Source organism: Neisseria sp. HMSC078C12, from assembly GCF_001838065.1.
In the GTDB taxonomy this organism is placed as follows: Bacteria; Pseudomonadota; Gammaproteobacteria; order Burkholderiales; family Neisseriaceae; genus Neisseria.
The window spans coordinates 214,291-315,343 of record NZ_KV835611.1; the positions used below are offsets into that span (position 1 = coordinate 214,291).

Sequence of the window (101,053 nt, forward strand, 5' to 3'; positions counted from 1 at the left end):
ACAGGCCGTCTGAAACGTTTCAGACGGCCTTATTTTCTTCTCAAATATCTGAGATAAACACTTTTTCTTTCAATATATTGCCAATGGTGCTTAAGAAAGATTTCAACCTTATATTTTTCTATCGGACTTCATCTCCATTTTACGATGCGGTCTAACCGTTACACTCAACGGTAGATGATCTGATAAATGCTGCCAGTCTTTAGTGTTGTGAATTTCAGAATCGATGACATCAAGGTTGCGCGTGTAAATGCGGTCAAGGCTGAGGATGGGCAGGCGCGAGGGGAAGGTTTTGGGACGTTTGCCTGTATTATCAACAAATACTTCGTTCAAATCTAATGCCCTGCCCAGCTCACGTGCTGATTTTTGCCGCCAGTCATTGAAATCACCGGCAATAATCAAGGGGCTGTCAGGATTGATGTGGCGGTCAACATAGTCGCTGATGGCGCGGTATTGTTTGAGGCGGTCTGGCTCGCGCAAATTGAGGTGGACGCACAGACACACCAGCGGATCTTCCCAACCTTCAGGCACGACCTCGCAATGCAACAGGCCGCGCTGTTCGAGTTTGTTGACGCTGATGTTGAGGTTGTTTTCCGTTTTCAGCGGCAGGCGGCTGAGAATGGCGTTGCCGTGGTGTCGTTTGGGATAGACGGCATTTTTGCCGTAGCTGCGATGGTAATCGAGACTGTCGCCGATGATGTCGTAATGCGGCGCATCGGGGAAGTCGGTACGGCGGCTTCTATTGAGATGTTGTCCTTGGACTTCTTGTAAAAACAAAACGTCCGAACCCAATGCACCCAGCGCGTCAGCCATGCGGTTGACCTGCACTTTGCGGTTGAGCGCAGACATGCCTTTGTGCATATTGTAGGAAGTAATGGTAACTGGACGGGGAGACATGATGTGTGACGAATCGGTTTATTTGTTTCAGTATAGCACCGGAGCGTGTGGTTTTACGGCAATTTTGGTTATACTTGTTTAAAGAATAAAACGGCGTTTTGAGAGGGGGTTTCCCAATCAAAACGCCTTTTGTTTTTCAGACGGCCTCGCGTCCGAATCAGTTGTTGATTACTTCAACATTGGTTTCAAAAGTAACGGTGTGTTGGTATTTAGATGCGGTTTTGCGTTTCGGATAAGGATATTTGGAAACGCTTTTCACTGCGCGCTCGTCCATTTCAGGATTACCGCTGGATTGAATGATATTCACGCGGTCAACGTTGCCGGCAGGAGTCGTGAAGACATCCATCAAAACGGTTTTAACACTGCCGTTTTGCGCTTTCATGGCTTCCAGAGTTTCGGTATCAGCTGCTTGTGCAGTACCGAATACAGTGGCAAACAACAGGGCTGAGGCGAGGAGTTTAGTCGTTTTCATGTTTTAGTCCTTATTAGGGTTGTGGTTAGGTTAAATATTTCAGACGACCTCTGATTGATCGTTATTTGAAATTCAAAATCGGCCAACCTTTTGCTTTGGCTTCTTTTTCCAGCTCGGCATCCGGATTGACGGCGACAGGTTCGTCCACGATACGCAGCAACGGCAAATCGTTTTTGGAGTCGCTGTAAAAATAAACCTTGCCGTAGCTTTCAAAGGTCTCGCCGCGCTCGGCAAGCCATTGGTTCAATCGGGTAATTTTGCCTTCTTTCAGGCTGGGCGTACCGACATAGTTGCCGGTATATCGGCCGTCTTCGCCGGTTTCAAGCTGCGTGCCGATAACGTTGTGAATACCGAAAAGATGGCAGATTGGAGTAATGATAAATTCATTGGTCGAAGAAATAACCAACATTTCGTCGCCCGCCATTTGATGGCTTTGCACTAGCATACGCTGCATCGGGGAAATATACGGAACAATATATTCAGCCATAAACTCGCGATGAAACTCAGCCAATTCTTCCTTGCTGAAACGAGCCAAAGGCGCGAGATGGAATTTGAGGAAGGCATCGATATCAAGACAACCGTTTTGATAGTCTTGGTAGAACTTTTCATTTTGAGCCTCGGTTTCGGCCGCATCGACTATGCCTTTTTTAATCAGGTATTGCGGCCAGGAGTGATCCGAATCGGTATTGATCAAGGTATTGTCGAGGTCGAAAATGGCAAGGTTTTTCATTGGGTTTCCTGTTGTTTTAAAAGCTGGCGCAAAAGCGGCAAAGTAATGCGCTTGCCCATCATAACGGCATAGTTGTCGAGGGTATCGAGCATTTGCATCAGGCTGTCCATATCGCGCCGCCAATGGTTCAGCAGGTATTCGAAGATTTCCGGATCGATGGTTACCTGACGGGCGGCGGCCATGCTGACGAGCGCATCGATTTTTTCCCGGTCGGTCAGCGGTTTGACTTCGTAAACCAGGCAATACGCCATACGTGTGCGCAGGTCTTCGCGGATAACGAGCTGTTGCGGCGTATATTCGGAACTCAAAAGCAAAAAGCCTTTGCCGCTGTTGCGGAAGCGGTTGAAGATGGCAAACAGTAAAGCCTGTTCTTCATTATTAAGCTTTTCGATTTGGTCAATGGCAAGATATTCCACATCCAGCGCGGCTTCTGTCAGCGGCGTGGTGGCAGCGTCAATATAGAGGGCATTTCGTCCGGCATCGAGCGCCTGGGCGACCCATGCCTGCAAGAGATGGCTTTTGCCTGCGCCCTCTTCGCCCCAAACATAGATAAACTGCCCATGTTTGTGCTGCAACACATACACCAGCTCGGCATTTTCTGTTCCCAGAAATTTGTCGAAGCCGGGATAATCATGGCTGGCAAAATCGAAGATGAGCTGGTTCACAAAGGCGCACCGGTTAGGTTGAAATCGGCTTTATTTTACGTTGTTTTGCGGTTCACCATCAAGGATAAAGGCCGTCTGAAGCCTATACCTGCAACATATCTGCACTTCTAAACAGCTTACGGCATTGGTTTTATTCCGCTTTGGTTTTACAATGTCGAACTTCTCGCCGAAACATTTGTCTGTTCTTTTTCAGACGGCCTTTTTATTTGGGAACCCTAGTGATTTCTACCATTATCGATTTCATCCTCCATATCGACCAACACCTTGTCCACCTTTCCGCCCAATACGGCCCGTGGATTTACGCGATTTTGTTTGTTGTGATTTTCTGCGAAACCGGTTTGGTCGTAACGCCATTTTTGCCCGGCGACTCGCTGCTGTTTGCAGCCGGTGGCATTGCGGCCATCGGTGGCATGAACATCCACGTCATGGTATTACTGCTCTTAGCAGCCGCCATTTTAGGCGATGCGGCCAATTTTATGATCGGCAAGTATTTTGGACAAAAACTGTTTGCCAATCCGGATTCCAAAATTTTCCGCCGCTCGTATTTGGAAAAAACCCATGCGTTCTATGAAAAACACGGCGGCAAAACCATCATCATTGCGCGCTTTGTACCGATTGTGCGGACGTTTGCACCATTTGTCGCCGGTATGGGCGATATGCACTACGGGACGTTTATCCGTTACAACATTATCGGTGCGGTGTTGTGGGTATTGTTGTTTTCCTATGCAGGCTACTTCTTCGCCAATATCCCCGTCGTCAAAAACAATCTGGGCTTAGTCATGGCGGCAATCATCATGATTTCGATTTTACCTGCGGTAGTCGAAATTATCCGTGCCAAACTTAACGCCAAAAAATAACAATCAATCGAAAAGTTTGAAAGTTTAAACACATCAAGGAATTGTCATGCCGTTGCTGTCTATTGAATTTGCGGTATTCTTTATCGTATTTTTACCCTTGTACTGGGCATTTGCACGTTTGCCGCAAGTTCAAAACGTTTTACTTTTGGTTGCCGGGCTGGGCTGGCTTTACCGTATCGACCCCATTTTTGCCGCGCTGATTTTGGTTTACTCGTCTGTGGTTTACCTGATCAGCGTGCTGATGTTTTCTGAAAACGAGAATATCCGCAAATTTTGGCTGGGCTGCGGTATTTCGGCGGCATTGACTGTTTTGTGTTTCTTCAAATATTTCGACTTTTTCCGCCCGATTATTCAGCAATATACGGGGCAAAGCGCCGTCATCGACATTATTTTGCCTTTGGGCTTGTCTTATTACACTTTCCAATCGCTGGCTTACTTGGTGTATTGCTACCGCGAGCCTAAGGGAGAGCGTTTTGAATGGCACGAACTCCTACTGCATCTGAGCTTCTTCCCCACCATCACATCCGGCCCGATTATCCGTGCGGCCGCTTTTAAAAGCATAGACGGCGAACAGGCGGGGGCATTGGCGCAAATCCGCACCAAACAGGCACGCCAACTGATTTATCCGGCGTTGGCGGTCGGCCTGATTGTGTTGGGCATTGCTAAAAAATGGTGGCTTGCCGGCGTATTGGCGGAAGGCTGGGTATCGCCTGTTTTTGAAAACCCGGCCCAGTTCGACGGCTGGGGCGTGTTGTCTGCGATTTATGGCTACACCTTCCAACTCTTTTTCGACTTTTCCGGCTACTCGGATTTGGTCATCGGCTTGGCCATGCTGCTCGGCTTCCAGCTGCCGAAAAACTTTGCCGCGCCGCTTCGCGCCATTAACATCCGCGACTTCTGGGACAGATGGCACATCAGCCTGTCCACTTGGATTCGCGACTATATCTATATCCCTTTGGGCGGCAGCAGAAAAGGCTTCGGACGCACCCAGCTCAATCTGATGATTGCCATGTTGCTTTCCGGCATTTGGCATGGCTACGGCTGGAGCTTTTTGATTTGGGGCGCGCTGCACGGTGCGGCCTTGGTATTGCTTAACTGCGGCGACAAAATCGTCGGCCGCAATGCCTTAGGCCGTCTGAAAATCGGCAAACCGCTCGCCTGGCTGTTTACCTTCCATTTCGTTTGTTTCGCTTTTGTCGTGTTCAACAGCACAACGCTTGCTGATACGGAAATGCTGTTCAGCGCCTTATTTGCCAATGACAAAGGTTGGAACGCGCCTCTGCCGACCGACCTCATGTTGCTGGGTGCCTTTGCACTGATGCTTTTGCTGTACCCGTATTTGCTTCGCTTATTTGAAGCATCGGTAAAGAGCTTGGACAAACTGCCTGCATGGCTGTGGTTTATCCCCATCACACTTATCCTCGCCCTGATTATCGTCTTCGCCCCGTCCGGCATTCCCGGCTTTATTTACGCCAACTTCTAAGGAGCAGAACATGAAACGCTTTATCTCCCTGTTTGTTTCGATTCTGCTCAGTGCAGTTGCACTGGCGTGGTTTGCCCAAAACTCCATCAATGCCTATTGGCAGCAGACCTATCATGAAAACAGTCCGCTTGAGCCTTTATCCGAATACGCTTGGTGGCGTATCGGTGCGGATTGGCAACAAAAAGCCTACGAATTTTCAGACGGCCTGAAAGCTTCGCTGGAAGCAGAAGACGCTTTGGTTTCGGAAGACTCTGGCATTGAAACAACAAGGCCGTCTGAAAATACGGAAAACATTGAAACATCGGACAATCAAAAAGGCTCTGCTGCTTCCGATGCGGCTAACAATACGGATACCGCCGCCAGCGAGCCAGGCAATCAAGCTGAACAGTCGGCAACGCAGGTCGTGTTGAAAAAAGGCAACAAAGTCTTCTTTGCCGGCGACTCGCTGATGCAGGGCGTTGCACCTTTCGTACAAAAACACCTTAAGCAAGAATATGGCGTACAATCGGTCAACCTCAGCAAACAAAGCACCGGTTTGTCCTACCCCAATTTCTTCGACTGGCCGAAAACCATCGAACAAACTTTGCAAAAAGAACCCGACATCCGCGTTTTGGTTGTATTCTTAGGCCCTAACGACCCATGGGATTTCCCGATGGGTAAAAAATACCTGAAGTTCGCCACCCCCGAATGGGAAGCGGAATACCTCAACCGCGTCCGCCGTATTCTTGATGCAGCCTCCGCACATGATGTCCAAGTCATTTGGCTGGGCATTCCTTACATGAAAAAAGCCAAGCTCAACGAACAGATGCGCTACCTCGACAAAATCCTGTCGGGTACGGTGTCACCTCAAGCCATCTGGCTGCCGACCGACAAACTGTTGAGCAACGGCGCAGAAGAATATGCCGACTCTGTCAAAGTAGATGGAAAAATCATCCGTTACCGCAGCAAGGACGGCATCCACTTTTCCGCAGAAGGCCAAAAACTATTGGCCGAAAAAATTATGGAAAAAATTAATTTTACACACGATACACAACCATGAAATTGAATAAAACCTTACTCCTCACGCTTCTTGCACTCCCTATGACCGCCTGCGCTGCCGATGACGGCCTATTAAGCAACTACGGCTCCAACCGCCCTGCCTGGCTGAACAAACTGCAACAGCTCAACAATACTTCAGACGGCAAATTCCGCATTATCCAAGTCGGCGACTCACACACCGCCGGCGACTATTTCACCGACCGCCTGCGCCGCCGTTTGCAACAAAAATGGGGCAACGGCGGCATCGGTTGGGTTTACCCCAACACCGTCAAAGGCCAGCGCATGGCAACCGTCCGTTACAGCGGCAGCGGTTGGAACACCATCAGCAGCCGCAAATCACACAGCGATTTTTCTTTCGGCGGCATTGAAGCACGCGCCGACGGCGGCAGCGTTACCTTAAGCGCAGCCGACGGCAGCATGGACATGCAACAAATCTCCATCTTCGGTAAACCGGTTTGGTCCGAGCAAACCCTGACCGTCAACGGCCGCGAAATCCCGGCCAAACAAAACGGCTGGCAACTGTTGCATACCAACGCCTCCCTACCGATGACCCTCAGCAGCAGCATGCCTTGGCAAATCGGTTTCATTAATATCGAACGCCCCGGACGCGGCGTAACCGTTTCCGCCATGGGCATCAACGGCGCGCAATTGTCCCAATGGTCAAAATGGCGGCCGGGCATGTGGGAAGATTTGGCACAAACCAAAGCCGATTTAATCATTCTTGCCTACGGTACCAACGAAGCCTTTTCCGGCAATCTCGATATTTCCTCTACCGAGCGGACATGGCGCAACTATATCCGTCAAATCAAAAACACCCTGCCCAACGCGGGTATCCTGATCCTCGGCGCTCCGGAATCTTTGAAAACCGCCTACGGTAGCTGCGGCAACCGTCCGGTCTTACTCAGCGAAGTACAACAAATGCAGCAACGCGTTGCCCGTGATGAAAAAATCATGTTCTGGTCTTGGCAGGATGCAATGGGCGGGGCATGCAGCATGAAAAACTGGATGGCGCAAGGCTTGGCAGCCAAAGACGGCGTTCACTTTTCTGCACAAGGCTATGAAACTGCAGCCGATAAACTTGCCGATAGCCTGATCCGCTTTGCCCAATAAATTGGCAAAGCCTAAGTACTTTTCATTAACAGCACACAAAAGGCCGTCTGAAATTCATATTTCAGACGGCCTTTTGTTTATCGCTTATTCAGCAAACTGCTTATTTTTAAGCCAACATATTGCTGCTCATTCGTTGCGTTTGGTTTTCCGTAAAACGAACCAAACTTGCCTGCTTGTCAAAGCCTAATGGCTTGGCAACAAGGCGGTTGGGCAATTTGTTTAAATGGTGGTTGTAGCTTCCGGCTCTGCGGTTGTAAGTGCGGCGTGCCGATGCGACTTCTGCTTCTGCGGCATCCAGCATTTCCATCAAACCGGCCAATTTCTCATCAGGATGTTGTTTCAAAAGGCTGTTGACGGCGGTTTGTAATTTTTTCAGCGCATGATTCAATGCTGTTTCGGCTTCGCACAGATGTTTGATTTTGGATTCGGAAAATGTTTTGGCAGTTTGCGCCAAAGCGGTTTCGACTTCGGCACACATCTGCTGAACGTTTTGATCCGATGCAATGCCCTGCTCTTGCAGGTGTTTGCTGTATGCATCCAATACATGACGGACGGCCTGATGTCGGCAGTCGAGCGCAATGCGCAAAGAGACAAAGGATTCGCGACAGTCTTTTTTGCGGTCTTTCAACTGTTGTTTGAAATACAATAAGACAGCGGCGATTGATACGAAGATAAGTGCAAGACTGATAATGTCCATAGTGAATTCCCTAATTATGATGCCACTCATATCGGTGGCTGATTTTATTAACATCGATTATAATCCAATTTCAATATTTTTTCCCAATTTTCATAAAAAAGGCCGTCTGAAATTCAGACGGCCTGAAGTTTATATTTTTATTTCAATGCCTTGACTTGATGTCGATAACCCACACTTCTGATTGCGAACCCAAACGCAGGGGAATGCCCCAGAAGCCGTAGCCCGAAGTAGTGAAGAAATGGCCGTTGCCGATTGCCTCATAGCCGTAAGTAAGACGATAAAGCGTACGGACGATAAGGTTGGCAGGTGCGACTTGGCCGTTGTGGACATGGCCGGAAACCTGCACATCAATCGGCAGCCGGGCATGGGTTTCGATTGAAGTAGGACGGTGGTCCATCAATAAAACCGGTAATTGGGTATTTTGACCTTCTAAAAGCTGTTCCGCACTGGGGCGTTTGTGATCCAAATCATCGCTCCGCCCCACCAGCAACACACCATTCACTTCCAAAACCTGATTGGCCAAAACCGTCAAACCTGCCGCTTCCAATTCATGTTTGATGCGTTTCTGATCACGGAACCAATCATGATTGCCCAAAGTGGCATAAACGCCCATCGGCGCAGTCAGTTTCTGCAAATGCGGTTTCATGTTTTCTTTCAGGTACGCATCGACGGTATCGTCCATCAAATCGCCCGGCAGCAACACCATGTCGACTTGTTCCTGCTTCATAATGTCCGTCAGCTTGTCCAATTGACGCGTGCCGAACAAAATCCCCAAGTGCAAATCGCTGGCCACGCCGATACGCAGCGGCTTATCCATCTTCTTATTGATGAATACAGTCTGATGGCGGACCACGGGCGTATAGGCGTTATACATCCCCAAACCGAGCAAACCGATCACAAACAAAGGCGCAAACAGCCTCAGGCTTCGAGAAAGCGGTTGGCGCGCCATAAAACGGCGCAGCAAAAGATACAGGATAAATGTCGCCAACGCGGCATACATCACAAACAGCAAGATCACCATCCAAAACGCCACCACGCGGAACATCATATGTCCCAATTCCAGCAGCAAACCGACCAACAAGCCGTTTGTAATGAAATAGGAAATACCCATCAGCCAACGTCTGCCGATTTTGCCAATCCAAGGCGCAAACAGCCATTGCAGTGAACGCCCAAGCCCGAATGTAAACACTTGCAACAGAATGACGCTCACAAAAAACATCTTGCCAAACATGCCTTTCTGCCCTAAAAAAATCAAAAGGCAGATTTTAGGCCGTCTGAAACTTTCAGTGTATAATCCCCCGCGTAAAAACCCATAATATTTTGAAAGGAATCATCATGAGCCACCCTCAATCAGCTATTATTCCTGATCACGCACAAGCCGGTATTTTTATCGAAGCAGATATTTCAGACGGCCGCAACGAAGACATCAAATCTGCCTGCCGCCTTTCTTTGGAATCCTTGGCCAAACTGAAAACCCGTTTTCCAAATGATATTTTAGGTTTGACCATTGCCTTCGGCAGCCGCGCATGGCAATCGTTCGGCCATACTGACGAAGGCGGCGAAATCAAACCTTTCCCTGAATTGGGCAACGGCCTCGCCCCTTCCACCCAACACGACCTCTATATCCACATTCAAGCCACCGAGCAAAAAGCCGCTTATGCCTTAGCTCAATCTGTTTTAGGCGCATTCGGCGACAGCATCCGCGTATCCACTGAAGAACACGGCCTGCGCCTGTATGAAGACCGCGGCTTGGACGGTTTTGTCGATGGTACGGAAAATCCGCAGGGCGATGACAATGTGCGCAATGTCGCCATCATTCCAGAAGGCAAACCGGATGCCGGCGGCAGCTATGTTTTGCTGCAAAAATACCTGCATGATTTGAAAAAATGGGATGCCGTTCCTACTGCCGAACAAGAAGCCAGCGTTGGCCGCAGCAAAGAAGCCAATGACGAATTCAGCAAAGACGTGCGCCTGCCCGACTCCCATCTTGGCCGTGTCAACGTCAAAGAAAACGGCGTTGGTTTGAAAATCGTCCGCCGCAGCCTGCCCTTCGGCAAAATCAGCGGCGAACATGGTTTGATGTTCACTTCCTATTGCAACACGCTGCACAATATTGAAGTTCAGCTGCTCAATATGTTCGGCGATGCAGACGGCAAAACCGACTTACTGCTGAAATATTTGTCTAAAGCCGTATCAGGCGCCTACTACTACGCACCTTCTGTCGAGCGTTTGCAAAATCTTTAACGGCTCACAGGCCGTCTGAAAAAACCTGCCTTTTCAAAGGCAGGTTTTTGTTATTCAAATCCCATTAATATTTTTATGGTATCATCATAGAAATTGATTCCATTATTGCTTCATAAAAACCCTGATTGCAGACAAGGATAAAAACCGATACGCCCCAAACGGCTATTTTCGATAAAATAAACCCAATCATTATCCCTATAAAATTACGACACCATGTATAAATCCCGCCTCCTTCCCCTGCCCGTATTGATTCTTTCCGCTCTGAACGCCTATGCGGCCAATACGCCAAATCCGCCTGATCAAATCGATAAAAACGTATCCAACCAATTCGACAAAGACTTCCGCGACAATCTCGACCAGATTCATTCGGTTGAAATCCAAAAACGCGAGCAGTCAGCATGGGATTTACAGAAAAAACAAGATAACGACGCAGTTACACAAGAAGGGCCGTCTGAAAACAATACCGAATGCTTGGATTACACCGGTATCGAACTTTCCGGTATTACCCTCATCGATTCCAAAAAGATTGAAGCCAAGCTCCCCAAATGCATCAATCAAAACAGCATCAACCAACTGAACCGGGACATCGTTGCTGAGTATATCGCTCAAGGCTATCCGCACACGCAAATCAAATTTGAAACCACACCCGAGCGTGTTTTGAAATTGGCCGTCATCGAAGGCAAAATCCGTGAGATTACCGGCGGCTCCCGTACAGTCAACGTCGATACCCTCTTCCCCAATCATCAAGGCAAACCGCTGAACATCCAATACCTTGACCAAGGTATCGAACAGGCAAACCATGTTGTCGGCAACAACGTCAGCATCGATGTTTATCCGCATGATGACGGCACCGCCTCCATCCAACTCAACAACAATGCCGAAAAACATTGGGGCGGCAGCATTACCATCGACAATAAAGGCAGCAAACCCAATACCACAACACTGCGCGGCAGCCTGAATATCGGCAGCCCGTTGGGATTGAGCGACTCCCTTTATCTAAACGGCTACACCAATCTAAATAACCACGACAGCCATTACAGTCGCGGCGGCAGCCTGTTCTACCAAGTTCCTTATGGCGCATGGACATTCAGCACTTACGCCGCCGCGTCGCAATCGCAAAGCATCCTAACGCCTAGCGTAACGCGCTACGCCTACCGCTCCCAATCCAAAGCGGCAGGAATCAAAGCAGACCGCGTATTCTCACGCAGTCAAAAACACATTGCCTCCGCCTATGTCGGCATCGATTATGTGAAACAGACTGCAAGATTTGCCGACAGCAAACTGGAATTGCAAAGCCCGGAAATTTATTCGGCACAAGTCGGCCTGTCGCACACGGCCATCCTGCCAAACGGCATTTGGCTCAACAATATCGGCGTGGAACAAGGGTTTGCGAAAAATACCGAACACACGCCGTTTGACAAGCGCTATACCTCTGTATCCTTGCAAAGCAATTTGATTCAAAACCGTCCATTGGGCAAATGGATCGTGCGCAACCATCACCAAATCGATGCCCAATATAGCCCGCATGATTTGTTTGCCGCCAAAGAAATGGACATCGTCGGTTATCAAAATGTACGCGGTTTCCGTTCGACTTCTTTGAGCGCAAGCAGCGCAGTCCTGTTGAGCAATACCGTTTATTTCCGCCGCAATACGCCTCACGGCATCTATATCGAACCTTATCTGGGCGCAGACATCGGCGTTGCCAAAAATCATCACGAAGGTTCGCAACGCGCCATGGGCTTAGTGGCAGGTTTAAATTTGGGCAAGGCGGACAAATGGCAGCTTTCTGCCGACTACGGCAAAGGTTTTGCGCGCATGCCCAACCAATCAAACAGCGAAAAACAGGATCATGTGACCGTTTCTTTACGCATTCCATTTTAAAATTATGTAAATATATATCCTTTTATCCAATATATAAACCGCTCATCTTAACGTTATTAATTTTCTATTAATATCAACAAGATGAGCGGCTTTTATTTGCATTTGAAATAGTGCACGCAAGGTCATACTGGTGGTATGATTGTAAAAATTTCCATACCAATGTTAATACATTCAAAAGTTTTCTCAACAGAAATCCGATACCCGATATGGGATTTCTGATTCACTCTCCATCACGATAAATAAGGATTAAAATCCATGAAAATCGACACTTTATATCAGCCTAAGCTCTCAGCTTCCGGCAAAGTGACTGTCGCCGTGTGCTTTGCATTCCTGGGAAATGCAGCGGTAGCCGCCAATATCGAAGCCATCGGCCAAACTTCGGTACAGCAGCAAAACAATGTCGACATCGTCAACATTGCCGCACCGACGGCCCAAGGTCTTTCTCACAACCAATACAACAAGTACAACGTTTCCCAACACGGCGCCGTTTTGAATAACGCCCTGTCCGCCGGTAAATCCCAACTGGCCGGAAACCTGTCTGCCAATAAAAACTTCCAAGGTCAGGCCGCATCTGTGATCTTGAACGAAGTGGTCAGCAAAAACCCTTCCCTGATTTTGGGTCAGCAAGAGATCTTCGGTATTGCCGCAGACTATGTTTTGGCAAACCCTAACGGCATTACCCACAACGGCGGCAGCATCCTGAATGCCAACCGCGCATCCTTGGTTGTCGGTACGCCAACCGTTTCAGACGGCGCGTTGAAATCTTTCCATATCAGCGACAATGGCAAACAGCTACAAGTAAACGGCAATTTGAGCGGCAACCGCGTGGTTGACCTGCTCGCGCCGCAAGTTGTGGTCGGCAAATCAGCCAACGTCAATGCCGCCGACGCCATCAACGTTTCTTCAGGCAAAAGCAACTTCGACTACAAAACCGCACAAATCGAAGCCTTGGACGCAGCTTCAAATGCGCCGGTTCTTGACGGCCATATCTTCGGCAGTATGCGCGCCGGTACCATCCGCATCCACGCGACCGACAAACGCGCCAAACAAAACATTCAAAATGCCGCCATTACCGGTACCCGCTACCTGAATATCGACAGCAAAGGCAACCTGAGCATCCAGTCCGCCAACCTGACCGGCGCACAAATGGAATTGTTTGCCCGCGATACCGACATCAAAGGCACGGTTACCAGCCATTCCGCCAACAAATCTTCCAGCGGCAAAGAAGCGCAAAATGTTCAGCACTTCCGTTCAGACCGCAACAAAACGGAAACCTTTACCGCCAGCAATATCAATGCATCCGAGTCATTGACTTTGAACAACAGCGGCAGCCTCAACCTGAGCGCAGCCAACATCAATGCCGGCGCGCTAACCGCCTCTGCCACAGGCAACATCAATTCTAACGCGGTAAAAACCACCAACCGTACAGAATCCGACCATACTCAAAGCAAAGGCCTTTGGTACAACAACAACCTGAGCTCCTCTACTGACGAAAGCCTGCATCAAACCAAAATCAATGCCGGCTCTGTCAATATTGCAACCACCGGCAAAGTCCAATTGGACGCAACCGAACTGAACTCGGCTGCCGATGCACGCATTGCCGCCCAACAAGGCATCGTATTGAGCAGCAACAGCGAAACCGACAGCAGCTCGACTTATGTCAGCTTCAAAAACGAAACTGCTGCCCTGAAAACCGGTATCGCTACCAAATCTTCCAAAAACTCTACCGCCCATCAAACCAAAATCTCCGCAGCCGGTGATATCGGTTTGATTTCCGAAGGCGATTTGAGCACTTACGGCGCAAGCATCGCGGCAAACGGCAATGTTGTTACCGATGTCAACAACATCAACTTGGGTACGCAAACTACCATCAACACCAGCAGCCTCGATGACCAGAAAAAATACTGGGGCGGCCTGTTCGGCGGTGAAAGCCAAGTTCAAAACAACCGTACCGAAAACCTGCACGGCAGCAGCATTACTGCCAACTCAAACGTAGTTTTGGGTGCAAAAAACGGCGTCAACGTTTACGGCAGTACCGTTGAAGGCCAAGCCGGTACATTCGTCAGCTCCAAAGTAGGCAATGTCGATATTAAAAACGCCACCAGCACCGACACTTCCGCACAAAGCGCGCGTAAAGGTACGATTTTCAATATCACGACCTCTAAAACCAGCAGCAACAGCAGCATTGAAAAAGTAACCGGTTCCACCCTGGTTTCCAATGCCGACCTGACCGTTGTTTCCAACAAAGACATCAATGTGATCGGCTCTGCATTGTTTGCGGCACAAAAACTGCAACTGGCTTCCGCAGGCGATTTGACCATCGATGCTGCCAAAGCGGTAGAAAACAAACAGGTCAACGAGTATTCCATCAAAGGCTACTCCGGTACTGAAACCAATAAAGAAAACGGCAGCGTGACTGCCAAAGCCGGTATCAAATTCACCGATACCCACACCGACACTCATTCTGTCGGCCTGAGCGGCAGCATTTTGACCGGTAAAAACACCCAGTTGTCTTCCAACTCAAACGTTACCGTCAGCGGTAGCCAAGTCAACGGCGAAGAATCCGTCAACATTTCCGCAGCCAATGACGTCAATGTTGTTGCCTCCAAAGGCAGCAGCACAGTGACCGAATCCGGCCGCGTAACCGATTTGGGCGTATCTGCCACCGCATACGGAAAAAATAACGCCGCAGGCGTCGGCGTATCTGTCGGCATTACCAGCACCAAAACGGATGCAACGACCGTAACGGACACATCCCATGTATCCAACATCAACACCGGCGGCAACACCACCATCACTGCCAACGGCAATATTAATCAAGAAGGTACCGTGATTAATGCGACCGGCAATGTGATTGAGTCTGCCAAAAACGTTACCCATGCAGCGGCACACAGCGGTGCGAAATCCGATGTGAAACAAAACGGCGGCGGTTTGGTCGTTTCTGCCGGCATCAGCACCAACAAAGGCATCGGCGGTGAAATCACTGCGCAAGGTCAAGGCAACTCTTCGACCCACAATGAATCCACTGCAACTGTCACCACCATCAACGCAGGCAATGCCATCGTTTTGGCAAATGACAAAGTGTCTGATGAAGGTACAAAATACGATGTAACCGGTGCGATCAACATTGACGCAGGTTCATACCACAACACTGCCGCCCACAACACCAGCAACAGCAGCAGCAAACAAGGCGGCGCGTCTTTGACTGTCGGCGCGTACACCAAAGACGGTTCAAACGTTGATGTGAATGCCAACCTGAACGTCAACTACGCTGATGAAAACAAAAAAGAATCTACCGCCGTCAAAGGCGATATGAATGCGGCCAATGTTGTCATCAACGCCAAAGACTCTGCTGAAATCGCATCCAACATTACTGCCAACAACAACGTCAACATTACCGCAGGCAACGGCGTAACCTTCACCGAGTCAGCCAATACTACCTCCAACCAAGGTACAGCCGTTAATGTCGGTATCGGCGGCGGTGCGACAATCAATGTTGAAACCGGTGTGGCCGTTCCTCACGTCAACGGCTCTGTCGGCGTCAACAAAACCGATAACGCTTCTTCTACCGCCACAGGCGCAAATGTAGCAGCCGGTAACGATATTAAAATCAATGCCAACAACGGTGACGTCAACCTGCACGGTACCAACTTGGTATCCAACAACTCCGTTGAAGTAGAAGGCAACAAAGTCAATACTTCCGGCGCGATCAGCAGCGTTAACGAAAAAAATCTGACCGTCAATGTCAACGGCAGCTACGCTTCAGGCAAACCAAACGGCGGCATCAACGCCAAAGGTAAAAACGACGCCAACGTAACCAATACGGCAAACGTCATCCAAAGCGACAATGTCGTTATTACTACCGGCTCTCCAACCGGTTTGAGCGTCAACAATACGGCCATCAACGGTAATAATGTTGTGCACTACTATGACAACACTAAAGCTTCTGCGGCGAACCGTTATACCTATCGTCCTCGCCAACCAAGCTACGCCAAACGCCGTTTGCGTTACTAAGATGCGCTATTGAAGTCATTGAATAGCCATTAAGACATGCCGTCTGAAAACAGAAAGTTTTCAGACGGCATTTTTATCATCAATGCAAAACCACACACTATCTCTGTTATGATAATGCCTCGCTAATATTATTCCGTTCCAACCATGTCTTCCGCCCTTCCTTTTGACGCGCTCACCCTTTCCATCGACGGCACCAACCTCATCGAAGCCTCCGCCGGTACGGGTAAAACCTACGGCATTGCTGCACTCTTTACCCGACTGATTGTTTTAGAAAAAAAAGACATCGAGAAAATTCTGGTCGTTACCTTTACCAAAGCGGCGACAGCAGAACTGAAAACCCGTTTGCGCGCGCGTTTGGACGAAGTGTTGCAGGTTTTAAACGAAATCCAAACCCTGGGCGGCAAGCCGGAACATATTTCAGACGGCCTGAACAAATATTACGAAAAAGAGAAAAAATCCCCCGATGACTTTCTCAATCGCTTGATTCCTTTGGCTTTAGGTGAGCAAGACGGACAGGAAAGCTGCCATCGCCTGATTCTCCGCCTCAAAGCAGCGCTGAGCCAGTTTGACAACGCCTCGATTTACACCATCCACGGCTTCTGTCAGCGCGTCTTGCGCGATTACGCGTTTTTGTGCGGCGCGCCTTTGGATGTCGAGCTGTCGGACGACTCGCGCGAGAGGCTGCTGATTCCTGCGCAAGACTTTTGGCGGCAGAAAGTGGCAACCGATGCCACATTGGCACAATTGGTTTTTGACCGAAAATGCACGCCCGAAGAAATGCTTGCCGAAATCAAAAGCTATACCGGCCGCCCCTATCTGAAATTCAGACGGCCTGAAGGTAATTTGAAAGAAGCTCAAACCAACCTTCAAGAAACATGGCAAAAAATTTGCGGCCAGTTGGAAGACTTGGAAAAAGCGTTTTGGGCAATTTTTCCCAAACTGAACGGCCAAACCTACAAAAGAAAAACCTTTGAAAATGTTTTTACCGATTTAAAAACAAACGCCGAATCCAACCGTCTGCCCCGCCTGAGCAAACAAACGCTGGAAAAATTAAGCCTCTTCAGTATCGACACGCTCAACAGCAAACTGAAAAAAGAATATAAAGCCGATGCCGATGCGGCGGAAATTATTCAGCTAAAAGTCCTGGCTAATCTTGGTCGTGATTTGCAGGCAATGAAAAGCGCGGAAGAAGCAGTCTTCATCTGCCTGCAACTCGATCTCCTTTCCTACATCAACCAATCCATTGCCGAACAAAAAAAATCACGCCGCGAGCGCGTGTTTGACGATTTGCTGCTGGACGTCCATCAGGCATTGACCACCAATGAGCACGGCAACGCATTGGCAAAAGCGGCGGCGGCAAACTGGGAAATCGCGCTGATTGACGAATTCCAAGATACCGACCCGTTGCAATACGAAATTTTCCGCCAAATTTTTATCGAACAAAGCTGCCCGCTGTTTCTCGTCGGCGACCCCAAACAGGCGATTTACAGCTTTCGCGGTGCGGACATTTACGCCTATCTGCAAGCCGCGCAAGATGCGGACAGGCATTACACCCTCGCCGTCAACTACCGCAGCCACGCCAAGCTGATCAACGGCATCAGCGCTTTGTTCAAACAAAAAAAACACCCCTTCGTGTTGGAAAACATCGATTACAGCGAGGTCTCTGCCAGCCGCGCCGAAAGCCGGCTGTCGCCACACCGCCCCGCCATCCAAGTGCGCTGGCTCAATACGGACGACCAAACCGGCAAAGAGATTTTGCGCAGCCGAGCCGCCGAATATTGCGCCGATGAAATTGCCTTTGCGCTCAATGAAGCAGCCGAAGGCCGTCTGAATTTCAAAGGCCGCGCGTTGGAATCCGGCGACATTGCCGTCTTGGTGCGCACCAACAACGAAGCGGCGATGATTGCCGGAAAACTGAAACAGCGCCGTATCCAAAGCGTGTTGCTGTCGCGCCAGTCCGTTTTCGATTCCGCCGAGGCCGACTCGCTGTCCGCGCTGATCGGCTTTTGGCTCAACCCAAGGCAAACCGACTGGCTGCGCTTTGTCTTGACCGGCGTTTTGTTCGGCTATACCGCCAAAGAGATATACGAACTCAACCATAACGAACATCAGCTGCTCAAATGGCTGGAGTCGTCTGCCGAAGCCATGGAAAAATGGAGGAAAGGCGGCATTTTTGCCACCGTGCAGCAGTTTGCCGCCCGACATGACATCGAAACACGCCTGCTCAAAGGCGGCAACGAGCGCAGCCTGACCAACTACTACCAAATTCTGGAGCTATTGGCCGAAGAAGACAGCCAAAGCCGAAACCCCGCCGCCCTGCATAAATGGCTGAACGAGCAAATCAGCCGTGCGCGCAGCGGCCATTTCCCGTCAGACGCGCAGACCATCCGTCTTGAAAGCGATGAAAAATTGGTCAAAATCGTTACCATGCACGCGTCGAAAGGTTTGCAATATCCTTTGGTTTACTGCCCCTTCGCGTGGGATACCAAAGACAATTCCAAAGAAAACTGGAAAATCCTGCATACCGAAAACCACGAAACCGAGCTGCTGGCCAAATCTCAAACCTCGGAAGCAGAACTAAGCCACCTTGCCGACGAAAAGACGGCAGAAGATTTGCGCCTGCTTTATGTCGCCCTTACCCGCGCCGAAGAACAGCTCAACATCTACGCCGCCGCCAACAAAAACTGTACGCCGAACAATCCTTTTGCCTATCTGCTTGAAGGTTTGCCAGAGACCGGCCGCGAAAGCGTCAGCCAAAGCTATCAAAGTGCGACAGACGTTGTAGAAATGCTCAAAACCAACTGGCAACGCTTTATCAAAAACGCACCGGAAAATACGGAATTCACCTTCACGGAAGAAGCCCCGCTGGAAACCGTCTATCAATACAGCCGCCAGCAAGACCAAGCCTTGAGCGCACTGAGCATCAACCGCCGCGATTTTGACTTTATCCGCCACACCAGCTTTACCGGTTTGAGCAGGCATACTAAGTCAAGCGACGAACAACACGAGCCTTTGCAACCTGCCATCGATCCGGCAGAAAGCGCAGACCGTGCCATGCCGTCTGAAAACCTGCCGTCCCCACTTTCAGACGGCCTCGATATCCATCATTTTCCCCGCGGCACCAATGCCGGCGTATGTTTGCATGAAATGTTGGAAAAACTCGACTTCGCCGCCTCTGCCGAGAGCCAATCCGGAATGATTGCCGAAGTTTTGCAACGCCACAGCTTTGAAGAAAAATGGCTGCCAACGGTAAGCACCATGCTCGACACTTGCCGCCTGACGCCTTTAATCAACGAGAGCCTGTCGCAGATTCCGCCGACCCGACGCCTGCCCGAAATGGGGTTCACCCTGTACATGGACGATTTCAAACTGGACGACTTACGCCGTTGGTTTGCCTCAAGCGAAGCAAACCTGCCGCCCGAATGCGTCCAAGCCGCGCAACTGCTTGATTTCCATGATTTACAAGGCTATTTGAACGGCTTTATCGATATGGTTTGCCAAGATTCAGACGGCCATGTCGTTTTAATCGACTACAAATCCAACCATTTGGGCAACGATGCAAGCGCCTACACGCAACAGGCGATGAACGAAGCCGTGGCGCATCATCACTACTACCTGCAAGCCCTGATCTACGCCGTTGCCATCGCGCGCTACTATGCCCTGCGCGGCAAGCCCTTGCCCAAAATCGCCATCCGCTACCTCTTCCTGCGCGGCATGGACGGTTCGGATCAAGGTATTTGGAAATGGGACATCGATACCGCCCTACTTTCCACTTTTGTTGAGCGAAAAACAAATTCTTGATAAATCAATTGTTAAACCGTCAAAAAGGCCGTCTGAAACGTTTTCAGACGGCCTTTGATTATTTGTGCAAACCGCATTCCTTACTGTCTTTACTCTCCCACCACCATCGTCCGGCGCGGATATTTTCGCCCAGCTTGACCGGACGCGTGCAGGGTTCGCACCCGATGCTGGGATAGCCCTGATGATACAGCGCATTGAGCGGAACTTGGTGCTCGTGCGCATATGCCCAAACATCCTGCTCTTCCCAATCGAAAATAGGATTGAATTTGGCGATGTTGCGGCCTGTATCCTGCTCTTCAAAATTCAATTCGCTGCGCGTTTCGGACTGGCTGCGGCGTTGTCCGGTCAGCCATGCGGGGGCGTTGTGCAAAGCGCGGTTGAGCGGTTCGATTTTGCGGATATGGCAACAACGGCGGCGCAACTCGACGCTGTCGTACATGGCGGTCGTGCCGAATTCCGCTTCAAATTCATCGGCGGTTTGCTGGTTGGGATAAAACACTTCCAATTCGGTTTGATAACGCGCATTGGTTTCGGCAATCAGTGCGGCGGTTTCGGGATTGAGTTTGCCCGTATTGAGCGTGATGATGCGGATGGGCAGTTTCAGACGGCACACGGCATCGGTAATAACCATATCTTCAACCGCAAGGCTGGATGCGAACACGGCTCGCGGATAGCGCGCGGCAATGTTTTGCAAACGGCGCTCCAAAGCAGCCGCCAACTCAGGCAGGCGGCTGCGTTCGGCATCATTGGTTGCGGGGATTTTCCAAAATTGAGGACGGAATAAAGACATGGCTGGTTGTTCCTAATAATTTTCAGACGGCCTGTGAAACGGCTGCCGATATGGTTATGGAACGATATTGTCCTGCGCCCTATCTTCAAACGGAAAGAATGCTTTTCTATTTCTTTATAACCAAAGCGTCTGCTGCTGGTTTTTCGGCAGCAAATGGCTCACGCCGATGCCGATCAGGCGGAAGGTGTCTTCGCGTTGCGGCGGTATGCGTTGCAGCAAAGTATGCGCCGCCTGAAGCAGCGAGGCACTGTCGGGAAGGACGGAAGAATACGTCAGCGAACGCGTGATAATGCGGAAATCGTGGGTTTTGAGTTTGAGGGTAACGCCTTTGGCTTCGACGTTTTTTCGCTCAATCTGCCGCCAAAGGTCTTCGGCAAGGTGCGGCAAATGGCTTGAAGCCTGTTCCAAAGACAAATCTTCGGGTAAAGTGATTTCGGTTGAGATTTGCAGGCGTTCGCGTTCGGCTTTGACCGGCCGCTCGTCGATACCGCGTGCCAAATCATAAAGGCGGTAGCCATAGCGGCCGAAATGGTTTAAAAGTTCGCCGCGCTCAAAACGGCGCAAATCGCCGGCAGTCTGCATACCGAGGGCGTTCATTTTTTTCAGCGTGACTTTGCCGACACCGGGAATCTTACCCAACGGCAAGCTCTCCAAAAACGCCATGATTTTGGGTGGCGGCAATACAAACTGCCCGTTCGGCTTGCGCCAGTCGGACGCGATTTTGGCCAAAAACTTATTGGGCGCGATGCCTGCGGAGGCCGTTAAACCGGTTTCTTCAAAAATTTCGGCGCGAATGCGTTTGGCCACCTCGCTGGCGTACGGGATATTTTTAAAATTTCGGGTAACATCCAAATAGGCTTCGTCCAAAGACAAAGGCTCGATCAAATCGGTATAACGCCGAAACACGGCATGAATCTGCGCCGACACTTGGCGGTACAAATCAAAATGCGGCGGCACAAACACCGCCTGCGGACACAGTCTTTTTGCCGTCGCTACCGACATGGCCGAGTGCAAACCGAATTTGCGCGCTTCGTAAGACGCGGCACAAATGACCGAGCGAGTGCCGTCCCACGCCACAACGACGGGCAGCCCTTTTAAGTGCGGCTGCTCGCGCAGTTCTACCGAAGCGTAGAATGCGTCCATATCGATATGGATGATTTTGCGTTGGGACATGGGAAAAGGTGGATAAGGAAAAGGCTTATTGTAACAAAAGGCCGTCTGAAATTTCAGACGGCCTCTATGTTCAAACCTTATTTTTTACCGGAAAGCTGATCAAACAATCCGCCGTCGGCAAAGAATTTTTTCATGATGTCCGACCAAGCGCCGAACTTCTCATTCGGATTGAAAGTTTCAATATCGGGGAAATCGGCTTTGTGTTTGGCCAACACTTCGGCATTGCGCGGACGCAGATAAAGATTGGCGGCCAACTCTTGAGCCGGTTCGCTCCAGAGGTTTTTCAAGTAAGCTTCGGCAGCAGCGCGCGTGCCTTTTTTATCGACCACGCTGTCCACGACGGCAACCGGTGCTTCTGAAATAATGGTATAGCTCGGATAGACGATTTCAAATTGATCTTGAGTCAGTTTTTTGCTGACGTAGTTGGCCTCGTTTTCAAAGGTAACCAAGACATCGCCGATATTGCGTTGGCTGAAGGTCGTCGTTGCCGCACGGCCGCCGTTTTCAAATACAGGCGTATTTTTCAGCAATGCGGCCACAAAATCTTGGGTTTTGCCTTCATCGCCGTTGTTGACTTTCAAGCCGTAACCGTACGCGCCCAAAAAGGCGTAGCGGCCGTTGCCTGTGGTTTTCGGGTTGGCCAAAACGATTTGCACGCCGTCTTTGGCCAAATCGCCCCAGTCTTGGATGTGTTTCGGATTGCCTTTGCGCACCAAGAAAACGACGTTGCTGGTATAAGGCACGGCATTATCCGGCAGGCGCGTGTTCCAGTCGTCTTTAATCAGGCCTTTTTTCACCAAAAGCTCGATATCGGAAGTCTGGTTCATGGTGACCACATCGGCGGCCAAACCGTTGGCCACGGCCAAAGCCTGCTTGCTGGAGCCGCCGTGCGACTGTTGGATTTCAACCGTTGCGCCGCCGTTTTTCGCAGCATATTCTTTGACAAACAAAGGATTGTATTCTTTATAAAAATCTCGTGCGACATCATAAGAGACGTTCAACAGCTTCACATTACCGGCCTTGCCTGCGGAAGCGGCATTGTCGGCAGATTGTTCGTTTTTGGGAGAGCAGGCACTCAACGCCAGCGCGGCGGTCAATGCGGCAAAAGAAAGGGTACGGATATTCATGGTCGGCTCCTATTAAAAGTATATGGTGATACTTTATCGGGATCGGAGGCAAACGGGAAATAATGTTTGCTTTTGGGTTTATCAGTTTTGGTTATATAAACCGAGGCCGTCTGAAATTAAAAAATAATTATTTATAACTATAAAATCTAAACCATATTATTTACAAAGTTAATAAAAAAGAGTACTGTTCGTATTCGCCGAATCATTAGGCGTTTTGTTCAATAATAGAAAGATGGAGTGTAGAAACGATGAAACAGTGGATGCTTTTAGGATTGCTGGGATTGGGCGCAGCGGCGCAGGCGCACGATGTTTGGGTGGCCGCACCGGCACATCAGCCTGCCGGCAAAATCCTGCATGCGGATTTGGGTTACAGCCACGACTTCCCCAATGTCGAAAAAATCGCCGACGACCGCGTGCATATTTTCAAACCGCTGCAATTGACCGACAGCTCAAAGAAAACCGTTGATTTGGTAAATAAGGGCGAAAACTATCAATACGTTTCCAAAGCCGCCCTGCCCGCAGGCTCCTACTGGGTCAGCGCGACCTACCAACCGACTTTCTGGTCGAAAAACCAAGACGGCTGGAAACAGCAAACCTTGAAACAGCTGGCCGGTGCCACCTATTGCGAACAATCGCAAATGTTCGGCAAGAGTTTCGTCCAAGTGGGCAACGGCGCAGTCGATGAAGCGGTATTGACCCGCCCTATCGGCCAAGAGCTGGAACTGGTTCCGCTGAAAAATCCGAACGCAGTCAAAGCCGGCGGTATTTTGCCGGTCAAAGTCCTGTACAAAGGCGAGCCTTTGGTTAAAGCCACTGTTACCGCCAGCTCCGACACTTTGGCCGAAATGGACTTGGAATCAACTCATGACCACCGTGAGCCTCAAGGCTTCTCCGGCAAAACCGATAAAAACGGCGTGGTCAATGTGATTACGCTGATTGACGGTTTGTGGAAAATCAAAGTGGTGAACGAGACCGATTACGGCGATAAAAGCGTATGTCAGAAAGACAATACTTACGCAACGCTGATTGTGCCTGTCGGTACCAAACGCGCGGCTGCACGCCATGCCCACCATCATCATTAACAGCCATTAAAAAAGGCCGTCTGAACTTTCAGACGGCCTTTATTTATTCTAATTCATAACCCAAATTTCTAAAAAAACGGGATAATGTTTCCAACTCATCACCATTTAATTGGGCAAAACGGACACGGTTGCAGCCAGTCAAGACCACACTGCCCATCCAGTGCGCCCCAAAGACGCGCTCTAAAGGGACATTCCTCATTCGATTGATAAACGGTACTTCTGAAGAAAATTGCGTTGCAATATTCGGAGGCGCAAATTTCAAACCCAAGTCCTGCAATGTATAACGGTGTTGCGCCGTCAAAAACATATCTTCGTGGTGCAGCCGCACCAGCCATTCCATACCGGCAATTTTTCCGTCTTTCGGCGGCAAAGGCGGCCGGATTTCTACATTTAAACCCAGTTGCCGAGGCATGGTTAAAAGCCGCTTGCTGCGCAGGCTGAAACCGCCGTTCTGCGGCTCGTCCAAATTCGAAGAATTCTGAATCAGATGCTGTTTGGCCAAATATTGGTCGGTCCCCTTCAGGAAAAACTGCCCGTCGGGTTCGGTTTCCAACAAAATCGGCAAAGGTGCGCCGATGTAGTCATATTCCCGATAGGCATCCTGCCAGTTTTGACCGTTCAACACCCAGCCGTCATTTTGAACAATCAAACAATAATCGGTTTCGATGTAATACATCAGTTGGTACAAAACAAACAGATTGTATTCCAGATAACCGAATGGCCGGCAAGGCTGATGCAGGATATTTTCCGGCAAACCTTGCGGACGGCTTGGGCTGATTAGCAATCCGCGGCTTCCAGGCAATTCGGCGCAGCTGCGGGCAACGGCGTACATCGTACCCTCGGTATAAGAATCTGCGCCGGTAATACCCACCACGGTAATGTCAGCAAAACTCATTATATGTTTCTCCTGTTTCAGACGGCCTTTGAGTTATTTACGACACCTTGTTGCAGATTTCTTTCAAACGGTACAAGGCATCTAAGGCTTCGCGCGGCGTGAGGTTGTCGGGCTGGATTTGCGCCAACGCTTCGGCCAACTCATCGGTCTGGGCATGGCAAACCGGTTCAATGTCCGGCTCTTCCTCACCCACTCTATTTTCAGACGGCATGGCGCTGAAAATGTCCAACTGCGGACGGTTGGCGGCGGCTTGGGCTTCAAGTTCGTCCAGATGTTTTTGGGCGGCTTTGAGGGCGCGGTTGGGCAAGCCTGCGAGTTTGGCGACGGCGATGCCGTAGCTTTTGCTGGCGGGGCCGGGTTCGATGTGGTGGAGGAAGACGATGTCTTGTCCTTGTTCGAGTGCGGAAAGATGCATATTGACTGCCGTTGCGTGGGCTTCAGGCAGGCGGGTCAGCTCGAAATAGTGGGTGGCGAAGAGGCTGAAGGATTTGTTTTTTTGCAGCAGGTGTTCGGCGATGGCGTGCGCGAGGGCGAGGCCGTCGAAGGTGGAGGTGCCGCGTCCGACTTCGTCCATGAGGACGAGGGATTGGTCGGTGGCGTGGTGGAGGATGTAGGCGGTTTCGCTCATTTCGACCATGAAGGTGGAGCGGTTGGAGGCGAGATCGTCGGATGCGCCGATGCGGGTGAAGATTTGGTCGATGGGTCCGATTTGGGCTGAATCGGCAGGCACGAAGCTGCCGGTGTGCGCCATGAGGACGATGTGGGCAACTTGGCGCATATAAGTGGATTTACCGCCCATATTGGGGCCGGTTAAAAGCATAAGGCGGTGTTTGTGGTCGAGGCGGGTGTGGTTGGCGGTGAAGTGGCGCACTTGTTGCTCGACGACGGGATGGCGGCCATTTTCGATATGGATAATGGGGTAGTCGGCGAACTCAGGACAAACGAAGCCGCGTTCGGCGGCGGTGGCGGCAAAGGTGGAAAGTACGTCCAGCGCAGCGGCGGCTTTGGCGGCTTTTTGAAGCTGCGGCAAGGCCGTCTGAACTTCTTTCAACAGGGCTTCAAACAGGCGTTTTTCCAATGCCAATGCCTGTTCTTGCGCGGTCAGGACTTTGTCTTCGAAAGTTTTGAGTTCGGGGGTGATGAAGCGTTCGGCGTTTTTTAGGGTCTGGCGGCGTTGGTAGTTGGCGGGGGCTTGCTCGGCCTGGACTTTGGATAACTCGATGTAGAAGCCGTGGACGCGGTTGAACTCGACTTTGAGGGTGGAGAGGCCGGTGCGTTCGCGTTCGCGCGCTTCGAGGTCGAGCAGAAATTCGTCGCCGTGGTTTTGGATGTGGCGCAGTTCGTCAAGTTCTGCCGAATAGCCTTGGTTGATGACGCCGCCGTCTTTGAGCCAGACGGCGGGTTCGGGCATCACGGCGGCTTTGAGGGTTTCGGCGACGGGCAGGGTTTCGGGGAAAACGGCTTTGAGGGTTTCTAAGAGACTGCTGCCCTCGGCGGACAGTTCGATTTCGGACAGGGCAAACAGGCTGTCGCGCAGGGCGGCGAGGTCGCGCGGGCGGGCGTTGCCGACGGCGATGCGGGCGGCGATGCGTTCGATGTCCGCGATGTTTTTCAGACGGCCTTGCAGGGTTTCGTATTGCGAACCCAACGCGGCAACGGCTTCTTGGCGGGCGCGGATGTGGGCGCGGCTGCGTAAGGGGTGGTGCAGCCAGAGTGCCAAGAGGCGGCTGCCCATGTGGGTGGCGCAGCCGTCGAGTATGGAAAACAGGGTCGGCGATTTTTTGCCGGAGAGGGTTTGCGTGATTTCGAGATTGCGGCGCGTGGCGGCGTCCATGCCGATATATTGGCTGTCGGTTTCGAGTGAAATGCCGTCTAAGTGTTGCGGCATCAGGTTTTGCGTCAGGCGGATGTAGTTCAGCAGCGCGCCCGCCGCGCCGACGGCGGCTTCGTGTTCCTTGCCGTCCAAACCGAAGCCGTGCAGGTCTTGGCAGCCGAAGTATTCGGTCAACAATTTCGCGCCTGCATCGGCGGCAAACTGCCACGAGTTCAGGCGCGTGATGTTGGCAGAAGTTGCATGAAAACCGTCAGGCAGGCTTTTGCCTTCGGGCAACAGGATTTCCGCCGCCTGCAAACGCGCCAGCTCGTCTGCGAGCTTGTCCGCCGTCGTCAGCTTGGTTTTGAATTCGCCGCTTTGCAAAGATGCCCACGCGATGGCGATGTGTTTTTTATCCGCGTTCACCGCCGCGATGCGGTTGGTTTCCTTGTCTTCCAAAAACGCCGCGTCGGTCAGCGTGCCGGGCGTCACAATGCGAACGACTTTGCGCTCCACCGGCCCTTTGCCCGCGCCGACTTCGCCCACCTGCTCGCACACCGCCACGCTTTTTCCCATCTTCACCAGCCGCGCCAGATGCTGCTCCGCCGCGTGAAATGGCACGCCCGCCATCTTAATCGGCACGCCGTCCATCTGCCCGCGCGTGGTCAGGGTGATGTCCAACAGCTTCGCCGCTTCCACCGCGTCATCCAAAAACAACTCGTAAAAATCGCCCATGCGGTAAAACACCAGCTTGTCGGCGTGCTGCGATTTGATGTCGAGATACTGCTGCATCATCGGGGAAACAGTGGGTTTGGACATGGAAAAACCTTAGAAACGCAAAAGCGTTATTGTAACAAAAGGCCGTCTGAAAACCTAAATAAGCTTTCAGACGACCTTTTATATATGCCGAATAAGATTAGTCATAAACGAAAATAATGTCCAAGTCTTTCTTCGGCAGGAAATTTTCTTTGACTGCTTGGAAGCGGTTCGGCCCTACTTTGCGCAAGGATTTGTCCCAACAAAGCGAAATCACGGTATTGGGCTCGCGGTCTATGGTCAACGTGAATTTACCGATGGGTTTTGCCCAGTTGGCACCTGTGGTCAAGACATAGCCCAAATAGTGATAAACCTTTGAACCTCCTTCCACAGTTTTAAAGTTTTTAAGGAAGTTTTCATCCATGCAGTACTCATCTATGAATGCTTTGCTGTCTTTGGCTTTAAGCGAAGGCAGGAAGCTGCCGCCGACCAGCGGGGTGTATTGGTGTTTGATTTCGGTGACGCTGCCGGCTTTGAAGGTTTGCTTCCAGCTGTAAATAATCTGCGACGACCAATAGGACAGTTCATCCGTCTGTTTGGACAGCATGGATTGGACTTTGGCGGAGCGGCAGGCTCCGATTTTGCTGTCGATTTTTTCACCGTCTTGCTTTTTCGTCCAAGGGTGCATCAGTTCCTGATCGCTCAAACCGCATTTTTTCAAATCGGCGGTCACGTCCACCAGCGAGCCGTTACGCCGTTCAAAATAGGCGCGGACGTGGGCTTGCGGGCGGACAGGTTTGCCGTCGGCGTAAATTCGGAAGCTGTTCACCAAGCCTTTGGTGTCGGCAAAGTCGGAAACTGTGACCGCAGGAACGATGGGCAAAGGAAAAAGAACCGTCTCGGTAATGTCTTGCGCTGTAGTATTTTTAAACTTGTAATGTACGCGGATTTGCTTTTCGCTGATGTGCAAATCTTCGCTCTGCATATCGATATGCGGATTTTTCAGATATTTGATGCCGCTTGGCTGACCGTACCCATACTGTCATTGGCATGAGCAGCCCCAGTCAGCAGAAGGAGCAAGATTAAAGCTTTTTGTTTCATGATTTAACCCCTTTGAAACAGGCCGTCTGAAAAACAGGTTTCAGACGGCCTTTAACAGCAGCTTGGTTTTAAGCCAAAGCCACTTCCAAATTATCAATCAGGCGCGTGGTACCCAAACGAGCGGCGGCAAGCACCACCAATTCTTTATCGCCGACATGAGCTACTGCCAAGCTGTGTGCATGGCGGATTTCAACGTAATCAACCACCCAGCCGGTATCGCTCAAACGGCGGATACATTCAGCCTCAAGCTGGGCGTAATCCAGATTGCCGTTTTTCAAGGCGGCGGCAATGTTTTGCAACTCTTGATAGAGGCGTGGCGCTTCTGCGCGCTCTGCTTCGCTCAAATATTGGTTGCGGCTGGAAAGTGCCAGGCCGTCTGAAGCGCGGCCGGTATCGACCGGGATAATTTCGATATTGAAATTTAAGTCTTCGACAAAGCCTTTGATAATCGCCAGCTGCTGATAGTCTTTTTTGCCGAAACAGGCGGTATCGGGTTGAACGATGTTGAACAACTTGGTCACAACGGTCGCAACGCCGCGGAAATGGCCCGGGCGGAATTTGCCGCACAATTCGTTTTGCAGGTGCGGAGGCTCGACATTGAAACGCTGTTCTACATTCGGATACAGCTCTTTTTCATCAGGCGCGAACACGACGGCAACGCCCTCGCCTGCCAATTTGTCGGCATCTTGCTGCAAGGTGCGCGGATATTTGTCGAAATCTTCGCCTTGTCCAAATTGCAGACGGTTGACAAAAATACTGACCACAATGTTATCGGCACGTTTTTTCGCTTCGCGCACCAGCGCAAGATGGCCTTCGTGCAGATTGCCCATGGTCGGCACAAATGCCACTTTTCCGGCAGTTTTGCGCCACTCGCGCAATTCTTTAATCGTATGAATGATTTGCATGGTTTGAAAAATCCTTTATCTTTTCCGCCGTTTCATCAACGGAAATCACGCGCCGATTATACGCTTTTATTCATTAAAAAGGCCGTCTGAAATAAGTTTCAGACGGCCTGGAGTTTATTTTATCCGGCAAACGTATGTTCGACAGACGGGAACGTTTTTGCTTTAACTTCGTCTACATAGGCTTTGACCGCAGCTTGAACGCTGTCTTTGCCCTGCATAAAGTTCTTCACGAATTTGGCGGTTTTACCGGGGAAAATGCCGAGCATATCGTGCATCACCAAAACCTGACCGTCGCAATCCACGCCTGCGCCAATACCGATGGTCGGGCAAGAAACGGTCTCGGTCACTTTTTTCGCCAATTCCGCAGGAACGCACTCCATCAATACAATTGCCGCACCTGCCGCATCATGCGCTTTGGCATCGTTGAGCAACGCTTCCGCCTTATCGCCGCGGCCTTGAACTTTATAGCCGCCGAATGCAAACACGGATTGCGGGGTCAGGCCGATGTGCGCGCAAACAGGAATGCCGCGCATTTGCAGAAATTCAGTGGTCTCCGCCATCCAGACGCCACCTTCGAGTTTGACCATATGCGCGCCGGCCTCCATCAATTCGGCCGCCGCCGCAAATGCCTGCTCTTTGCTCTGCTGATACGCGCCAAACGGCAAATCGCTGACAATCATGGCATTTTGAGTGCCGCGAGCCACGCATTCAGTGTGGTAGCACATATCCTGCAAGCTCACCGGCAAAGTGGACTGACGACCTTGCACCGCCATGCCCAAAGAATCGCCGACCAGCAATACATCTACGCCGGCATTGTCCATCAGTGCGGCAAAGCTGGATTCGTAAGCGGTCAGCATGGCGATTTTCTCGCCCTCTGCTTTCATTTTTTGCAAAGTGTTTACGGTAATCATGGTGTTTTGTGTGTTCCGCCCGACGGGCAGCCCTTTGTTATAAATGGAAACGCGGTATTATAAGGTCTGCTTTTAAAATATCAAAGCATAAGCAAAAAGCCCGACTGCTTTCACAATCGGGCTTTTAATTGGTGCCGGCACCAAGAGTCGAACTCGGGACCCCCTGATTACAAGTCAGGTGCTCTACCAACTGAGCTATACCGGCTTACTGAAATGCCTTGCAGCACCATCAGTCTTTAACTGGTGCCGGCACCAAGAGTCGAACTCGGGACCCCCTGATTACAAGTCAGGTGCTCTACCAACTGAGCTATACCGGCAAGGAAGTCGGCATTATGCCGATAAGTTCCCATCTTGGCAAGCATTTTAAAACAAAGTTACTCATGAAATTATAAAAACCAATGATTTTAAAGAAAATTAAATACATGCCTTATCTTCCAACCCAACACATTCAAAGGCCGTCTGAAAACCGCCCCAGCGCAAAACATCATGGTTTCTGTTAAAATAACGCCTTCTACATCTTTCCGTCTTTGCCCATGCCGCCCCGCCATCCTTACCGCCGCCTGCGCCCTGCCAAATCCCATCTGCCCGAAGTCGGCATTTCCGAAGAAGGCAATATCCGTTCCCTGCACTTGGGCAGCGACACCATCCAAAGCTCCATGAATGTCGATCATCCGTCCGAGCTGGTGTTGTCGTACAGCCGCGCCATGATGGGTTGGCTGCTGTTTGCAGAAACCCCGCCCAAACACATCACCCAAATCGGCTTGGGCGGCGGCTCGTTTGCCCGTTGGATAGACAGCTACCTACCCGATACCAAGCAAACCGCCGTGGACATCAATCCGCAAGTCATCGCCGTGGCGCGCAGCCTGTTTGAATTGCCGCACGAAGGCGAAAATTTTGAAATTATCGAGGCAGATGGCGCGGAATATATTAAAGTGTTCCGCCACAATACCGATGTAATTTTGGTAGATGGTTTTGACGGCGAACAGATTATCGATGCTTTAGTGGAAGAACCCTTCTTCCAAGACTGCCGCAATGCCCTTTCCCCCGACGGCGTATTTGTGACCAACTGGTGGAGCGGCGACCAGCGTTACCAACGTTTTGTCGAACGCCTGCTCAACGTCTTTGACGGCCGTGTGCTCGAACTGCCGGCCGAGAGCCACGGCAACGTAGCGGTCATGGCCTTCCAAAGCAGCCCTAAAGAACAAAATCTCGACAACCTGAAAAAACGCGCCGAAAAATTAAGCGAAAAATACGGCTTGGACTTCAAACGGATGCTTGCTGATTTGAAAGCCAACAATCAAAACAACGGCAAGAATTTTTATCTGTAAACCGCTTCAGGCCGTCTGAAAAAACAAACAAGGACACACTCATGCTCAAACCCGACATCATTCAAATCCCCGGCCCGGCCGGTTTGCTGGAAACCATCTACCTGCCAAGCACACAAGAATCCGCCCGCGGCGTCGCCGTCATCAACCACCCCAATCCCCTACAAGGCGGCACCAACACCAACAAAGTCATCCAAACTGCCGCCAAAACCCTCAGCCAACTCGGCTTCCATTGCTACCTGCCCAATTTGCGCGGCGTAGGCAATAGCGAAGGCGAACACGACTACGGCCGCGGCGAAACGCAAGACTGTATTGCCGTTATCGACTACGCCCGCGCGCAACATCCAGGCGCACCGCAATTCGCCCTGGCCGGCTTCTCATTCGGCGGCTACGTTTCCACCTTTGCCGCCCAAGAACGCACACCTGATTTGCTGTTGCTGATGGGCGCAGCCGTCCATCACTACAAAGACCGCCCGGAACCATCCGACGTTCCCGATGTCGCCAAAACATTGATGATCCATGGCGCGGAAGACGAAGTCGTCGAAATCAACAAAGCCCTGACATGGGCAGAACCCCAAGGCCTGCCTGTTGTGACCATTGCCGGTTCGTCCCACTTTTTCCACGGCAAACTCATCGTTTTGCGCGATACGATCACACGGTTCGCACCGGCTTTATTAGGTTAAAATCCGGCTACAAAATAAAACAAGGCCGTCTGAAAGCTTTTTCAGACGGCCTTGTTTGTATCTTAACATATCAATTCTGAGTCAACCAATACTGCAAACCAATCAAAGTCTTACCATCTTTGATTTCATCGTTTGCCAATGCAGCGCGCACCTCTTCCTTGCTCATCAAGACGGTTTCAGTAATTTCATCTTCATCATTGCTCAACTCGCTGCCCAGACGCACGCCTTGCGCTTGGTAGAGATACATTTTCTCATCACAAAAACCGACTGCCGTGTAAAAGCTGTACAACAATTTAACACTATCGGCAACGTATGGCGTTTCTTCCGCCAACTCACGCAAAGCGCATTCGGCAGGATCTTCGCCTGCAATATCCAATTTACCCGCCGGCAATTCCAACGTTGCCTGATCAGCGGCATAACGCCACTGGCGCACCAAAACAACTTTGCCGTCTTCCGTTTCCGCCAACACACACGCAGCACCCGGATGGCGGATCACAACCCGTTGGCTTTCATTGCCGTTGGGCAGGCGCACCCGATCGCGGCTGATGGTAACAAAAGAACCTTCGTAGATTGGCTCGCTGCTTAATTTAGTTTCTTTCAAATCCATTTTTTACCTCATTTCCAATTTATTGAATATTAAAGGCCGTCTGAAATCCTTTTTCAGACGGCATAGATAAGCCTTACTCCCGAACACGTTCAATCTCAATACCAACCTGCGCCACATCAGGCAAGATGCCCGGTTTCACAATACGGACGCGCACTTTGGCCGCACCAAAATCATTTAAAATCAATTGGGCGATATGTTCCGCCAACGTTTCCAGCAGTAAAAAATCCTGTTCAGCAAGGCTGCGGCGTACAACTTCACATACTTCACCATAATGGATGGTGTCGCCAATATCGTCGCTCGTGCCCGTACGCTCAGGAACACTGATTTCCAAATCCAAAATCAAAGTCTGTTTACGCTCGCGTTCCCAATCATATACGCCGATTAAAGTATCGGCTTTCATGCCGTACAAAAAGATTTTATCCATTTGCCTGTCCGTTTTTTTGATAGAATAACCATTCCCATTTTAAGTAAAGCACCCAAAATGTTCAATGTACTTGCCATTATTGCCGCCTATCTTATCGGCTCCCTGTCTTTTGCCGTCATCGTATCAAAATATTACGGCATGGACGATCCGCGCACTTACGGCTCCGGCAACCCCGGCGCCACCAACGTCTTGCGCAGCGGTAAGAAAAAAGCAGCCGCATTAACTTTGCTCGGCGATGCAGTAAAAGGCTTGGTTGCTGTCATCTTGGCGCGCTGTCTGCAAAATGCTTTAGATTTGTCGGATGCAACAATAGCCCTGGTTGCCATCTCCGCATTGGTCGGTCATATGTGGCCAATATTTTTCAATTTTAAAGGCGGCAAAGGTGTAGCTACCGCATTGGGCGTCTTGCTCGCCCTCTCTCCCGCAACCGCCCTGCTCTGCGCCTTGATTTGGCTGGTCATGGCGTTCGGTTTCAAAGTTTCCTCCCTCGCCGCACTGGTCGCCACCGTCTGCGCACCCATCTTCGCCTTCTTCATGATGCCGCACGCCTCTTGGGCATGGGCAACCGTATTCATTGCCGCATTGGTGTTATACCGCCATAAAAGCAATATTCAAAACCTGCTTCAAGGCAAAGAAAGCAAAATCGGAGATAAAGCCGGAAAATCTTAAAAGCGTAGATACAATCAATAAAAGGCCGTCTGAAGTCTATTTTTCAGACGGCCTTAATAGCTTTTATTCACACATAATCATTCAATCTTAATATACTCTACCGACAAAATCTCTATAACCTCCTGCCCTTCCGGCGTATTCAAGACAACTTCGTCGCCTTCGCGCGCTTTAATCAGGCTGCGTGCCAAAGGGGAAATCCATGAGATTTTGTTTTTAGCGGTATCGATTTCATCTACGCCGACGATTTTGACGGTTTGTTCTCGACCGTCTCCGCGCAGTAAGCCAACGGTTGCACCGAAGAAAATCTGGTCCGTGGCTTCGCGCGCTTCTGGATCGACGACGACGGCGGCTTCCAAGCGTTTGGTTAGGAAGCGGATACGGCGGTCAATTTCGCGCATGCGGCGTTTGCCGTAAAGATAGTCGCCATTTTCGCTGCGGTCGCCATTGCTTGCCGCCCAGTTAACGATTTGGACGATTTCCGGGCGTTCTTTGTTGACCAGATGATAAAGTTCGTCTTTCAATGCCTGCCAGCCGGTAGGCGTGATGTAATTTTTGGTTTCGGTACTCATGATGTGTTTAAAACATAATTAAAGGCCGCCTGAACGTTAATTTTCAGACGGCCTTTATTGTAAGTCAATTTACTTTATTCTTCATCATCGCTATCGCTGATACTGATGCTGTGTTCCATTTTGCTTGGATGTACTTTCAAGCCGCCGCAACCTGATTTTTCGGCGGAGAGGCGGTTTAGGTATGCTTCGTCGATATCGCCGGTTTGATAAACACCGTTGAAGCATGAAGAATCAAAGGATTCGATTTTTGGATTGAGTGCTTTGACTACTGCTTCCAAGTCTTCTAAGTTTTGGAAGACGATACCGTCCGCGCCAATTTCGGCTGCGATTTCTGCTGCGCTGCGACCGTTTGCAATCAGTTCTTCACGGGTCGGCATATCGATGCCGTACACATTCGGATAGCGCACTTCGGGAGCAGCAGAAGCAATGTAAACTTTGCGTGCGCCTGCAGCGCGTACCATTTCGACGATTTCACGGCTGGTCGTACCGCGCACAATGGAGTCATCCACCAATAAAACGCTCTTGCCGTTAAACTCGGTTTCCATCGGGCTGAGTTTTTGTCGTACTGATTTTTTGCGTGTTGCCTGGCCGGGCATAATAAAGGTGCGGCCGATGTAGCGGTTTTTAATCAGACCTTCGCGGTAAGGTTTTTCGAGATGGACGGCAAGCTCCATCGCGCTGGGTCGGCTGGTATCGGGAATAGGCATAACAACATCGATATCATCGACCGGCAGCTCGCGTTTGATTTTTTCTGCCAAAGATACACCCATATCCATACGGGACTGATAAACGGAAACGCCATCGATGACAGAGTCTGGGCGGGCAAAATAAACATATTCGAAAAGACAAGGGCTTAATTTGGCTTTATCGCTGCATTGACGGGAAATAATCGTACCGTCAAAACCAATAAATACGGCTTCGCCCGGCTGAATATCGCGTTCCAAATCATAGGCAAGCGCATTGAAGGCAACGGATTCGGAGGCAACGGCATAAGATTTTTTGCCGGATTCGTCAATTTGCGAACCCAAAACCAACGGACGGATACCGAAAGGATCTCGGAAAGCCAGCATGCCGTATCCTGCAATCATGGCTACTACGCCGTATGCGCCGCGCACCAAACGGTGTACTTCGGAAACAGCGTTGAAAATATTGTCGATGGTGAGTTGGTAAGGAACTGTATTTTTAGAGACTTCGCGGCGCAATTCATGCGCGAATACATTGAGTAATACTTCGGAATCTGAGCTGGTATTAACATGGCGCAGGTGTTTGTTGCATACATTCTCATACAGCTCTTCGGTATTGGTCAGATTGCCATTATGTGCCAAAACGATACCAAACGGAGAGCTGACATAGAAAGGCTGAGCCTCTGCGCTGCTGCCTGCATTGCCGGCAGTCGGATAGCGGACATGTGCGATGCCGGCATTACCTACCAAGTCGCGCATGTTTCGGGTACGGAACACTTCACGCACCATGCCTTTGCCTTTGTGCATATGAAACGTGCTACCCTCTGCAGTCACAATGCCTGCCGCATCCTGACCACGATGCTGTAGCATCTGCAGACCATCATACAGCAGCTGATTGACCGGCTCATGACTGACCAAACCTAATACACCACACATATCGAGACTCTCCGAGTTTTAGGGTTAAATGGGTAAGGCGTCATTATAAAATAATTTAGAGGAGTTTGCCCAAATTGTTGACAATATAATGCTACCTTCAGACAAATAAAAAACGGTTTCAAACGACCTTCAGGCCGTCTGAAACCGTTAACATTAATCATCCGCTTCCTCATGCGTATCTTCTTTTCCCGGCAGATACGGCATTGCGGCATCGGCAAGTGATTCAAAATACGGAATCGTATGGGAACTTTGCCACTCTTCCGTCTTCGGCAAATCGGTATGCGAAAAAACCATCACAGCCAGTGTTACCAAAATCACACCTTTCACTGCACCGAATACGCCGCCAAGCAAACGGTTGATGCTTCCCAGACCAACGGCAGACACCAAACTGCTTAACAGCGACCGTGCCAGTTTTTGCAACAGCCATGCCAGAAAAAACACAGCGGCAAAACCCATGGCAACCGCCAAAGCATGCGGCTCAACCGATTTAAAGACCACATCGGCAAACGGCACGGCAAGCGTTCTGGCAACAATAAACGACACGACCCACGCCACCATCGCCCCTGCTTCAGCAATAATCCCCCGCGTCAGCGAGATAATGATGCAGATAACGATGACGGCGGCAGCCAACAAATCGGCGACAGGCAAATTACTCACTGGTTACCTGACCGGCAATGCCATGTACACGCAATTTGTTCAAATCACGCTCGGCATCGCGTGCATTTTTATAACTGGCTGATTTCACGCGATACACCTTACCTTTATCGGTCATCACTTCAGTAATGGTCGAATCGATACCTGCCGCTTTCATTTTACGTTGCAGGCTTTGTGCGCGTTCTTTTTCAGCATAACCAGCCTGAATAGCGGCTTTTTTCGCAGGTTTGGCTTCTGCTGTTTCTTTTTCGGCTTTAGGCTTGGCTTTTTCAGACGGCTTCTCAGCAGTTTTTACCTTATCGGCTTTTTCAGCTTTGGCTGTTTCCGGTTTAGCCTTTTCATTTTTTGGTTTTTCAACTTTGGCTTCTGCTTTCTTAGCAGGTTCGGCCTTGTCTTTTACGCTGTCTTTGCTATTTTTGGCAGATTTACGCTCGGCAATGGCTTTCTCTGCCTTTTCCAATTGAGCTAATTTATTGCGCTCGGCAGCGGCTTCACGCTCTGCTTTTTCAGCACGCGCTTGAAGTGCGCGTTTTTTAGCGGCCAATGCGTTTTCTTTTTCATCCGCTTCCTGTTGGGCTTGTGCCTTGCGTGCCGCAGCACGTTGTTCTGCCTGACGTTGGCGGCGTTCTTCGGCTCGGCGTTCGGCAGCTTCGCGTTTGGCAGCCTCGGCGCGTTGAATACGCTCGGACTCTTCCAAACCTTTAATATTGCCGTCATCTAAAGTATCATTAATCAAAACCAACGGCTCGCCGACATCTTCGGGAGCAGATTCACGGCTCGGCTTCAGTACTTCGACCGGCGCATTGTCTTCTTCATCGCCGGCATTTTGCGGTTTATTTGGCGCTTCGGCATCCGCATGGCGGGCTGCCTCTTCAGCCATCGCGACATCCTCTTTATTCGGCTCTAGGACAACAGCCTTGCTGGGCTCATCCGCCGTTTTGACTTGAGTCTGACCGACAGGGGCTTCTTTAAACGGTGAATTTTTATCGTCGCCCGATGTCAGCGCCAGGCCGAACAGCATACCTGAAGCCACCACCAAGCCGGAGGCCAAAACCAAGCGGCGGCGGTTGCGGCGTTTGAGTTGTTCGTAACCGTCTAAATCGTATCCGTTTGGAGTTTCTTTTTGTTTATTGTCGGACATGATAATTTCCTCGTTAGTGTTCTTTCAAAACAGCCATTACATCGGCAACAGTATGGAATGAGCCGAAAACAACGATTCTATCATTTTCGGTTGCTTTCGCCAAAGCAGCGCGGTAGGCTGCGGCGACAGTTTCAAAAACCTTTACATTGTCGATGCCGTGTTCTGCCAATTTGGCCTGCAAAGCCTCCACAGTCATGCCGCGCGGTACATCTAAAGGCGCGATATTCCACTCGTCAAACTGGTCTTTAACGATTTCCAGCACGCCGTCAATATCTTTGTCGGACAACATACTGAATACGGCGGTACGTTTTTGGGCAAAGGCAAGGTTAATCAGGCTGCGGCGCAAAGCACGGGCTGCGTGCGGATTGTGGCCGACATCCAAGACCACCAGCGGACGGCCGGGCAAAACTTGGAAACGTCCAGGATTCTCAACCAACAGCAAACCGCGTTTAATCGCGCCGATGTCAACGGGCAGCTGATTGTTCAGACACTCTAAAACAGTCAGTGCGCACGCGGCATTGGACAACTGATACGCGCCGCGCAAAGCAGGAAACGGCAAGGAATTGCGGTTACGGCTTTGGCCGTCTGAAGATTGCGGATGGAAGCGGTAGTTCCACTGCACGCTTTCCATTGACGCAAAATCAAAATCTCGCTGAACCATCAACAGTTTTGCGCCAATTTCTTCTGCATGTTTGACCAATGATTCAGGCGCGGGATTCTGACCGCACACGGCAGGTTTGCCGCTACGGAACACGCCAGCTTTTTCAAAACCGACCTGCTCAACGGTATCGCCCAAAAATGCCTGATGATCCAAATCCACGCTGGTAACGACCGAACAGTCGCCATCGAATACATTCACGGCATCCAATCGTCCGCCCAAACCGACTTCCAAAATCATTACGTCCACATTTTCACGCATGAAAATATCGACGGCAGCCAAAGCATTAAACTCAAAATACGTCAGCGAAATTTCGCCTCGCGCCGCTTCGATGCGCTCAAATGAGGAAACAATCAAGTCATCTGAAACCGGCTGAGTGTTGATGGCGATTCGTTCGTTGTAACGCAGAAGGTGCGGACTGGTCAGCGTACCGACTTTAAAACCGGCTTCTTTATAAATATGCGACAAATAGGCGCATACGGAGCCTTTGCCATTGGTACCCGCCACCACGACGACAGGACACTGCGGCACCAAATTCATGCGTTTTTTCACTTCTCCCACGCGCTCCAAGCCCATATCGATCAAGCCGGAACTATGGGCAGTCTCCAAATGAGAAAGCCAGTCTTGTAATGTTTTCATTGTATTGATCGCTTCAAAAGGCCGTCTGAAACAGCCGTTTAATCCATATCTGCCGCAAGTTCTACTTTGTCTTCTTTTTCCCGACACCAGCGCGCCCATACTTTCAGACGGCGGTAGGCATCACGGTCGGCCATATCGGGCAAGATGCAGTGTTTGACCATTTTTCCGTCAACATTCCATTGCAAAAACAAAGCGTAAACCGTCAACATACTGCTGTCTTGCAAAACCGCGCTTCTTCCCTCTTCCTCGCCATTCAAGTAAACCGTCGCACGGTATTGGCGGTCGATGATGATTTTTCTGACCGCATTTCGAGTCTGAAAATTAACGCTGTGCCAAGCATAGGCAAAACTGCCGGCCAACGCCGCCAAACCCAGCCACATCATCCAGCCGTAAAACTCTGCAAGGCATAAGGCCAACGCCGAAAGGTGTAAGAAGACAATCAGAATTTTCAAAGAACGCGAGGGCTTTAAGGCCGTCTGAAAACTTCGCACGGCTTTACATCATATTGTCGAAAACAGGCGTAATGTTCAATTCCGCCTCTTCCATATCCAAAACCATATCGTGGATTTCGGTATCGAAAAATTCCCAAAAAGCCTTCAGGCTCATATCTTGCGGCCATTTGCTTTTATCGATGTCCCAGCCGGCCAATTCGGCTTCAAAAATCTGCTGGTAGCGTTCGTCAAAATAGGAAATGACAGATTCGGGTTCGTCAAATTGCGGCACCAGGAATACGGAACAGTTGGTGCGCAGTTGCTCGATGGTCAAATCGGGCATATTCTCATCGGATGACTTCAACCATTCCAAAAAACGGGCGGTCGGCTTCAGCACGACAGCAGTACGGTCAACAAAATACATAATGTTCAACTTTCAAAATCATTCAAACCGATCATGCCGTCTGAAATTTCAGACGGCCTAAGTTTAATGTGTCATCACCTGTTGCAGGAATTGTTTGGCACGCTCGTGTTTCGGATTAGTAAAAAACTCTTCAGGCGTTTCATCTTCCAGAATCTGGCCTTTATCGACAAAAATCACACGGTCGGCGACTTCGCGCGCAAAACCCATTTCATGGGTTACACACATCATCGTCATGCCGCTTTCCGCCAAGTCTTTCATCACTTTTAATACTTCGCCGACCATTTCAGGGTCAAGCGCAGAAGTCGGCTCGTCAAACAACATCACGCGCGGCTCCATCGCCAAACCGCGTGCAATCGCCACACGCTGCTGCTGACCGCCGGAAAGCTGGCCGGGCAGCGCGTCTTTTTTATGCGCCAAGCCGACGCGTTCCAAAAGCTCCATTGCTTTCTTTTCCGCCTCTTCACGGCTTTGGTTTTTCACTTTCATCGGAGAAAGAATAATGTTTTCCAAGACAGTCAAATGCGGATACAGATTGAACCCTTGGAACACAAAGCCCACTTCTTCGCGCACTTTGTTCAAATCGGTTTTCGGATCGGCAACATTGATGCCGTCCACCCAAATCTCGCCACTTTCAATGCGCTCGAGTTGGTTTACCGTACGAATCAACGTCGATTTGCCACTGCCCGAAGGGCCGCATACAACGACCACTTCGCCTTGTTTGACTTCCAGATTCACGCCGTTGATAACGTGCAAATCTTTAAAATGTTTGTGTACATTTTTGAATTTAATCATGTTTATTTGACATTCTCTAAAATTGACCAGATTTTGGACGGCCTGTTTTTAATCTGTTTGGCGTAATGCTCGATTTTCTCACTGTTGTCCTTGGTATAAATGCCGCGACACAATATATCCAGTGCATCTTTGTTCAAGTCGCCATAACGGTTGTTGGTATATACCGACAGGATGCAGGCTTTCAGGGGATGGAAGGGAACGCCGTATTTCTGCGCATTACCCCGATTTCCAAACAGCCATGCGGTATCTGCTAAAGCTGCGTAGTTGCTCAAAGCTGCCGCTTTAAATAATTTTTCTTTGATCAGCGGATAATTTTTCTGCTTCTGATTTTCCAGTTTGAACACTTCATCCATCAATTTTTGTGAACCGTTGGGCGCAAGCTCTTCTTCTAAAGCTGTTTTATCATATTCGGCTTCAATATCGTCAAGTAAGTCTTGTGCCGCTCCCTCGCCGTTTTCTGCAGCTTTTTTCAGCCAATAATAAAACTCGCTTTCTTTGAGGTTTACAGGGTCTGTTGTCATTTCCAGCTGCATGGCCAGCAGATATTGCGCTTCAGCATCGCCGGCTTTTGCTTTGCGCCGCAGGTTTTCTTCTCCGCCGGTGCTTAATGCAAATGCCGTACCGGTAATAAATACAACCAACCCACACCAGACATATTTTTTCAACATTCCGTCCCCAACCTTTCAGACGGCCTTTTGAACCAGATAATTGCTCAATTCCACATATTTCTCAGCGGCAATGTGTTCTGCCCTGTCTTGCGGATTGATACCGACTGCCTGCAAATCATCATCGCCGGCAAGTTCCTTCAAATTATTGCGTATGGTTTTGCGGCGTTGATGGAAAGCCAGTTTCACCAGTTTGGCAAAATGTTCAAAATCTTCCGCTTTACCGATGCGGTGTTTCACCGGAATCATGCGAACGACGGCCGAGTCAACCTTCGGCGCAGGATCAAAGGACTCGGGCGGTACTTCAATCAACATTTCCATATCAAAGAAATATTGCAGCATGACGCCCAGACGGCCATAGTCGTTGGTTTTCGGCTGCGCCACCATGCGTTCGACTACTTCTTTTTGCAGCATAAAGTGCATATCGATCACATCGTCTGCCACTTCACTCAATCGGAACAAAAGCGGCGTGGAAATATTGTACGGCAGATTGCCGACAATTTTTTTCTTGCCTTCAATGCTGTTGAAATCAAACTGCAATACATCGCCTTCGTGTATCACCAATTTATCTGCAAACGGCAAGGTTTTCAAACGGCGTACGATGTCGCGGTCGATTTCGCAAACATGCAGGCGGTTGAGTTTTTTCGCCAAAGGCTCGGTAATGGCAGCCAAGCCCGGGCCGATTTCAATCACGATATCATCGGGCTGCGGTCTGACTGCGTTGACAATATCGCTAATAATCCTCGTATCCTGCAAAAAATTCTGCCCGAAGCGTTTCCGGGCCTTATGTTCTTTCATATCTTTCTTCAAGCAAGCTGTTTTAAGGCAGTATTGTAACTGAAACAAGCGTTTTTGTCGGCACGCTTTCAGACGGCATTTGCCTAATTTTAAGCAAACGGCGGCGCTTCCAAACCCAGAGATTTCAGTAGTTGCGCAGTCTCATAAACCGGCAAACCCATCACGCCGGTAAAACTGCCCTGCAAATGCTCGACAAATACGCCGCCCAAGCCCTGAATCCCATACGCACCGGCTTTGTCCATCGGCTCGCCGCTGGCAACATAGGCTGCAACCTCCTCAGCCGTCAACGTTTTAAAGCGCACTTCGCTCGTCTGTACCACATCATGGCGCACACCTTGCCAGTAAACGCATACAGCCGTCAGCACTTGATGCGTCCGTCCGGACAAACGTTCCAGCATATCGACCGCATCCGCCTCGGATTCCGGCTTGCCCAAAATAGCCGCACCATCCGCCACCGTCGTATCCGCCGTCAATACAGCAAACTCAGGCTCGTGATCATGAGCTGCAAACCATTGCGCCACCGCCGCCTGATTTTTCTCGCAGGCCATACGGCGCACATACTCCAGCGCGGCTTCGCTTTCTTTAGGGGTTTCATCGATATCCGCTGGGAGGCGGTGTACCGTGAAACCCAAATTTTCCAAAATCTCACGACGGCGCGGACTGCCCGAAGCCAGATAAATTGCGTTCATTGTATTGGTTTTCCTTATTTTGAAATTTTATGCTGACCGGACAGGCGGACATAATGCGCAGAGGAATACGTCAAAAATGCCTTTTCCTCATCCGTCAGCGGCCGCACTTGTCTCACAGGCGAGCCGACGTATAAAAAACCACTTTCCAAACGCTTGCGCGGCGGCACCAAACTGCCCGCACCTATCATCACATCATCTTCGACAACCGTATCGTCCAAAATAATCGAACCCATGCCCACCAACACACGATTCCCAATTCGGCAGCCATGCAGCATGACCTTATGCCCAATCGTCACATCATCGCCGATAATCAAAGGCGAACCGTCAGGCTTCGCCGCATTCTTATGCGACACGTGCAAAACGCTGCCGTCCTGCACATTGCTGCGCTTGCCGATAGAAATGCTGTTCACATCGCCACGCAACACGGCATAAGGCCAAACGGATACATCTTCCGCCAGCGACACTTCGCCAATCACAACCGAAGTCTCATCTATAAAACAAGACTCATCAACCGACGGCACATAATCCAAAAACGCACGAATAGGGTTTGCCATTTCCAATATCCTTTTCTCAAAACCAAAACTGATCAGGCCGTCTGAAAACACGGCGTAAAACGATTTTATACTACAACCATACTAAATCAAGCCAGAAAATCATCAAAAGGCCGTCTGAAACAGCTTTCAGACGGCCTTTCATCATAAACCTTTATCTTGGCTCACCATTATTTATCATTAGCGCCTCATCCATCTTTTATGGAATAATCGTCTTCATTTGATTGATGGAGAAGCCGATGGAGACACGTTCGGGAAATTATGCAGCGCCCCTATTGGTCGTCGGCTGCGTCATCTTCGGCTTGGGCAGTTTGATCGTCAAATTTGTCGATGTCGGCTCTTATGCCATCGCATTCTGGCGTTTGCTGATTGCCGCCCCTATATTTTTTCTGCTCGGACGTTTTTTCAGGCAAAAAATGCCCACAAAAAGAAAAACGGTTGGCTACGCACTCTTATCCGGTGTCTTCCTCGCATTCGACCTTGCCCTTTGGCACGAAAGCATTCACGCCGTAGGCCCGGGCATTTCCACCTTGCTCAACAGCCTGCAGATTTTCTTTTTAGCCGCCATCGGCTTCTTCTTTTATTCAGAACGTCTAAGCACCTTACAAATTTTAAGTTTGATATTAGCCACCATAGGCGTAGCCTTAATCGGCAGCCCGGAGTTCGGTCATAACGACAACACCGCATGGGGATTTGTCAGCGGCGTAGTATCCGGCGCCATGCTGGCCCTGTCTATGGTTTTCGTACGCAAAACCCATGAGCAGGAAAAAGTCGGTTTGTTTCCGCTGATGATGATTTTAAGCTTCGGCGGTGCAATAGCTTTGGTCATCCCATCGCTGCTATTCGATGCCGCCCATCTATATCCTAAGACTTTAAACGATGTGATTCTAGTCTCCATCTACGGCATCGTTATGCAATGCTTCGCTTGGGCATTGATTGCTTATGCCATCCCGCTTTTATCCTTGTCACTAACCGGCCTACTACTGCTCTCCGAACCAGTCGCCGCCATGTTGATCGATTATTTCTGGCTGGATAAACCGATTAATACCGTCCAATGGAGCGGCGCCACTTTGACTTTATTGGCGATTTATTTGGGTTCGTTAAAAGACAAAAAATAGATACAAAAAAGGCCGTCTGAAAAATTTCAGACGGCCTTTTAATCTGTTTATTGCTTATTGGATGCTGGTACCGATACGGCTGAGTTCGCCAAAGTTCATCCAAACAAAGAAGGCTTTACCGACAATCAACTTATCATCGACAAATCCCCAGTAACGAGAATCAGCGCTGTTGTCGCGGTTGTCGCCCATCGCGAAATAACGGCCTTCTGGAACTTTACAGATAAAGCCATTGCCGTCTTCTGCGTATTCGCAATTTTCCAAACCGCTTGTTTCAAGCGAGTAATTGCTTTCAGGCATCACTTCGGAGGTGTATTTGTTCAATACAGCAATGGATACGGAAGGTTGACCGGCTTCTTTGACCACGTCAAAGTTTTTGCCGTTCAAGGCCGTCTGAAAACGCTCAAGCGTATGAATCATAGACGGATCGGTATCATCTGCGTATTGATAATTGCCGTTTGGTTTTTCGGGAATAATTTCACCGTTAACAGTCAAAACCTTATCACGATATTCCACAACATCGCCCGGAATACCGACGATACGTTTGATGTAATTCATCTCTGGCTGAAGCGGGTAATTGAACACCACGACATCGCCTCGGGCAATATTGCCGACAGGAATAATGACCTTATTCAAAATTGGCAGGCGGATACCGTAAGAGAATTTGTTTACCAAGATAAAATCGCCTTTGACCAAGCCCGGACGCATGGAGCTGGACGGAATTTGGAACGGCTCGGCAATAAAGCTGCGCAATACAAAGATAACTAAGATGATAGGGAAAAATCCGCCCATGTAGTCGGTAAAATGCGCATTGTCTTCGCCGGTCTCGCTTTTTTTCAGACGGCCTTTATGGATTGCCCAAACCATGCCGGTAAACACGACAAACACCAGCAATACGGCGGTAAAGCTCATAAAATCGGACAAAATGCCGAATACACCAACCATGCACAGGAGGTAACTCCATTGCAGGCCGGAGCTCCATTCGCCGTTTTCCTGACGCTCTTTGCTGCTTTTGAAGTTAAGGACCAAGCCGGCCAACAGTACAACGATTGCGCCTAAAGTCAGATTTATACTCATTATTTATCACTCACTTGCAGAATTGCCAAGAATGCGCTTTGCGGGATTTCCACGTTGCCCACTTGTTTCATGCGGCGCTTACCTGCTTTTTGTTTTTCGAGAAGTTTTTTCTTACGCGTAATATCGCCGCCGTAACATTTCGCCAAAACGTTTTTACGCAGGGCTTTGACGTTTTCGCGGGCGATAATCTGGCTGCCGATGGCGGCTTGTACGGCGATGTCGAACATTTGGCGCGGAATCAGTTCGCGCATTTTCGCTGCCAGCTCGCGGCCTCGGTGAACCGCGCTTTGACGGTGGACAATCAGGCTCAAGGCATCGACTTTTTCGCCGTTGACCATAATGTCGAGCTTAATCAAATCAGACGGTTGGAACTCTTTGAAATGGTAGTCCAGCGAAGCATAGCCGCGCGAAGTGGATTTGAGTTTATCGAAGAAGTCCATTACAACTTCGTTCATCGGCAAATCGTAAGTCAGCATGACTTGACGGCCCATGTACTGCATATTGACCTGTACGCCGCGCTTTTGATTACACAAAGTCATGACGTTGCCGACGTATTCCTGCGGCACGAGGATGGTCGCGGTAATAATCGGCTCGAGAATGGTTTCGATGCTGCCGATGTCGGGCAGTTTGGACGGGTTTTCGACTTCGATTTTTTCGCCGCTCTTCAATACGACTTCGTAAACCACCGTCGGCGCGGTGGTAATCAAATCCATGTCGAACTCGCGCTCCAAGCGTTCTTGTACGATTTCCAAGTGCAGCAGACCCAAGAAGCCGCAGCGGAAGCCAAATCCCAATGCTTGGGAAACTTCAGGCTCAAATTTCAACGAAGCATCGTTCAGCTGCAATTTTTCCAAAGCATCGCGTAGAGCTTCGTAGTCGTGACTTTCCACAGGATAGAGACCCGCAAATACTTGGCTTTGTACTTCTTGGAAGCCGGGCAGCGGCTCAGAGGCAGGGTTGGCAACCAAAGTAACCGTATCGCCGACTTTCGCCTGACCCAATTCTTTCACGCCGGTAATCAGAAAACCCACTTCGCCGGCTTTGAGTTCTTGTTTTTGAACCGATTTCGGTGTGAATACGCCCAACTGCTCGACCTGTGTTTCCGCCTTGGTGCTCATAAAGCGCACTTTGTCTTTCAGCTTGATGGTGCCGTTTTTCACACGAATCAGCATAACTACGCCGACGTAGTTGTCAAACCACGAATCGACGATAACGGCTTGCAGCGGCGCATTTTCATCGCCTGTCGGCGCGGGGATTTTGGCAACGATTTCTTCCAAAACGTCTTCCACGCCGATACCGCTTTTGGCGGAACATTGCACCGCGCCGACGGCATCGATGCCGATGATGTCTTCGATTTCCTGTTCCACGCGTTCGGGGTCGGCGGCGGGCAGGTCGATTTTGTTCAAAACAGGCACGACTTCCACACCCAAATCAATCGCGGTGTAGCAGTTCGCCACGGTTTGCGCTTCTACGCCTTGAGACGCGTCAACGACCAAAAGCGCACCTTCGCAGGCAGACAGCGAACGGGAGACTTCGTAAGAGAAGTCGACGTGTCCCGGAGTATCAATCAGATTAAGCTGATACACCTGCCCGTCGCGTGCTTTGTAGTTGAGTGCGGCGGTTTGCGCTTTGATGGTGATGCCGCGCTCTTTTTCGATGTCCATGGAATCGAGCACCTGCGTGCTCATTTCGCGCAAATCCAAACCGCCGCAGTATTGGATGAAACGGTCGGCAAGCGTCGATTTACCGTGGTCGATGTGGGCAATAATGGAGAAATTCCGTATGTTTTTCATATTGTTATTAAGATAAATGCAATTAAAGGCTGAAAGGCCGTCTGAAAAAACAGGGATTCGGTTTTCAGACGGCCTTAGAATAAGGTTGAATCGTTCCGTATTCTAACGGAAATTCAACGTTTCTGCATGATTTTATAGCGATTTGACAATCTCGGTAACCATCTTCGCCGAGCTGACGGCCGCCGTTTTCAAAAACTCTTCAAAGCTGATATCCGCTTTCTCATCTGCCGAATCGGATACGGCACGAATAATCACAAACGGCACTTCCAACTGGTGACAGGTCTGCGCAATCGCCGCAGCTTCCATTTCTACTGCTTTAACGTCAGGGAAATGGCTGCGAATTTCCGCTACAACTTCGCTGCTGTGCACAAAACGGTCGCCACTAACAATCAGGCCTTGAGTTACGGCCGCACCTTCAAACACTTGCGCCGCCTTTTCTGCTTGGCGAATCAAGTTTGACTCCGATGCAAACACGGCAGGAAGTTGCGGCACCTGCCCCCAAACATAACCAAAAGCCGTTACGTCAACATCATGATGCGCCACAGTTTCGCCGATGACCACATCGCCAACCTTCAGCCCTTTGCCCAAACCGCCTGCGCTGCCGGTATTGATGACGCAATCCGGTGCAAACTGATGAATAACCCAAGAAGTCGAAACCGCCGCATTGACCTTACCGATACCGCTCAAAACCAAAACCATGCGTTTTCCGGCCAATTCGCCTTCATAAGCCGAGAATTTACCGAAGGACACATGCTTGACATTGGCCATGCTTTCACGCAAAAGCTTGATTTCCTGTTCCATTGCGCCGACCACGGCAATTGTTTGTGCTGACATCTCATTACCTTTCCATTCACTAATCGGGCAACATTATAACAGCAGAATTTAAAATCACAGGGATGCTGAAAAATCTGCTATATTCCCAGCACGACACTCAATTTAAAACAGATTGACGCTCGAGCTGGCAAACAGCAAATAATGGTTACTTCTGTTACAATTATTCTCAATAAAATAACTCAATTTTAAATACCTGAATTCTTATGTTTGACGAAAATACTCCGGACGCAAAAGAAGAATTGTTCGCTTGGCTACGCCATATGAACAAATACAAAGGCTCCGACCTTTTCATTACCACCAATTTCCCGCCAGCCATGAAAGTGGACGGCAAAATCATGCGGTTGACCGATGAGCCGTTAAGCGCTGAAAAATGTATGGAAATCGCTTTTTCGATTATGTCTTCCAAACAAATCGAAGAATTTTCTACCACCAACGAATGCAATTTCGCCATCAGCCTGCCCGACACCAGCCGCTTCCGTGTCAATGCCATGGTTCAACGTGGCGCAACTGCTTTGGTGTTCCGCTCTATTACCAGCAATATCCCTAAATTTGAAACGCTCAATCTGCCACCGATTCTGAAAGACATCGCCCTCAGAAAACGCGGTCTGGTTATTTTTGTCGGCGGTACAGGTTCGGGCAAGTCCACTTCCCTCGCCTCCCTTATCGACTATCGAAACGAAAACAGCTTCGACCACATTATCACCATCGAAGATCCGATTGAATTTATCCACCAACATAAAAACTGCATTATCACCCAACGCGAAATCGGCGTGGATACCGAAAATTGGCCGATTGCACTGAAAAATACCCTGCGCCAAGCACCGGATGTCATTCTGATTGGCGAAATCCGCGACCGCGAGACCATGGACTACGCCATTGCCTTCGCAGAAACCGGCCATTTGTGTATGGCAACACTGCACGCCAACAGCACCAACCAAGCACTCGACCGCATCATCAACTTCTTCCCCGAAGAGCGCCGTACCCAGTTACTGACCGACTTATCGCTCAACCTGCAAGCCTTTATTTCCCAACGACTGATTCCCCGTGAAAGCGGCCGGGGTCGCGTTGCGGCGGTCGAAGTTTTGCTCAATTCTCCGATTATTGCCGACTTGATTCAAAAAGGTGAAGTCCACAATATCAAAGAAATGATGAAAAAATCAACCGGCATGGGCATGATCACTTTTGACCAAGCCTTGTATGATTTGTATGAAAACGGCGATATCAGCTATCAAGATGCCATTAAAAATGCCGACTCTGCCCATGATTTGCGCCTAGATATTCAATTAAGAAGCCGTCGCGCACAAAATGCCGGCCCGGATTTAGAATTGATTTAAAAGTAAAAGCTTCAAAGTATAAAAAAGGCCGTCTGAAACCTCATTGCGGGTTTCAGACGGCCTTTATTCCATCAAATAATCAAGCCTGTTTCAGTTTTGCATCAGCATCACGCAATGCAGTACGCAAACCTTCCTCGATAACCGGATGGTAGAACGGCATATCCAACATTTGCGGAATCGTCATTTTCATTTGATGCGCCCAAGCCATCAAGTGTGCCAAATGTTCGGCAGCAGGGCCGACAACTTCCGCACCAATGAAACGGCCGGTTGCTTTTTCGGCATACAAACGCATATGGCCTTTGTTTACCAACATAACGCGACTGCGGCCTTGGTTTCGGAAGGAAACTTCGCCGATTACAAACTCTTCGGGTTGATATTTCGCCGCAACTTGCGCGTATTTCAAGCCGACAGAGGCAATTTGCGGATTGGTGAACACCACGCCGATTACACTGCGACGCAAACCACCGCCGATATTCGGATAGCGGCCTGCATTGTCGCCGGCAATTTTTCCTTGGTCGGCAGCTTCGTGCAGCAGAGGCAATTGATTGGACGCATCGCCTGCAATAAAGATATGCGGAATGCTGGTTTGCATAGTCAGCGGATCGGCAACAGGCACGCCGCGCGCATCTTTCTCGATAGTCAGGTTTTCCAAACCGATATTGTCCACGTTCGGACGACGGCCTACGGCTGCCAGCATATATTCGGCAACGAACACACCTTTTTCGCCGTCTTGTTCCCAATGAACTTCAACATTGCCTTCCGCATCCAGTTTGACTTCGGTTTTAGCGTCCAAATGTAAAGCCAACTCTTCGCCAAACACAGCTTTGGCTTCTTCAGCGACAACAGGGTCGGAAATACCGCCAATGGCTCCGCCTACGCCGAAAATCTCAACTTTCACGCCCAAACGGTGCAAAGCCTGGCCCAACTCTAAGCCGATAACGCCGGGGCCGAATACGGCCACACTCTTAGGCAAAGTATCCCAAGAGAAAACATCATCGTTTACAACCAAGCGATCACCCAAAGCTTCCCACTGAGGGAAAATCACAGGACGTGAACCGGTGGCAATCACAAAACTTTTTGCAGTGATTTGCGTATGATCATCGATTTGGACGGTGTGTTCGTCAACAAATTTTGCCGTACCCATAATACGCTTGTCGGCAGGCCACTCTTCTACATCGCTGACCACAAAACCGACAAAACGGTCGCGTTCGGACTTCACGCGTTGCATGACTTCTTCGCCGTTGACAACGATGCTGTCTTTGTCCAAATGCACGCCAAACGGATCGGTATGCAAAGCATGATGGCGCGCTTCTGCGGCGGCAATCAAGAGTTTGGAAGGCATACAGCCCACGCGCGCGCAGGTCGTGCCGAACACATTGTTTTCAATCAGGTAAACATTGTCTGTATGAAGGCGGGCATTGCGAAATGCGCCCATACCGGCTGTACCGCCGCCCAGTACTACCACATCTGCTTGAATCTTTTTCATATTTTATCCTTACTGTCTATATCCAAACCGATATTGCCATCAGCTTATTCAGTTTCAGACGGAAAATTTTTATTAACTATCAAAAAATAAAAATTAATAGCCAATTACTAAATATCGATTTAAAACAATAATCTCAAATTCTACTTGTAAATATAGAGTTATTCAGAACGCCGAATTGTAAACGTCGTCTGAATAACTCTATATTTTATCTTTCAGACGGCCTTTTCAAACCGTCTCAAGCATACAGGCAATTAGTTTTTAGCCAAGTAAGCTTCCAAGTCTTCGCTGCCGCCGATGTATTTGCCGCCGATGAATACTTGAGGAGCAGTCATCTTGCCGGTAATAGCGCGAACGGAAGTAACAGTTGCATCTTTGCCCAATACGATTTCTTCGTAAGACAAGCCTTTGTCTTGCAGAGCTTTTTTAGCTTTAGCACAGAACTGGCAGCCAGGTTTGGTGAAGATGGCAACAGACTCTTGAGCTTTCCAGTCAGGAGCAATGTATTTCAACATAGTGTCAGCGTCAGACACTTTGAAAGGATCGCCTGGTTCTTCAGGTTCGATAAACATTTTTTCAACCACGCCGTCGTTAACCAGCATGGAGTAACGCCAAGAGCGTTTGCCGAAGCCCAAGTCTTCTTTGCCAACCAACATGCCCATGCCTTCAGTGAATTCACCGTTGCCATCAGGGATCATGTAGATGTTGTCAGCTTCTTCTTCAGCAGCCCAAGCGTTCATTACGAAAGTGTCGTTTACAGATACGCAGTAGATAGCGTCAACACCATTTTCTTTGAACGCGCCGAACAATTCGTTGTAACGTGGCAGGTGAGAAGAAGAGCAAGTCGGAGTAAATGCGCCAGGCAGAGAGAACACGACTACTTTTTTGCCTTTGAACAAATCATCAGTAGAAACATCTTTCCAAGTGTCGCCGACACGAGTGCGGAATACTACGGAAGGTACTTTTTGACCGGTACGATCTTGCAAAGCCATTTTTAAGCTCCTTTAAAAATTCGGGTTTGAGAAATGAATTAATGCTTGCATTCTAATGCAGGCCTATCGATTTGTATAATTTATAGTTCAAATAATATTAATTATATTAAACTATCAATTTAATCCAACCGAAAACAGCTAAATCATTAAATAAAGGCTATCTGAAAGAAAACAAGTACCTGACCGAAATTATTTTTTAGGTAAAGGCTGAACGGGAGAATCCGAAGCCACAATTTCACCGATGGATTTTTCCGCAATATCTTTCAAAGCATAGCGGTCTTTATCCGGCATATCTGTCGGTTTGTACTGAGGCGAGAAATCCAAACGGATACGGATTTTCTTCATAGAAACAATACGCCACAAAGACTGAAACAGGTTTACCTCTGCATAAGACGGCAAGTCCGTCCGTTGTCCGTCATCATCATAATAGCGCAAGGTTACTGCCTGAATAGGCGCTTTCGCATCAATTGCCGATTGAAACAGGGCTGCTTTAAACGGCAAAATATTCAAGCCGGAAGAAGTGCGCGCCTCGGGGAAAAAACTTACATTCTGCCCTGCTTTCAATGCCGCACAAATCGCCTGATTAATCGGCTCGACATCACGGCGGGAATTGCGGTTGATAAATACCGTACCGGCATTTTTACCCATTTTCCCCAAAACCGGCCAACTGCTGATTTCCTGTTTCGCAATAAAACTGCTCGGATAAACGGCGCTCATGGCAAAAATATCCAACCAAGACACATGGTTGGCCACCACCAATGTACCGCTCACATTTCCTTGAGGCGGTACGCCGATTTCCAATTCAATATCCAAAGCATCCAACGCGCCTTTTCCCAAAACAACCACAGCATGATTGCGTTCCTCTGCATTATTACCATCGATGGCACGCAAATTCCGGCCGGTTCGGAACAACCAAGCTGCCAAACGGCAAAGTCTGCCGAGTCGTTTAAAAAAAGGAGCTTTTTGTTTAGACATAAAATTTCTTCTGTATGGTATTTATTATTTTCAGACGGCCTCTGACATTTAAGGCCGTCTGAAACTATTTCTGGCAATTTGGACAATAAAATGTTCCACGCTGCCCCAAAGTTTCTTTAAAAATCAATCCGCCACACTGAACGCAAGGCTCATTGTGGCGACCATAGACCGTATATTCCTGCTGAAAGTAGCCGCTTTTGCCATCGCTATTGACAAAGTCCCGCAGCGTACTGCCGCCCGTTTCAATCGCCCTCAGCAGAATCGCTTTAACGGTTTCCACCAATAATGCGCATTCTTTCTTGGTCAGCTTATTCGCCGGACGCAATGGCGAAATACCTGCCTTAAACAGACTTTCATTCGCATAAATATTGCCAACGCCAACCACCACCGCATTATCCATCAGCGCCAATTTGACTGCACGCTTTTGTGTTTTCAATTTCTGATACAGGTAATTTGCATCAAACGCCTCCGAGAGCGGCTCCGGCCCCAGTTTTTCCAACAGCGGATGATGTTCGACAATACCCTCATACCACAATACCGCACCAAATTTACGCGGGTCGTGATAACGCAATACAGTACCGTCATCAAATACAAAATCCAAATGATCGTGTTTATCCGGCGTAGCAATACGTTCATCATCGGCAGTAAAAATCCGCAAACTGCCGGACATGCCCAAATGAATAAGTAAAATACCCGTTTCGAAAGTAATAATCAAATACTTCGCACGCCGGTTGCATGCCAAAACTTTGCGGCCGGCCAAAATTTGCGCCAAGTTTGGATGAATAGGCCATCTCAATTTAAACTGGCGGATAGTGACTTTTTCTATCTTTTTGCCATCAATATGCGGCTCTATCCCGCGTAAAGTCGTTTCCACCTCAGGTAATTCAGGCATCATTATTCTCCAAATTCATCATTAATATACAGGCCGTCTGAAAACTATTCGGCCAAACGTGCCGTACTTAAAGCAACCGTATTGCCATCAAATGCAGATTCCAATTCAGGCAAAGGATGGACACCAATCAAATGTTTCGTTAACACCATCCCATAAACCGCCGCACACTGCGGCCACCACCTATCCCCCGCCTTTTCCATAAACCGCCAAAACTTCAAAGCAGAAGGCGAATTCACAGCAGGCAGATAATCCATAAACTGCCCATATTCCATTTCAAAACCAATATCCGCAATTTTTCGTTTCAGCTCGGCTAAAGCCAAACATTGAGATTTCAAAGGCAGCTTTTCCCCATCAAACCAAGAGCTCAACCCCCACAAAGATTTAGGGTTGAACCCCGTCAAAATCAACCTGCCTTCAGGTTTTAATATCCTAAACGCCTCTTGCAACACCAAATCTGCAGATGAAACTTCCAAAAAATGAGGCATCAATAACACATCCACGGAATGCGTTTCAAATGCCAACATTTCAGCATCCATCCGCACATCGCGGGGCACTACAATCATGTTTTCAGACGGCCTCTGCCATACACCGCCCAATTGAACCGCCACCTGCCTATTCAAATACTGCAAATGCCGTCTGAAAAAATCCGCCTCTTTTTGAGCAAGATATTGCCCCATTGGCGTTTGCATAAAAAAAACTTCCATTCAAGGCTCCCCTATGCATCCCGACTTGTGTGACAGAATTTTAACACCACGGCCACATCACACAAGCAAATTCCCTGCTCGACTTGACGTTTAAATGCTGAAACGATACTATCAAAAAGACGAAATTTTATTATATATTTGATAACTTTATTTACTATGGCAAAACTAAAAACCATCGCTCTGACCGTTTCAAGCCTGTCGGCGGTTTCCGCCACAGCCTACGCACAAAACGCTACACCCAACCAAGTCGGCATGGCCATGATGCGCCTCAACTCCGCCCTGCTCGACCAAGCCAAAGCACAAACCTTCGGCTCCGGCAGTTTATGGGCATCGTTGCGTAAAGACTTCCGCATCAACGAAGTCAACACAGAACTGGTTCGCCGCCATGAAAACAAATTTGCTGCAAACAGCGCATATTTCGACCGCACCATCTCACGCAGCAAACCTTATATGTACCATATTGCCAATGAAGTTAAAAAACGCAATATGCCCGCCGAAATCGCTTTGCTGCCTTTCATTGAAAGCGCATTCGTAACCAAAGCCAAATCACACGTCGGCGCATCCGGCCTGTGGCAATTTATGCCGGCTACCGGCCGCCACTTCGGCTTGGAAAAAACACCTTTGTATGACGGCCGCCACGATATTTACGCTGCTACAGATGCCGCATTGAACTACCTGCAATACCTGCACGGTATGTTCGGCGACTGGTCTTTGGCGCTTGCCGCTTACAACTGGGGCGAAGGTAATGTCGGTCGCGCTGTCAACCGCGCCCGCGCGCAAGGTTTGGAGCCGACATACGAAAACCTGCGTATGCCGAACGAAACACGCAATTACGTTCCCAAACTTTTGGCCGTCCGCAATATCGTTGCCAATCCGCAAACCTTCGGCATGAATATCAGCGAAATCAGCAACCAGCCGTATTTCAAATCTATCAGCATCGACAAACCTATTGATAACAGCACAATCGCCCGCTTTGCAAACATCAGCGAAAGCGAATTGTTGGCACTCAACCCGGGTTTCAATGCGCCTGTATTCATCCCTAAAAACAACCGTCGTCTGTTGTTGCCGGTTGCTGCGGTTTCCACATTTGAAAAGAACTACCGCAATGCTAACCCGGATACTCTGATGTCTTGGGATATTTATACTTCTTTAGGCAACAAAAAACTGAATGCCATTGCCAACGATACCGGCATGAGCGTTGCCGAACTCAAACGCCTCAACGGCCTGAGCGGTAGCGCCGTTTCCGAAGGCCGCAGCATTTTGGTGGCTAAAAATTCAGCAAGCCAAAGCCAGGACATCATTAATTTTATCGATAAAGACAATACGCCGGATACTTACCAATCCAATATGCCGGCCATGTCTCCGATTATTGCTTCCAACGCAGTAGAACCGGTTAAAGTTGCCCAAACCAAGGTTACTGATATTGTTGCACCTGTTGTTCCACAATCCAGCAAACCGGTTGACTTTATTGCACGCAGCAAAGCTGAAAACGTTACTTCAGTAGCGGTAACAGAAACTAAAGCCCAACCTCAAGTTGCAAATGCGGAAATGGCTGCTCCAGTTACAGCCATGACCCATGCGACTACCGAGACCGTTGCTAAAAATGTTGCAGAAGCACCCAAATCAGCCATCCCTGCAGACTTGACCGTACCAACTGTTGCCGCAAACGATGTAGCCCCTACTCCAGCAGTTGAATCTGTTGCCGCTGCGCCGGCACAAGAAGAGCATGACGACCTGATGGCATTGGTACAAAGCCGACCAGCAGAGGAATCTTCAGCGACTATTGCCGAGGCCACACCGGAGAACAAACAAGTTCAAACTGTTGTTACCGCCGAAAGCGCACGCACGGCACGCATCGCAGCCAATATGGCTAAACAACAACGCCGTATCAATGCGCGTCTTGCCCGTGTAAGCGGTCAGCAAAACACACAAACTGCAGCACTTGCAACGGGTACCCACCGTGTGGAAGATGGCGATACATTGTTTAACATCTCCAAACGCTATAACCTGAGCGTAGCCGATTTGATTATTGCCAACAATATCAAAGGCAACAATATTAAAAAAGGCCAAATCCTCCGTGTTACAGCCGCTCCGGCAAAAGTCCGCAGCAACTCGGTTCAAAACGTTTCCTACACTGTACGCAAAGGCGATACCCTGAACACCATCGCCAGCCGTTTCAATGTTGATATTAACGATATCCGCCGTTGGAACCGCAATACCCGTACTGTATCTCCCGGTCAACGTTTGAAACTGATTGGTAGCTAATATTAGCTTTAAAACAAAGGCCGTCTGGAAGATTCAGACGGCCTTTTTCTTGATGATAGATAATCAAGTTAATGTTTGATGACAAACAGAATAGCCTTCTCTTTAAAATAAAAATATTTTTTGAAAATTACTGTATCAAAAAAGAGTGTGTAAAAACACACTCTTTCTCAAACAGATTGCTGTCAGACTCTACTCTTAATATCCATATTCAAACATATAAATTCCGTAAAATATATTCCTATGCCGGTGAAAAAGCATCACAGAAAAAAGCATCTTCCGGTAAAGCGCATTTTTGAGTCAGTAAACCATGTGCACTTTCGGTCATCTCTGGTGATCCGCAAGCATAAACTTCATATTGGCCCAAATCAGGATAATTTTGCGCAGCAACATCTTGCACATAGCCATTCTCCCCTTTCCACTCAGAATCAGGCTTAGAAAGAACCGGCGAAAATTTCGCATTTTTCAGACGACCTATTAATGCTTCTGCTTCTTCCAATGCATACAGATCCACCTGTTGACGTGCTCCCCAGTAAAAATGAACCTGACGCTCGCTATTCTGACGAATCAAATCAAGCAAAATACTGCGAATAGGGGCATAACCTGTACCCGTTGCCAACAAAATCATCGGTTTATTGCTGTCTTGTTGCAAAGTGAATGTACCTAATGGCCCTTTGACACGGACAATGCCTTTCTCTTTGATTTTAGGCTCTGCCCCAAAAATCATTTCTGAGCACACGCCGTTTTCACGGTTGCGGATATGCAGTTCCAAAATGCCTTCTTGATCAGGCGAATTGGCGATTGAATAGCTACGGCTGATATTGCCGGGAAGCAGCAAATCAATATATTGCCCGGCATAAAATGCAAATGGCGGCGCTTTAGGCAAAGCCAGTTTGAGCAAAGCAACATCGTGTTTGATTTCAATGTTTTCAATACGTGCCGGCAATGTGCGTACCGGCAAAGCATTTTGATTAAAACCCGGCACATTGATTTTGAGGTCGCTCTTCGCAGTGGTACAGCACAATAACACTTTGCCCTGTGCTTTTTCTTCTTCACTGATGGCTTTATCAATATGCTTGCCCATTTCAAATTCGCCACTAATCAACTCGGCCTTACACTGCCCGCAGGCACCACTTTTGCAAGAATGAGGCAAATTTAAATTCTGACGGGTTGCGGCAGCAAGAACCGTTTCGTCCTCATTCGCCGTAAATGTAGTTTGATCTGGTAAGGTAATGGTATGTGTCATGGTATTTAGAATAAATTTATTATCAAAAACAAAGGCCGTCTGAAAATAAAACCTGTTTTCAGACGGCCTGTCCTATCTATCAAGCCAATTTGGCTTTAATCAACTCTTGAACCTGAGCCGGATTGGCCTTGCCTTTACTTGCTTTCATCACCTGGCCGACAATCGCATTTAAGGCTTTTTCATTACCGGAACGGAATTGCTCAATGGCTTTCGCATTGTTTGCCAACACTTCATCCACCATCGCTTCAATTGCGCCAGTGTCGGTAATCTGTTGCAAACCGTGTTTTTCGATGATTTCGGCAATACCTGCTCCAGGCTCGGCCCACATCGCTTCAAAAGCTTTTTTCGCCAGTTTGCTGCTCAATGTTCCGTCCGCGACTTTAGCAACCAACTCGGCAAGGCGTGAAGCCGTAATCGGGCTTTCAGCCAATTCCAAACCTTCTTTGTTCAAGGTGGCGGCAAGCTCGCCATTCATCCAGTTCGCCGTCAATTTACCTTGGCCGCAGGCTTTGGCTGCTTCTTCAAAATAGGCAGCTTGAGCACGGCTCGCAGTCAACAGGCGCGCATCATAGTCGGACACGCCGTAATCGGCAACAAAACGCGCTGCCATTTCATGCGGCAACTCAGGCATTTGCTCTTTGGCCTTTTGCAATTGGCCGTCTGAAATAATGACAGGCAGCAAATCCGGATCTGGGAAATAGCGGTAATCGTGCGCATCTTCTTTCAAACGCATCACACGGGTTTCGCCTTTTTCAGGGTCAAACAGCATGGTTGCCTGCTGTACTTTACCGCCGTCTTCCAAAATTTCGATTTGAGCTTCCACTTCATAATTGATGGCTTGTTCCAAGAAGCGGAAAGAATTGAGGTTTTTGATTTCACGGCGTGTACCGAACTCAGCCTGACCTTTTGGACGTACAGAAACGTTGGCATCAACGCGGAACGAGCCTTCCGCCATATTGCCGTCGCAAATATCCAGCCAAGTTACCAAACCGTGCAATGCTTTAGCATATGCCACGGCTTCGGCTGCGGAACGCATTTCAGGCTCGGAGACAACTTCCAATAAAGGCGTACCGGCGCGGTTTAAGTCGATACCGGTTGCACCGTTCAAACCTTCATGTACGGATTTACCCGCATCTTCTTCCATGTGCGCACGGGTAACATTGATGGTTTTAACCTCGTCGCCCACTACGATTTCCAATTTGCCATGTTCAACAATCGGCAAATCCAACTGACTGATTTGATAGCCTTTCGGCAAATCAGGATAGAAATAGTTTTTACGGTCGAACACGTTTTTCTGATTGATTTTCGCATCCAAAGCCAAACCGAGTTTGATGGCTTTTTCGACGACTTCGCGGTTCATTACCGGCAATACGCCCGGCAACGCACACTCAACCACGCTGGCATGGGCATTAGGTTCGGCACCGAATGCAGTGGATGCGCCGCTGAAGATTTTGGATTGGGTGTTGAGTTGGACGTGGATTTCCAGTCCGATTACGGTTTCCCAAGTCATAAGGGTCTTTCTGTCGAAAAAAAAGTTAATCGGTTAAATGAATGATTCGTTTTTCAGACGGCCTGAATAAAAAACATAACAGGCCGTCTGTAAGATAAGTTTATTTCCTGCGGCGTTGGAAACCGGGCAGTTGCCAATGGAACCGGTATGCAGTCAGGCGAAACAACAAGCCGCCGGCAAAGAGCAGGTTTAACGTAAAAATATTAATCCAGCCCAAACGCCCGAACAGATAAATCAGTCCGCCAATCAAAATGGCCACGCTGCCGTAAAGGTCGGTACGCAAAATCATCGGCACGTCATTGACCAAAATATCGCGCGCAATACCGCCTCCAACAGCAGTCACAAAAGCCAAAGAAATAACGCCGAACAGATTAAGCTGCAAAGCCATGCCGATTTGTGCGCCGGTAATACTGAACGCAGCCAGACCGACGGCATCGGCAATAATAAAGGCAGCGGCCAAATAAGTGCTGCGATAACGTTGCACCCTTATCAACCATGCAATGGCCAGTGTGGCAAATACAACAATCAGCGCATCGGTTTGCAAAAACACCTGCGGAATCCGGCCGACCAAGCCGTCGCGTATCATGCCGCCGCCGACAGCCGTCAGTAACGCTGTAATGACGACACCGAGCACATCCAATCGCTTGTTGTAGCCGACCAAATAGCCGGAAATGGCAAACGCGGCTGTCCCAATGATTTGGATGAAGTCGGTTGTATTCATAACATGTATTACTCGTCAGATGATAGTTTAATTTGTAGATGCTAAAACATTTCTTATTTGCATTTCTATTTCATCTAACATCTGATAACGCTTACGATACATAGACCGTTTTTTGCTTTCAATTTCCTCAAAGTCCTTACGTATCGGCTCTTTTGGCAGATGCCATAATCCATCAACACCTTTTCGGGCACCATGCTCCTGCCAAAATTGGTCATAATTCATTTTGACACGTTTCTTTAAGCGCCAACGTAGCTTAACTTGCCTATCTTGTGTAATACCACTCACACCATCCAGCTTTAATGCAATAGCAAAATATTGCAATGCATGCACCATCAGTTGCTGAGGACGCAATCCATGCAGCCTCTTAGTTAAGCTCCGGACTGTATCTTTTGCCTCTTCTCCTGCAGGCCCCTGAAGAGAGGCGGCAAGCAGCATATTATTTACAAAGGCAAAAGTTGCCATATACAGCCGTTTCCCACCGTCTTCCCGTAAAGAAAGAGACCACATTCCCTCATCGACACAATTGTCATTTCGGTTAAGCCAAATCTCAAGGCCGTCTGAAGGTTTTGCCAAAACAATATGAAAGGAACGGGTTTTCATACCCATTACTCTTTCTTTTCCAAACAGCTTTTCTGCAGCCTCAAAATCTGACTGCATAATTTTTAATCTATCGGCACCACTAAATTGTTTATCAACAAACTCATGTATCAAAGGATAGGCATCTTGAGGCATTTGACTAAAAAAACTTTGGCATATTTTCGAAGTATTTACAAACTGCTCAAATGCCTTAATTTCTTTACGATACCACAATGTCCTCAATGTAAATTTTAAATGCTGCGTTTTAAACTTTGGCGCATTCTGATAAACAGTTTTAAATCCTGGAAAAGAAAACTTCTCAGGCATATAGACTCCCTGCCCTTATTCCGGTGCTTTAGTATGCCAATCGCTGTTCAGTTGAACTTGATGTGCGGCACCCAGAATTTTTACTTCGGAGAAATAGTTGCCGATAAATTGCACACCAATCGGCAGACCGTTTGTACTGAAACCGGCAGGCAGGGTCAGTGCAGGCAAACCAGCAAGGTTCACGGCGATGGTGTAAATATCGGACAAGTACATTTGCACAGGATCGTGGATGTCGCTGCCGAGTTTCGGCGCTGCAGTCGGTGCAGTCGGTGCTAAAATGAAATCACATTGACCAAAGGCCGTCTGAAAATCATTGGCAACCAGACGGCGCAGTTTTTGCGCTTTCAGGTAATAAGCATCATAGTAACCATGACTCAATACATAAGTACCGATCATGATACGGCGTTTGACCTCGCTACCAAAACCTTCGGCACGGGTGTTGCTGTACATTTCTTCCAAATCGCCGAATTGCGCTGCACGATGACCATAACGTACGCCGTCAAAACGGGACAAGTTGGTACTTGCTTCAGCGGAGGCGAGAACGTAATAAGCGGGAATCGACAATGAAGTTTGCGGCAACGAAACTTCAACAGTCTCAGCGCCTTGGGCTTTAAGCAAATCAATCACGTTTTGCAAGGCCGTCTGAACATCGGTATCCGCGCCTTCGCCGAAATATTCTTTAGGCAAACCGATTTTCAACCCTTTGAGCGGCTTATCCAAATCACGGGTGTAATCTTCTTTGTCGCGTTCCAAACTGGTGGAATCACGCTCGTCAAAGCTGGCCATGGCGTTCAACAAAATTGCACAGTCTTCGGCTGTTTGCGCCATAGGGCCGGCTTGGTCGAAGCTGGAAGCATAAGCAACCATACCGAAGCGTGAAACCGTACCGTAAGTCGGCTTGATGCCGGTAATACCGCAATGCGATGCAGGCTGACGGATGGAACCGCCGGTATCCGAACCCAATGCAGCCGGTGCCAAACGCGCCGCAATCACGGCAGCCGAACCGCCTGACGAACCGCCGGGAACATGTTCAAAATTCCATGGGTTTTTGGTTGCACCGTAGAACGAAGTCTCATTGGTCGAACCCATGGCAAATTCGTCCATATTGGTACGGCCGAGAGTAACCATGCCGGCATCCAACAGATTTTGCACCACAGTGGCAGTATAAGGGGAAACAAAGTTATCCAACATTTTGGAACTGCATGCACTGCGCCAACCTGTTTGGCAGAAAATATCTTTGTAAGCAACCGGCACACCGGTCAAAGCCGTTGCATTACCGGCCGCGATACGCGCATCGGCTGCTTTGGCTTCAGCAAGGGTCTTATCTTGATCGATGGTCACATAGCCGTTGATGGCAGGGTTTTTCGCAGCAATAGCGGCCAAATATTCAGTCGCCAATTCGACTGCGGAAATTTGTTTGGATTGCAGCAGGCTGCTGGCTTGTTTGAGCGTGTAAGCGGTCATTGTGCCGTACTTTCTATAAAACAGTTTTTGCTTTCAAAACAGATATTGAAAACATCCGTTTAAATCAATAAATCGGGCCGTCTGAACAAAGTATCCTTTCAGACGGCCTTGCAATAGGGGCTTGCCGATAAGCAAAGGCCGTCTGAAACCTTATTCTTCAATCACTTGAGGAACGATATACAGACGATTGCGCACTTCGGGGGCAACCGCCTGATATTCGGCGGCATGGTCGGTTTCAGTCACTTTATCTTCGCGCAGGCGCAAAGCGGCTTCGTGCGGATGCGCCATGGGTTCGATGCCGTCGGTATTGACGCTTTGCATGTTTTCAACCATGGCGAAAATGTCGTTCAACTCGGCAAGCGTTTTGTTTTTTTCTTCGTCCGTTAAAGTGAGGCGCGAGAGTTTTGCGATTTTTTCCACATCATTTAAGCTTAAAGCCATAAAAAATCCTTGTCTGATAGCAATGCACCTTGGGTTTGGGGTATCATTGCATTTCGTCTTCTATGAAGCGAAGAATTATAACCGAAAACCAAACAGGTTGGCATGGTGTTTTGATTCAGACGGCCTTTTCAGGGTTCATTTATCCGTCTTAAACCGTGTACCTGTTTTTCTTATTTTAAATAACGCTAAACACATCCGGGCTGGGCCGGAATTTCAGGTATCCTATGTTTCGTCTTTTATCTCGTTTTCTCTCTAATGATATTGCCATCGACTTGGGTACGGCCAACACGCTGATTTTTGTACGCGGCAAAGGGATTGTTTTGGATGAGCCGTCCATGGTTGCGATTCAATCCGGCGCGGGCAATAAAAGTAAAATCATGGCGGTTGGTACGGAAGCCAAAAAAATGCAGGGCCGTGCGCCGCGCAATATCGAAATCGTCCGCCCAATGAGGGACGGCGTGATTGCCGATTTTGTGATTACCGAGCGTATGCTGGGTATGTTGATTAAAAAAGCCACCGAAGGACGATCTTTGGTTCCGCCCCGTGTGGTTATCTGTGTTCCGGGCGGCTCTACCCAAGTGGAACGTAAAGCGATTTTGGATTCTGCATTTGCCGCCGGCGCGGCAAGCGTGCATTTGATTGAAGAACCGATGGCCGCCGCTTTGGGCGCGGGTTTGCCGATTGAAGATGCGGCAGGTTCGATGATTGTCGATATTGGCGGCGGCACGACTGAAATCGGTATCCTTTCACTGGGCGGTATGGCCTATTCTGCTTCCGTCCGCGCAGCCGGCGACGAGTTTGACAAAAGCATCATCCATTACCTGCGCCGCCATCGCGGTGTCTTGATCGGTGAAGCGACGGCGGAGGAGTTGAAGAAACAAATCGGCTCAGCCTCGGGCTTTGAAACCGAAACAGCCATGCGCATTAAAGGCCGCGACCTGGCCGAAGGTACGCCTAAATCTTTGGCGGTTACGTCGAATGAAATCCGTGAAGCATTGAGTGAAACGGTAAATCAAATCATCCGTGCCGTCCGTCTGGCTTTGGAACAAGCTCCGCCCGAACTGGCCGGCGATATTGCCGACCGAGGTATTATGCTGACCGGCGGCGGTGCGCTTCTGCACGGTATCGATACCGTCTTGGCCGATGCAACCGGCCTGCCCGTCGGCATTGCCGACCAGCCTCTGAACTGCGTCGCCTATGGCGCCGGTAAGGCTTTGGACTATATCGGCAAATGGGATACCGTGTTTACGGAAAACCCATAAGGTAGATGGCTATGGAACGCTCTTCTTTGCGCTTTGACGAGGCAAAAGGCCCTAAGCTGTTGCCTCGTTTTGTCGTTTATGTCGCCCTGGCGGCCGGCCTGATGGTGGCAGATTATCGCTTTTCATTGATGCAGCCTGTGCGTGCGGCGGTAATGCCCATGCTCTATCCTGCTCAATGGCTGGCTAATCAACCCGTTCAACTTTATCAATATTTTGCCGACCTCTCCCAGTCTAAATCCGAGCTTTTGGAACAAAACCGCCGGCTTTTAGAAGAAAATGGCCGTCTGAAAATCGATTTGCAGCGGGATAAAGTCAATACCGATGAATTGCGCGAATTGAAAAAACTGTACGGTTTGCAACAAAAAGGCATCCACAATGTTATCGGCGCGGAAGTCATTTCCAATGGCAAAGATCCGCTTTCCGAAAGACTGATTATCGGCAAAGGCAGTCAAGACGGCTTGAAAGTTGGCGATGCGGTCATCGATCAAAGCGGTTTGATCGGCCTGTTGACACAAGTCCACACACAAAGCGCGGAAATTGAGCTGATCTCAAGCGGACAAAGTATTGTCCCCGTAGCCGTCAGCCGCACCGGTGAACGCAATTTGGCATACGGCAATGGCAGCGGTTTGGATTTACGCTATTTCCCAACCGGCTCGGACTTGAAACCCGGTGATGTTCTGCTGACTTCCGGCTTGGATGGTACTTATCCGGCGGGGATTCCCGTTGCAACCGTCAGCAAGGTTGTCCGTGCATCGGGAACACCTTATTACGATACGCAACTGACGCCTTTGGCTGCTTTACGCAGCAGTCGTTTTGTCTTGGTACTTTCTTCCGGCCCTTCTTCCCCACGCTGATTTCATGAACGATTTTGACGATTCTTACCGTGCAGTACCGCTGCACATCATGGCGGCCAGTCTCATCGTGATGATGATACTGGACTTTATGCCGTTTTCCTTTGACGGATTCTTCTGGCTGCCTGAAATGACGGCACTGATGTTGCTGTATTGGACATTACACCAGCCGCAACGTGCAGGCATGGGACTGGCTTTTGCCATCGGTCTGATTGTCGATGCAGCAACCGCCGCGACTTTGGGCCTGCACGCCCTGTCTTACGTTGTGATGACTTATTTCATCTTAAACCGACGCCGCCAAATCATGCTGTACGGCCACATTATGCAATTGGCCGCTGTCTTGGCTGCCCTGCTTCTCAATCAGGCCGTTTTAACTGTTGCACGTCTGTTCCTCAATCATCAGGTCATCACTTTGCAAGGCTTTGTTGCCCCATTTGTCGGCGCATTGCTTTGGCCGATACTCAGCCAGCTGATGCTGATTGTGACCCGTATTTACCGCGCGCACTGAAAAGATGAAACCGATTCTTCCACGCCGTCTTTCCGGTGGTCAACATACCCAAAACCCTTCCGCTCAGGCAGCACAAGCCGATGCCCTATTACGCCTGCTCGTTGCTTTTATCCTGATTGTCATCTTCTTTTCCATCTTGCTGGCGCGGTTCTTTTACTTGCAAGTGACTCAACACAATGAGTTTTCCGGCCAAGCATCGAGCAACCGCATTACCCTGATTCCAACGCCGCCCGTACGCGGCGAAATCGTCGACATCAACGGCGTTCCTTTGGCCAAAAACTATCCCGTCTTTTCGCTTGAAGTTATTCCTAGCCGCATCGAAGGCAAGATGGAAGATGTCATTGAAGCATTGAAAAAATACGTCGATATCACACCGACAGATTTAAAACGCTTCAAAAAATACCGCGAAAGCTATCGAAAATTTGAAAACATCCCACTCAAGCTCAAGCTGACCGATGAAGAGGCTGCACGCTTGTCTGTGCATCTGCGCGAATTCAAAGGCGTAGAGGTCAATTCACGCACATTCCGCGAATATCCTTACGGCAAGCTGACTTCCCATTTTTTAGGCTACATCGGCCGTATTAGCGATAAAGACAAAGAAATACTGGAAGAAGAAGGCCTGACCGCCCTCTACCGTGGCAGTACGCATATCGGCAAATCCGGCTTGGAAAAATATTACGAACACCAGCTTCATGGCGTTCCAGGCTATCAAGAAGTCGAAAAAGACGCTTATGGCAACATCGTCCGCGTATTGAAAAATGTTCCGTCCAAAATGGGGCAAACCTTACGCCTAGGGATGGATATCCGTATGCAGCAGGAAGCCGACCGAATCTTGGGCGACCGCCGTGGCGCATTGGTGGCTATCAATCCGCAAGACGGTACCGTATTGGCTTTTGTTTCCAAACCTTCCTTCGATCCCAACCTCTTTATTGACGGCATCGACAGCGATACTTGGAAAATGCTGAATGACGATTGGAAAAAGCCTTTGATCAACCGCGTTACCCAAGGCCTCTATCCGCCTGGCTCTACATTCAAACCCTTTATGGGCATGGCTTTGTTGGAAAGCGGCAAAATCACTCAAAATACCATCGTCCCTGCCCCCGGCGCATGGAGTATACCCGGCAGCCGCCATATTTTCCGCGACTCTGTCCGCAGCGGTCACGGCTCGGCCAACTTGAGCAAAGCCATTCAAGTATCCTCAGATACCTTCTTCTACCGCTTGGGTTATGAAATGGGTATCGACAAAGCCTCTCCGTATTTGGCGCAATTCGGTTTCGGCCAAAAAACCGGTATTGACCTGCCTAGTGAATATGTAGGCGTTTTGCCCAGCCGCGAATGGAAAGCCAAACGCTTTGCCAAATCTTCCGATCCAACCGCCAAAGAATGGCGTGCCGGCGAGATGGTTTCCGTCAGTATCGGCCAAGGCTACAATGCCTACACGCCTTTGCAAATGGCACATGCGACAGCCTCTCTGGCCAACAACGGTGTTGTCCATCAGCCGCATTTGGTCAAAGAAATATTGGATTTCGGTGCGCGCAAAATTACCCGTATCAATCCTAATCCCGAACGTCAAATTCCGTTCAAAGCCGACAACTTCGAATACGTCAAACGCGCAATGGAGAAGGTATTGAAACCGGGCGGTACGGCACACCGTATCGGTGGCGGACTCGCTTATACGATGGGTGGTAAAACCGGTACGGCCCAGGTCGTACAAATCAAACAGGGCGGCCGCTACAATGCCGCAGCCCTGCGCGAACAACACCGCGACCACGCATGGTTTATCTCGTTTGCGCCATTGGAAAAACCTGAAATCGCCATTGCCGTTATTTTGGAAAACGGCGGCTGGGGTGCGTATGCCGCGCCATTGGCCCGTGAAATGACTGATTTTTATATGCTTCACGTCAAGCCGCAACAGTTTTCAGACGGCCTTGAAACAGATTTGACCCAAACTGAAAAAACTGATAAACATCAGCCTATTACCAGCATTTTCCAATCTGCCTACGGACTGACGCCGACAAGCCCTGCCTCACAGCCGGAGGTTCATCATGAATAACACATCAGTGTGGAAAAATTTCAAATCCACCATTGCAGCCCCGATTGACCCTTGGCTGTTTTTTGCCATGCTCGCCATCTACATCATGAGCCTATTCCTGCTCTATTCTGCAGACGGGCAAGAGTTCGGCCAATTGGAAAACAAAACCATCCATACCGTTTTGGGCTTTGCCCTGTTATGGATTATTGCCGTATTCAAGCCGCAAACGGCCGCCAGAGTTGCCCTGCCTGTTTATATCGTCGGCGTATTGCTGCTGATTGGCGTCGAAGTTGCCGGCGTTACCGTCAACGGCTCGACCCGTTGGCTGAGCCTCGGCTTTACCCGTATCCAACCTTCCGAAATTATGAAAATCGGTATTCCCATGACTGTCGCGTGGTATTTCCAACGCTATGAAGGCCGTCTGAAATGGATACATTATATTGTCGCCCTCGTGCTGATTCTTGTTCCTGTCGCCCTGATTTTGAAACAGCCCGACCTCGGTACGGCCGCGCTGATTATGGCTTCGGGCATTTTTGTCATCTTTTTTGCCGGCTTGCCCTGGAAAGCCATTTTTGCCGCTATTATTGCCTTTGTGGCCGCCCTGCCGCTCTTGTGGAACTACGGCATGCACGACTACCAGAAAACCCGCATCCTTACCTTGCTCGACCCAACCAAAGACCCGTTGGGTGCAGGCTACCACATCATCCAATCCATGATTGCCATCGGCTCGGGCGGCATATGGGGTAAGGGCTGGCTCAACGGCACGCAAACCCATTTGGACTATATTCCCGAATCAACGACTGACTTTATTTTTGCGGTATTCGGCGAAGAGTTCGGTCTGATCGGCAATATCCTTTTGCTGCTGGTTTACCTTATCATTTTGGCACGCGGATTGTGGATTGCCGCACAAGCGCAATCCCTTTACAGCCGTACTTTGGCAGGCGCATTGACCATGACCTTTTTCTGCTACGCCTTTGTAAACATGGGCATGGTCAGCGGTATTTTGCCCGTTGTCGGTGTCCCCCTCCCCCTGGTCAGCTACGGCGGTACGGCTACGCTTTCCATCATGGTGGTGCTCGCCCTGTTGATGGGTATCGCCAACGAACATAAAAACCTCCGCCGCCGTAATATGGACAACGACGACCTGACTGAAAGCAAGGAATAATATGGAATTAGGTGTAGAAATCGGCAAACTTCTCGTTGCACTTCTTGTACTGATCAACCCCTTCAGCGCACTCTCGATTTATCTTGACCTGACGCAAGACCACAGCACCAAAGAAAAACGCAGAATTGCGCGTACTGCCGCACTGGCCGTTTTCATCGTGATTGTCGTCTTTGCACTGGGCGGCGGTATCCTGTTGAAAGTACTCGGTATCAGCGTGGGCTCTTTCCAAGTCGGCGGCGGCATTTTGGTTTTGCTGATTGCCATCTCCTTAATGAACGGCAACGATAATCCTGCCAAGCCCAAAATTGATCCCAATTCAGAAGAACATCAAAGTGCGCAACAAGTCCGCCGCAATGAAAAAGCGATTGCCGTCGTACCCATTGCCATTCCGATTACCATCGGCCCCGGCGGTATTTCCACCGTCATCATTTACTCCTCTGCCGCCAAAAATTACAGCGATATTGCCCTGATTATCATCTCCGGCTTTCTGGTCAGCCTGATTTGCTATCTCATCCTGATCGTTGCCGGACGCATCAGCAAACGCTTGGGCACGACCGGCCTGACCATCCTCAACCGCATCATGGGCATGATGCTTGCCGCCATTTCCGTAGAGATTATTGTTGCCGGTTTAAAATCTATTTTTCCCCAACTGGTCGCTTGAAGTACAATCATCACAATAAAAGGCCGTCTGAAACATTTTCAGACGGCCTCATAAAAACATAAAAACAAAGGAGCCTAACCATGTTTCACAGCACCCATGTCTTTACCGGTGAAACCATTTGCCGCCGACCGGCACAAAGCTACACCGAATTTACCGACGAATTAAACCGCCTCCAAACCCTTCAGCAAACCTTCGCACAATCAAGCATTATCGAGCGCACCGCCCTCTTACAGCAATTTGCCGACAGCCTCACCCAAAACCAAGAACGCCTTGCCGAAATGGTTTGCGAAGAAGTCGGCCGTTGCCTGCACGAATGCCGCGCCGAAATCAGCAAATCCATCGAGCTCATCCGCTACTACGTCCGCCTCGCGCCCGAACTGCTCTCCCATAAAACCATCGCCACCCAAGCCAGCCTCAGCCAAGTCCGCTTCGAGCCTTTGGGCGTTGTTTTGGCAGTCATGCCGTGGAACTATCCTGTCTGGCAGATTTTACGATTTGCCATCCCGGCCCTGTGCGCCGGCAATGCCTGCGCGGTCAAACCTGCGCCCAGTGTCGCCCGCGTCAGCGAAACCCTCTTCAGCCTCGTCCCCAAAGGTTTGCCGCTTATCGGCGCATGGTTAAGTCATGAAGACACGCTTAAAGCCATTGAAGATACCGATGCCATGGCATTTACCGGTTCGACCCATACCGGCCGCCTGCTGGCTGCCCATGCAGGCAAACATCTGAAAAAAACCGTCCTTGAACTGGGCGGCAGCAATCCGTTTATCATCCTGCCCGATGCCGATCTCCAACGCGCCGCCATCGATGCCTGCTATTCGCGCTTCCGCGATGCCGGACAATCCTGCAACGCCGCCAAACGCATCATTGTTACCCAAAATATTGCCGAACAATTTATCCCGCTCTTCCTTGCCGAGTGCGCCAAACTGCAAACCGGCAATCCTAAAGACCCAAATACCACCCTTGCCCCGCTTCACCGCCAAGACCTGCGCCAAAACGTGCACGAGCAGGTTCAAGATGCAGTTGCACACGGCGCGCAATGCTTGAGTGGCGGCTATATTCCTGATGGACAAAGCTGGTTTTACCCGGCTACCGTCTTGGATCGAGTCAATCCAAACTGCCGCGTTTGGCATGAAGAAGTCTTCGGCCCGGTTGCCATGATCTTACGCGCCAACAATCCGGATCACGCCGTTGCGCTTGCCAATGACACACCTTTCGGCCTCGGCGCCTGTATCTACACAGCCGACACGGCAAATGCATGGAAATACGCCGAAAAAATCCAAGCAGGCTCTGTCTTTATCAACCGCCACACCAGCAGCGACTTGCGCCTCCCCTTTGGCGGCGTCAAAGCTTCAGGCTACGGACGGGAGCTATCCGAATTCGGACTGTACGAATTCGTCAACGTCAAAACCTATTGGCAAAAATAAACCGTTTCATTCACTCAGGCCGTCTGAAAACCCAATTTCAGACGGCCTGATGTTTTTTTAAAAACTGGCAAAAATGTTGTATTTAAAACCCATACCAATTCTACAAAATCAAAGCGGCTCAAAAATAAGCAACCTATTTTAGAAAGCAATTCATATTTCCACGCCCATTTTGAATCGGCAGCTTACCATGTTCATCATTCCAGCCGTTTCATTAAGCTCTCTATAAAATACGCGACAAACAAAAATGCCGTCTGAAATACAACTTTCAGACGGCATTTTCAATCAAACACTACTTACCGGATTACAATTTCAAACTGGCCAGTTTAGCAGCATACGCATCCAAATCGGCGATTGGACGAGTAGCCACGCCGCTTTCCATTGCTGCTTTAGCAGTAGCCGTAGCAACGCGAGGCAACAGGCGGGAATCGAATGGGGTAGGAATCAGGTATTCCGCACCGAATTCAAATTTCTTACCGTAAGCGGCAACCACTTCTTCAGTTACCTCTTCCATCGCCAAATCAGCCAAAGCATACACGCAGGCGCGTTTCATTTCTTCGTTGATGGTAGTCGCGCCGACATCCAATGCGCCACGGAAGATGAATGGGAAGCACAATACGTTGTTCACTTGATTCGGGAAGTCTGAACGGCCGGTACCGATGACCACATCCGGACGGGTTTCTTTTGCCAATGGAGGCAGGATTTCCGGATTCGGGTTTGCCATGGCGAACACGATTGGTTTTTCGTTCATGGTGTTCAGCATTTCAGGCGTCAGCAGGTTTGCGCCGGACAGACCCAAGAAGATGTCTTTACCTTTAACGGCATCGGCCAATACGCGTTGGCCATTATCTTCAATGGCGTAGAACTGTTTGGACTCGTCCATACGGTCTTTGTCTTCGCGGGTTTTGTAAATCACGCCTTTGGAGTCGCAAACGGTCACGTTTTCGCGTTTCAAACCCAAATCGAGCAGTTGGTTCAAGCAGGCAATCGCGGCCGCACCTGCGCCGGAGCACACCAAAGTCGCTTCTTCGATTTTGCGGCCGGTATAACGCAAAGCGTTCAGTACAGCGGCAGCGGTAATGATGGCGGTACCGTGTTGGTCGTCGTGGAATACAGGGATTTTGCAACGTTTGCGCAATTCGCGTTCGATGTAGAAGCACTCGGGTGCTTTGATGTCTTCAAGGTTGATACCGCCGAAAGTCGGTTCCAAAGAAGCGATGATGTCCACCAGTTTTTGCGGGTCTTTTTCATCGATTTCGATGTCAAACACGTCAACGCCGGCGAATTTTTTGAACAATACGCCTTTGCCTTCCATAACAGGTTTGCCGGCTAATGCGCCGATGTTGCCCAAACCCAACACTGCGGTACCGTTGGAAATCACGGCAACCAAATTGCCTTTGGCAGTGTATTTGTAGGCATTTTGCGGATCGGCATGGATTTCCATACAAGGAGCGGCTACGCCCGGAGAGTACGCCAACGCCAAGTCTTTAGAAGTGGCCAGAGATTTGGTTGGGGTAACGGAGATTTTGCCCGGCACGGGGAATTCGTGGAACTGCAGGGCGGCTTCTTTTAATGAATTTTCCATTTGTCGATCCTGTTTGCGAGAGAGAGATTTTACAGCGAACAAGTCTGAAACGGGCTGCTTCAGACATTTAAACTTCTAAAGTCGGTTTGTTAACAGACCGGCTTTGTAACAGGCCGTAATTTTATCATGTTCTTTTGGTGGCGCATACCGATATTTATTACATTTGTTTTGATATTTCGTTTTAATCGGTTTTATGTCTAAAAACTTCTGTAATAATATTTCTTCGCCACACTACCTGCTTTCAGACGGCATTTTATTTAAACTTAAACATTCAATCCGAAATGGCTGTCCAGCGCGGTTTCAATCTGGGTTTTGACTGCGTCCAGACTTTGGCTGCTGTCGATGACGGCGTATCGTTCCGGCTGTTTGGCAGCACGTTGCAAATACACTTCGCGCACCCGATTGAAAAACTCGGCTGCTTCTTGCTCGAAGCGGTCTTTCTCACGTGTTTGGTTGATGCGCGCCATTGAGACCTCCAAAGGCACATCCAACAGCAAGGTTAAATCTGGGCGGAAATCGCCCTGCACCCAATGCTCAAGCGTGGCAATATCTTGCAAGGGAACGCCTCGTCCGCCGCCTTGATAGGCAAACGTTGCATCGGTAAAACGGTCGGAAACGACATGCGTGCCGTTTTTCAGGGCAGGCAGAATGACGGTTTCCAAGTGTTGCTGTCTGGCGGCAAACATCAACAGGGTTTCGGTACGCAGGCTGACTTGGGTGGCGGGGTTGAGCAGAATTTCGCGCAATGCCTCTCCGGCAGGCGTGCCTCCCGGTTCGCGCGTAAACAATACGGGCAGCTTGTGTTTCTCAAACCATGCTTTCATTACGGCGAGGTTGGTGGATTTGCCTGCGCCGTCTATGCCGTCAAGGGTAATAAATCTGGGTTTCATATGGATATCGTTAATCTCAAGGCCGTCTGAAACAGGGATTATAAATGTTTCAGACGGCCTATTCGGTTTATTTCTTCAAAATATATTTGCGTACGGCGGCGTTATGCTCAGAAAGATTATGGCTGAACTCGCTCAGGCCCGTACCATCCATTTTTGAGACGAAATACAGATATTTTTCATTAGACGGATGACCCGCCGCCTCAAGCGCGGCCTTGCCGGGAAGCGCAATCGGTGTCGGCGTCAAACCGCTGCGCGTATAAGTATTGTAAGGCGTATCGCGTTGCAGGTCGGCTTTGCGGATTCTGCCCTTATACGCATCACCCATACCATAGATGACAGTCGGGTCGGTTTGCAGGCGCATGCCGATATTCAGGCGGTTGACGAATACGGCGGCCACATGGGCGCGGTCGTCTTCGTGCGCGGTTTCTTTTTCAATCAGACTCGCCATAATCAGCATTTCGTACGGATTTTTATAAGGCAGGCCGCTTTGACGGTCGTCCCATGCTTCTTGTAGGTTTTCCCGCATTTTACGGTAGGCGATTTTATAAATTTGAAGATCGCTGCCGCCGGCGTCAATTTCGTAACTATCCGGGAAAAACTGTCCTTCGGGATTGCTGCTCAAGGCATCGGGCGCCACTTCGGCCATCAGTTTTTCATCGCTCCAACCGCGCGTATCATGGGAAATATCGGCAGTGTTGTCGATAATACGGCGCATTTGTGCAAACCGCGCGCCCTCTAGAATTTGCACGCTGACCGAATCAGGGCGGCCTTTTTTAATGCGTTTTAAAATGTCCCAAGCCGATACTTTGGCAGACAGGCGGTAAGAGCCGGCATTGAGTTGGTTGTGCACGCCCATCACATATGCGGCGGCTACCAACACATAACGGTTATAAACAATGCCGTCTTGAGCCAGTTTGCGGCTGACAGAAGAGATACCTTGATTCTTAGCAACGGTAATACGGTATGGTTTGCCGTTGTTTTTCGGAACAAACAACAATGCGGCAACCACGGCGGCAAATGCCGTCAAAAATACGGCCAGCCATTTCAACAATTTTTTCAACATGGTAGGATTCTTGGTTTGTGAACGTGTCGGGCGACAGTATAACCGAAAACAAGCATATTAAGCCTGCCGCATTCCCCAACGTATGTTTTCCTATCCCGAAAGGCCGTCTGAAACCATGAATTCTCCTTCAAAAAACACTTGGCAAAACGGCCGTTGGCTGAATGCACGCCAAACTCATTCGCCCAATTTTAGCCCGCGCGAACCGGATGAAGACATCTCATTGGTTGTCCTCCACAATATTTCCCTTCCTCCTTTTGAGTACAACACAGGGGCAGTGGAAAAATTGTTTACCAACCAAATCAACCCTGACGAGCATCCTTTCTTCAGCATCATCCACACCTTGCGCGTCTCCAGCCATTTTTTCATCAGCCGTGAAGGCGAAACCGTCCAATTCGTTTCCTGCGACGACATGGCCTATCATGCAGGCATATCGTCGTTTCAAGGCAGAGAAAAATGTAATGCCTTTTCCATCGGTATCGAACTGGAAGGCTGCGATTTCGAGCCTTTTACCGAAGCACAATACACCAGCCTGCAAGCCTTGCTGACCGCCATTTCCGAGCATTATCCGATTCAGGCCGTTACCGGTCATCAGGACATCGCGCCGGACAGGAAAACCGATCCCGGACATTTCTTCAGTTGGCCACGCCTTCAAAAAGCAGGTTTCCCCATCCGGCGCGGATAACTTTCAGACGGCCTGAACAATGATTGGCAGACATAATGCTGTCACAACCGTTTATTTTCGTTATAATTCAGCTATTCATTCGGACGCATAAAGTCCGGCTCCAACGAACTGCCCGCGCAGCAAGATTCCGCACCCTGAAAAAGACGGAATGCTGCCTTTTTAAAAAGTGATTACTCCATGATTTTCATCGTCTTAGCCCTCGCCGCCCTTTTGGCGGTCATCGGTTACAACATGTACCAGGAAAACCAATACCGCAAACAAGTGCGCGAACAATTCGGCCATTCCGATAAAGACGCACTTTTGACCAGCAAAACCAAACACGTCCGAGACAGCAAAGAAACCGGTGGCCAAGGTTTGTTTATCAAGAAAAACAAAAAAAACGAAGAGGCATTGCGCAACCTGCAGGAACAAGATGAAATCTACGCGGCCAAAGCCAAACTGGCCCACCCTGCCCAGCTTAAAACCGATGTCGAGCTGACTGTGGAAGACGACTTCTCCGCAGAAGAAAAAGTCCAACACACCGTTATCGGCTTGAACAACGAAATTACCGTAAGCCCAGCCGAAGCCGCTTCCACTCCGGTAGAAACCGCAGCCGAACCTGTGGCACAAGTACCATTGATCAGCCTGGACGAATTGTCTCAAGTCGAGCTGCCTTGGTTTGACCCGCGCTTCGACTACATGGCCTACATCTCCCTGAAACAAGCCCAAGAATTGCACGCCCTGCCGCGCCTTTCCGCTACCCACCGCTTCCAAATCATCGGTTGCACCATGGACGACCATTTCCGCGTTGCCGAGCCGATTCCGGGTGTTTACTACCAAGGCTTCGTCATGGGCCTGCAAGCTGTCAGCCGCAACGGTTTGTCCGCGCGTGAAGAGCTGCAACACTTCGACCAACAGGTTGATGCTTTTGCCCAACTGATGGACGGCAAAGTTTTGCATACCGACTTGGACGCGTTCACCGAAGTCGCACAAGCCCTCGACCAATTCTGTGCGCGTGTTGACCAAACCATCGCCATTCACTTGGTTTCCCACTCCAATATCAGCGGCGTAGAATTGCGTGCCGCCGTAGAAGAAACTGGTTTCAAATTGGGCGAAGATGGCGCGTTCCACTTCGGCGACAACAACAATCCTCAATTGTTCTCCATCCATACCTTGGACAACAAACCGTTTACCAATCCTTTGCTGGACAACCAAGCCTACCGCGGCTTCAGCATGTTGCTGGATATTCCGCACGTTCCGGCCGGCGAAAAAACTTTCGACAAATTCATGGACTTGGCAGTCAAACTTTCCGGCCAACTCAGCTTGGATTTGGTTAACGACCAAATGGAAGAAGTTTCCACCCAATGGCTCAAAGACGTACGCAACTACGTTTTGGCCCGTCAGGAAGAAATGCTTAAAGTCGGCCTCAAACCCGGCAGCAAACAAGCCCTGCGCCTGTTCTCTTAAACTTCCCCAATCAAAAAGCGGATATGCAATGACGGCATATCCGCTTTTTTCAGGTAAAATCCCTTCATCTTCAATATTCATCAATTTTCAGACGGCCTCTCTATCATCAGGCCGTCTGAAAACTCTATTCCGATTACACAATGAATCCGACTGAACAACGTATCAAATACCTGACCGACCTCCTCAACCACTACGCCTACGAATACTACACCCTAGATGCGCCCAGCGTACCCGATGCCGAATACGACAAATTGTTCCGCGAGCTTGAAGCATTGGAGCGAAACCATCCCGAGCTCAAACTGCCCGATAGCCCGACCCAGCGCGTCGGTGGTGAGCCTTTGGCAGGCTTTGCCGAAGTGCGCCACGAAGTACCGATGCTGTCGCTGACCAACGCCTTCTCGCCACAAGATGAAAACGGCGTATTCGACCATGCCGAAATGTATGCTTTCGATGAGCGCGTGCGTGGCGGTTTGAACGGCGAAAAACCGGAATACGTTATCGAACCTAAATTTGACGGTCTGGCCATCAGCCTGCTCTACCGCGACGGCGTATTGATTCAAGCGGCAACCCGTGGCGACGGCACCACAGGCGAAGACGTTACCCAAAACGTCAAAACCGTATCCAACATTCCCCTGCGTCTGCATGGAGAAAATATTCCCGAGCTTATCGAAATACGCGGCGAAGTTCTGATGCTCAAAGCTGATTTTGCCGCTTTAAACCAACGACAGGCTGAAAACGGACAAAAACCTTTCGCCAATCCGCGCAATGCCGCCGCAGGTAGCCTGCGCCAACTCGATTCGCGCATTACGGCACAGCGCAAACTGCATTTCTTTCCCTATTCCATCGCCCGACAACAAGGCGGTTTTATCGCAGAAGAACACCTGCAAGAACTGAGCTACTGTAAAGAACTCGGCTTCAGCCTGCCTGACGGTAATTTCGGCTGTTTCCCCAATATCGACAAAGTATTGGCGTTTTACGAGCAAATGCAGCAAAAACGCCCTACATTGCCCTACGAAATCGACGGCATGGTGGTCAAAGTTAACAGTCTGGCACAACAAGAAAAACTGGGTTTCATCTCACGTGCGCCGCGCTGGGCCATTGCCCACAAATTCCCTGCCGAAGAAGCATTGACCATTGTCGAAGCCATTGATGTACAAATCGGGCGCACCGGCGCAGTAACCCCGGTTGCCCGCCTGCAACCTGTATTCGTCGGCGGCGTTACCGTTACCAATGCTACGCTGCACAATCAGGACGAAGTGTCTCGAAAAGACGTACGCGTTGGCGATACCGTTGTCGTACGTCGCGCCGGAGACGTGATTCCCGAGGTGGTGCGCGTAATTTTCGAACGCCGCCCAATGCAAGAGGCTAACGTTACCGTTTCAGACGGCCTGCAAGACGATTTGTTTGCCAAAACACCTTCTGAAACCCAAGCCAAACCACTGCACAAACCCTACCGCCTGCCCACCCATTGCCCTATCTGCCGCAGCGAAATCGAACGTGAAGAAGGCGAAGCGGTTGCCCGATGCAGCGGCGGTATGCTTTGCCAAGCACAACGCGCGCAAGGTTTAATCCACTTCGCCTCACGCAAAGCCATGGACATCGACGGACTCGGTCAAAAACAAATCGAGCAGCTTGTCGCCCAAGACCTCGTCCGCCATTTCGCCGACCTCTACCGCCTCGATATCCCGACTCTGCAAAAAATGAAGGAAATGGCGGACAAAGCATCAGCTAGTGAAGAAGAACCATCAAACAGTGAGATTGGAGACTTTGAAGGCGAGACCGGCAATACTCTGCTTGCCAAAAACAATAAAAAACAGCCGACCAAATGGGCAGAAAACATCCTTGCGGGCATAGAAGCCAGCAAAACGCCCGAACTTGCGCGCTTCCTTTTTGCCCTCGGCATCCGTCACGTTGGCGAACGCACAGCCAAAACGCTGGCGCAGGCATTCGGTACACTGGAACACGTCCGCTATGCCCCCGAACCCATCCTCGCCTGCCTGCCCGATATCGGCACGGTGGTTGCCCACTCCATCGCCCACTTTTTTGCCCAAGAAGCGCAACAGGCGATGATCGACGAGCTACTGGCTGTAGGTGTTGCCCCGCAAAGCCAGGCTGTTACCATCCCGCCGCTGCGCCATGCCGAGCCGCAACGCTGGATTGCCCGTCTGCCCGATTTTAAAATCAGCGAAACCAAAGCACTGGCCTTGTGGGAACTCGCCGGAAAAAGTATAGAAGGTCTGCAAACCGACAAAGCATTACCTGCCGATTGGCAAGCCTGGCGCAGCAAACCGCAAAACGCAGTCCTGCTTGAAAATATGAAAACTTTCTTTGCACAAACACTGTCTAATCTTCAAGATGAAACTATTTCAGACGGCATTAACGAGGCCGTAGCAGGTAAAACCTTTGTATTAACAGGGACTTTACCCACACTCAAACGCGACCAGGCCCAAGCTATGATCGAAGCCGCAGGCGGTAAAGTTTCCAGCAGCGTATCCAAAAAAACCGACTACGTTGTCGCCGGAGAAGCAGCAGGCAGTAAATTGGAAAAAGCCCAAACGCTGGGCATAGCCGTATTAAGCGAAGAAGAATTACTGACGTTGCTGGGATAAGACAGTATCTATGAGCAATCCGCCTTTTAAACCGACTGATACTTTATCATGTGGTATTATCGTTACACACAATTACACTTTCGGGGGCTAAACCCTCAGACAAATAGGATACCAATATGAAACCCATTAAAAAATGCGTCTTCCCTGTTGCCGGTATGGGCACCCGTTTCCTGCCTGCAACCAAAGCCAGCCCCAAAGAAATGCTGCCTATCGTGGACAAACCTCTGATTCAATATGCAGTCGAAGAAGCGGTTGAAGCCGGCTGTACCGAAATGGTATTCATCACCGGCCGTAACAAACGCAGCATCGAAGACCACTTTGACAAAGCATACGAGTTGGAAACCGAATTGGAATTGCGTCAAAAAGACAAACTACTGGCGCACGTTCGCGATATTCTGCCTCCCAACATTACCTGCATGTATATCCGTCAAACCGAAGCATTGGGTTTAGGTCATGCCGTATTGTGCGCGCAGGCAGCCGTTGGTAACGAGCCTTTTGCCGTTATTTTGGCAGACGATTTGATTGATACGCCTAAAGGTGCGCTAAAACAAATGGTTGACGTGTACAACCAAAGCGGCAACAGCGTTTTAGGCGTTGAAACCATCGATCCTTCCCAAACCGGTTCTTACGGTATTGTCGAAGTCGAGCAGCTGAAAAACTATCAACGTATTATCAACATCGTTGAAAAACCCAAACCGGAAGAAGCACCTTCCAACCTCGCCGTTGTCGGCCGCTACATCCTGACTCCGCGTATTTTTGACTTGTTGACCAACCTGCCGCGCGGTGCCGGCGGCGAAATCCAACTGACCGACGGTATTGCCCGCCTGCTTGATCATGAGTTTGTTTTGGCTCACGCATTTGAAGGCAAGCGCTACGACTGCGGCAGCAAATTGGGTTACCTTGAAGCGACTGTGGCTTACGGTCTGAAACACCCTGAAACCGGCGAACAATTTAAAGAATTGCTCAAGCAATACGCTTAAGTTCAACTATTTATAAAAAGGCCGTCTGAAATTTCAGACGGCCTTTTCTACACTTATTTCTTCCAATATGCCGGAGTAAACAAAATTAAAACAGTAAAAATTTCCAAACGTCCCAACAGCATCACTGCCGCACACAACCATTTCTGCACATCGCTCAGCGCAGCATAATTATGCGACGGACCGACTGCACCCAAGCCCGGGCCGGCATTGGTAATACAGGCAATGACTGCCGTGAAGGCGGATAAAAAGTCCAAGCCTGCGGCCATCAGTAAAAAGCTGAATACGATGACCGTCATAAAGTAAATAAAAATGAACGACATAACGGTCAGCGCCATACGATCCGGAATGGAGTTGTTGTTGACCTTTACCGTACGAACCGCACGCGGGTGCAGCAAAATCAACATCTCGCGCAAGCTGAATTTGAATAACACCAAAGCGCGCACATTTTTAATACCGCCGCCCATAGAGCCTGAGCTTGCCAAGACGTTCGACAGGAAAAACATCCACAACGACACAATCAGCGGCCATTGCGCAAAGTCGGCATTGGAAAAACCGCTGGCCAATCCGATGGACACAAAGTTGAAGCTGACAAAACGCAAAGCTTCGCCAAGGCTTTGGTACACGTCCTGCTGCCACAGATACAATGCCGAAATCAAAATACTGCCTGACAAAACCAGCAGCATGGTGCGGCATTCTTCATCCTTCCAATACACTCGCCAAGAGCGGTTGCCCAGCGCAGTAAAATGGCTGGCAAAATTAATACCGCCCCAGACAGTAAAAAACATCAACGTCCATTCGACTGCCAAGGAATCAAAAAAAGCAACGCTGTCATCATGTGTCGAAAAACCGCCCAAGGCCACGGCCGACATCGCATGGCATAAGGCATCAAACCAGCCCATACCGGCAATATGCAAGGATACAAAGGCGGCAGCAGTTGTCAGCGCATAAGCAAACCACAGCCGTTTGGCCACTTGCGAAATGCGGGGAGCCATCTTGCTTTCTTTATCCATACCCGGAATTTCGGCTTTGAAAAGCTGCGTGCCCCCCACGCCCAACATCGGCAAAATCGCCACAGCCAGCACGATAATACCCATGCCGCCGAGCCAGTTGAGCATGTGCCGCCAAAAGTTTACAGACGGCGCCAGCGTATCCAAGCCGGAAATCACTGTTGCCCCCGTTGTCGTCAGCCCCGACATCGCCTCAAAAAACGCATCGGTGAAACTCATGGACGGCATATAGAAATAAATCGGCATCGCCGCCACGACAGCAAAGGCTAGCCACAGCATCAATACCAGGGTAAATCCGTCACGCGGCCGCAACTCACGGTTGAAACGCAAAGTCAGCACCCAAGTAACGCACGACACCAGCAATACCGTCAAAGCCGTATAGGCAAACACGAAAAACGCGCTGTCGTGATAAAAATACGACATCAGCGTCGGCACGGCCAACAGCAATGAAAACAACAGCCCCAGCTTGGACAATACATGGACAATCGGCATCACCTTGCTTACCGCACCGCCCAATCTGAAACCCTTATGCAGATACATCATATTCCTATCATCAGAAAACAAAATGTTTCAGACGGCCTCATAAAAAAAGGCCGTCTGAAACTGCATATTTTATCAAAATGCCGCAATCCCGTGATAAAGAAAAACAAAAAACACTTGCCTGCTCTTTTTCTAGGAGTATAATGTTATATCATAACATTTACTGGAGAAAGAAATGAAACCCGATATTCACCCGGACAACTATCGTACCGTCCTGTTTTACGACAGCGGCGCAGACCAAGGATGGCTCATCCGTTCATGCGCCAATACTCACGGCAAAACCATGGTTTGGAAAGACGGCATAGAATATCCCCTCTTTTCGCTTGATACTTCTTCCGCGTCCCACCCCGTGTACACAGGCAAACAACGCAACGTCAATATCGAAGGCCGCGCCAGCAAGTTCAACCAACGTTACCAATCCATGATGTCTTCCTTCAGAAAGGATAAATGATGCAAGTCCTCTCATCCCTGAAAACTGCAAAAAAACGACACCGCGACTGCCAAATTGTCCGCCGAAAAGGCAAAGTGTACGTTATTTGCAAGAGCAACCCACGCTTTAAAGCACGCCAGCGTTAGGCGGCCCAACCCATATTTCAATGTAACTCTCTGAATTTTCCGCACTTTCGTTTACCTCTAGCGCAAGTGCGGCTTTTTTTCAAACGGCATTAATCATTCATATCAAAACTACAACGAATCCTGCCATACTCCCGGAAACAGGAAGAAAAAGTAAATAATGGTTATCCCTATTGTGAAGCCATAAAGATATTTATAACATGCCGCTACATCCTCCCTTCAACACTGACCATAGGAGTCAAAAATGAAAGTAAAAGCCCTGCTTGCAATTGCCGCCGCCATGAGCCTCGCTGCCTGCGCCGCACCCGAAGCCCATCAACATGACCATGGTCACCGTCACGAGCACAATCATGACCACGGCCGTGCACATGAACACGACCACCAACATCATGATGCCCGTGTTCAATCATTCAGCTGCGAAAACGGCCTGTCTGTACAAATCCGCAACCTGAGCACCGATCAAGTTGAATTGCGCCTTGACGACAAAGTTGCCACCCTGTCTTCTGCCGTTGCAGGTTCAGGCGAACGCTATGTTGCCAACCAAGGCTTGTTCGGCAAAGGTGCCGAATGGCATCAAAAAGGCAGCGAAGCATTCTTCGGCTTCACTGACCCATACGGCAACAAAGTAGAAACTTCTTGCTCTGCCCGCTAATTTCTACTTAAAAATAGAATAGCTAAAGGCCGTCTGAAAACTTTTTCAGACGGCTTTTTATGTTGAATAAACAAATATGTTTTAATGATAAAAGTACAAACATGAGCTATTTACACGCTCATAACCTAAGGATAAGTAAGCCACTTTGAAAGGTACTTTATACGAGAATATATTTTTCAACATGCGTCAAATCCACTATGCCCATACTGACTATCTCTATTTATCAAAACTACAAATTCCAATTACTCTTTAAAAATCTATTCGTTATACAAAACAGATTCAATAAACAAAGGCCGTCTGAAAACCTATTTCCAAAGTTTTCAGACGGCCTTTATCTTAGACCAAACAATTAAGCGTAATGTCTGTCTTCGCCTTTACCGTCAACGTTGTCGGCACAACGTTTACAGATGGTTTCATGGCCTGCAACTGCGCCCACATCGTGGGTGTAGTGCCAGCAGCGTTCGCATTTTTCGCCGTCGCTGGCTTTGGCAGTAACGGCAAGTTCATCGCCTACTTTCACTTTGGCTTTAGACACCAGCAAAGCAAAACGTAATTCTTCGCCCAAAGTGTTCAGATAGTCGGCAATTTCTTCTGGAGCCGTAATTTCGGCTTCTGCTTGCAATGAAGAACCAACGGTTTTGTCCGTACGCAAAGGCTCGATAGCGGCGGTTACCGCTTCGCGTGCTTCGCGGATTGCCGTCCATTTTTTCACCAGTTCGGCTTCGGCTTTTTCGTTGATAGGCGGGAACTCATGCCAGGTGTGGAAGAGGACGCTGTCTTCTTCGCCGCCGCCGATGATGTCCCACGCTTCTTCGCCGGTGAAGCACAAAATCGGTGCAATCAAGAGAACCAGGCTGCGCGTGATGTGGTACAGGGCGGTTTGCGCGCTGCGGCGGGCGTGGCTGTCGGCTTTGGTGGTATAGAGGCGGTCTTTCAGGATGTCGAGGTAGAACGCGCCCAAATCCTCCGAACAGAAAGAAACAATGTCTTTTACAGCAAAGTGGAAGGCATAGCGCGGATAGAAGTCGCCTGCCAGACGCTCTTGCAGCTGACGTGCCAATACCAAGGCATAGCGGTCGATTTCCACCATGTCTGCCTGTTGCACGGCATCTTCAATAGGATTGAAGTCGCTGAGGTTGGCAAACAGGAAGCTCAAAGTGTTACGGATACGACGGTAGCTTTCGGTGACACGTTTGAGGATTTCTTTGGAAATCGCCAATTCGCCACTGTAATCGGTGGATGCCGCCCACAGGCGCAAAATGTCTGCGCCGAACTCGTTATAGACTTCTTGCGGCGCGACGACGTTGCCGATGGATTTCGACATTTTGCGGCCGTTTTGGTCAACCACAAAACCGTGGGTCAGCAGCTGTTTGTATGGGGCGCGTCCCATGGATGAGGCGCAACCGGTCAGCATGGAAGATTGGAACCAGCCGCGGTGTTGGTCGCTGCCTTCGAGGTAGAGGTCGGCGGGCCAGTCCAATTCTTTGCGCTGTTTCAAGACGGAATAATGGGTCGATCCGGAGTCGAACCATACATCCATGGTATCGGAAAGTTTGTCGTAGTTTTCGCAATCTTCCGCGCTCAACAATTCGCTTTTATCGAGTGAGAACCATGCTTCGATGCCTTTTTCTTCGATGCGTTGTGCTACTTTCTCCAAAAGCTCGGCAGAGTTCGGATGCAGCTCACCGGTTTCTTTGTGAACAAAGAAGGTCATCGGCGTGCCCCAGTAGCGTTGGCGCGAAACCACCCAGTCAGGACGGCCTTCGATCATGGCTTCCAAGCGCGCGCGACCCCAAGACGGGAAGAATTCGGTGTCGTCCACGGCTTTGATGGCTTTGTCGCGCAGGGTTTTGCCGTCGCTTCCGGCTTTGTCCATACCGATAAACCATTGGCCCGTCGCGCGGTAAATCAGCGGGGTTTTGTGGCGCCAGCAGTGGGCGTAGCTGTGTTCGATTTTGCTGCTGGCCAAGAGGTTGCCGGTCTCTTCCAGCCATTGCAGGATAACGGGATTGGCTTCCCAAACACTCATGCCGGCAACGCGCGGGGTTTCGCTGATGTATTTGCCTTCGGCGTTTACAGGGTTGTAAAGCTCGATGCTGTATTTATTGCAGACGGCGTAGTCTTCCAAACCATGAGCAGGCGCAGTATGCACCAAGCCGGTACCGGCATCGGTGGTAACGTGGTCGCCGTTGAGCATGGGAATATCGCGTTCGAGGAACGGATGGTTCATGTGCAGGTTTTCCAGCTTATCGCCGGTGGTTTCGGCAAGAATAGAAATGCCGTCTGAAAAGCCGTAGCGTTTGAGCGCGTCTTCTGCCAAATCTTTGGCCAATACCAATTTGCCTTTAGGCGTATCAATCAGTTGATAGACCACGTCTGCGCCGGCTGAAACAGCTTGGCTCGCAGGCAGCGTCCAAGGCGTGGTCGTCCAGATGACGGCAAACGCTGTGCCTTCGATACCTGGCAAACCGAATGCGGCGGCAAGCGCGGCAGTGTCTTTAAACGGATAGGCAACGTCAATCGCAGGCGATACTTTGTCTTTGTATTCCACTTCCGCTTCGGCCAATGAAGAGCCGCAGTCCAAGCAGAATTGAACCGGTTTCGCGCCGCGGTAGAGATAGCCGGATTTGTAGATTTCGCCGAGCATACGCACGGTATCGGCTTCGGTTTTGAAATCCATGGTCAGGTAAGGATTGTCCCAGTCACCCAACACACCCAAGCGGATAAAGTCTTTTTTCTGACGGGCAATCTGTTCGGCGGCATATTCGCGGCACAACTCGCGGAAACGGGCTTTAGGCATGTCTTTGCCGTGCAGTTTTTCTACCATTACTTCGATAGGCAAACCGTGGCAGTCCCAACCCGGTACATAAGGCGCGTCAAAACCGGCTTGGGTTTTGCTGCGGATAATGATGTCTTTGAGAATTTTATTGACGGCATGACCGGTATGGATGTCGCCGTTAGCATACGGAGGACCGTCGTGCAGAATGAATTTCGGACGGCCTTTGGCGATTTCGCGCAGTTTTTGGTAGCGTTTTTGCTCGTACCAGCTTTTCAGCCATGCAGGCTCGCGCTTGGCAAGATTGCCGCGCATTGGAAACGGGCTCTCGAGCAGGTTTACGGTTTTACTGTAATCGGTCATTTTTTGATCTCTATTGTTGCGGTATTTCGGTTTCAGACGGCCTGATTGCTCATTTTGGAAAGAACAGGCCGTCTGAAAAAATTCAAAGGACTTATTGTAGCACAATTGTCTTGATTTTATAAGCTTCTAGAAGCGTTTCTATGCTTCCCAAACCCTCGCATCTTCCATATCTTGCAAAATTTGGGTTTTCAATGCTTCGATACTCTCAAATTTTTTCTCGTCACGCAGTTTGTGCAGGAAGCGGACGAAGATGCGTTGGCCGTACAAATCGCCGTTGAAGTCGAACAGATGAACTTCCAGCTTCTGCGAGCGGTTGTTGCTGACAGTAGGGTTAAAACCAAAGCTGGCAACACCTCGGCGCGTACCGAATGTGCCGTCTGCTTCAACGACAAATACGCCGCTTAGCGCATAATGATACGGAGGAAGCTGGACATTGGCGGTAGGCGCGTTGATGGTGCGGCCGAGTTTTTGTCCGTGTTTGACCTTGCCGCTTAACACGTAATCATGGCCCAACAGTCTTTTGGCGTATTCCAACTTGCCGTCTGAAAGGGCTTGGCGGACGGCGGTACTGCTGGTGCGGATGTCTTCAACGATAATGGACGGCGTGCGCTCGGTTTGCATATCGGACTGTTGAGCCAAGAGTTCAAAACAGCCTTCACGGCCGGCACCGAAACGGAAATCGTCGCCAATCAACAAATAACGCGTGTTGAGCGTTTGGCGCAAAAGCCGGTCGATAAATGCTTGTGCGCTCATATCGGAGAAAGCTTGGTTGAAACGCAAGACCCAAACGGCATCCACACAGCCGGTTTCACGCAAAAGGCGCAATTTGGTACGCAGCGGGCTGATGCGGTAAGGCAGCTTTTTCCCGGCTTTGCGCGCAAAAAATTCTTTGGGCTGAGGCTCAAAAACAACAACGACAACAGGCAGACCGCGCCGGTCTGCCTCTCGTTTGAGTTTTTGTAGAATATGTTTGTGCCCGAGGTGTACGCCGTCGAAGTTGCCGATGGTTACGGCGGCTCCTTGCGGAAATTGGGGCGGGTGTCGCTGTCCAAGCCAGATGTTCATGGGTGGTGGGTAGTGTGTTTGAATAGGCGGCTATTGTAAACGTTATTGCCGTTTCAATAAACATTAGGCCGTCTAAAACCAATAAATATATGCTTTCAGACGGCCCTGAGGTTTGTTAATGCTTTACCACCACCAAGGATAACGGCCAAACGGATAACCCCAATCGTCGTAATAGCGATAGTAGCGGGCTTCGCGCAGCTGTTCTTGGGAAATATAGTTTTGCCATGCCATTTTGTAGCAGGCTTGGAACATCGGATCGGAAACTTTGTCGATATATTTGAGGCGGAAGGCTTTTTGTTCCGCAGTTGCAGCACCGGGTTTGCCTTCTTCGTCAAATTTGCGGCGGATCAGCGCGGCAGTGTCCTGATCGCATTGGCCGGCAAGATGTACTTGAAGATCCTGCTCATAGCGTTTCTGCGCTTGGGCGCGTGCGGCTTTTTGCTCGGGTGTGGTGGCGCAGGCGGCCAGCAATGCAACGGTGCCAAACAATAAGGTCAGACGGATAGGATTCATCGGATGTTTCCTTATGTTTATATCTTTCTATTAATGTACGCCCTCATTGTGTAATGGGCAAGTGTGGCAACTTGGGAACACTTTGGATTATTTGTTCTTATCGGCAGACAGTTGCATATAAAATACACCCTGTATGAATGTTTAACTCCAAACCCACTCAATGAACGCCGACAAACCGCCCCACTCCTACCGATTGCGCCACCATAGGCAACACACGCCTCCGTTTTGGCAGGCGGACCGCCCGTATCTGCACGAACACAATATTTCCGATGCCCGTTTCAGACGGCTGGGCTACATCATGGCCTTTCTTGCCGGTGCGATTAATGCGGGGGGATTCTTTGCATTTGCGCGCTATATTTCCCATGTAACCGGCTCCATGTCTCTTTTGGCTGATGTACTGTATCTTCAAGACTGGTGGTCTGCCGCAGTAACTTTTATCAGCGTGTTGTGTTTTGTTGCCGGTGCCGCGCATTCGGGTTGGGTGATTTTATGGACGCAGCAGATGCGTTTCCGTGGCAGCTTTGGGTTTTCCATGTGGCTGGAAGCAGTTTATCTGTTGATATTCGGTTGGTTCGGTATTGCTGCGATGGAATGGGATTTTGGCGGCTCTGATTTTATTATGCCGTCTTTAGCATTGTTTTTATTGTGTTTTATTATGGGTATGCACAATACGGTTATCACGCTTCTTTCCGGCGGCGCCATCCGTTCCACCCACATGACCGGCACGGCGACCGACTTGGGCATTGAAATTTCACGCGCGCTTTATTACTCCAAACAGCATCATCCGCGCCTGCCGCACGTCCGCGTCAACAAACCGAAAATGTGGCTTTTAAGCGGCTTGATGCTGTCGTTTTTGCTGGGCGGCGTGGTTGGCGCATGGGGTTATCATCTGGTCGGCCATCATTTCGCCCTGCCCGTTTCCGCCGTTTTGCTCATACTGGGTGCGGGTTCGGTGGGATACGACGTCAAGGTCAGATTGAAATGGGCATTCGTCAACTGGTATCGCCGCAAGCAGAAAAAACGGAAGAAACTGTAAAAAACTTTGCTGGTTATTTCACGGCAAAACGGCCAAGCTACTAGAAAAATGCAGAAATGCTTCAGAATTATGTTAACTGGCAAATATTTTCGTAATATCGGGTTAAACCCATTCTTTTGCGTTTCGGATATTGGGTATCATAAATCCGTAATGACCCACGCGGTTTTTATTCATTTTTTTCAGACGGCCCGGGCCGTCATCTAAAAAGAGGATACGACATGAAATTCTTGAAACCCCTGACCGTTATTGCTACTGTAATTCCTTTGGCGCTCACCGGCTGTGTGACCGATCCTGTTACCGGCCAACAATCCGCCAGCAAAACCGCCATGTACGGCTTGGGCGGTGCGGCCGTTTGCGGCATCGTCGGCGCGTTGACCCACGGCGGCAAAGGCGCGCGTAACTCCGCATTGGCTTGTGGTGCAGTAGGTGCCGGTATCGGCGGTTACATGGACTACCAAGAGAAAAAACTGCGTCAAAGCCTGGCCAACACCAATATCGAAGTCGAACGCCAAGGCAACCAAATCAAGCTGGTTATGCCTGAAAACGTAACCTTCGCCACCGGTAGCGCCGCCCTGAGCGGCCAAGCTCAAAGCGCTTTGTCTGCCGCTGCACAAACTTTGGTTCAATATCCTGATACGACTTTGACCATCAACGGCCACACTGACAACACCGGTAACGACGCCATCAACGAGCCATTGTCTCGCAACCGCGCCGAATCTGTTGCCACCTTCCTGCAATCCCGCGGCGTAAGCAGCACCCGTTTGAGCACTTTCGGTTACGGTTCCCGTCAACCCATCGCTTCTAACGCCACTGTTGAAGGCCGCGCACAAAACCGCCGCGTTGAAATCTTGATCAACCCTGACCAACGCGCCATCGACGCCGCTAAAAAACAAATGTAATCCGACCTTTGTCTGATTTACTTAATTGAAGACCGTCTGAAATTTACGTTTCAGACGGCCTTTTTATTTGCCGTATTTATCGGCCGGTTTTTCTTGCTCATCCGACTCAATATAAGATTTATTCCTTTATTAACAAGACTTTTCAATTTTTTCTTTAAAAAAACTGTATTAATACTCTAATTTTTACATTAACTTAGAGTATAATTCCTAAAATTTTAAAAACATACTTCATGCCGTCTGAAAAACAGCGGCTAAAACACACCGAATTTATACACACATCAGTCCGTTATCCCTTTCATTTCATAGGATTTCAGACGACACCACCCAGAATCTATGAAGGAGCATTCATGCAAAACAACTTTGACCCATTGATTATCCGTGACAAATCACTGATTCCCGTCGTACAGGGCGGCATGGGTGTAGGCGTTTCCGCATCAAAACTCTCCAGCGCGGTTGCACGCGAAAACGGCGTGGGTACCATCGCCAGCGTCGATTTGCGCCACTTGCATGAAGATTTGCTGGCCGAATCGAAAATCAATTCCAGCGAAGAAAAATACACCCGCCTCAACTGCATCGCGCTTGACCGCGAAATCAAAAAAGCCAAAGCCGATTCAGAAGGCAAAGGCATGATTGCCGTCAACGTCATGAAAGCCGTCAAAGACCATGCCGCCTACGTCCGTCAGGCCTGCGAATCCGGTGCGGACGCGATTGTAATGGGTGCAGGTTTGCCTTTGGACTTGCCGGAAATGGCCGAAGGCTATCACAAAGATGTCGCCCTTTTCCCTATCTTGTCCGAATCACGCGGTATCAATATCGTTTTGAAACGTTGGATGAAAAAAGGCGTTTTGCCCGATGCCATCGTTATCGAACACCCTGCCCACGCGGCCGGCCACTTGGGTGCGGCAACCGTTGACGGCGTGAACGATGCCAAATTCGAGTTCAAACGCGTCATTGAAGAGACATTTGAAGTATTCAAAAACTTAGGTTTGGAAAGCGAAAAAATCCCGTTGGTACTCGCCGGCGGTATGGCAAACTTTGAAAAAGTCAAAACAGCCTTGAAAAACTGGGGCGCATCCGCCGTCCAAATCGGTACCGCATTTGCCGTAACCGAAGAAGGCGATGCCCACATCAACTTCAAAAAAACGCTGGCCGGTGCAGAAACCGAAAAAGTAGTTGAATTCATGTCTGTCGCCGGTTTGCCTGCACGCGGCGTGCGCACCAAATTCCTCGACAGCTACATCAAACGCGAAGCCAAATTGCAAGCCAACGCCAAAAACGATCCGCGCCGTTGCACCCAAGGCCTGAACTGCCTGACCAGCTGCGGTTTGCGCGACGGTTTGGCCAAAGCCGGTCAATTCTGTATCGACATCCAACTTTCCGCCGCATTCCGTGGCGAAGTCGATAAAGGCCTGTTTTTCCGCGGTAAAGACCCGTTGCCGTTTGGCAACGCCATCCGTACGGTTCAAGAAACCATTCAATATCTCTTAAACGGTTCCTTGCCTGCCATCCCTGCCAAATAAACGTATCAACACTCAAAAGGCCGTCTGAAAAACATTCAACCCTGTTTTCAGACGGCCTTTTTGTCCCAATCCATCTAAAAAATGCTAAGATTATCGCCTGAATTTATCCAGCAGAAACATCATGAATCCATTATTGAACCACCTCAAACCCTATCCTTTTGCCCGCTTGCGTGAAGCCATGCAAGGCATTGACGCACCCGCAGGCGTAACGCCCATCCATCTGCAAATCGGCGAGCCGAAACACCCGACGCCCAAAGTCATCACCGATGCGCTGACCGCCTCCCTGCACGAACTGGAAAAATATCCGCTGACCGCAGGCCTGCCCGAACTGCGCCAAGCCTGCGCCGAATGGGTTGCCCGCCGTTATGATGGTTTGAGCCTCAATCCCGACAATGAAATCCTGCCCGTATTGGGCAGCCGGGAAGCATTGTTCTCCTTTATCCAAACCGTTTTGAATCCGGCTTCAGACGGCCCTAAACCGGTCGTTATCAGCCCTAATCCTTTCTATCAAATTTACGAAGGCGCGACTATATTAGGCGGCGGCGAAATCCATTTTGCCAACTGCCCGGCACCCAGCTTCAACCCCGATTGGAGCAGCCTGTCCGAAGACGTATGGCGGCGCACCAAAGTCCTGATTGTCTGCTCGCCCAATAATCCGAGCGGCAGCGTCCTGCAATTAGAAGACTGGAAAGAAATTTTTGATTTGCAAGATAAATACGGCTTCATTATTGCCTCTGACGAATGCTATTCCGAAATTTATTTTGATGACAACAAACCGATCGGCGGCTTGCAGGCTGCGGCGCAATTAGGACGCGGCACGCACAACATTATTATGTTTACCAGCCTGTCCAAACGCTCCAATATCCCCGGTTTGCGTTCCGGCTTTGTCGCAGGGGATGCCGAGTTGCTCAAAAACTTCCTGCTCTACCGCACCTACCACGGCAGCGCGATGAGCATTCCTGTCCAACGCGCCAGCATTGCCGCTTGGAACGATGAGGAACACGTCATTGCCAACCGCCGCCTCTACCAAGAAAAATTCGACCGCGTCATTCCGATTTTGCAACAAGCATTCGATGTCAAACTGCCTGACGCATCGTTCTATATTTGGCTGAAAGTTCCCGACGGTGACGACTTGGCATTCACGCGCAACCTGTGGCAGAAAGCCGCCATCCAAGTATTGCCCGGCCGCTTCCTTGCCCGCGATACCGAGCAAGGCAATCCGGGTGAAGGCTACGTCCGCATCGCTTTGGTTGCCGACGTGGAAAGCTGTGTCAAAGCAGCCGAAACCATTGTTTCGCTCTACCGCTGACGATTAAGCAAACAAAGGCCGTCTGAAACTTCAGACGGCCTTTTTATTAAATAATCGGATAATTTATATGGTGAAGTCCAGAAGGTAGAAATCTTCTTTACCTACGCCGCATTCAGGGCATTTCCAGTCGTCGGGGATGTCTTCGAACTTGGTACCTGCCGGCAGGCCGTGTTCGGGGTCGCCGACATCTTCATCGTAAATCCAGCCGCAAGGGCCGCACATATATTGAGCCATTTGGTGTTCCTTCTATTTTGAAAGGCCGTCTGAAACCGTATTTCAGACGGCCTTTTGTGTGTCTTATTGTTGATATTTTGAATTTATTGCGCTGCTTCCAAAGCGGCGATTTCTTTGCGCAGGTGTTTGATGGCCGGTGTTACGATGGCGACAAACATGGCCTCGCGGACACGGCGTTGCGCCGGGCTGCGCATCAGATAGCCTTTCGCACCTGCATGCAATGCAGCAGATTGAGTGGCGTTCAATGCCAATACGGCAGCCGCTTCACGCAGTTTCAAGGTTGCCAGCGTATCAGGTTTATTGTTCCACGCATCATCGGCAAGACGTTCTGTTTCCGCCCATGCGCCGTCCAAAGCGGCTTTCAATTCATCGTAGCTGTGGTCGAGGTATGAGTTTACTTCTGCGTTCACCACATTGGCCATGCGGATAATGCCGAGCGCACCGTCAATCACACCGGCGCCGATACCCATTTGCAGCAGAATGAAACCGGCTTTAATGGTCGGGATATAAGACTGGAACTGCTCAGGCGCAGCAATCACATCTTCATCGGGAATAAACACATCTTTAAAATTCAGGCTGTAAGTGCGCGTGCCTTCCAAACCGCAGAACTCAGGACAGTTTTGCAAGGTAACGCCTTCCCATTGGCCGCCGGTGATAAACATCACATAGCTGTCACCGATTTGGGCGGTATTTGCCCAAATATGGTCTTCGCCGATATTGGATACCCAAGGCAAAGCGCCGTTGATTTTGTAGCCGCCTTCGACACGTTCGGCTTGCAGGTTGTGTTTTTCGATACCGGCAAGGTGTTTGACGGTATTGGACATGCCCGTACCGGCCAAAACTTTGCCCTGCAGAATATCGGCCAAATATTTGTCTTTGACCGCTTGGTTAGGAGATTGGTGCAGATACCACGCGCAAGCCGCCTGACACCATGCGCTGAACGAAGTCGCGCCGCATTCTTTACCGATTTCGCGCAATACGGCGATTTGCGTTGCCAAACCCAAACCGTTACCGCCTTCTTCAACCGTACCGGTCGCGGCAAAACCGCCGATTTTGCCCAATTCCAGCATAAATTCTTTCGGGTACAGGCCTTTGCGGTCGATGTCGTCCACCAATGGTTTTAATTTGCTTTTAACGAGTTCGGCAACATTGTTCAGTAAAGCTTCGCGTGTCATTTTTTTTCCTCTGGATATTTTGGCGATATTGAGTTCTTTTAAGAAAGGCCGTCTGAATTTTCAGACGGCCTTTGATGGGATTAGGCAAATGCCTGCAATTCAGGGTTGATTTCGGTTTTGGCAAGGTTGTTGACGTAGTTGCACAAGGTTGCCAAAGCAACGCCCATAACGACTTCAACGGCTTGCTGTTGGTTGTAACCGGCATCGAAGAATGCTTTCAGCTCGTCGTCGGATACCGCGCCTTTTTTCGCCATAACGGCTTGGGTGAATGTCGCCAAAGCACTCAGTTTGGCATCGTCAAACTCACCCGCAGCCAATGCGCGCGCAGCTTTGATGGATTGTTCGGAAAGCAGTTTTTTCAAGGTTGCCAGTTTGGTGTGGCCGGCAACGCAGAAGCCGCATTCATTGGTACGCGCGGCAATGATTTGAATAACTTCGACTTCGCCGGCAGTCAGGCTGTTGGCACCATTCATTTTGCCGACTTCTTGATAAAACGCCAAAGCCTCCGGCGCATTGGCCAAAACGCCGATCAGGTTAGGAATAAAGCCGTTGTTTTTCAATACGGCTTCAACGCGTGGTTTGGCGGCTTCAGGAGCGGTTTCGACTGTGTGTATGGTTAAACGTGACATCTTTATGACCTTTTTTGTAATAAAACGAAGTGGGCATGATAAGCCATTCGTTTTTGTTAGAAAAAGATTAATTGGTTATTTACCGTAAACCAAAAGTTATAAGGCCGTCCGAACGGATTCAGACGGCCTCATCATAACAATTCAACTCATTATTTTATAAAGTTTTTCAGCAGCATAGAAGCGATGTCGTCCAAGCCGAAGCCATCCGCATCTTGAGCCGTGCCGTTAGGCGTCGCTTTATCGACCAAGTCTGGCAGCACTTTAGCCAACAAATCGCCTGCTTGGCCGGCATCCACGCCGAATTTTTGCGCGATTTGGTTCACGGTATCGCTGCCCAACACATTTTGCAGGTCGCTGCCGGATACAGGCAGGTTGCTGGATTGGTTGGACACCCAGCTGCTCAGGGCATCACCCAAACCGCCTTGTTGCAGTTGGTTGATCAGGTTGCCCACGCCGCCTTGCTGTTTAACCAAATCCATCGCCATATCGGTCAGAGAACCTTGTGCGCCGTTTTCGCTGTTGCCACCCAACATTTGGGTAGCCGCATTCAAAAGATTGTCCATGAGAGCCATGACTTTTTCCTTGTGTGTGTTTATGTCTAAAAAAAGAAAGCGGAGTGTAGCAAAATTTATACCGGAAAAAATCAGGCTTAACCAAACTAAACTTCTTTTATCCCAAAGCCGTAACAAAACCAAGGCCGTCTGAAATCCGGTTTCAGACGGCCTAATAATCAATAACGTTATTCTTCGCGGCCATTGAAATACTCGGCCGCTCCACCTTCAAAAAAGCCTTGCAAAATCGCCTGTGCCGCCACTTGGTCAAGCACGGATTTTTGTTTTCGGCCAAATACTTGGGCTTCCGCAAGCAGGCTTTCCGCGTATAGGGAAGACATCCTTTCGTCCACCCAATAAACCGGCAAATTAAAACGTCCGTGCAAACGGCGGCCAAACTTGCGGCTCAAACGGGTCAGCTCATGCTCCGTGCCGTCGGTATGCGTCGGCAGGCCGACCACAAAATACTTGGGTTGCCATTCTTTGACCAGCTTGGCAATGGCCTCGAATTTTTCATCATTGCTGTTGCCGGTTACCGTCGCCAGCGGATGGCTCATACCCAGCTCCGCCTCGCCCTGCGCCACGCCGATGCGCGCCTCGCCGAAGTCAAAGGCCAAAACCGTGCCTTTTGGTGCTTCAGGCATGGCCGACTCCTGAAACCAAGGCGTTCGGATTGACGCCCAATTTTTCAAAAGCGGCGGCATAACGAAGTTCGTAAGGCACATCAAAAAGAATATGCTCGTCCGCAGGGACAGTCAGCCAAACATTTTCTGCCAGCTCGCGCTCCAACTGCCCTTTGCCCCATTTCGAATAACCGATACTGATCAAAGCCTTATCCACCGCGCCTTCTTTAGACAGGTTTTCAATCACATCGCGCGAAGAAGTCAGCGCCACGTTATCGGTTACCACCATGCTGTTTTGCCAGCGGCCGATCGGCGTATGCACAACATAGCCGCGCTCAATCTGAACCGGCCCGCCCATCATCACGTTTTCATGTTGCAGGCGCAACGGGATATTGCGGTCGGCGGCGGCGAAAATCATGTCCATGGTAATCGGCGAAGGCTTGTTGATGATGATGCCCAGCGCACCTTCTTCATCGTGTTCGCACACATAAATGACCGTATCCGTAAAAAACGGATCGTCCATATGAGGCATGGCAATCAGGAAATGGTTGGCTAAATTCATATTCTTCTTAATCTATTAAGCTGATTTTATTATTTTTGGCCGTCGGAAATCGGCGCGTCCACCACGCAGGCGCCGTAAACCGCACCGCCTGCCGGTACCGGCGTATCGGTTTTCGCATGGGCAAAACACGATACCGCGCTCAAAGAGTTTTTCGGCGAGCCTTGAACGATTTTATCGCTGTACACCAAATAAGCGAAAGACTTACGTTTCGGGTCGTAGTAGCGGATAATCTGCTGGCTCTTAAATGCCATGCTGGCGCTGCGTTTGAACACTTGTCGCGGTTTCAAAACTTCAGACTCGTTATAACGGATGACTTCCGCACTTTGCACGCAGGAAACCGATGCATCGCTGGCATCTTCTTCCAGATTGACCGTTTCTTTCAAACCGCCTTTTTTCGCGTACGAAATATAGCAGGCAACCCCCTGCACATCAGGATCATCAAAACCTTCCACTTCAATACGGTCGTTTTTACCCAACATATGAAACACCGTACTGGCGCGTCCGATTTTATCGGTATCGTTACCGCAAGCCGCCAAAACCATGGTGCCCAACACTACTAATAAATATTTTTTCATAATATCCTGTCAATGCAGACTGTCAGTTTCCAGGCAGGCGGAATCATATCCGCCTACTCCATCATTACTATATAAGACCGTTCGTCCATATTGCAACCCAATATTATTTTCAGACGGCCTGACAGACAGTATAATCCGTCCTATTGTTCCTACTTTAATAGCAAGATCGAACCATGCGTTACAAACCCCTCATCCTCGCCCTGCTGCTCAGCTTCTCCCTGCCAACCCATGCTGCCAAAGACGCGCCAAAAGAAAAAGCGGCCGCCGTCAAAAAAGCTGCGCCCGTGAAAAAAGAGAAAGAAACCACTAAGGCGGATGCCAAAAAAGAAATCTCAAAAAAACAAGCGGTAAAAGAAAAAGAGGAAGACAAAAAAGCGGTTAAAGCCAAAGCCTCCAAAGAGAAGGAAACCGCCGACAAGAACGAACGCGCTTCAGCCAAAAATAAACCGGCTAAAGCCGCCGAAGCCGCTGTCGACAATAAAAAAGCCAACCGCAAAGCCGAAGAGCCTAAAGAAACAGCCAAAGACAAAAAAGCTGCAGCCGCAAAATCCGGCAAAGCCAAAGAACAAGACAAAAAACCTGTTGAAGATAAAAAAGACAGTAAAGCCAAAGAACCCGTAAAAAAAGCAGACCCTAAGGAAACCAAAACCAAAGAGCCTGCTAAAAAAGCGGCTGAGGATAAAAAAGACCGTCAATCCAAAGAACCAGTAAAAAAAGCAGCCGAAGACAAAAAGGCTGACGCTAAAGAAACCAAAGCCAAAGAGCCTGCCAAAAAAGCTGTTGAAGATAAAAAAGACGCTAAAAAAGACACAAAAGCCAAAGAGCAAAACAAAAAAGACGAGCCTAAAGCTGAGCCTAAAGCCGTCTCTTCAGCCGACAACGATTTCAAAGCAGCCGTAACTGCCGCTGCCAACGAGATGGAAAGCAAGAAATCCTTTGCCAAACGCAACGAGGGTTTCATTATCCATGTCAATGCCACGCTCAAACAGCTGCAACAAACACGCAACAACCTCTCCGGCATCAACCGCAAACAACGCGATGCATGGGAAAAATTCCAAAAACTCAATGCCGATGCCAACCAGTTGAAAGCCGAAGTTTCCAACACGCGCGCCCAAATTTCGCGCTTTGTGTCCGGCAACTATAAAAACAGCCAGCCCAACGCGGTTGCCCTCTTCCTGAAAAACGCCGATGCCGGTCAAAAAACCCGCTTCCTGCGTTACACGCGTTATATCAACAACGCCAACGACCAAGTCATGAGAGACTTGGAAAAACAACAAAAAGAGCTGGCGGCGCAAGAGCAAAAAATTAACAATGAATTGGCTTACCTGAAAAAACTGCAAGCCAATATCCAAGCCTCGTTGCGTCAACAAGGCGTGACCAATACCGCCGAACAAGCCGAAAGCCGCCGTCAAAACGCGCAGATGGCCAAAGAAGCGCAAAAGAAAATCAACCACAGAGAAAACGAGCAGCGCCTCAACAATCTCTTGAAAGATTTGGAAAAACGCAAAGCCGAGCAACGCAAAGCCGAAGCCGAAACGCGTAAAAAAGCCGCCGAAGCTCGTTTGGCCGCCGCCGAAAAAGCACGCAAAGAGCAGGCTGCCGCCCAACAAAAAGCCGAAGCCGAACGCGCCGCCATGTCCACGCTGACTGACGAAGACATGAAACTGCAAGCCCCAAATACCCAAGGCTTGACCGTCAGCAACGCCAACAGCTTCAGCCGTATGCAAGGCCGTCTGAAAAAACCGGTCAACGGCACATTGGCAGGCCTGTTCGGTCAAGACCGCGGCGATGGCGAAGTTTGGAAAGGCGTGTTCTACAATACCGTTCCGGCTCCGGTCAGCAGCATTGCCTCAGGCACGGTTACTTTTGCCGGCGAACTTGAAGGCTACGGCAAAGTAGTCGTCCTCGATCACGGCGACGGCTATGTCAGCATTTACTCTGGTTTGAGTGAAATTGACATCGCCCAAAACTACGCCGTCAATGCCGGCAGTAAAATTGGCACCAGCGGCACTTTACCGTCGGGCGAAACCGGCCTTTACCTTGAAGTCCGCTACAACGGACAAGTCATGAATCCGCTTTCATGGATTAACTGATGTTTCAGACGGCCTGAGTGAATTCTCCCTCCAGGCCGTCTGAATTTTCATCATAAACTACAATAAAACACGATTTTCACGCCTGTTCAGCACATTAAACAACAAACTTTTACCTTAAACTTATTGTTCCGAGCGTTTAAATCACATAAAGTCAACGGGTTCAGAGAAAACAAAAACCACTTTGCTTACCGTACACAAAAAGAAAGTCAAACGAATGTCAACAAAATCCACTTTGAAAAAAGTTGCAATCTACACTCTCGGCGCATTTAGCGGCATCGCCCTCAGTCTGAGTGTACAAAGTTTTGCCGCCGAAAAAGACAAAAAAGACAACGAGGCCCTGCCCGTGCAGACCATCCGCACCATGGCAGAAGTGTACGGCCAAATCAAAGCCAACTATTACCAAGACAAACCCGATGCCGAGCTTTTTGAAGGCGCAATGAAAGGCATGGTGTCCGATCTCGATCCGCATTCCGAGTATATGGACAAAAAAGGCTATGCCGAAATGAAAGAATCCACCAGCGGCGAATTCGGCGGCCTGGGCATGGAAATCGGACAAGAAGACGGCTTCGTCAAAGTCGTTGCCCCGATTGAAGATACGCCTGCAGAACGCGCCGGCGTAAAAAGCGGCGACTTCATCGTCAAAATCGACAATACCTCTACCCGCGGCCTGACCGTCAGCGAAGCCGTCAAAAAAATGCGCGGCAAACCGGGTACCAAAATCACCCTGACCCTTTCACGCAAAAATGCCGACAAACCCATCGTCGTCAACCTGACCCGCGCCATCATCAAAGTCAAAAGCGTGCGCCACCATCTGCTTGAAAAAGACTACGGCTACATCCGCGTCTCTCAATTCCAAGAGCGCACCGTTGCCGCCCTTAATGAAGCCGCACAAGCCCTTGTCAAAGAAAACAAAGGCCCGCTCAAAGGCATCATCCTCGACTTGCGCGACGACCCAGGCGGCCTGCTCAACGGCGCAGTCGGCGTATCCGCAGCCTTCCTGCAACCTGACGTAACCGTTGTCAGCACCAAAGGCCGCAACAAAAAAGAAGGCATGGTTCTCAAAGCAACTGCCGAAGACTACATCACCACCAGCGGCAAAGACCCGTTGGCCGGATTACCTGCCGAGCTGAAAACCATTCCTATGACCGTCCTGATTAACGCAGGCTCGGCCTCCGCTTCCGAAATCGTTGCCGGCGCATTGCAAGACCACAAACGCGCCGTCATCGTCGGCACACAAAGTTTCGGCAAAGGCTCAGTGCAAACCCTGATTCCGCTTTCCGGCGGCAGCGCAGTCAAACTGACCACCGCGCTGTACTACACGCCGAACGACCGCTCGATTCAAGCACAAGGCATTGTCCCTGACGTTGAAGTTAAAGACAAAGACCGCGCCTTTGAAAGCCGCGAAGCCGACTTGGTCGGCCATATCGGCAATCCGCTGGGCGGCCAAGACGTCAACAGCAGCAACGAAACGCCTGTCAACACAGAAACCAAAGCCGATAAAGATAAGTCTAAAAAAGACAAAGACGAAGATATCTCCAGCCGCCGCATTCCCAATCCGGCCAAAGACGATCAGCTCCGCAAAGCCTTGGACTTAGTGAAAAATCCAGCCGAATGGCAAAAATCTTTGGGCTTGGCAGCGAAAAAACCTGCACCGAAAAAAGATGCGGATAAAGACAGCAA

The 101,053-nt window shown here is 49.6% G+C and carries 91 protein-coding genes and 2 tRNA genes; 35 read left to right on the top strand and 58 right to left on the bottom strand.

Going from position 1 to position 101,053, the window contains the following annotated elements; translation table 11 throughout:
- Positions 1–108 precede the first annotated feature (108 nt).
- From HMPREF2596_RS07760 to hda, 4 genes are all read right to left on the bottom strand, one after another.
- On the bottom strand, positions 109–894 hold the full coding sequence (locus HMPREF2596_RS07760) for an endonuclease/exonuclease/phosphatase family protein (protein ID WP_070850622.1): 786 nt from the start codon (positions 892–894) through the stop codon (positions 109–111).
- 157 nt (positions 895–1,051) lie between these two features.
- Positions 1,052–1,366 (bottom strand): TonB family protein, encoded by a 315-nt coding sequence (locus tag HMPREF2596_RS07765; RefSeq protein ID WP_070813902.1) that lies wholly within the window; start codon positions 1,364–1,366, stop codon positions 1,052–1,054.
- A gap of 61 nt (positions 1,367–1,427) precedes the next feature.
- A complete protein-coding gene (locus HMPREF2596_RS07770) occupies positions 1,428–2,096 on the bottom strand; it encodes a histidinol-phosphatase (protein ID WP_003747163.1) in 669 nt (222 codons plus the stop codon).
- Complete coding sequence (gene hda / locus HMPREF2596_RS07775) at positions 2,093–2,761, bottom strand: DnaA regulatory inactivator Hda (RefSeq protein WP_070850623.1); 669 nt, start codon at positions 2,759–2,761, stop codon at positions 2,093–2,095. The genes HMPREF2596_RS07770 and hda overlap by 4 nt, the downstream gene beginning before the upstream one ends.
- A gap of 218 nt (positions 2,762–2,979) precedes the next feature.
- Here hda and HMPREF2596_RS07780 point away from each other — a divergent pair, with 218 nt between their 5' ends.
- The 4 genes from HMPREF2596_RS07780 to HMPREF2596_RS07795 are packed head-to-tail and all read left to right on the top strand — an operon-like array spanning position 2,980 to position 7,249.
- A complete protein-coding gene (locus HMPREF2596_RS07780; RefSeq protein ID WP_070850624.1) occupies positions 2,980–3,618 on the top strand; it encodes a DedA family protein in 639 nt (212 codons plus the stop codon).
- 46 nt (positions 3,619–3,664) lie between these two features.
- On the top strand, positions 3,665–5,101 hold the full coding sequence (locus HMPREF2596_RS07785) for an MBOAT family O-acyltransferase (protein ID WP_070850625.1): 1,437 nt from the start codon (positions 3,665–3,667) through the stop codon (positions 5,099–5,101).
- A 10-nt stretch (positions 5,102–5,111) separates the two neighbouring features.
- Entirely contained in the window at positions 5,112–6,140 is a 1,029-nt protein-coding gene (gene patB, locus HMPREF2596_RS07790; protein WP_070850626.1) for a peptidoglycan O-acetyltransferase PatB, read from the top strand.
- 41 nt (positions 6,141–6,181) lie between these two features.
- Positions 6,182–7,249, top strand: coding sequence for an SGNH/GDSL hydrolase family protein (locus HMPREF2596_RS07795; RefSeq protein WP_283140418.1), 1,068 nt, complete (start codon positions 6,182–6,184; stop codon positions 7,247–7,249).
- Positions 7,250–7,355: 106 nt separating this feature from the next.
- On the opposite strand, the gene HMPREF2596_RS07800 is transcribed toward HMPREF2596_RS07795, so the two are convergent.
- Both HMPREF2596_RS07800 and HMPREF2596_RS07805 read right to left on the bottom strand, forming a co-directional pair.
- Positions 7,356–7,946 (bottom strand): LemA family protein, encoded by a 591-nt coding sequence (locus HMPREF2596_RS07800; protein WP_070850628.1) that lies wholly within the window; start codon positions 7,944–7,946, stop codon positions 7,356–7,358.
- A 142-nt stretch (positions 7,947–8,088) separates the two neighbouring features.
- The gene (locus tag HMPREF2596_RS07805) at positions 8,089–9,177 is read right to left on the bottom strand and encodes a metallophosphoesterase (RefSeq protein WP_070850629.1); all 1,089 of its coding nucleotides are present in this window, start codon (positions 9,175–9,177) and stop codon (positions 8,089–8,091) included.
- 104 nt (positions 9,178–9,281) lie between these two features.
- On the opposite strand from HMPREF2596_RS07805, the gene HMPREF2596_RS07810 reads away from it, so the two are divergent.
- The 4 genes from HMPREF2596_RS07810 to recB all read left to right on the top strand — a co-directional run bounded on the left by HMPREF2596_RS07810 (position 9,282) and on the right by recB (position 19,886).
- Positions 9,282–10,190: a Dyp-type peroxidase gene (locus HMPREF2596_RS07810; protein WP_070850630.1), complete on the top strand. Its 909-nt coding sequence runs from the start codon at positions 9,282–9,284 to the stop codon at positions 10,188–10,190.
- 213 nt (positions 10,191–10,403) lie between these two features.
- On the top strand, positions 10,404–12,071 hold the full coding sequence (locus HMPREF2596_RS07815) for a ShlB/FhaC/HecB family hemolysin secretion/activation protein (RefSeq protein WP_070850631.1): 1,668 nt from the start codon (positions 10,404–10,406) through the stop codon (positions 12,069–12,071).
- A gap of 255 nt (positions 12,072–12,326) precedes the next feature.
- Positions 12,327–16,085 (top strand): hemagglutinin repeat-containing protein, encoded by a 3,759-nt coding sequence (locus tag HMPREF2596_RS07820; protein ID WP_070850632.1) that lies wholly within the window; start codon positions 12,327–12,329, stop codon positions 16,083–16,085.
- 144 nt (positions 16,086–16,229) lie between these two features.
- Positions 16,230–19,886 (top strand): exodeoxyribonuclease V subunit beta, encoded by a 3,657-nt coding sequence (gene recB / locus HMPREF2596_RS07825; RefSeq protein ID WP_070850633.1) that lies wholly within the window; start codon positions 16,230–16,232, stop codon positions 19,884–19,886.
- 58 nt (positions 19,887–19,944) lie between these two features.
- Here recB and HMPREF2596_RS07830 read toward each other — a convergent pair whose 3' ends face one another.
- From HMPREF2596_RS07830 to HMPREF2596_RS07840, 3 genes are all read right to left on the bottom strand, one after another.
- A complete protein-coding gene (locus HMPREF2596_RS07830; protein ID WP_070850634.1) occupies positions 19,945–20,676 on the bottom strand; it encodes a phosphoadenylyl-sulfate reductase in 732 nt (243 codons plus the stop codon).
- Between the two features lie 114 nt (positions 20,677–20,790).
- Positions 20,791–21,849, bottom strand: a complete 1,059-nt coding sequence (dinB, locus tag HMPREF2596_RS07835) for a DNA polymerase IV (RefSeq protein ID WP_070850635.1) — start codon at positions 21,847–21,849, stop codon at positions 20,791–20,793.
- A gap of 77 nt (positions 21,850–21,926) precedes the next feature.
- Positions 21,927–22,970 (bottom strand): sulfate ABC transporter substrate-binding protein, encoded by a 1,044-nt coding sequence (locus tag HMPREF2596_RS07840; RefSeq protein ID WP_210401072.1) that lies wholly within the window; start codon positions 22,968–22,970, stop codon positions 21,927–21,929.
- Positions 22,971–23,224: 254 nt separating this feature from the next.
- Here HMPREF2596_RS07840 and HMPREF2596_RS07845 point away from each other — a divergent pair, with 254 nt between their 5' ends.
- A complete protein-coding gene (locus tag HMPREF2596_RS07845; RefSeq protein ID WP_070837601.1) occupies positions 23,225–24,058 on the top strand; it encodes a DUF4198 domain-containing protein in 834 nt (277 codons plus the stop codon).
- A 43-nt stretch (positions 24,059–24,101) separates the two neighbouring features.
- Here HMPREF2596_RS07845 and HMPREF2596_RS07850 read toward each other — a convergent pair whose 3' ends face one another.
- From HMPREF2596_RS07850 to HMPREF2596_RS07880, 7 genes are all read right to left on the bottom strand, one after another.
- Entirely contained in the window at positions 24,102–24,953 is an 852-nt protein-coding gene (locus HMPREF2596_RS07850; protein ID WP_070850637.1) for a DUF5672 family protein, read from the bottom strand.
- A gap of 37 nt (positions 24,954–24,990) precedes the next feature.
- Positions 24,991–27,585 carry a DNA mismatch repair protein MutS gene (gene mutS, locus HMPREF2596_RS07855; RefSeq protein WP_070850638.1) on the bottom strand — a complete coding sequence of 865 codons (2,595 nt, stop codon included), beginning with the start codon at positions 27,583–27,585 and terminating at the stop codon, positions 24,991–24,993.
- Positions 27,586–27,682: 97 nt separating this feature from the next.
- Entirely contained in the window at positions 27,683–28,507 is an 825-nt protein-coding gene (locus HMPREF2596_RS07860) for a DUF4424 family protein (protein WP_283140412.1), read from the bottom strand.
- A gap of 184 nt (positions 28,508–28,691) precedes the next feature.
- Positions 28,692–29,528: a pantoate--beta-alanine ligase gene (gene panC, locus HMPREF2596_RS07865; protein WP_070850639.1), complete on the bottom strand. Its 837-nt coding sequence runs from the start codon at positions 29,526–29,528 to the stop codon at positions 28,692–28,694.
- 119 nt (positions 29,529–29,647) lie between these two features.
- Positions 29,648–30,439, bottom strand: coding sequence for a 3-methyl-2-oxobutanoate hydroxymethyltransferase (panB, locus tag HMPREF2596_RS07870; RefSeq protein ID WP_070850640.1), 792 nt, complete (start codon positions 30,437–30,439; stop codon positions 29,648–29,650).
- 129 nt (positions 30,440–30,568) lie between these two features.
- Positions 30,569–30,644: transfer RNA gene (locus tag HMPREF2596_RS07875), tRNA-Thr, on the bottom strand.
- A 36-nt stretch (positions 30,645–30,680) separates the two neighbouring features.
- Positions 30,681–30,756: transfer RNA gene (locus tag HMPREF2596_RS07880), tRNA-Thr, on the bottom strand.
- Between the two features lie 216 nt (positions 30,757–30,972).
- On the opposite strand from HMPREF2596_RS07880, the gene HMPREF2596_RS07885 reads away from it, so the two are divergent.
- Together HMPREF2596_RS07885 and HMPREF2596_RS07890 are read left to right on the top strand one after the other, a co-directional pair.
- Complete coding sequence (locus tag HMPREF2596_RS07885) at positions 30,973–31,767, top strand: polyamine aminopropyltransferase (protein ID WP_070695507.1); 795 nt, start codon at positions 30,973–30,975, stop codon at positions 31,765–31,767.
- Positions 31,768–31,808: 41 nt separating this feature from the next.
- Positions 31,809–32,447 carry an alpha/beta hydrolase gene (locus HMPREF2596_RS07890; RefSeq protein ID WP_070850641.1) on the top strand — a complete coding sequence of 213 codons (639 nt, stop codon included), beginning with the start codon at positions 31,809–31,811 and terminating at the stop codon, positions 32,445–32,447.
- Between the two features lie 70 nt (positions 32,448–32,517).
- Here the strand turns inward: HMPREF2596_RS07890 and HMPREF2596_RS07895 are convergent, their stop codons facing one another.
- Entirely contained in the window at positions 32,518–33,054 is a 537-nt protein-coding gene (locus HMPREF2596_RS07895; RefSeq protein WP_036490481.1) for an NUDIX hydrolase, read from the bottom strand.
- A gap of 73 nt (positions 33,055–33,127) precedes the next feature.
- Positions 33,128–33,478 carry a dihydroneopterin aldolase gene (gene folB, locus HMPREF2596_RS07900; RefSeq protein ID WP_070850642.1) on the bottom strand — a complete coding sequence of 117 codons (351 nt, stop codon included), beginning with the start codon at positions 33,476–33,478 and terminating at the stop codon, positions 33,128–33,130.
- Positions 33,479–33,535: 57 nt separating this feature from the next.
- Between folB and plsY the strand changes: the two genes are divergently transcribed.
- Complete coding sequence (plsY, locus tag HMPREF2596_RS07905) at positions 33,536–34,147, top strand: glycerol-3-phosphate 1-O-acyltransferase PlsY (RefSeq protein WP_070850643.1); 612 nt, start codon at positions 33,536–33,538, stop codon at positions 34,145–34,147.
- Positions 34,148–34,224: 77 nt separating this feature from the next.
- On the opposite strand, the gene greB is transcribed toward plsY, so the two are convergent.
- The 12 genes from greB to HMPREF2596_RS07965 form a co-directional block, all read right to left on the bottom strand.
- Entirely contained in the window at positions 34,225–34,716 is a 492-nt protein-coding gene (greB, locus tag HMPREF2596_RS07910; RefSeq protein ID WP_049322920.1) for a transcription elongation factor GreB, read from the bottom strand.
- A gap of 74 nt (positions 34,717–34,790) precedes the next feature.
- Positions 34,791–36,335 carry an amidophosphoribosyltransferase gene (gene purF, locus HMPREF2596_RS07915; protein WP_003747218.1) on the bottom strand — a complete coding sequence of 515 codons (1,545 nt, stop codon included), beginning with the start codon at positions 36,333–36,335 and terminating at the stop codon, positions 34,791–34,793.
- 153 nt (positions 36,336–36,488) lie between these two features.
- Entirely contained in the window at positions 36,489–36,992 is a 504-nt protein-coding gene (locus HMPREF2596_RS07920; protein ID WP_070850644.1) for a CvpA family protein, read from the bottom strand.
- A complete protein-coding gene (gene ftsN / locus HMPREF2596_RS07925; RefSeq protein ID WP_070850645.1) occupies positions 36,985–38,130 on the bottom strand; it encodes a cell division protein FtsN in 1,146 nt (381 codons plus the stop codon). Before ftsN ends, HMPREF2596_RS07920 begins: the two co-directional genes overlap by 8 nt.
- A 13-nt stretch (positions 38,131–38,143) precedes the next feature.
- Positions 38,144–39,427, bottom strand: a complete 1,284-nt coding sequence (folC, locus tag HMPREF2596_RS07930; RefSeq protein WP_070850646.1) for a bifunctional tetrahydrofolate synthase/dihydrofolate synthase — start codon at positions 39,425–39,427, stop codon at positions 38,144–38,146.
- Positions 39,428–39,465: 38 nt separating this feature from the next.
- Positions 39,466–39,918, bottom strand: coding sequence for a protein YgfX (locus HMPREF2596_RS07935; protein ID WP_070850647.1), 453 nt, complete (start codon positions 39,916–39,918; stop codon positions 39,466–39,468).
- 4 nt (positions 39,919–39,922) lie between these two features.
- Positions 39,923–40,282: a hypothetical protein gene (locus HMPREF2596_RS07940; protein WP_049322913.1), complete on the bottom strand. Its 360-nt coding sequence runs from the start codon at positions 40,280–40,282 to the stop codon at positions 39,923–39,925.
- Between the two features lie 63 nt (positions 40,283–40,345).
- Positions 40,346–41,074, bottom strand: a complete 729-nt coding sequence (locus HMPREF2596_RS07945; protein ID WP_003747231.1) for an amino acid ABC transporter ATP-binding protein — start codon at positions 41,072–41,074, stop codon at positions 40,346–40,348.
- A 2-nt stretch (positions 41,075–41,076) separates the two neighbouring features.
- Positions 41,077–41,742 (bottom strand): SEL1-like repeat protein, encoded by a 666-nt coding sequence (locus HMPREF2596_RS07950; RefSeq protein ID WP_070850648.1) that lies wholly within the window; start codon positions 41,740–41,742, stop codon positions 41,077–41,079.
- Between the two features lie 15 nt (positions 41,743–41,757).
- The gene (gene rsmA, locus HMPREF2596_RS07955; protein WP_036490462.1) at positions 41,758–42,537 is read right to left on the bottom strand and encodes a 16S rRNA (adenine(1518)-N(6)/adenine(1519)-N(6))-dimethyltransferase RsmA; all 780 of its coding nucleotides are present in this window, start codon (positions 42,535–42,537) and stop codon (positions 41,758–41,760) included.
- 89 nt (positions 42,538–42,626) lie between these two features.
- Positions 42,627–43,226, bottom strand: a complete 600-nt coding sequence (locus tag HMPREF2596_RS07960) for a Maf family protein (protein WP_070850649.1) — start codon at positions 43,224–43,226, stop codon at positions 42,627–42,629.
- 14 nt (positions 43,227–43,240) lie between these two features.
- On the bottom strand, positions 43,241–43,780 hold the full coding sequence (locus tag HMPREF2596_RS07965) for a gamma carbonic anhydrase family protein (protein WP_049322909.1): 540 nt from the start codon (positions 43,778–43,780) through the stop codon (positions 43,241–43,243).
- A gap of 236 nt (positions 43,781–44,016) precedes the next feature.
- Here HMPREF2596_RS07965 and HMPREF2596_RS07970 point away from each other — a divergent pair, with 236 nt between their 5' ends.
- A complete protein-coding gene (locus HMPREF2596_RS07970; RefSeq protein ID WP_114139671.1) occupies positions 44,017–44,895 on the top strand; it encodes a DMT family transporter in 879 nt (292 codons plus the stop codon).
- A 54-nt stretch (positions 44,896–44,949) separates the two neighbouring features.
- Here HMPREF2596_RS07970 and lepB read toward each other — a convergent pair whose 3' ends face one another.
- From lepB to HMPREF2596_RS07985, 3 genes are all read right to left on the bottom strand, one after another.
- Positions 44,950–45,969 (bottom strand): signal peptidase I, encoded by a 1,020-nt coding sequence (gene lepB, locus HMPREF2596_RS07975; protein ID WP_070850651.1) that lies wholly within the window; start codon positions 45,967–45,969, stop codon positions 44,950–44,952.
- On the bottom strand, positions 45,969–47,762 hold the full coding sequence (gene lepA, locus HMPREF2596_RS07980) for a translation elongation factor 4 (protein WP_036490455.1): 1,794 nt from the start codon (positions 47,760–47,762) through the stop codon (positions 45,969–45,971). The genes lepB and lepA overlap by 1 nt, the downstream gene beginning before the upstream one ends.
- 132 nt (positions 47,763–47,894) lie before the next feature.
- A complete protein-coding gene (locus HMPREF2596_RS07985) occupies positions 47,895–48,596 on the bottom strand; it encodes a 5'-methylthioadenosine/adenosylhomocysteine nucleosidase (protein WP_070850652.1) in 702 nt (233 codons plus the stop codon).
- 203 nt (positions 48,597–48,799) lie between these two features.
- On the opposite strand from HMPREF2596_RS07985, the gene HMPREF2596_RS07990 reads away from it, so the two are divergent.
- Positions 48,800–49,930 carry a PilT/PilU family type 4a pilus ATPase gene (locus HMPREF2596_RS07990; RefSeq protein WP_070850653.1) on the top strand — a complete coding sequence of 377 codons (1,131 nt, stop codon included), beginning with the start codon at positions 48,800–48,802 and terminating at the stop codon, positions 49,928–49,930.
- A gap of 79 nt (positions 49,931–50,009) precedes the next feature.
- Here the strand turns inward: HMPREF2596_RS07990 and HMPREF2596_RS07995 are convergent, their stop codons facing one another.
- The 5 genes from HMPREF2596_RS07995 to HMPREF2596_RS08015 form a co-directional block, all read right to left on the bottom strand.
- Positions 50,010–51,416, bottom strand: a complete 1,407-nt coding sequence (locus tag HMPREF2596_RS07995) for a dihydrolipoyl dehydrogenase (protein WP_070850654.1) — start codon at positions 51,414–51,416, stop codon at positions 50,010–50,012.
- A gap of 251 nt (positions 51,417–51,667) precedes the next feature.
- The gene (locus tag HMPREF2596_RS08000) at positions 51,668–52,405 is read right to left on the bottom strand and encodes a redoxin family protein (protein ID WP_003747251.1); all 738 of its coding nucleotides are present in this window, start codon (positions 52,403–52,405) and stop codon (positions 51,668–51,670) included.
- A 189-nt stretch (positions 52,406–52,594) separates the two neighbouring features.
- Positions 52,595–53,380, bottom strand: coding sequence for a 1-acylglycerol-3-phosphate O-acyltransferase (locus HMPREF2596_RS08005; RefSeq protein WP_070850655.1), 786 nt, complete (start codon positions 53,378–53,380; stop codon positions 52,595–52,597).
- Between the two features lie 64 nt (positions 53,381–53,444).
- On the bottom strand, positions 53,445–54,272 hold the full coding sequence (gene mutM / locus HMPREF2596_RS08010; RefSeq protein WP_070850713.1) for a DNA-formamidopyrimidine glycosylase: 828 nt from the start codon (positions 54,270–54,272) through the stop codon (positions 53,445–53,447).
- Between the two features lie 44 nt (positions 54,273–54,316).
- Positions 54,317–54,976, bottom strand: coding sequence for a class I SAM-dependent methyltransferase (locus HMPREF2596_RS08015; protein ID WP_070850656.1), 660 nt, complete (start codon positions 54,974–54,976; stop codon positions 54,317–54,319).
- Positions 54,977–55,132: 156 nt separating this feature from the next.
- On the opposite strand from HMPREF2596_RS08015, the gene HMPREF2596_RS08020 reads away from it, so the two are divergent.
- Positions 55,133–57,241 carry a LysM peptidoglycan-binding domain-containing protein gene (locus HMPREF2596_RS08020; RefSeq protein ID WP_070850657.1) on the top strand — a complete coding sequence of 703 codons (2,109 nt, stop codon included), beginning with the start codon at positions 55,133–55,135 and terminating at the stop codon, positions 57,239–57,241.
- A gap of 238 nt (positions 57,242–57,479) precedes the next feature.
- Here the strand turns inward: HMPREF2596_RS08020 and HMPREF2596_RS08025 are convergent, their stop codons facing one another.
- The 6 genes from HMPREF2596_RS08025 to gatC all read right to left on the bottom strand — a co-directional run bounded on the left by HMPREF2596_RS08025 (position 57,480) and on the right by gatC (position 63,523).
- The gene (locus tag HMPREF2596_RS08025) at positions 57,480–58,484 is read right to left on the bottom strand and encodes a 2Fe-2S iron-sulfur cluster-binding protein (protein WP_070850658.1); all 1,005 of its coding nucleotides are present in this window, start codon (positions 58,482–58,484) and stop codon (positions 57,480–57,482) included.
- Between the two features lie 79 nt (positions 58,485–58,563).
- Positions 58,564–59,994, bottom strand: coding sequence for an Asp-tRNA(Asn)/Glu-tRNA(Gln) amidotransferase subunit GatB (gene gatB / locus HMPREF2596_RS08030; protein ID WP_070850659.1), 1,431 nt, complete (start codon positions 59,992–59,994; stop codon positions 58,564–58,566).
- A 100-nt stretch (positions 59,995–60,094) separates the two neighbouring features.
- Positions 60,095–60,715, bottom strand: a complete 621-nt coding sequence (locus HMPREF2596_RS08035; protein WP_070850660.1) for a trimeric intracellular cation channel family protein — start codon at positions 60,713–60,715, stop codon at positions 60,095–60,097.
- Positions 60,716–60,742: 27 nt separating this feature from the next.
- On the bottom strand, positions 60,743–61,618 hold the full coding sequence (locus HMPREF2596_RS08040) for a VirK/YbjX family protein (RefSeq protein WP_070850661.1): 876 nt from the start codon (positions 61,616–61,618) through the stop codon (positions 60,743–60,745).
- A gap of 15 nt (positions 61,619–61,633) precedes the next feature.
- Positions 61,634–63,082 (bottom strand): Asp-tRNA(Asn)/Glu-tRNA(Gln) amidotransferase subunit GatA, encoded by a 1,449-nt coding sequence (gatA, locus tag HMPREF2596_RS08045; protein ID WP_070850662.1) that lies wholly within the window; start codon positions 63,080–63,082, stop codon positions 61,634–61,636.
- A gap of 150 nt (positions 63,083–63,232) precedes the next feature.
- Positions 63,233–63,523 (bottom strand): Asp-tRNA(Asn)/Glu-tRNA(Gln) amidotransferase subunit GatC, encoded by a 291-nt coding sequence (gatC, locus tag HMPREF2596_RS08050; protein WP_003685110.1) that lies wholly within the window; start codon positions 63,521–63,523, stop codon positions 63,233–63,235.
- A gap of 224 nt (positions 63,524–63,747) precedes the next feature.
- Between gatC and HMPREF2596_RS08055 the strand changes: the two genes are divergently transcribed.
- The 7 genes from HMPREF2596_RS08055 to HMPREF2596_RS08085 all read left to right on the top strand — a co-directional run bounded on the left by HMPREF2596_RS08055 (position 63,748) and on the right by HMPREF2596_RS08085 (position 71,426).
- Positions 63,748–64,785: a rod shape-determining protein gene (locus tag HMPREF2596_RS08055; protein WP_039862245.1), complete on the top strand. Its 1,038-nt coding sequence runs from the start codon at positions 63,748–63,750 to the stop codon at positions 64,783–64,785.
- 11 nt (positions 64,786–64,796) lie between these two features.
- The gene (mreC, locus tag HMPREF2596_RS08060) at positions 64,797–65,639 is read left to right on the top strand and encodes a rod shape-determining protein MreC (protein ID WP_070850663.1); all 843 of its coding nucleotides are present in this window, start codon (positions 64,797–64,799) and stop codon (positions 65,637–65,639) included.
- A gap of 4 nt (positions 65,640–65,643) precedes the next feature.
- Positions 65,644–66,144 (top strand): rod shape-determining protein MreD, encoded by a 501-nt coding sequence (gene mreD / locus HMPREF2596_RS08065; RefSeq protein ID WP_070850664.1) that lies wholly within the window; start codon positions 65,644–65,646, stop codon positions 66,142–66,144.
- A gap of 4 nt (positions 66,145–66,148) precedes the next feature.
- Positions 66,149–68,197: a penicillin-binding protein 2 gene (gene mrdA, locus HMPREF2596_RS08070; RefSeq protein ID WP_070850665.1), complete on the top strand. Its 2,049-nt coding sequence runs from the start codon at positions 66,149–66,151 to the stop codon at positions 68,195–68,197.
- Complete coding sequence (rodA, locus tag HMPREF2596_RS08075) at positions 68,190–69,341, top strand: rod shape-determining protein RodA (RefSeq protein ID WP_070850666.1); 1,152 nt, start codon at positions 68,190–68,192, stop codon at positions 69,339–69,341. Before mrdA ends, rodA begins: the two co-directional genes overlap by 8 nt.
- A gap of 1 nt (position 69,342) precedes the next feature.
- Entirely contained in the window at positions 69,343–70,002 is a 660-nt protein-coding gene (locus HMPREF2596_RS08080) for a MarC family protein (RefSeq protein WP_070850667.1), read from the top strand.
- An 80-nt stretch (positions 70,003–70,082) separates the two neighbouring features.
- Complete coding sequence (locus tag HMPREF2596_RS08085) at positions 70,083–71,426, top strand: aldehyde dehydrogenase family protein (protein ID WP_070850668.1); 1,344 nt, start codon at positions 70,083–70,085, stop codon at positions 71,424–71,426.
- Positions 71,427–71,727: 301 nt separating this feature from the next.
- Here the strand turns inward: HMPREF2596_RS08085 and HMPREF2596_RS08090 are convergent, their stop codons facing one another.
- The 3 genes from HMPREF2596_RS08090 to mltG all read right to left on the bottom strand — a co-directional run bounded on the left by HMPREF2596_RS08090 (position 71,728) and on the right by mltG (position 74,961).
- On the bottom strand, positions 71,728–73,008 hold the full coding sequence (locus tag HMPREF2596_RS08090) for a malic enzyme-like NAD(P)-binding protein (protein WP_083325009.1): 1,281 nt from the start codon (positions 73,006–73,008) through the stop codon (positions 71,728–71,730).
- Between the two features lie 263 nt (positions 73,009–73,271).
- Entirely contained in the window at positions 73,272–73,898 is a 627-nt protein-coding gene (tmk, locus tag HMPREF2596_RS08095; RefSeq protein ID WP_036490420.1) for a dTMP kinase, read from the bottom strand.
- A gap of 67 nt (positions 73,899–73,965) precedes the next feature.
- Positions 73,966–74,961 carry an endolytic transglycosylase MltG gene (gene mltG, locus HMPREF2596_RS08100; protein ID WP_070850669.1) on the bottom strand — a complete coding sequence of 332 codons (996 nt, stop codon included), beginning with the start codon at positions 74,959–74,961 and terminating at the stop codon, positions 73,966–73,968.
- Positions 74,962–75,076: 115 nt separating this feature from the next.
- Between mltG and ampD the strand changes: the two genes are divergently transcribed.
- The 4 genes from ampD (at position 75,077) to galU (ending at position 80,678) form a co-directional block, all read left to right on the top strand.
- Complete coding sequence (gene ampD, locus HMPREF2596_RS08105) at positions 75,077–75,643, top strand: 1,6-anhydro-N-acetylmuramyl-L-alanine amidase AmpD (protein WP_070850670.1); 567 nt, start codon at positions 75,077–75,079, stop codon at positions 75,641–75,643.
- A gap of 177 nt (positions 75,644–75,820) precedes the next feature.
- Complete coding sequence (locus HMPREF2596_RS08110; RefSeq protein WP_070850671.1) at positions 75,821–77,089, top strand: cell division protein ZipA C-terminal FtsZ-binding domain-containing protein; 1,269 nt, start codon at positions 75,821–75,823, stop codon at positions 77,087–77,089.
- 140 nt (positions 77,090–77,229) lie between these two features.
- Positions 77,230–79,698, top strand: a complete 2,469-nt coding sequence (gene ligA / locus HMPREF2596_RS08115) for an NAD-dependent DNA ligase LigA (protein ID WP_070850672.1) — start codon at positions 77,230–77,232, stop codon at positions 79,696–79,698.
- 116 nt (positions 79,699–79,814) lie between these two features.
- Positions 79,815–80,678, top strand: coding sequence for a UTP--glucose-1-phosphate uridylyltransferase GalU (galU, locus tag HMPREF2596_RS08120; protein WP_003747291.1), 864 nt, complete (start codon positions 79,815–79,817; stop codon positions 80,676–80,678).
- Between the two features lie 53 nt (positions 80,679–80,731).
- Here the strand turns inward: galU and HMPREF2596_RS08125 are convergent, their stop codons facing one another.
- Positions 80,732–82,228, bottom strand: a complete 1,497-nt coding sequence (locus HMPREF2596_RS08125; protein ID WP_070850673.1) for a TrkH family potassium uptake protein — start codon at positions 82,226–82,228, stop codon at positions 80,732–80,734.
- Positions 82,229–82,400: 172 nt separating this feature from the next.
- Here HMPREF2596_RS08125 and HMPREF2596_RS08130 point away from each other — a divergent pair, with 172 nt between their 5' ends.
- The 3 genes from HMPREF2596_RS08130 (at position 82,401) to HMPREF2596_RS08140 (ending at position 83,450) form a co-directional block, all read left to right on the top strand.
- Positions 82,401–82,676, top strand: a complete 276-nt coding sequence (locus tag HMPREF2596_RS08130; protein ID WP_003747294.1) for a type B 50S ribosomal protein L31 — start codon at positions 82,401–82,403, stop codon at positions 82,674–82,676.
- Positions 82,676–82,801 carry a type B 50S ribosomal protein L36 gene (ykgO, locus tag HMPREF2596_RS08135; protein ID WP_003685279.1) on the top strand — a complete coding sequence of 42 codons (126 nt, stop codon included), beginning with the start codon at positions 82,676–82,678 and terminating at the stop codon, positions 82,799–82,801. Before HMPREF2596_RS08130 ends, ykgO begins: the two co-directional genes overlap by 1 nt.
- Positions 82,802–83,042: 241 nt before the next feature.
- The gene (locus HMPREF2596_RS08140; protein WP_036490409.1) at positions 83,043–83,450 is read left to right on the top strand and encodes an MliC family protein; all 408 of its coding nucleotides are present in this window, start codon (positions 83,043–83,045) and stop codon (positions 83,448–83,450) included.
- A 349-nt stretch (positions 83,451–83,799) separates the two neighbouring features.
- Here HMPREF2596_RS08140 and ileS read toward each other — a convergent pair whose 3' ends face one another.
- The 3 genes from ileS to HMPREF2596_RS08155 all read right to left on the bottom strand — a co-directional run bounded on the left by ileS (position 83,800) and on the right by HMPREF2596_RS08155 (position 88,167).
- The gene (gene ileS, locus HMPREF2596_RS08145) at positions 83,800–86,589 is read right to left on the bottom strand and encodes an isoleucine--tRNA ligase (RefSeq protein WP_070850674.1); all 2,790 of its coding nucleotides are present in this window, start codon (positions 86,587–86,589) and stop codon (positions 83,800–83,802) included.
- Positions 86,590–86,727: 138 nt separating this feature from the next.
- On the bottom strand, positions 86,728–87,654 hold the full coding sequence (gene ribF, locus HMPREF2596_RS08150) for a bifunctional riboflavin kinase/FAD synthetase (RefSeq protein WP_070850675.1): 927 nt from the start codon (positions 87,652–87,654) through the stop codon (positions 86,728–86,730).
- 123 nt (positions 87,655–87,777) lie between these two features.
- On the bottom strand, positions 87,778–88,167 hold the full coding sequence (locus HMPREF2596_RS08155; RefSeq protein ID WP_070850676.1) for a hypothetical protein: 390 nt from the start codon (positions 88,165–88,167) through the stop codon (positions 87,778–87,780).
- A gap of 160 nt (positions 88,168–88,327) precedes the next feature.
- Here HMPREF2596_RS08155 and HMPREF2596_RS08160 point away from each other — a divergent pair, with 160 nt between their 5' ends.
- The 4 genes from HMPREF2596_RS08160 to dapC all read left to right on the top strand — a co-directional run bounded on the left by HMPREF2596_RS08160 (position 88,328) and on the right by dapC (position 92,931).
- A complete protein-coding gene (locus HMPREF2596_RS08160) occupies positions 88,328–89,203 on the top strand; it encodes a YoaK family protein (RefSeq protein ID WP_003747306.1) in 876 nt (291 codons plus the stop codon).
- 218 nt (positions 89,204–89,421) lie between these two features.
- Positions 89,422–90,102, top strand: coding sequence for a YiaD family glycine zipper/OmpA-like lipoprotein (locus HMPREF2596_RS08165; protein ID WP_070850677.1), 681 nt, complete (start codon positions 89,422–89,424; stop codon positions 90,100–90,102).
- A gap of 347 nt (positions 90,103–90,449) precedes the next feature.
- Complete coding sequence (locus HMPREF2596_RS08170) at positions 90,450–91,622, top strand: NAD(P)H-dependent flavin oxidoreductase (protein ID WP_049348330.1); 1,173 nt, start codon at positions 90,450–90,452, stop codon at positions 91,620–91,622.
- Between the two features lie 121 nt (positions 91,623–91,743).
- Positions 91,744–92,931, top strand: coding sequence for a succinyldiaminopimelate transaminase (gene dapC / locus HMPREF2596_RS08175; RefSeq protein WP_070850678.1), 1,188 nt, complete (start codon positions 91,744–91,746; stop codon positions 92,929–92,931).
- Positions 92,932–92,994: 63 nt separating this feature from the next.
- Here dapC and HMPREF2596_RS08180 read toward each other — a convergent pair whose 3' ends face one another.
- The 7 genes from HMPREF2596_RS08180 to HMPREF2596_RS08210 all read right to left on the bottom strand — a co-directional run bounded on the left by HMPREF2596_RS08180 (position 92,995) and on the right by HMPREF2596_RS08210 (position 97,280).
- Positions 92,995–93,165 carry a rubredoxin gene (locus HMPREF2596_RS08180; RefSeq protein WP_003747315.1) on the bottom strand — a complete coding sequence of 57 codons (171 nt, stop codon included), beginning with the start codon at positions 93,163–93,165 and terminating at the stop codon, positions 92,995–92,997.
- Between the two features lie 83 nt (positions 93,166–93,248).
- Entirely contained in the window at positions 93,249–94,340 is a 1,092-nt protein-coding gene (locus HMPREF2596_RS08185; protein WP_003747317.1) for an acyl-CoA dehydrogenase family protein, read from the bottom strand.
- Positions 94,341–94,420: 80 nt separating this feature from the next.
- Positions 94,421–94,969: a carboxymuconolactone decarboxylase family protein gene (locus HMPREF2596_RS08190; protein WP_003747319.1), complete on the bottom strand. Its 549-nt coding sequence runs from the start codon at positions 94,967–94,969 to the stop codon at positions 94,421–94,423.
- A 149-nt stretch (positions 94,970–95,118) separates the two neighbouring features.
- Complete coding sequence (locus HMPREF2596_RS08195) at positions 95,119–95,541, bottom strand: YidB family protein (protein ID WP_070850679.1); 423 nt, start codon at positions 95,539–95,541, stop codon at positions 95,119–95,121.
- Positions 95,542–95,708: 167 nt separating this feature from the next.
- Positions 95,709–96,164, bottom strand: a complete 456-nt coding sequence (gene ruvX, locus HMPREF2596_RS08200; protein ID WP_070850680.1) for a Holliday junction resolvase RuvX — start codon at positions 96,162–96,164, stop codon at positions 95,709–95,711.
- Positions 96,157–96,705, bottom strand: a complete 549-nt coding sequence (locus tag HMPREF2596_RS08205; RefSeq protein WP_049322876.1) for a YqgE/AlgH family protein — start codon at positions 96,703–96,705, stop codon at positions 96,157–96,159. The genes ruvX and HMPREF2596_RS08205 overlap by 8 nt, the downstream gene beginning before the upstream one ends.
- A 29-nt stretch (positions 96,706–96,734) precedes the next feature.
- Complete coding sequence (locus tag HMPREF2596_RS08210; protein WP_070850681.1) at positions 96,735–97,280, bottom strand: CreA family protein; 546 nt, start codon at positions 97,278–97,280, stop codon at positions 96,735–96,737.
- A gap of 173 nt (positions 97,281–97,453) precedes the next feature.
- Between HMPREF2596_RS08210 and HMPREF2596_RS08215 the strand changes: the two genes are divergently transcribed.
- Positions 97,454–99,373: a peptidoglycan DD-metalloendopeptidase family protein gene (locus HMPREF2596_RS08215; RefSeq protein WP_070850682.1), complete on the top strand. Its 1,920-nt coding sequence runs from the start codon at positions 97,454–97,456 to the stop codon at positions 99,371–99,373.
- 214 nt (positions 99,374–99,587) lie between these two features.
- On the top strand, positions 99,588–101,053 hold a 1,466-nt coding region (locus HMPREF2596_RS08220), incomplete at its 3' end, for a S41 family peptidase (RefSeq protein ID WP_070850683.1).

Excerpts from the sequence above, each read along its gene's own strand:
- folB (WP_070850642.1), bottom strand. The coding sequence starts at position 33,478 with ATGGATAAAATCTTTTTGTACGGCATGAAAGCCGATACTTTAATCGGC.
- HMPREF2596_RS07770 (WP_003747163.1), bottom strand. The coding sequence starts at position 2,096 with ATGAAAAACCTTGCCATTTTCGACCTCGACAATACCTTGATCAATACC.
- patB (WP_070850626.1), top strand. The coding sequence starts at position 5,112 with ATGAAACGCTTTATCTCCCTGTTTGTTTCGATTCTGCTCAGTGCAGTT.
- HMPREF2596_RS07945 (WP_003747231.1), bottom strand. The coding sequence starts at position 41,074 with ATGATTAAATTCAAAAATGTACACAAACATTTTAAAGATTTGCACGTT.
- HMPREF2596_RS08005 (WP_070850655.1), bottom strand. The coding sequence starts at position 53,380 with ATGTCTAAACAAAAAGCTCCTTTTTTTAAACGACTCGGCAGACTTTGC.
- HMPREF2596_RS07810 (WP_070850630.1), top strand. The coding sequence starts at position 9,282 with ATGAGCCACCCTCAATCAGCTATTATTCCTGATCACGCACAAGCCGGT.
- HMPREF2596_RS07950 (WP_070850648.1), bottom strand. The coding sequence starts at position 41,742 with ATGTTGAAAAAATATGTCTGGTGTGGGTTGGTTGTATTTATTACCGGT.
- HMPREF2596_RS07800 (WP_070850628.1), bottom strand. The coding sequence starts at position 7,946 with ATGGACATTATCAGTCTTGCACTTATCTTCGTATCAATCGCCGCTGTC.
- HMPREF2596_RS07965 (WP_049322909.1), bottom strand. The coding sequence starts at position 43,780 with ATGGCAAACCCTATTCGTGCGTTTTTGGATTATGTGCCGTCGGTTGAT.
- HMPREF2596_RS08055 (WP_039862245.1), top strand. The coding sequence starts at position 63,748 with ATGTTTCGTCTTTTATCTCGTTTTCTCTCTAATGATATTGCCATCGAC.
- HMPREF2596_RS07820 (WP_070850632.1), top strand. The coding sequence starts at position 12,327 with ATGAAAATCGACACTTTATATCAGCCTAAGCTCTCAGCTTCCGGCAAA.
- HMPREF2596_RS07815 (WP_070850631.1), top strand. The coding sequence starts at position 10,404 with ATGTATAAATCCCGCCTCCTTCCCCTGCCCGTATTGATTCTTTCCGCT.
- HMPREF2596_RS08090 (WP_083325009.1), bottom strand. The coding sequence starts at position 73,008 with ATGGAAAATTCATTAAAAGAAGCCGCCCTGCAGTTCCACGAATTCCCC.
- gatB (WP_070850659.1), bottom strand. The coding sequence starts at position 59,994 with ATGACTTGGGAAACCGTAATCGGACTGGAAATCCACGTCCAACTCAAC.
- ileS (WP_070850674.1), bottom strand. The coding sequence starts at position 86,589 with ATGACCGATTACAGTAAAACCGTAAACCTGCTCGAGAGCCCGTTTCCA.
- tmk (WP_036490420.1), bottom strand. The coding sequence starts at position 73,898 with ATGAAACCCAGATTTATTACCCTTGACGGCATAGACGGCGCAGGCAAA.
- HMPREF2596_RS08165 (WP_070850677.1), top strand. The coding sequence starts at position 89,422 with ATGAAATTCTTGAAACCCCTGACCGTTATTGCTACTGTAATTCCTTTG.
- dinB (WP_070850635.1), bottom strand. The coding sequence starts at position 21,849 with ATGTCCCAACGCAAAATCATCCATATCGATATGGACGCATTCTACGCT.
- dapC (WP_070850678.1), top strand. The coding sequence starts at position 91,744 with ATGAATCCATTATTGAACCACCTCAAACCCTATCCTTTTGCCCGCTTG.
- mutS (WP_070850638.1), bottom strand. The coding sequence starts at position 27,585 with ATGTCCAAACCCACTGTTTCCCCGATGATGCAGCAGTATCTCGACATC.
- HMPREF2596_RS07890 (WP_070850641.1), top strand. The coding sequence starts at position 31,809 with ATGCTCAAACCCGACATCATTCAAATCCCCGGCCCGGCCGGTTTGCTG.
- HMPREF2596_RS08025 (WP_070850658.1), bottom strand. The coding sequence starts at position 58,484 with ATGACACATACCATTACCTTACCAGATCAAACTACATTTACGGCGAAT.
- panC (WP_070850639.1), bottom strand. The coding sequence starts at position 29,528 with ATGCAAATCATTCATACGATTAAAGAATTGCGCGAGTGGCGCAAAACT.
- HMPREF2596_RS08195 (WP_070850679.1), bottom strand. The coding sequence starts at position 95,541 with ATGGCTCTCATGGACAATCTTTTGAATGCGGCTACCCAAATGTTGGGT.
- rsmA (WP_036490462.1), bottom strand. The coding sequence starts at position 42,537 with ATGAAAGAACATAAGGCCCGGAAACGCTTCGGGCAGAATTTTTTGCAG.
- HMPREF2596_RS08210 (WP_070850681.1), bottom strand. The coding sequence starts at position 97,280 with ATGAAAAAATATTTATTAGTAGTGTTGGGCACCATGGTTTTGGCGGCT.
- HMPREF2596_RS07850 (WP_070850637.1), bottom strand. The coding sequence starts at position 24,953 with ATGAGTTTTGCTGACATTACCGTGGTGGGTATTACCGGCGCAGATTCT.
- mreC (WP_070850663.1), top strand. The coding sequence starts at position 64,797 with ATGGAACGCTCTTCTTTGCGCTTTGACGAGGCAAAAGGCCCTAAGCTG.
- HMPREF2596_RS08020 (WP_070850657.1), top strand. The coding sequence starts at position 55,133 with ATGGCAAAACTAAAAACCATCGCTCTGACCGTTTCAAGCCTGTCGGCG.
- HMPREF2596_RS08155 (WP_070850676.1), bottom strand. The coding sequence starts at position 88,167 with ATGAATCCTATCCGTCTGACCTTATTGTTTGGCACCGTTGCATTGCTG.
- folC (WP_070850646.1), bottom strand. The coding sequence starts at position 39,427 with ATGAAAACATTACAAGACTGGCTTTCTCATTTGGAGACTGCCCATAGT.
- HMPREF2596_RS07785 (WP_070850625.1), top strand. The coding sequence starts at position 3,665 with ATGCCGTTGCTGTCTATTGAATTTGCGGTATTCTTTATCGTATTTTTA.
- ligA (WP_070850672.1), top strand. The coding sequence starts at position 77,230 with ATGAATCCGACTGAACAACGTATCAAATACCTGACCGACCTCCTCAAC.
- mreD (WP_070850664.1), top strand. The coding sequence starts at position 65,644 with ATGAACGATTTTGACGATTCTTACCGTGCAGTACCGCTGCACATCATG.
- HMPREF2596_RS08140 (WP_036490409.1), top strand. The coding sequence starts at position 83,043 with ATGAAAGTAAAAGCCCTGCTTGCAATTGCCGCCGCCATGAGCCTCGCT.
- ykgO (WP_003685279.1), top strand. The coding sequence starts at position 82,676 with ATGCAAGTCCTCTCATCCCTGAAAACTGCAAAAAAACGACACCGCGAC.
- HMPREF2596_RS08015 (WP_070850656.1), bottom strand. The coding sequence starts at position 54,976 with ATGGAAGTTTTTTTTATGCAAACGCCAATGGGGCAATATCTTGCTCAA.
- HMPREF2596_RS08040 (WP_070850661.1), bottom strand. The coding sequence starts at position 61,618 with ATGCCTGAGAAGTTTTCTTTTCCAGGATTTAAAACTGTTTATCAGAAT.
- ribF (WP_070850675.1), bottom strand. The coding sequence starts at position 87,654 with ATGAACATCTGGCTTGGACAGCGACACCCGCCCCAATTTCCGCAAGGA.
- lepA (WP_036490455.1), bottom strand. The coding sequence starts at position 47,762 with ATGAAAAACATACGGAATTTCTCCATTATTGCCCACATCGACCACGGT.
- HMPREF2596_RS08180 (WP_003747315.1), bottom strand. The coding sequence starts at position 93,165 with ATGGCTCAATATATGTGCGGCCCTTGCGGCTGGATTTACGATGAAGAT.
- HMPREF2596_RS07885 (WP_070695507.1), top strand. The coding sequence starts at position 30,973 with ATGCCGCCCCGCCATCCTTACCGCCGCCTGCGCCCTGCCAAATCCCAT.
- mrdA (WP_070850665.1), top strand. The coding sequence starts at position 66,149 with ATGAAACCGATTCTTCCACGCCGTCTTTCCGGTGGTCAACATACCCAA.
- HMPREF2596_RS08035 (WP_070850660.1), bottom strand. The coding sequence starts at position 60,715 with ATGAATACAACCGACTTCATCCAAATCATTGGGACAGCCGCGTTTGCC.
- HMPREF2596_RS08190 (WP_003747319.1), bottom strand. The coding sequence starts at position 94,969 with ATGTCACGTTTAACCATACACACAGTCGAAACCGCTCCTGAAGCCGCC.
- HMPREF2596_RS08185 (WP_003747317.1), bottom strand. The coding sequence starts at position 94,340 with ATGACACGCGAAGCTTTACTGAACAATGTTGCCGAACTCGTTAAAAGC.
- HMPREF2596_RS08215 (WP_070850682.1), top strand. The coding sequence starts at position 97,454 with ATGCGTTACAAACCCCTCATCCTCGCCCTGCTGCTCAGCTTCTCCCTG.
- HMPREF2596_RS08085 (WP_070850668.1), top strand. The coding sequence starts at position 70,083 with ATGTTTCACAGCACCCATGTCTTTACCGGTGAAACCATTTGCCGCCGA.
- HMPREF2596_RS07805 (WP_070850629.1), bottom strand. The coding sequence starts at position 9,177 with ATGTTTGGCAAGATGTTTTTTGTGAGCGTCATTCTGTTGCAAGTGTTT.
- HMPREF2596_RS07895 (WP_036490481.1), bottom strand. The coding sequence starts at position 33,054 with ATGGATTTGAAAGAAACTAAATTAAGCAGCGAGCCAATCTACGAAGGT.
- HMPREF2596_RS07860 (WP_283140412.1), bottom strand. The coding sequence starts at position 28,507 with ATGCAGAGCGAAGATTTGCACATCAGCGAAAAGCAAATCCGCGTACAT.
- HMPREF2596_RS08130 (WP_003747294.1), top strand. The coding sequence starts at position 82,401 with ATGAAACCCGATATTCACCCGGACAACTATCGTACCGTCCTGTTTTAC.
- HMPREF2596_RS07970 (WP_114139671.1), top strand. The coding sequence starts at position 44,017 with ATGGAGACACGTTCGGGAAATTATGCAGCGCCCCTATTGGTCGTCGGC.
- HMPREF2596_RS07960 (WP_070850649.1), bottom strand. The coding sequence starts at position 43,226 with ATGAACGCAATTTATCTGGCTTCGGGCAGTCCGCGCCGTCGTGAGATT.
- HMPREF2596_RS07760 (WP_070850622.1), bottom strand. The coding sequence starts at position 894 with ATGTCTCCCCGTCCAGTTACCATTACTTCCTACAATATGCACAAAGGC.
- panB (WP_070850640.1), bottom strand. The coding sequence starts at position 30,439 with ATGATTACCGTAAACACTTTGCAAAAAATGAAAGCAGAGGGCGAGAAA.
- plsY (WP_070850643.1), top strand. The coding sequence starts at position 33,536 with ATGTTCAATGTACTTGCCATTATTGCCGCCTATCTTATCGGCTCCCTG.
- HMPREF2596_RS07985 (WP_070850652.1), bottom strand. The coding sequence starts at position 48,596 with ATGTCAGCACAAACAATTGCCGTGGTCGGCGCAATGGAACAGGAAATC.
- lepB (WP_070850651.1), bottom strand. The coding sequence starts at position 45,969 with ATGAGTATAAATCTGACTTTAGGCGCAATCGTTGTACTGTTGGCCGGC.
- HMPREF2596_RS07765 (WP_070813902.1), bottom strand. The coding sequence starts at position 1,366 with ATGAAAACGACTAAACTCCTCGCCTCAGCCCTGTTGTTTGCCACTGTA.
- mltG (WP_070850669.1), bottom strand. The coding sequence starts at position 74,961 with ATGTTGAAAAAATTGTTGAAATGGCTGGCCGTATTTTTGACGGCATTT.
- recB (WP_070850633.1), top strand. The coding sequence starts at position 16,230 with ATGTCTTCCGCCCTTCCTTTTGACGCGCTCACCCTTTCCATCGACGGC.
- HMPREF2596_RS08205 (WP_049322876.1), bottom strand. The coding sequence starts at position 96,705 with ATGAATTTAGCCAACCATTTCCTGATTGCCATGCCTCATATGGACGAT.
- HMPREF2596_RS08000 (WP_003747251.1), bottom strand. The coding sequence starts at position 52,405 with ATGGCTTTGCAAGATCGTACCGGTCAAAAAGTACCTTCCGTAGTATTC.
- greB (WP_049322920.1), bottom strand. The coding sequence starts at position 34,716 with ATGAGTACCGAAACCAAAAATTACATCACGCCTACCGGCTGGCAGGCA.
- mutM (WP_070850713.1), bottom strand. The coding sequence starts at position 54,272 with ATGCCTGAATTACCTGAGGTGGAAACGACTTTACGCGGGATAGAGCCG.
- HMPREF2596_RS07990 (WP_070850653.1), top strand. The coding sequence starts at position 48,800 with ATGTTTGACGAAAATACTCCGGACGCAAAAGAAGAATTGTTCGCTTGG.
- ftsN (WP_070850645.1), bottom strand. The coding sequence starts at position 38,130 with ATGTCCGACAATAAACAAAAAGAAACTCCAAACGGATACGATTTAGAC.
- HMPREF2596_RS07940 (WP_049322913.1), bottom strand. The coding sequence starts at position 40,282 with ATGTATTTTGTTGACCGTACTGCTGTCGTGCTGAAGCCGACCGCCCGT.
- HMPREF2596_RS07830 (WP_070850634.1), bottom strand. The coding sequence starts at position 20,676 with ATGTCTTTATTCCGTCCTCAATTTTGGAAAATCCCCGCAACCAATGAT.
- purF (WP_003747218.1), bottom strand. The coding sequence starts at position 36,335 with ATGTGTGGTGTATTAGGTTTGGTCAGTCATGAGCCGGTCAATCAGCTG.
- rodA (WP_070850666.1), top strand. The coding sequence starts at position 68,190 with ATGAATAACACATCAGTGTGGAAAAATTTCAAATCCACCATTGCAGCC.
- gatC (WP_003685110.1), bottom strand. The coding sequence starts at position 63,523 with ATGGCTTTAAGCTTAAATGATGTGGAAAAAATCGCAAAACTCTCGCGC.
- HMPREF2596_RS08170 (WP_049348330.1), top strand. The coding sequence starts at position 90,450 with ATGCAAAACAACTTTGACCCATTGATTATCCGTGACAAATCACTGATT.
- HMPREF2596_RS08125 (WP_070850673.1), bottom strand. The coding sequence starts at position 82,228 with ATGATGTATCTGCATAAGGGTTTCAGATTGGGCGGTGCGGTAAGCAAG.
- galU (WP_003747291.1), top strand. The coding sequence starts at position 79,815 with ATGAAACCCATTAAAAAATGCGTCTTCCCTGTTGCCGGTATGGGCACC.
- HMPREF2596_RS07845 (WP_070837601.1), top strand. The coding sequence starts at position 23,225 with ATGAAACAGTGGATGCTTTTAGGATTGCTGGGATTGGGCGCAGCGGCG.
- HMPREF2596_RS07795 (WP_283140418.1), top strand. The coding sequence starts at position 6,182 with ATGACCGCCTGCGCTGCCGATGACGGCCTATTAAGCAACTACGGCTCC.
- gatA (WP_070850662.1), bottom strand. The coding sequence starts at position 63,082 with ATGACCGCTTACACGCTCAAACAAGCCAGCAGCCTGCTGCAATCCAAA.
- HMPREF2596_RS08110 (WP_070850671.1), top strand. The coding sequence starts at position 75,821 with ATGATTTTCATCGTCTTAGCCCTCGCCGCCCTTTTGGCGGTCATCGGT.
- HMPREF2596_RS08160 (WP_003747306.1), top strand. The coding sequence starts at position 88,328 with ATGAACGCCGACAAACCGCCCCACTCCTACCGATTGCGCCACCATAGG.
- HMPREF2596_RS07995 (WP_070850654.1), bottom strand. The coding sequence starts at position 51,416 with ATGAAAAAGATTCAAGCAGATGTGGTAGTACTGGGCGGCGGTACAGCC.
- ruvX (WP_070850680.1), bottom strand. The coding sequence starts at position 96,164 with ATGCCTGAAGCACCAAAAGGCACGGTTTTGGCCTTTGACTTCGGCGAG.
- HMPREF2596_RS08080 (WP_070850667.1), top strand. The coding sequence starts at position 69,343 with ATGGAATTAGGTGTAGAAATCGGCAAACTTCTCGTTGCACTTCTTGTA.
- ampD (WP_070850670.1), top strand. The coding sequence starts at position 75,077 with ATGAATTCTCCTTCAAAAAACACTTGGCAAAACGGCCGTTGGCTGAAT.